Origin of the sequence: Parasphingomonas zepuensis, assembly GCF_036663735.1 — a bacterium.
Taxonomy (GTDB): Bacteria; Pseudomonadota; Alphaproteobacteria; order Sphingomonadales; family Sphingomonadaceae; genus Sphingomonas.
In genome coordinates, this window is the sequence record NZ_JAXOJO010000001.1 from 963,867 (window position 1) to 1,079,209 (window position 115,343).

The window sequence follows — 115,343 nt, forward strand, 5'->3', positions numbered from 1 at the left end:
GCATCCCTTCACCCAACACGGGCTCGGCGAGCCGATCCCGCTCGTCACCCATGCCGAGGGCGCCGCGCTTCATACCAGCGACGGGCGGCGGATCGTCGATGCGATTTCGTCCTGGTGGGTGACCACCCACGGCCACCGCCACCCACGCATCATGGCGGCGATCGCCGAGCAGGCAGGCAAGCTCGACCAGATCATCTTTGCGGGCTGGACTCACGAGCCGGCCGAAGACCTTGCCCGGGGACTTACGGCCATGATGCCGCCCGCGCTGAGCAAGGTCTTCTTCTCGGATTCGGGATCGACCAGCGTCGAGGTGGCGCTGAAGATGGCGCTCGGCTTCTGGGCCAATAGTGGCGCGCCGCGGCACCGCATCCTGGTGCTTGAACACAGCTATCATGGCGACACGATCGGCGCGATGTCGGTCGGCGCACGCGGCGTGTTCAACCAGGCCTATGCACCGCTGCTGTTCGACGTGGGCACCCTGCCCTTCCCGGCCGCCGGCGGCGAGCAGGACACGCTCGATGCGCTCGAGGCCGCCTGCCGCGAAGCGCCGGCGGCGCTGATCGTGGAGCCGCTGATTCTCGGCGCGGGCGGCATGCTGATCTATCCGCCGCGGATCCTGGTGGAGATGCGCCAAATCTGCGCGCGGCACGACGTGCTGTTCATTGCCGACGAAGTGATGACCGGCTGGGGACGAACCGGCACCCTGCTCGCCTGCGAGCAGGCCGATGTGGTGCCGGATATCATGTGCCTGTCCAAAGGGCTGACCGGCGGCGCCGTTCCGCTGGCGGTGACCATGGCGACCGAGGCGATCTACGCCGCGCACCTGTCCACCGATCGCGCGCGCATGTTCTTCCATTCGTCGAGCTACACCGCCAACCCGATCGCCTGCGCCGCCGCAAACGCCAATCTCGCCATCTGGCGCGAGGAGCCGGTGCTCGAACGGGTTGCCGACCTGGCCGCGCGGCAACGACACCGGCTGGCCAGGCTCGCCACGCTGCCGGCGGTGCGCAACGCCCGGCAGATCGGCACGATCACCGCGATCGAACTCGCCGCGGACGCGGGCGACTATCTCTCCGATCTCGGCCCGCGCCTGCTGGCGCTATTCCGCGACAAAGATCTGCTGCTTCGACCGCTCGGCAACACGGTTTATGTCATGCCGCCTTATTGCATCGAGGACGGGGACCTGGACCTTATCTATGCCGCCATCGCCGAGGCCGCCGATGTATAGGCGCCTGATGCTCGCGCTGGTGTTCGCCGTCACTGGCTGCAAGGCGGAGCAGAAGACCGGCGCCTGCACTGATCTGTCGCGCGCGGCGATGGTGGCGATTCCGGGCGGCAGCTTCACCATGGGCGACGATCCGCTCTACCGCGAGGAGGGGCCGCCACGCACCGTCGCCGTGGCGCCGTTCTGGATCGACGCGCACGAGCTGACCAATGACGAGTTCGCGGCCTTCGTGAAGGCGACCGGTTACAAGACCATGGCCGAGCGCGATCCGCCGAAGCTGCCCGGCGCGCCGCCCGAGATGCTGATCCCGGGCTCGGCCGTGTTCACCGTGCCGAGCCAGGCCGATCCGCGCTGGTGGCGCTGGGTCGTGGGGGCCGAGTGGCGGCATCCGTCGGGCCCGGCTGAGTCGATTTCCGGACACGGGAGCACACCGGTTGTGCAGATCGCCTATGAGGATGCCGAGGCCTATGGTCGGTGGGCCGGGAAGAAGCTGCCGACCGAAGCACAGTGGGAATTCGCCGCCCGCGCCGGGCAGAAGGCGCTGCCGGAGCCGGTCGACGATGCGGGCCGGCCGCAGGCGAATTATTATCAGGGCGTCTTCCCGCAGCGCGACCTGGCGCTGGACGGCTATCGGGGCAGGGCACCGGTCGGCTGTTTCAAGCCCAATGCGTTCGGGCTGTACGACATGATCGGTAATGTCTGGGAGTGGACCAGCGATCCGGGCGGTCCGCAGGGCGACATGCATGTCATCAAGGGCGGATCCTACCTCTGTGCCGGCAATTATTGCGCGCGCTATCGTCCCGCCGCGCGACAGTTCCAGGAGCGCGGGCTCGGCACAGACCATATCGGGGTGCGCTTCGTCGCCGACCGGCCGGTGCTGCCGCACGATTGACGCGCTCCGGATAATTTGGCACTTCTAATGCCATATATAACCAGGGAGCGGGACGATGGAGGTCCTCAGGACGCCGGAAGAGCGATTCGCGGGATTGGCCGACTATCCGTTCGCGCCGCAGTACCGCATCGTCACCGATGCGGACGGCACCGAGCTGCGCATCCACTATCTCGACGAGGGCCCTGCCGACGCGCCGATCGTGCTGCTGCTGCACGGTGAGCCGAGCTGGTCCTATCTCTACCGCAAGTTCGTGCCCGCGCTGGTATCGAGCGGCTACCGGGTCATCGCACCGGACCTGATCGGCTTCGGCAAGTCCGACAAGCCGGCCGCGCGCAGCGACTATAGTTATGAGCGTCATGTCGCCTGGATGCGCGACTGGCTGACCGCGCTCGACCTGACCGGCATCACCCTGTTCTGCCAGGATTGGGGCGGCCTGATCGGCCTGAGGCTCGTCGCCGCCTTCCCCGATCGCTTCGCGCGGCTGGTGATCGCCAATACCGGCCTGCCGGTCGGCACCGGATCGTCCGCCGGGTTCGATGCCTGGCTCGCCCTCAGCCAGAACGTCCCGCTGTTCCCGGCGGGCGCGATCGTCAACGGCGGCACCGTCCGCAACCTGACCGAGGCAGAGATCGCCGCCTATGACGCGCCCTACCCGGACGAGCACTACAAGGAAGGCGCGCGGCAATTCCCGACGCTGGTGCCGGTCACGCCCGGCCATGCCTCGGTCGCCGAGAATCGCGCCGCGTGGCAGATCCTCGAGACGTTCGACAAGCCGGTGCTGACGGCCTTTGCCGACAAGGATCCGATCACCCGCGGCGGCGAGAAGGCGTTCATCGAGCGAATCCCCGGCGCACGCGGACAGCCGCATGTGATCGTCGAGAATGCCGGCCATTTCCTCCAGGAGGACCAGCCCGAGTTCCTGTGCCGGCTGATCGACGACTTCATCCGCACCGGGAGCGCGAACGCGTGACCCTGCATTACGACCTCTATTGGTCGTTCCGCTCGCCTTATTCCTATCTGGTGACGCCCCGGCTGGTCGCGCTCGAACGCGAGTACGACGTCGTGGCGAACATCCGCCCGGTCTATCCGATCGCAGTCCGCCAGCCGGATTTCTTCGCGAACAACGACCCGCTCTGGCTGACCTATTTCCTGCGCGACATCGGCCGCAGCGCCGCCTTTGTCGGCCTGCCGTTCCGCTGGGCCTCGCCCGACCCGGTGGTGATGGACATGGCGACGCGAACCTATCCGGCCGAGCAGCCCTATATCCACCGGCTCACGCATCTCGGCGTCGCCGCGGCGGAGCGCGGGCGCGGCCTCGCCTTTCTCGATGAAGTCAGCCGGCTGATCTGGGGCGGCGCGGTGACCGACTGGCATCTCGGCGACCATCTCGCCCGCGCGGCCGAACGTGCCGGGCTCGATCTGGCGAAACTCGACGCGGCGATCTCGGCCGATCCCGAACACCATGTCGCCATGGTGACTGCCAACCAGGACGCACAGCGTGTCGGCGGGCATTACGGCGTGCCGCTGATGGTATTCGAGGGGGAGCCCTTTTACGGACAGGATCGATTCGACCAGCTCGAATGGCGGATGAAACAGCGGGGGCTGGTGCGGCGCTGAGGCGCCGCAGGATTCATCCGCCTCCGTCATGCCGGACCGGTTCCGGCATCCATCGAACGACTCGCGCAGCACGGAGGGGATGCTTGGGCTGCGTGGTGATGGACCCCGGAACAAGGCCGGGGTGACGGCGAGGCTAAAGTCTGGCCCGGCGGCGGCGGCGCCACAGGACCCAGCCGACCGGCAGCGCGATCAGCCCCAGCAGCCAGGGCAGCGCGCGCAGGAGCTTCGGCCTGACGCTCCGGTTGAAGCCGTTGGCGTTGATCTGCCGTTCGGCGGTATAGCCGGCCGGCATCGGCAGCACCCCGTCCCGCGCGGCGAAGGCGGCATAATCGGCCTGCATCGTCGCAAAGAGCGCCGGCATGGTTCCCGCAAGATCCCGCGTTTCGCCGGGATCGTGCAGGATATCGTAGAGATGCCATGCGCCGGTGCCCGTCGGCGGAAGGTTCTTCACCAGCTTGTAATCCCCGCGGAATATCGCGGCATTGCCCGACAGTTCATAGCCGATGGGCCGGTCGTCCGGATGGACGCTGTCGGCCTGGCCGGTCAGCAGGGGCAGCAGGCTTTCGCCGGTCATCGGCTCGACCTGCCGGCCGCGATAGGAGTCGTCGGGCCCGGCCACCCCGGCGGCCGCGAGCAACGTCGGTGCGATATCGGTGACATAAGTGAAGCGGCTGGCGATCGTGCCCGCGCGGAACGCCGGGTTGCCGGGCCAGGCGACGATCAGCGGCACTCTGAGCCCGCCCTCGGCCGCGGAGAATTTATAGCCGCGCAGGGGCGCCGCGGCGGCGCTCGCCCAGCTCGGGCCGATCGCGGTGAAGGAGCCGGGCCGCCCCTGCGATGCGGGCTTCAGATCATAATGCAGCCGAGAGTTGAGCCGCCCGAGAAAGGTCGCCATCGGATCGGTCGGCTCGGCGCCATTGTCCGACAGGAAGACGAAGACCGTGTTCGCATAATCGCCGCTGGCCCTGAGGTGCGCGACCAGTCGGCCGATTTGCGCGTCGGCAGCCTCGGCCATGCCGCCATAGGCCGCCATGGCGCGCGCCTGGGCCGCCCGCCCGTCCGGCGGAAGCGCCTGCCAGTCCCGGGTGCTGCCCATCGTCACCATCGGGGTGCCGGCGGGCACGATGCCGAGCGCGGCGGCGCGATCCCGGCGCGCGGCGCGGATCGCGGTCCAGCCGCCGTCGTAAGCGGCGCGATAGCGCGCAATGTATGCGTCCGGCGCCTGGACCGGGATATGGTTGGCGAGGAAGTTGATCGACGCGAAAAAGGGTTTTCCCGCCGATCGGCCGCGCTCGATATAATCGATCATCTTGTCGACGACGAAGCGCGAGGAATAATAATCGTTCGGCAGCGTCGCTGGCTTGCCGTCCTCGGTCCAGTCGGCGGTTTCGTAGAGGCCCTCGATCGGCCGCTGCTCGAAATTGTCGGCCCCTGCATCGGCCAGCGAAAAGGCATGATCGTAACCGCGCGCAGTGGGCATGTTGCCGGGCATCCGGCCGAGATGCCATTTGCCGGTGAGATAGGTGCGATAGCCGTGGTCGCGGAACAGGCTGGCGAGGGTGATGACGCGATCGTTGAGCACCGTATCATAGCCCGGCTTGCCGACATGCTCGGGCGGTATCGTCTCCGGCATGTTGCCGAGCCCGGCCCGGTGATTGCTGACTCCGGTCTGCAGCATGGCCCGGGTCGGCGAGCAGGAGCCGGCGACGTGGAAGTTGGAGAAGCGCACCCCCGCCTTGGCCAGTCCATCGATATGCGGCGTGCGGATCTCCCCGCCGAAGCTGCCGACATCGCTGAACCCCCAATCGTCCGCCAGCAGGATGACGATATTGGGCCGTTTCCGCTCCGCTGCCGCCGCGCCCGAGGCAAGCGCGATCGAGCAGAGCAGGAAGGCGACGCGCTTCACCGGGCGAGCAGCCGTTGCAGGCCGATCTCCCGGCTTCCCGCCGGCAGATCCAGCATCATGCCGTCCTCCCCCATGGTGATCGGACCGCCGTAGAAGCGATGCGCGTCGCCGAGAAAGGCGGGATAGGCGAAGCGCATCGGCATCGGCGGAACGATGTGGTTGAGCAGGAGATAGCGCACGCCAGCCGCCTTTGCGGCCTGCGCCGCCTGCTCTGGCGTCGAATGATAATCGACGATGTCGCGCGTGACCTGCGCCATGTTCGCCTGGCCCTTCGCCTCCAGGCCCTTGGTCAGCAGCGCGACCAGCTTCGGCTGGAGCGCCTCGTGCACCAATATGTCAGCGCCCCCCGCGGCGGCGACCAGGCTCGGCGCCGGCGCGGTATCTCCGCTCAGCACAATCGAGCGGCCCTTGTAATCGAAACGGTAACCGACCGCCGGTTCGACAGGCCGGTGATTCACGCGGAATGCAGTGATCTTCAGCCCGCCATCATCGACCAGCACGGCGCCGTCGCCCCGGCCCGCCGGCGGCAAGGCGAAGGGCAGGGCCGTGCCGCCCGCGCCCGATGGCGGCAGGATCTTCGCCCCGTGATGCGCGATGCGATAGGCGGTATCGAGCGCATAGGCAGTGCGCAGGCCGGCGACGACGCCCTCGACCCCCGCCGGACCATGGATCGGCAACGGCGTCTGCCACGAGCCGCCCGACCAGCGCAGCAGCATCGTCTGCGCCAGCCCGTCGATATGGTCCGAATGGAAATGGGTGAGGAACACTGCCTCGATCCGGCCCGGCGGGATGCCCATCTGCACGATGTTCCCGGCACCGCCCTCACCCGCATCGACCACGAAGATGCGCTTGCCGGCGATCACCACGCTGCACGGACCGGCCCGCGTCGCATCGGGCAGCGGCGAGCCGGTGCCGCACAAGGCAATATGCAGGCCATCGGGCAGACCAGCGGTGATATCGCGCCCCACCCGCTCGGCCACCGCGCGTTCCAGCAGCAATGTGCCGATCGGGCGCTGGAACAGCTTAACGCCACCAAGCGCGAGCAGCAGGACGGCCGTTACGGCCAACATCCATTTCCACCGCTTGCCCACGCCTCGTCCCCCTGGCCCAGACCATGATGCGCCGGGATAGTGGCATTATCAATGTCGAAAAGTTGCAAAGCCCTAGCGAGCTGATACCATAGGGTAAAATGAGGGAGAGGCCGTGATGCGAGGGGCGATTCGCGCGGTGATTGCGCTGGTCGGGCTATTCAACCTTGCTCTCGGGCTGGGATTCCTGATCGATCCGGCGCGGCTGGGCGCGGCTTTCTTCCTCGCCCCCGCCGACGTCCAGGGGCTGGCCACGCTGCGCGCCGATTTTCCCGCATTCTTCATGACCGGCGGTGCGTTCGCGCTCATCGGCGCGTGGCGCGGCCGGGCCGAACCGCTGGCCGTGCCGCTGCTCCTGCTCACCATCGCGCTGTTCGGGCGGCTGGTCAGCCTTGCGGTCGATGGTCCATCGCCGGCGGCGTTCGGGCCGATGATCGCCGAAGCGACGATGATCGCCGTCCTTCTCGCTGGGCGCCGCATTTTGGCCGAACGCCAGTGAGGGCGTGATCATGAAGCGCTGGATGAAGATCCTGCTCGGAATCCTGGCGCTGATCGCCATCGGCGGGTTCCTGACCAAGGACTATGTCCTGCTTCACCTGCCGGGGTGGCTGGCGCCGCATGTCTATCCCAATCGCCCGGTCGCGTGGCAGCAGGGGCCGGGCAAGCCGCAGCTCCCGCTCGGCCGGCGACCGCCCAACGTCGTCCTGATCGTCGCTGACGACCTTGGGTATAACGATATCAGCTTCAACGGCGGCGGCGTCGCCGGAGGGCTGCTCAAGACGCCGCACATCGATGCGCTGGGCCGGCAAGGCGTCAGCTTCGCGGACGGCTATGCCGGCAACGCGACCTGTGCGCCGTCCCGCGCCGCGCTCATGACCGGACGCTATCCCACCCGCTTCGGATTCGAGTTCACGCCCGCGGACACGCGCTTTGCGCGCACCATCGCCGGCTTCCCGTCGGACTGGGAGCACCGCACGATCTTCGACGAGGTCGCCGCACGGAACGATCCGCCGCCGAACGAGAAAGGCGTACCGGCATCCGAGCTGACCATCGCCGAGCTGCTGCGCGGCAAGGGATATCACACGCTGCATCTGGGCAAATGGCATCTGGGCGGGGCGAAGGGCATGCGCCCCGAGGACCAGGGCTTCGACGAGAGCCTGGGCTTCATCATCGGCGGGCAGATGTTCCTGCCCGAGCAGGATCCGAACGTCGTCAACGCGAAGCAGGATTTCGATCCGATCGACAAATATCTCTGGGCGAACCTGCCGTTCAGCGTCCAGTATAACGGCAGCAAGCCGTTCCGGCCGGCGCGCTACATGACCGATTATCTGACCGACCAGGCGATCGCGTCGATCCGGGCCAATCGCAACCGGCCCTTCTTCCTGTATCTCGCCTATAATGCGCCGCACACACCGCTCCAGGCGCTGAAGGCGGATTACGACGCGCTGCCGCAGATCGCCGACCATCGCACCCGCGTCTACGCGGCGATGATCCGCGCGCTCGATCGCGGCGTCGGCCGGGTGACGGCCGAGCTGAAGGCGCAGGGGCTGGAGCAGGATACGCTGGTGATCTTCACCAGCGACAATGGCGGCGCCCATTATATCGGCCTGCCCGACATCAACCGACCCTATCGCGGCTGGAAGGCGACTTTCTTCGAAGGCGGGGTGAAAGTGCCGTTCTTCATGCGCTGGCCAGCGCGGATCGCGCCGGCGACGCGCATCGCCGGACCGGTCAGCCATTTCGATATCTTCGCGACCGCCGGCAAGGCGGCCGGGATCGCGATGCCGACCGAGCGCGCGGTCGATGGCGTCGACCTGTTGCCCTTCGTCGCCGGCACGCAAAGGGGCGCGCCGCACCACACCCTGTTCTGGCGCGACGGGGCCTATCGCGTCGTGCGCGACGGCGACTGGAAGTTGCAAATGCTCGACCTGCCGCACCAGTCCCTGTTGTTCGATATGCGCGCCGATCCGACCGAGCGGCACGACGTCGCCGCGCAGCAGCCGGAGATCGTTGCCCGGTTGAGGGCATTGCTGGCAGAACATGATAAACAGAGCGTCAAGCCTGCCTGGCCCTCGCTCATCCGGTCGCCGATCGCTATCGACCGGCCGCTGGGGACCGGGCCCAAAGCAGGCGAAACCTATATTTATTGGGCAAATTGATGGCTGAAGAGCAGGCACGCTCCGCCGACGGACGCAGGAGACGATCGGAATCGAGCCGCGACAAGATCGTCGCGGCGATGATCGCGCTGGTCGGCGAAGGGAAGGTCGCGCCGAGCGCCGAGCAGGTCGCTATCCGCGCCGAAGTCGGGCTGCGCAGCGTGTTCCGGCACTTCAAGGACATGGAGAGCCTGTTCGCCGAGATGACCGCCCGGCTGGCGCGCCAGTATGAGATGTGGCTGGTGCCGTATGAATCGACCGACTGGCGCGGCCAGCTGGGCGAGACGATCGAACGGCGGACGCGCACCTATGACAGGCTGATGCCGTTCAAGCGCGCGGCCGATGCCCATCGCCACGCATCGGCATCGATCCAGGCCGAATATGTCCGCTCGCTGACCTATATGCGGGCCCGGCTGAAATCGATCCTGCCCGCGGCGATCACCGACGATGTGCTGACGTTCGAGGCGATCGACCTGCTGCTGAGCTTCGAGACGTGGCAGCGCCTGCGGATGGAGCAGGGTCTTTCCACCGAGCTGGCCGAGGCAGTGCTGCGGGCCCTGGTTGATCGGCTGGTCGAACCCGGCCAGTAATGGTCGCGTGACCGCCGACGATCCCCTCCACGCCGCAGGCGCCGACGCGGCCGGGCAGATTCCCGACGATATCCGCCATCCGCCCTGGCTGATGATCGGAGCCGGCGCGGTCGCCGCCGCGGTGCTGGTGCTGGGCCTGATCGGCACGCTGATCGATCGCGGGCTGCAATTCGATTTCGACAGCAACATCCTGCTCGCGATGCGCCACGGCACGGCGCACGGCGCCGCCATCGGCCCGGTCTGGCTGAAACAGGCGATGGTCGACATCACCGCGATGGGCGGCGAGACGGTGCTGGTGATCGTGGTGACGATCACCGCCGGGTTCCTCGCGGCGAAACGCCATTGGCTGACCATGGCGCTGGTGCTGGGCGGCACGATCAGCGGGTCGATCGCGGTTGCCATCGCCAAGGGGCTGATCGGCCGCGCCCGCCCCGCCCTGACCGATCATCTCGTCCAGGTGACTTCGGCAAGCTTCCCGAGCGGCCATGCCGCGAACAGCGCGATCATCTATCTCACCATCGCCTTTCTGATCGTCCAGATCGTGGAGGAGCGGCGCGCGCGAATCTATATCCTTGCCACCGCCGCGGTGCTGGTGACGGCGATCGGTTTCAGCCGGGTCTATCTCGGCGTGCACTGGCCAAGCGACGTGCTGGCCGGATGGAGCTTCGGCACGCTTTGGGCGCTCGCCTGGTGGGCGCTCGGCGCCTGGGCGCGGCTGCGGCGCGCGGGCGTGTCGATCCTGCATCCCGGCGCATAGGGCGCTCCCACGACGCGCGCCGATCCGGCGTGGGACACAGCGTGGGATAAAGCGTGGGCATAAGGCGACAAAGCGCCTTGATACTTTATAACATCCTATCTATTGCGCTGCACAACGCCCCTGTTGGAGTATGCCATGACGCTGAAGATCGCCCTGCTCGCCGGTTCCGCCCTGATGATCGCCGGGCCGGCCTTTGCGCAGGACGCGCCTTCACCAACGGCTTCCGACAGCGCGAGCCCGGGTGGGCAGGAGCGCGAGGTGATCGTCACCGCTCCGTTCCGGCAGAGCGAGACCGACGTCCTCTCCGGCACGTCGGTGGTGAGCGGCGAGGAACTGACGCGGGACCTTAAGCCGACGATCGGCGAAACCCTGGCCAAGCAGCCCGGCGTCTCGGCGACGTCGTTCGGGCCGAGCGCGTCGCGCCCCGTCCTGCGCGGCTTCCAGGGCGAACGCGTGCGGGTGCTCACCGACGGCATCGGCTCGATCGACGTCTCCAACACGTCGGTCGATCATGCGGTGATCATCGATCCGCTGCTGGCCGAACGGATCGAAGTATTGCGCGGTCCCTCCGCCCTGCTGTTTGGGTCGTCCGCCGTCGGCGGCGTGGTCAATGTGATCGACACGCGTATTCCCCGCGCGATCCCGGCCAAGGGCTATCGGCTCGACGGCATTGCCACCTACGGCTCGGCGGCGAACGAGCGGTCCGGCGGGCTCGCCGGCGACGTGGCGGTCGGCGAGCATCTCGTGCTCCATGCCGATGGCTCCTGGTCGAAGAGCGACGACCTGCGCATCGGCGGCTACGCCCTGACCCCGGAACGCCGGCGCGAAGCGCTGGCCACCAGCCTGTTGCCCGCGCCGGCGCCGGTGCCGGGCGAGGACCCGATCGACTATGCCGCCAATGCGGCGATCCGCGGCAAGCTGCCCAACACCGCCGCCGAGACCTGGACGGCCGGCGTCGGCGCCTCGATCATCACCGACACCGGCAATCTCGGCGTGTCGTACAGCCATTATGACAGCCTGTACGGCGTGCCCGTCCGCTACGCGACCTTGCCCGACCAGGGCCAGGAAGCGCCGCGGCTGGACATCGTCCAGAACCGCGTCGACCTGCGCGGCGAGGTGCAGACCGGCGGCGGCTTCCTCGACCGGATCCGCATCCGCGCCGGCCATGCGACCTATCGCCATTTCGAGCTCGAGCCGGACGGTGCTGTCGGCACTGCCTTCTACAATAACGGCACCGAGGCACGGCTCGAGCTGGTCCAGGCCAAGCGCGGCGGCTGGCAGGGCGCATCGGGCGTGCAATATTTCAACCGCGTGTTCGACGTGGTCGGCGACGAAGCCTTCCTGCCCAAGAACGAGACCAACCAGACCGGCCTGTTCACGCTGCAACAGCTCGATCTCGGCAAGTTCAAGGCGGAAGCCGGGCTGCGCTACGAATTCACTGACGTGGCTGCGCGCACGCCGCTGGGCGACGAACGCTTCTTTGCCGGGCAACGGCATTTCGAGGCGCTGTCGGGCTCGCTCGGCGCCTCCTATGGCCTCAGCGACGCCGTTCGCATCGGCCTGAACCTGTCGCACACCGAGCGGGCGCCGTCGGCCGAGGAGCTGTTCGCCAACGGCGCGCATGCCGGCACTCAGGCCTATGAACTGGGCAGCCCCGACTTCAGGCTCGAGAAGAGCTGGGGCCTGGAAGGCACGCTCCACGCGCATGGCGAGGGTTACAGCTTCGACGCCTCGGCCTATTACAACCGCTTCTCCAACTACATCTCCGAGAACCAGGTCGCGCAATCGGTATGCGAGGCGGCCGCCGCGCCGAGCGGCCGCGACGTCGAATTCCCGTGCTTCCAGATGACTCAGGCGGACGCGACCTATTACGGCGTCGAGGCCGAAGCATCGATCCTGCTGGCGCGGATCGGCGGCTACAAGATCAACGTCGATGCGCTGGGCGATTATGTGCACGCCTCGATCGTCGATGCTGGGCCAGTGCCGCGCATCCCGCCGATGCGCGTGCTCGGCGGCATCGAGGCGCAGGGCGACCGGCTGAACGGGCGGATCGAGGTTGAACACGTGTTCGATCAGGATCGGATCGCCGCGTTCGAAACGCCGACCGATGGCTATACGATGGTCAATGCCTCGATCGGGCTCAAGCCGTTCGGGGAAGCCAACAAGACCACGCTGACGATCACCGCCAACAACATCTTCGATGTCGACGCGCGGCGCTCTGCAAGCTTCCTGAAGGATTTCGCGCCGCTTGCGGGACGCGACATCCGGGCGACCTTGCGCTTCAGCCTGTAGGGTGGAGCGCCTTTCACGGTATCGGCACGGTTGAAGAGGTTTCGCGCCGCTCGCGGGCCGCGCCATCCGGGCGCCCTTGCGCTTGGTTTCAAGTCGCTGATCCACCACCTCCGTTCGCCCTGAGCTTGTCGAAGGGCTGTACTTTCTTCCTCGGAAGGAAAGAGCAGGGCTTCGACAAGCTCAGCCCGAACGGGAGGGGTGTTTCGAACTAAGCCGGTCCTGCGCTGGATTAGAAAGCCAGCAAACTCATACTCGTTCTTAGTCCCGATGGGCAGCGCGGCGCAGGCGATCGTTGATCGCGGCGCCTAGGCCGGTCGCCGGGATCGGGGCCACCGCGATGCCGGTGCCAGCCGATGCATCGGCCCGGTGGAGCGCCGAGAACAGCGCGGCGGCGGCTTCGGCCAGGTCGCCGGCGGCCGACAGGGTATCGTCCCCCGCCACGGCGCCGAACCCGATCAGCCATTCGCCGGGTGCAGCAGTCGCAGCATTGATCCGCAGCGGCTTGCGCGGCGCATAGTGGCTCTCGAGCTGCCCCGGCGCGGTGATGCACGGCGTGCCGGGCGCCGCATCGGCGCTCCCGCCCGCCCCGGGCAGGAGAGCCGCGATCTCCTCGGCAGTGATCGGGCCGGGGCGCAGGATGCGATAGCCGGCACCCGTCATCACGATGGTGGATTCGAGGCCCGCCTCAGTCGCCCCGTCATCGACGATCAGCGGGATGCGCCCGCCCAAGCTGGCCAGGACATGCTCCGCGCGCGTCGGGCTGATCGCGCCGCTGGCATTGGCGGACGGGGCGGCGAGCGGCACGCCTGTCGCCGCGAGCAGGGCGCGCATCGCGCGGTGCGCGGGCACGCGGATCGCGATGGTATCGAGCCCCGCCGTCACGAGTGACGCGATCCCCGCATCGGGCCGCAGCGGCAGCACCAGAGTCAGCGGCCCGGGCCAGAAGGTATCCGCCAGCCCGCCGGCCGCTTCGTCGAACTCCGCGATCCGCTCAGCCGCCGCGCGATCGAGCACATGGACGATCAGCGGGTTGAAGCTCGGCCTGCCCTTGGCGGCATAGATGCCCGCGACCGCGCGCGAATCGGTGGCGTCGGCGGCGAGGCCATAGACCGTCTCGGTCGGGATCGCGACCGGGCCGCCCGCGGCGATCACCGCCGCGGCATCGGCGATCGCGGCCTCGCCGTAGGGTAAGGTGCGGGTAGGGGCTGGCGGGTTTGGCGGGCTCATCGCGCGGGGCTATAGCGCGGGTGACCGAAGGAAGAGAAATATCATGAGCTTCACTGCCCCCACCGCCGACCAGCGCTTCGTCCTGGAGCATATCGTCGGCATCGGCACGCTTGCCGATTCCGCACGCTTCGCCGCCGCGACAGACGATGTGGTCGAGGCAGTGCTTGACGGGATCGGCGATTTCGCGGCGGGCGAATGGGCGCCGCTGCAGCGCGCCGGCGACACGGTCGGCGCGAAATGGACGCCCGACGGCGTGGTGATGCCCGAAGGGTTCGGCAAGGCGTATCGCGACTATGTCGAGGGCGGCTGGGGCACGATCGGCGTGCCGGAGGCCTGGGGCGGCCAGGGCCTGCCCTTCGCGATCCAGACGGCGGTGCTCGACACGCTCGGCGCGGCCAATATGGGGCTGGCGCTTGCCCCGACGCTCACGGTGGGCGCGATCGAGGCACTGATCCATCACGGCAGCCAGGCGCAGCAGGCACTATATCTGCCGAAGCTCGCCACCGGCGAATGGACCGGCACGATGAACCTGACCGAGTCCCAGGCCGGATCGGATGTCGGCGCGCTGCGCACGCAGGCGAAGCCCCGCGGCGACGGGACCTGGAGCATCAAGGGCACCAAGATCTTCATTTCGTTCGGCGACCACGACATGGCGCCCAACATCGCCCATCTCGTGCTGGCGCGCACCCCCGATGCGCCGCCCGGGACCAAGGGCATCTCGCTGTTCCTCGTGCCGAAATACCGGCTCGATGCGGAGGGCAATCCGGGCGAGCTCAACGACGTCCGCGTCGTTTCGATCGAGCACAAGATGGGGCTGCACGCATCCCCGACCTGCGTACTGAGCTTCGGCGACCATGACGACTGCATCGGCGAGCTGATCGGCGCTGAGCTGGGCGGCATCCGCGCGATGTTCACGATGATGAACAATGCCCGGCTGAATGTCGGCCTGCAGGGCGCTCAGGTCGCCGAGGCAGCGACTCAGGCGGCGGTGGCCTATGCGCGCGACCGCATCCAGTCGGCCCGTGCCGGATCGCCGAGCCGCGAGAGCGTGGCGATCATCGAGCATCCCGATGTCCGCCGCATGCTGCTGCGGATGAAGGCGCAGACTCAGGCGGCGCGCGCTCTGGTCTATTATGCCGCGGGCCATGTCGATCGCGCCGCGATCGGCGAGGCAGGCGCGCAGGACCGGCTCGAGATCCTCACCCCGCTGGCCAAGGCGCATGGCACGGATATCGGCTGCGAGGTCACGTCGGTCGGCATCCAGGTGCATGGCGGCATGGGCTATATCGAGGAGACGGGCGCCGCGCAGTTCTTCCGCGATGCCCGGATCACGCCGATCTATGAGGGCACCAACGGCATCCAGGCGGCCGATCTGGTCGGGCGCAAGCTGACCGGCGACGGCGGCGCCGAACTCGCACGCCTGATTGCTGACATGCGCGCAGAGGCACAGGACAAGGGACTGAACGACCTGATCGACGCTTGCGAACAGGTTGGCCGTCACCTGCTGCAAGCCGATGTCACGGATCGCCTCGCTTCCAGCTATCCATTCCTTACAATGATGGCAGTAGCCGTGTGCGGTTGGCTGATGGAGCGACAGGGGCGAATCGCCAGTGGCCCTGATGTAGGTCCGGACTCGCCATTCCTCGCGATCAAGCGGGCGGCGGCACAATTCTATGTCGAACAAATCGTGCCGGAAGCGATCGGGCTGCGCACGGCGGCACTATCGAGTTCGGACGTTCTCTATTCGATATCGGCGGAGACGTTCGCTGCCTGATGAAGCATTTCGCACGCTTCCTTGTGCTCCCGCGAAGGCGGGAGCCCAGACTGGGTCCCCGCCTTCGCGGGGACACAAATATTCTGCCCGAAATAGATTTTCACCGACACATCCCGGGGGCGTGACGAGGGGGTTTACGCCTCTTCGCGCTCCAGCAGTTCGGCGGTGTCGAGGCCGAGCAGGGTGATGTGGGCGCGGATGCGGGGCCAGCTTTCGCGGATGAAATGATCGCGCTCGGCCGAGCGGAGCTTTTCCGCGGCGCCCGGCAGGACGAACATGCCGACGCCGCGCCGGACCTCGACATAGCCGTCGTCCTGGAAGCTCTGATAGGCCTTGGCCACCGTCAGCGGATTGGCGCCGTGTTCGGCCGCGAGCGCGCGGACCGAGGGAAGCTGATCGCCGGCGCGAAACTCACCGCGCAGGATTGCGGCCGAGATGATGCCGCGCAGCTTGATGTAGACGGGGCTGTCTTCGCTGTTCAGTGCTGTCATGCTGGTCTAATACACCAATTCCCCAGCCAGTCCAATACTATGTCCAATATCGGACGATTTTGTCCGATTCCGGACGCGGTCGTTCCTCGAGCGGGCGAGACGGCGTGCCAATGAACACGAATCCCGCGATTTTCTCCGGCGCGGCGCCGAAGGCATCGCGCACCGACTCGCTGTACGCCGGCCATCCGGTGAGCCATCCGCCGGCAAAACCGGACGCATGCAAGGCGTGGAGCAGGTTCATGCAGGCCGCGCCGGCCGACAGCTCCTGCTCCCATAGCGGGATATGGCTTTCGACCTTGGGAGCCGACAGGACGACGACCAAAGTGGGCGCCTGGCGGGCGAACTGGTCGAGCGCCTCGATCTCGAGCCGCGCGGCCTGGGGACGCTCGGCGCGATAGGCACTGGTGATCAGTTCGCTCAGCGCGGCACGGCGATCGGCCGGCACCACGACGAAGCGCCACGGCGCGAGCTTGCCGTGATCGGGCGTGCGCGCCGCGATCTCCAGCAGGGTGGCGAGCTGCGCATCGTCGGGGCCGGGCGCGACGAGGTCGCGCGGCTTGCCCGAACGGCGGGTGGCGAGGAGGGCGAGCGGGCTGCTGGTGTCGTTGAACATGCCCGCCATCTAGGGGTTGGTGCGGATATTTACACCCCGGCGCATGCCGCTACTGTCCCGGGCATCAGCACCGCCGCGATCGACGGCGGGAAGTCTTTCAGGGAGCACCAAAAATGGTGGACACACCAACCGCGGACAGCCCGCGCGAACCCGATATCAGCCATGTAAACCCAGCCAGCGACGCCGTCTGGTTCGGCCATCCGCCCCAGCTCAAGCGGCTGTTCACCACCGAGATGTGGGAACGCTTCGGCTATTACGGCATGCGGGCGATCCTCACCCTCTATCTCGCCAACCATTTCCTCTTCAACGATCAGACGTCGACCGGCCTCTATGGCGGGTTCACCGCGCTCGTCTATCTGACGCCGCTGATCGGCGGCCTGATCGCCGACCAGTATCTCGGCTCGAAACGCACCGTGAAATTCGGCGCGATCATGATGTCGATCGGATACCTGACTTTGTGCTTCGGCGGCAGCGGCGCGACGCCGTTCGCGACGATCGACGGCCAGCGCTATGAAGTGGTGGTCGAGGGCAAGGGCGATGCCGGCCGGCAATATCTGATCGATCACGATCAGAAGCTGCAGATCCGCGGCAATGACGACAAGAGCGTATCGCTGCTCGGGCCGGACGGCGCCGAAGTGCGCAAGATCGCGCCGGACGGCTTCAAATCCGACGGCGAGCGCTCGCCCGGCTTCGTCCTCATCCTGCTGCTCGGCCTGTCGCTCGTCACCGTCGGCAACGGCTTCTTCAAGCCGAACATCTCGACCATGGTCGGCGAGCTTTACGCCAGCGGCGACCGACGACGCGATGCGGGATTCACGATGTTCTACATGGGCATCAACCTCGGCTCGCTGATCTCGCAATTCTTCTGTCCGATCCTTGCCGAGGGCGTCGGCTGGTGGGCGGGCTTCGGCCTCGCCGCGATCGGCATGGGCTGTTCCTGGTTGCTGTTCCAGTTCGATGGCGGCCGGCTCGACGGCTATGGCGAGCGCCCGGCCGATGCCCGGGCCGATCGCGACTGGTGGATCTATGGCGGCGCGCTGATCACCGTGCCGCTGGTCATCTTCCTGTTCTGGAACCTGATGAACTATGTCGCGCCGCCCGAAGGATCGGGCGTGGTCGGCTATGTGCTGAACCTGCCGATCATGGGCAAGGCACTGTTCGGTACCTTCCTGATCGGCGTGCCGGCGATCCTCGCCTGGTCCTTCGTCAAGGGCAGCAAGGCCGAGTTCCAGATGATGATGGCGGCGATGGTGCTGATCATCTTCAACGTGGTGTTCTGGACCCTGTTCGAGCAGGCCGGATCCTCGCTGACGCTGTTCGCCGCGCGCAACACCGTGCTCGAGATCGGCTGGACCGCGCCGCTCTTCGCGATGTTCCAGGCGACGCCCTTCACCTATTACCTGTTCTTCGCGCTGGTGATCGGCGGGGTGGCGTGGCTCGCCTTCTGGTTCTTCGCCTCGGGCGAATTGCCGGAGACTCGCCGGATCATGGCGATCGGTTTCGCCGTCGTGGCGGCGCTGGGGCTGATCGGCATGCATGTCGCGCGCACGCACGGCTTCGGCAGCGAGCGGGTCTATGTCATGCCGGCCGGGCAGACGCAGATCTTCAACGCGCTGTTCATCGTCATCTTCGCGCCGATCTTCAGCGTGCTGTGGAATGCGCTCGCGCGGCGCGGGCTCGAGCCGTCGATCCCGGTCAAGTTCGCCCTCGCGCTGATGGGTGTGGGCGCGGGCTTCCTGTTCCTCGTCTGGGGCACGCAGTTCGTCGGCGGCGATTTCAAGGTCGGCATGGCCTGGCTCGCCGGCCTGTACCTGATCCACTCGATCGCCGAGCTTTGCATCTCGCCCGTCGGCCTGTCGATGATCACCAAATTGTCGATCGCGCGCATCGTGGGCATGATGATGGGCGTCTGGTTCCTGTCGATCTCGGTCGCGCAATATGTCGCGGGCGCAGTGGCGCAGGTGGCCAGCGTCGAGACGGTGGGCGGGCAGGTGACCAATCTGAAGGTCAGCCTGACGATCTATACCGAAGTGTTCACGATCATCGCCTACATCGCCATCGGCCTCGGCCTGCTCCTGCTGCTGCTGTCCTGGCCGCTGAAGAAGTGGATGCACGGCGTAACCTGACGGCTGCCCTTTTCCTCCCTCGCGTTGCGAGGGAGGAGATCGGCCTCGATTCAACACATCGTGCGATTGCCGCACGCCGGAGCCGGACAGGATGCACGCGCGCCCTGTCCGGCTCTTTGACATGACCGAAAAATGTTGGACGGTTTTTCTGCTGGAGCAGCGGTAAGAACAGCGCGGTTTTCGTCGGACAACCGGCGATTTTCCGCTGTTATGCGATAACAGGGAAAGCGCTGGTCAAATCGTTGAAAACGGGCCCGGATTCCGGGCGCGAAATCCAACATAACAGCGGAAGAAAAATTTCAGCCGCGAATCGTCGGAAATGTTGGACTCAGGCGGCCTTGCGCAGTTCCAGCCGGCTCCAGATTTCGACCAGCGCCTGGGTAAGCTCGCGCATCATCGTCTCGTCATGCGCCGGGCCGGGCGTGAAGCGCAGCCGCTCGGTGCCGCGCGGCACCGTGGGATAATTGATCGGCTGAACGTACACGCCATATTCGGCGAGCAGGATATCGCTGATCTTCTTCGCCTTGACCGGATCGCCGACCATCAGCGGCACGATATGCGTGGTCGAGTTCATCACCGGCAGGCCGGCCTCCGCCATCATCGCCTTGAGCATCGACGCGGCGGCATGCTGGCCTTCGCGCTCGACGCGCGACGCCTTGAGGTGGCGGACGCTGGCGAGCGCACCGGCGACCAGCACCGGCGACAGGCTGGTGGTGAAGATGAAGCCCGGTGCGTAGGAGCGGATCACGTCGATGATCGTCTGATCGGCGGTGATATAGCCGCCCATCACGCCGAACGCCTTGCCGAGCGTGCCCTCGATGATGGTCAGCCGGTCGGCGACGCCGTCGCGCTCCGAAATGCCGCCGCCGCGCGCGCCGTACATGCCGACGGCATGGACTTCGTCGAGATAGGTCAGCGCGCTGTATTTGTCGGCGAGATCGCAGATCTCGGCGATCGGGGCGATGTCGCCCTCCATCGAATAGACGCTCTCGAAAGCGATCAGCTTCGGCGCGGCCGGATCGACCGCGGCCAGCAATTCCTCGAGATGCTCGAGATCATTGTGGCGGAAGACATATTTCTCGCAGCCCGAATTGCGGATGCCCGCGATCATCGAAGCGTGGTTCATCTCGTCCGAGAAGATGATGCAGCCCGGCAGGATCTTGGCGAGCGTCGCCAGCGTCGCTTCGTTCGAGACATAGCCGCTGGTGAACAGCAGCGCGCCTTCCTTGCCGTGGAGATCGGCGAGCTCACCCTCCAGATCGACATGATAATGGGTGTTGCCGCCGATATTGCGCGTGCCGCCTGAACCGGCGCCGACATCGTGCAGCGCCTCCTCCATTGCCGCGATCACGCTCGGATGCTGGCCCATGGCGAGATAGTCGTTGGAGCACCACACGGTGATCGGCTTCGGCCCGTTATGGCCGGCGAAACAGCGCGCGTTGGGAAACGCACCCTTGTTGCGCAAAATATCGATGAAGACACGATAACGGCCTTCGACATGCAGGCGGTCAATCGCCTGGGTGAAGATGCGCGAGTAATCTACCCCCCGCAGCGCCGTTCCATCCGCTTCCATGAGCGTCGCCCTAGCGCGCGGCGCGACGGATTTCCAGCATTTTGCACGATCTAAGTATTCATCCCAAGGTATAGGAAACCTACGACCGCCGGACTTCGCTCAAGGCCCCGGGCGGCGATCCATGCTATGCTGCGTCATCGCCGGCCGTTCGCCGCAAGCACGCTCGCGACCGGGGCCGCTGCGCCCCCGCTTGATGCACGGAGCTTCATGCCATGGCCGGGATCGTTCCAAGCGACGGAGAACAGGGATATTATGCCAGGCGCGCGGCGCAGGAGCGCGCGTTTGCGGGGCGAGCCGCGGACCGCTCGGCACGCCATGTACACGCCGAACTGGCGAGTCGCTACGCCGTGCTGGCCGGCGAGTCGGCCGGGACCATTGCCGCGACTATTTAAAGAGACTCGATCCGCGTCAGGCCGTAGGCGGCGAGCGTTGGCGCCAGCGCGCCATGGTCCGCCGTGCCGGTGAACACGGCGATGCCCTCCCCCGGCGTATCCGGCCAGGACTGGCCCTGGGTGAGGAACGCGACTCGGCGTGCGATCCCCTCGGAACCATCGACGAAGCGAACGGCATGCGGCGCGGCTGCCGACAGTTCGTCGACCACCAGCGGGAAATGCGTGCAGGCATTGACGATCACGTCGATGCGATCCCCGCCGGGCTGATCGAACAGGCCGGACAGGATCGCGGCGTAGCGTTCGCGCGGCGCATTCTCGCCGCGCAGCCTGGCCTCGGCGAGCTGGACCAGTTCGGCCGAGCCGTGGCGTATCACCAGGCAATCGCCGGCGAAGCGCGCGGCCAGATCGTCGACATAGGGCTGGCGGACCGTCGCGTCGGTGCCGAGCACGCCGATCGCCCGAGTCCGGCTCAGCGCCGCGGCCGGCTTGATCGCTGGTACGGTGCCCACGATCGGCAGGTCGAGCGCGGCGCGCACCGCGGCCAGCGCGATGGTGGATGCGGTGTTGCAGGCGATGACGATCAGCCGGGGACGATAGCGCTCGACGAGTCGCCCGAGCAAAGCCGGCACGCGCGCCGCGATCTCGGCCTCGGTCTTCGTGCCATAAGGGAAGCCCGCCGAATCGGCGACATAGACGAACGGCGCGGCCGGCAGCAGCGCACGCGTCGGCGCCAGCACGGAGAGCCCGCCCACCCCGGAATCGAAAAACAGGATCGGCCGCGCATCCGTCACCCCCGCGATGTAGCGCGGGCGCGGCATTTGACAACAAGGGACGAGATCGGTGCTAGATAGGGGCAAAGGGCCTTGAAGCCTGGGGGCCGGCGCCCCAACCTGTCACAGGGTGTTGGCGGCACTCCCGCTCTGGGGTATGCTGACCATCACGTGGGGGCTGATCCATTTTGCCGACCGAATTTGTCTGGATGGCGCCGGCTGGCGCGCTGCTGCTCGGCTATCTGCTCGGGTCGATCCCGTTCGGGGTGATTCTCACGCGTGCCTTCGGCGCGGGTGACCTTCGCAAGATCGGATCGGGCAATATCGGGGCGACCAACGTGCTGCGCACCGGCCGCAAGGGGCTGGCCGCGGCGACCCTGCTGCTCGACGCAGCCAAGGGCTTCGCCGCCGTCGCGATCGCCGAGGCGATCTGGCCCGGCACCGGCGTGCTGGCCGCCGGCGCGGCCTTCATCGGGCATCTCTATCCGGTCTGGCTGAAATTCCACGGCGGCAAGGGCGTGGCCACCCTGCTCGGCATCGTGCTCGCGCTGCACTGGCCGTGCGGGATCGTCTTCGCCGTCGTCTGGCTCGGCCTGCTGGCGCTGCTGCGCTATTCGTCGGTGGCGGGCATGGTGGCGGCGTTCAGCGCCCCGGTCAGCGCGGCCTTGTTCTCCGCCTTCGACATCGTCCTGCTGCTGCTCGCGCTGGCGTTGCTGGTGCTGTGGAAACACCGCGCCAATATCGACCGGCTGCTGAGTGGCACCGAACCGAAAGTCGGCGCCAATCGTGCGTGACGATCCGGTGCGCGACCGGGCGGCCGCGATTGCGCGCCTTCGGCTGATCCGCACCCCGCAGATCGGCCCCGTCACCTACCGCCAGCTGATCGCGCGCTTCGGCGATGCCGCCGCCGCGCTCGACGCCCTGCCCCAGCTTGCCGCGCGCGGCGGCGGACGGGCACCGGCGGTCGCGCCCGTCGCGCTCGCCGAGCGCGAACTGGCTCTGGCCGCGCGGCTCGGCGCGCGTCACCTGTTCGTCGACGACGCGGACTATCCTGCCCTGCTCGCCGAGATCGACGATGCGCCGCCCGCGCTGATGCTGCGCGGCGAGATCGCGCTGCTGCGCCGCCCGGTGATTGCCATGGTCGGCGCGCGCAACGCCTCTGCCGCCGCCTGCCGCTTCGCGCGGCAACTGGCAGCCGAGCTGGGGCGCGAGGACGTGACGATCGTCTCGGGGCTGGCGCGGGGCGTCGACACCGCGGCGCATATCGGATCGATCGACAGCGGCACGATCGCGGTGATCGCCGGCGGCATCGATATCGCCTATCCCCCGGAAAATGCCGCGCTGCAGGAGCAGATCGCGACGCGCGGCCTGCTGATCGCCGAGCAGCCGCCCGGCACCGAACCGCGCGCGCGCCACTTCCCGTACCGCAACCGCATCATCGCCGGCCTTGCGCAGGGCACGGTGGTGGTGGAGGCGGCGCCGAAATCGGGATCGCTGATCACGGCCCGGCTGGCGGGCGAGATGGGCCGCGAGGTGATGGCCGTGCCCGGATCCCCGCTCGATCCGCGCGCGCAGGGCTGCAACGGGCTGATCCGCGACGGCGCGACCCTGATCCAGTCGGCTGCCGACGTGCTCGAGCTGATCCGCCCGATCGATCCGCGCATGGTCCGTTCGGGCAGCACGCGTTTCGACGGATCGCCGCCCGAGGATGCAAGCGATGCCGAGCGAAGCGACCTGACCGGTCTGCTCGGCCCCGTGCCGGTGGCAATCGACGAACTGATCCGCCAATCGGGCCTGGCGCCGGCGATCGTGCAGACGGTGTTGCTGGAACTGGAGCTGGCCGGGCGGCTGGAGCGCCACGCGGGCGGTAGGGTAAGCCTGGCCTAGATGCGCGTGGACCCGGGAGATGGCAGAGTATCGGCAGGCGAGATCTTCGATCGCCTCGGCGAGATCCTGCGCAAAAATGCGCTGCCGGCCGGTGGATGCGTTGTCGCGCTGACGGCGTTGAATGTCGCCCTCGACACCTTCTGGAACGATCTGAGCTGGAGCAACATGGCTACGGCCACCGCTCCCGCTCTCCTCGCGAGCCTGACCGCCCAATATTATCTGACCTATGCCGCGCTCGACCGGCAAGGGTTGCGCGAGCCGGGGGCACGCAAACGGTTCATCGCCTTCTTGCGGCTGAACCTGCTCTCGGGCATTGCCATCCTGCTCGGATATATCCTGTTCGTCCTGCCGGGCCTGTATCTCAGCGTGCGATGGGCATTGGCGTCGACCATTCTGCTCGCCAGGGACGGAAGGGCTGGAAATCCACTCCGCGAAAGCTGGGCGCGCACCAAGCCGGCTTTCTGGGCGATCTTCGGCACGCTGCTGGTGATCTTGGTTCCAGCGTGCGTCGTTGCCGTCGGGCTCGCCGCCACGGTGGGAGAATCCTTTCCGATCCTGAGCTCGTCCCTGGCGTATCTCTTCCTGTTTGCCTCGTTCGTCACTTCCTGGCTGGCCGGTGTCGCGATCTATTCGCTATTGCAAACGGATCAGGACGCCCTTGCAGAGGTGTTCGCGTAAACCATATGCCCATTCCCTGGCCGTCCGGTGGAGTCGCAGCCCGCTTGACGCCGCCCCGAACACCTCTCCATCCTCGCGCGTACACGTAAGGACGCATCACACCCCCATGCAGCTTGTCATCGTCGAATCGCCCGCCAAGGCGAAAACCATCGAGAAATATCTCGGCTCCGATTATCGCGTGCTCGCGAGCTACGGCCATGTCCGCGACCTGCCCGCGAAGGACGGATCGGTCGATCCCGACGACGGCTTCGCGATGGAGTGGGAGAATTACGCCGACAAGTCGAAGCAGCTGAAGGCAATCACCGACGAGGCGAAAAAGGCCGACCGACTGATCCTGGCGACCGATCCGGATCGCGAAGGCGAGGCGATCAGCTGGCATGTCCAGGAAGTGCTGCGCAACCGCAAGGCGCTGCCCAAAGAAGTCGAGCGCGTCACCTTCAACGCCATCACCAAGGCGACGGTGACCGAGGCGATGAAGCATCCGCGCGAGCTGGATACCGATCTGATCGATGCGTATCGCGCCCGCCGCGCGCTCGATTATCTGGTCGGCTTCACCCTGTCGCCGGTCCTGTGGCGCAAGCTGCCCGGCGCAAAATCGGCCGGGCGTGTGCAATCCGTCGCGCTGCGCATCATTGTCGACCGCGAGCGCGAGATCGAGGCGTTCCGCGCCCAGGAATATTGGTCGGTCACCGCCGACATGGAGCAGGACGGCACGCCCTTCACCGCGCGGCTCGTCACTTTCGAGGGCAAGAAGCTCGACCGGTTGTCGATCGGCGAGGAAGGCACGGCGCTCCGCGCCAAGGCAGCGGTCGAGGAAGGACGTTTCAGCGTCCAGTCGATCGAGGTCAAGCCAGCCACGCGCAACCCGCCGCCGCCCTTCACCACCTCGACCCTCCAGCAGGAGGCATCGCGCAAGCTCGGCTTCTCGGCTGATCACACGATGCGCGTCGCGCAGGGCCTCTACGAGGACGGCGCGATCACCTATATGCGAACCGACGGCGTCCAGATGGATTCGTCCGCCATCTCCGCCGCGCGGAAAGCGATCGCCGACCGCTATGACGCGGGGTACGTCCCCGACAAGCCGCGGATGTACCAGACCAAGGCCAAGAATGCGCAGGAAGCGCATGAGGCGATCCGCCCGACCGATTTCGGCAAGGACAAGCTCGGCGGCGGCGATCACGCTCGGCTCTACGACCTGATCTTCAAGCGCGCCCTCGCCAGCCAGATGGCATCGGCCCGCATGGAGCGCACCACGGTCGAGCTGCTCGACGGATCCGGCCAGACCGGCCTGCGCGCGACCGGGCAGGTCGTGCTGTTCCCCGGCTATCTCGCACTCTACGAGGAAGGCACCGACGACAGCGCGGATGAGGATTCGCGCCGCCTGCCGCGCATGCGCGAAGGCGATGCGCCGGCCAAGAAGGCAGTGCACGCCGAGCAGCATTTCACGCAGCCGCCACCGCGCTTCTCCGAGGCGTCGCTGGTCAAGCGGCTCGAGGAACTCGGCATCGGCCGTCCCTCGACCTATGCGTCGATCATCAAGACGCTCAAGGACCGCGCCTATGTGCGGGTCGAGAAGAATCGCTTCTTCGCCGAGGAGAGCGGGCGCCTCGTTACGGCGTTCCTCGAACGCTTCTTCGAGAAATATGTGGGGTATGACTTCACCGCCGGCCTCGAGGACGAACTCGACGAGGTCTCAGGCGGCCGAGCGCAGTGGCAGGCAGTGCTCGAATCCTTCTGGAAGGATTTCAAGCCGCGCACGACCGAGGTGATGGAGCAGAAGCCGTCCGAGGTGACCGCGGCGCTCGACAAGTTCCTCGAACCCTATCTCTTCCCGGCCAAGGCGGATGGCGGCGACCCGCGGCTCTGCCCCAATTGCGGCGAGGGACAGCTGGCGCTGCGCGGCGGCAAGTTCGGCGCATTCGTCGCCTGCTCCAACTATCCGGAGTGCAAGTTCACCCGCCGCTTCGGCCAGCCGGGCAGCGAGGGCGATAGCGGCGACACCGGGCCCGAGGCGATGGGCCAGGACCCGGAAACCGGCGCCGAGGTGACGAAGCGCAGCGGGCGGTTCGGGCCCTATGTCCAGTTGGGCGAGGGCAAGGACGCCAAGCGCGCCTCGATCCCGAAGGATGTGCCGGGCGAGGATTTCGGGCTGGAATGGGCGCTGAAGCTGCTCAGCCTGCCACGCACCGTCGGCACGCACCCGGAAAGTGGCAACCCGATCACGGCGTCGATCGGCCGCTATGGCCCTTATCTGGCGCATGACGGCAAATATGCTCGCCTCACCTCGACCGCCGAAGTGTTCGAAACGGGCATGAACACTGCCGTGGTCAAGCTGGCCGAGGCCGCCGCCGGCGGCGGACGCCCGCAGCGCGGCAGCCGCGAGCCGCTCAAGGTGCTCGGCAAGCATCCGCGCACCGAGGCGGAGATCAAGCTGATGGAAGGGCGCTTCGGCCCCTATGTCACGGACGGCGAGACCAATGCGACCCTGCCGAAATCGATCGTGCAGGACCAGCTGACGCTTGAGGAAGCCGCCCAGCTGATCGACGCGCGCGCCGCGGCGGCACCGGCGAAGAAGGGCAAGAAGCCCGCGCCAAAGAAGAAGGCACCGGCCAAGAAGCCAGCTGCGAAGAAGGCCCCCGCCAAGAAGGCCGCGGTGAAAAAGGCGGCTGCCGCGGAATAACCCGTCAGGCGGCGCCGGGCACCAGCACCCGCAGCGCGAGCCACAGTGCCAGGACGAGCAGGATCAGCAACGTCACGACGATGCCGATCGATCGTGCCGGCTTTGGCGGCCCGGGCGGGTTGAACAGGCCGGCTGCGTTGAGCAGGCGCGCGCCGACAAAAGCGGCGGCGGCGATGGCGAGGGCCGTGCGGTTGGCCCCGCCGCTTTCGAGCAGGGCGATCAGGATGATTCCGATCGGCGCATATTCGGTGAGATTGCCATGCGCGCGGATGGCGGCGGTCAGATCATGCTGGCCGGCGTCACCATAGGGCGCGCGGTACTTCATGCGCATGCGGATCGTCGTCACCGACAGGAATACGAGCAGCAGCGCGAGCGCAGCCGCAGTGAGCGCGGTGATCGTCAATTGCGTTGCCCCTTCCGTTCTTTCGGTACGGAGCGATGCTATGCTCGTTTGGGCGCAGCGTCGATTCGCGGCGTTCAGGCGGCCCGGGCGCTCGTCAGCTGGAGCCAGGCGCGCGCCGCCTTTTGCGCGGTGGCGATCTCCCGCGCGGTCATCGCCTCGGCGATCTCGCTGCGGCACGTCTGCGCCGCCGCGCTGCCCGCGACGGCGGCCAGATTGAACCATTTATGCGCTTCGATCAGATCGATGCCGGTACCGGCCTCGCCATTGGCATAGGCCATGCCGAGATCATAGCAGGCGTCAGGATCGCCGCGCGCTGCATCGGCCAGGCGGTCATCGACCGGGAACTGAACAAGTTTCAGGCTGCTGCCCATGGTGTTTCCCCCGTTGCATCCGACGGGAGAAGTCTGGGATCAAGCTTTACAACAAATGGTTAACAGGCCCGCGGGGCGAGCTGCAGCTCATACCGCGATATTGTCGATCAGCCGCGTCGCGCCCATGCGCGCCGCCGCCAGCAGACGGCGCGGACGCGACGGATCGGGCTGCTCCGCCAGCGTCTCTGAATCGACCAAAGTGACGTAATCGACGTCGAACCCAGCCGCCGCGAGCGATTCGCGCGCGGTGGCGAGCACGGCATCGACATCGTCGCCCTTGCCGATGCCCCGCGCCGCCACGCCCAGTGCGCGGGGCAGCGCCACCGCGCGACTGCGCTCGTCGTCATCGAGATAGACATTGCGCGAGGATAGAGCGAGGCCATCATCGTCGCGCTGGATCGGCACGCCGGCGATATCGATCGCGAAATCGAGATCCCTGACCAGGCGCCGGATAACCGCAAGCTGCTGGAAATCCTTCTCGCCGAAATAGGCGGTATCGGGCGCGACCTGATTGAACAATTTGGCGACAACCGTCGCGACGCCGTCGAAATGGCCGGGGCGGGCCGCGCCATCGAGCCCTTCGCTGACCCCGGCGACCGAAACATTGGTCGCGAACTCTTCCGGATACATGACGTCCACCGGCGGCATCCACAGCAGGTCGCAGCCCGCCTCTTTCAGCATGCGCGCGTCGGCGAGCTCCTTGCGCGGATAGCGCGACAGATCCTCATTGGGGCCGAACTGCTTCGGGTTGACGAAGATCGAGGCGACCACCCGCGTACCAGGCCGCTTCGCTGCTTCGATCAGCGCGATATGGCCGGCATGCAGCGCACCCATGGTCGGGACCAGCGCGATCGCCGATCCCTGGCCGCGGAAATCGGCGATGCCGCGGCGCAGCAGATCGAGGTCACGGATGGTTTGCACGCTGGAAGGGCCTTCGATAAGGACGGGGCGGGCCTTCTATGGGGGGTGGCCCGCCCGATCAATACATGATCAAGGACATGAGCGACTTGTCGACGGGTGCACAGAAACCACATGTGATCGTGTTCGCCAACGAGAAGGGCGGCACGGGCAAATCCACCACTGCCGTCCATGTCGCCATCGCGCTAGAGGCGCGGGGCGCGAAGGTCTCCGCGTTCGATCTCGATCATCGCCAGCGCACCACCGGGCGTTATCTCGAAAACCGGGCCGCCACGGCCAAGCGCACCGGCCGCGAGCTGCTGATCCCGCGCCACGCGACGCATGACGGCGAAAGCCTGGCGCGGTTCACCGAGACGTTCGACGCGCTGTCCGAAGGCGCGGATTTCCTGGTGATCGACACGCCCGGCCGCGACGACCGTTTCGCGCGCATGGCGGCGCAGCGCGCCGACACACTCGTCACGCCGATCAACGACAGCTTCGTCGATTTCGACCTGATCGGGCAGGTCGATCCCGTGACCTACAAGGTGACCCGACCGAGTTTCTATGCCGAGCTGATCTGGGAAGCGCGCAAGGCGCGCGCCAAGGCAGATGGATCGACGATCGACTGGGTGGTGCTGCGCAACCGCGTCCAGCATGTCGAGGCGCGCAACATGCGCCGCGTGTCGGAAGCGCTCGATCAATTGTCCAAGCGCGTCGGGTTCCGCATCATCCCGGGCCTGGGCGAGCGCGTGATCTATCGCGAACTGTTCCCCAAGGGGCTGACCATGCTCGACGCGCGCGAATTCGGCGAGATGGGCCTGGCCCATGTCACGGCGCGGCAGGAGCTGCGTGAGATGATGGCGGCGCTGGGCCTGCCCGAGCGCGCCATGCCGCTGTTCGCCTGATGGCGAAGATCGTCTTTATCGGCCTGGTGCTGTTCGGCCTGTGGCTGGTATTGCGTCGGAACAAGCCGGCTCCACGGATCGACGAGCGGGAGGCGCGCGCCATCCTGGGCGTCGACCAGGCGGCCGATGCCGCCGCGATCCGCGCCGCGCACCGGCGCCTGGTTTCCGCCGTCCATCCCGACCGCGGCGGCTCGGTCGAGCTCGCGCGGCGGATCAATGCGGCGCGCGACGTGTTGCTCAAACGACCCGATTGATCTTTCCCAGCGTTTGCCGACAAGGCGCGCAACCATGACAGGAGGCACGATGACGCACCGCTTCGACCCCACTTCGCTGCGCGAATATGACATCCGCGGAATCGTCGGCAAGACGCTCGGCGTGGCCGATGCCAATGCCATCGGGCGCGGCTTCGCGACCCGCGTGCGGCGGGTCGGCGGCACGCGCGTCGCGGTCGGCTATGACGGGCGCGTCTCCTCGCCCTCGCTCGAGGCGGCGCTGATCGCCGGGCTGACGGCGGGCGGCGTCGATGTCGTGCGGGTCGGCATGGGGCCGACGCCGATGCTCTATTATGCCGAGGCGATCCTCGAAGTGGACGGCGGCATCCAGATCACCGGCAGCCATAATCCGGGCGATTACAACGGCTTCAAGATGGTGCTGCAGCATCTGCCGTTCTTCGGCGAGGACATCCAGGATCTCGGCCGGCTGGCGGAAGCCGGTGACTGGGAGGAAGGCGAAGGCACGGTTTCCGAGGTCGACATCGTCGACGATTATGTCGGGCGGCTGCTCGCGGGCTATGCCGGCGGCGCCTACAGGATCGGCTGGGACGCCGGCAACGGCGCCTCGGGCCCGGTGATCGAGAAGCTCACGAAACTGCTGCCTGGCGAGCATCACCTGCTGTTCACGGACGTGGACGGCACTTTCCCCAACCATCATCCCGATCCCACCGACGAGAAGAACCTCGCCGACCTGAAGAAGCTGGTGGCGGAGAAGCAGCTCGATTTCGGCCTGGCGTTCGATGGCGACGGCGACCGGATCGGTGCGATCGACGGGCAGGGCCGGGTGATCTGGGGCGACCAGCTGCTCTCTATCCTGGCCGAGCCGGTGCTGAAGGAACTGCCCGGATCGACGATCATCGCCGATGTGAAGGCAAGCCAGGCGCTGTACGACCGGATCGCCGAGCTGGGCGGCAAGCCGCTGATGTGGAAGACCGGCCACAGCCTGATCAAGATGAAGATGAAGGAGACCGACTCCCCGCTGGCCGGCGAGATGAGCGGCCACATCTTCTTTGCCCACGAATATTATGGTTTCGACGACGCGCAATATGCGGCTGTTCGCCTGATCCGCGCGGTGCATATGATCGGCAAGTCGATGACCGAGATCCGCGGCGCGATGCCGGCGATGGTCAACACGCCGGAGATGCGTTTTCAGGTCGACGAAAGCCGCAAGTTCGCGGTGGTAGACGAAGTGCTCGACCGGCTCGAGGCCGAGGGCGCCGACGTCAATCGCACCGACGGCGCGCGCGTGAATACGGTGGACGGCTGGTGGCTGCTGCGCGCGTCCAACACCCAGGACGTGCTGGTCGCGCGGGCCGAGGCGAAGGACCAGGCCGGGCTTGACCGGCTGATGGCGATGATCGACGCCCAGCTCGCGGCAAGCGGCATCGTACGCGGCGAGCAGGCCGGGCACTGAGGCGCCACAGCCCCTCCCCGAACCGGGGGAGGGGCTCAAGGCACTGGCATTCTGGCGACCAAACCGCCACCTAGGGCCAATGCCTCCCCCGCCCCAGCTCATCCGTGTCGTCGATCTCGAAACCACCGGCCAGGCGCCGCCGATGCACGGCGTGTGCGAGATCGGGTGGCAGGACGTAGCGCTGGGCGCCGACGGGCGCTGGGCGCTGCACGGCGACGGCGGCAGCCGGCTAGTCAATCCGGGCCGCCACATCCCGCCGATCACTCAGGCGATCCACCATATCCTCGACGAGCAGGTCGCGCAGGCGCCCTACTGGCACGACGTGGCGCGCGCGGTGCTCGATCCGTGGCCGCGCCGGGTCGCGCTGGCCGCGCATCGTGCCGATTTCGAGGAGCAATTCTGCACACCAGCGCTCACCCGCAACGCCGACTGGGTCTGCACCTGGAAATGCGCCATGCGGCTGTGGCCGGATTCGCCGAGCTTCTCCAACCAGGTGCTGCGCTATTGGCGCAAGCCTGAGGGCATCGAGCATGAGCGCGGCCTGCCGGCGCACCGGGCCTTTCCGGATGCCTATGTCACCGCATTCCACCTGCGCGACATGCTCAACGAAGTCGGGCTGGCCCAGCTGATCGAATGGTCGAACGTGCCGGGGCTGTTGCCGAAGGTGCGCCAGGGCCCGGACCGCGGCAAGGACTGGCGCGAGATCGAGGACGAATCGCTCGCCCGTTTCTTGGGCGACCGCGATATCGACGTGCGGTTCACCGCCGAAACCGAACTCGCCCGGCGGCGCGGCGGCGGGCCGGTCGGCCGTACGACCGTGCAGGGCGCCCTGTTCTGATCTTGATACATGTGTAGATGGCAATGCTGGCCATCGCCGATCCGCGATTCTAGGAACCCGCATGGTCCAGAGCCAGATATTCGAGAGACTAGCGCGGCGGTTCGGTTGGGCGAACCAGTCCATGGGCCGGTTCCTGATCGCCTGCATGGTGATCGGCTTCGCCAGCCTGATCGCGGCGGGCATCGCTTCGGTCGTGTCGACCAAGCGCAACCAGCAGCATATCCAGGCCGTCAACCACACTTATGAGGTGAAGCTGGCGATCGCGCGCGCGAACGTCCTGATCGAGCAGACGGAGACGGTGCGGCGCGGCTATATCATTACGCAGCAGCAGGAATATCTGGACAATTATCTGATCACGGCGCCGCAGATTCCGGAGGCGTTGCGCCGGATCGAGCAGCTCACGCTCGACAATCCCCGCGAACTGGCCAATCTCCGCCGGCTGCGCCGGCTCGTCGCCGCGATCGAGCGGCGCCGTGCGCTTACCAACGCGCTGGTCTCCGCCGGGCGGGTGGACGAGGCGATCCGCGCGTTCACCGCCGAAACCACCGCACGCCGGATGCGGCGCATCCGCGACCTCGGAACGGCGATGCAGACCGAGGAGCAGCGGCTGCTGGCGATTCGCGACGCCGAACAGCGGGAAAGCGTACGCAACTTCTACGCGACGCTCGCCATTGCCGGGGCGCTGTTGCTTTTCGTGGCGATCGCTTCGCTGCTGACCGTCCTGCGCTATACGCGCGACCTTGCGACCTCCCGCGATACGCTGCGCGATTTCGCCGATTCGCTGGAGGAACTGGTCGCCGAGCGCACGGCCGACCTGACCCGCGCGAACGAGGAGATCCAGCGCTTCGCCTATATCGTCGGGCATGATCTGCGGGCGCCGCTGGTCAATGTGATGGGGTTCACCGCCGAACTCGACGCCGCGACCATCGCGATCACCGAGCTGATCGACCGTGCCGAGCAGGTCGCACCCGACATCGTCACCGACGATGCGCGCATTGCCGCGCGCGAGGACCTGCCCGAGGCGATCGGCTTCATCCGCACCTCGACCGAGAAGATGGACCGGCTGATCAACGCGATCCTCAAGCTTTCCCGCCAGGGCCGGCGGGTCATCACCCCCGAAGCGGTCGACATGACCGCGCTGATCGGCTCGATCGGCGGGTCGCTGCAGCACCTCATGATCGATCGGGACGCGGAGCTGAAGATCGACGGCGCCCTGCCCGGCATCGTCAGCGACCGGCTGGCGCTGGAGCAGATCTTCTCGAACCTGATCGAGAATGCGGTGAAATATCTCCAGCCCGGCCGGCCCGGCCTGATCGAGGTCCGGGGATCGCGCGCCGGCGGACGCGTGACCTTCGAAGTCAGCGACAATGGCCGCGGCATCGCGCCGGCGGACCATAGCCGGGTGTTCGACCTGTTCCGTCGGTCGGGGAATCAGGACCAACCGGGCGAGGGCATCGGTCTGGCGCATGTCCGTGCCTTGGCGTACCGACTCGGCGGCGTTATCGATGTGCGTTCCGACCTAGGCAAGGGCGCGACTTTCCGCCTTTCGCTGCCCGCCACGCTTCCCGATGCACTGGAAAACCGATGAACGACCACCACAGCGTCAGCATCATCATGATCGAAGATGATGAGGGCCATGCCCGGCTGATCGAGAAGAACATCCGGCGCGCCGGCATCCTCAACGAGATCGTGCATTTCACCGACGGCACGCGGGCGCTCGACTATCTGTTCACCCACGCCAACGGCCCCGCCCTGAACGGGCCGGCGCTGGTGCTGCTCGATCTCAACCTGCCGGACATGAGCGGGACCGACATCCTGGCCAAGATCAAGGGCGAGAAGGCGCTGCGGCGCACGCCGGTCGTCGTGCTCACCACGACCGACGACAAGGTCGAGATCGAGCGCTGCTACGATCTCGGCTGCAACGTCTATATCACCAAGCCGGTCAACTATGAGAGCTTCGCCCAGGCGATCCGGCAGCTCGGGCTGTTCCTGTCGGTGATCCAGGTCCCGGATATCGAGGGGGACGGGTGAACGAGTCCGCCCGACCCCGGGTTCTCTATATCGACGACGATGCCGGTTTGCGGCGGCTGGCCGAGCGCACGCTCGCGCGGCGCGGCTTCGACCTGACCGTGGCGGAGACCGGTGCCGACGGGATCGCGCTGGCCAGCGACCGGCGCTTCGATCTGGTCGCGGTCGACCATTATATGCCGGGGATGGACGGGCTGGAGACGCTGAAGCGGCTCCGCGCGCTGCCCGAACCGCCGCCGATCGTCTATGTCACCGGTTCCGAAGAGAGCCGGATCGCGGTCGCCGCGCTGAAGGCCGGCGCCGCCGATTATGTCGTCAAATCGGTGGGCGGGGACTTTTTCGACCTGATGGCGAGCGCGTTCGACCAGGTGCTGGCGCGTGCCGCGCTCGAGCGTGGCAAGACCGCGGCGGAGGATCAGCTGCGGGCGAGCAATGCGCGGCTGGCCGCGCTGCTGAGCGAGGTCAACCACCGCGTGGCGAACAGCCTGCAGCTCGTCTCCGCGATGGTCGGCATGCAGGCGGGCGCGCTCGACGACCGGGGTGCGCGCGCCGCGCTGGAGGATACGCAGCGCCGGATCGCGGCGATCGCCCAGGTCCATCGCCGGCTCTACACCACGGACAATGTCGAGCAGGTCGACATGGGCGACTATCTCGGCGCCTTGATCGAGGAGCTGGGCGAAGCATGGTCGAGCGACGAAGCGGGCCGCACGCTATCGCTGGCGGCCGAGCCGTTGCGGCTGCCCACTGACCGGGCGGTCTCGCTTGGCGTGATCGTCAGCGAGCTGATCTCGAACGCCTGCAAATATGCCTATCCCGGCACGTCCGGCCCAGTGCGCGTCGCGCTGCACCGCGACGGTGCCGACCATTTCGTCCTGTCGGTCGAGGATGACGGCGTCGGCATGGTCCGCGACGCAGCGCCGCGCGGCACCGGCCTCGGCACCAAGCTGATCCGCGCGATGGCGAAGAGCCTGCAGACCACAGTCGAATATGATCCCGGCCACAAGGGCGTGCGCGCGACGTTGCGCGCGGCGCTCGACTAGGCCGGAAAGCCGCCGAGCAGGCTGACGACGTTCGCGCCCAGCGCATCGACCGCGTAGCCCCCTTCCATCGCGATCACCGTCGGCCAGCCCCGCGCGGCAATGTCGCCGGCAAGCGCCGCATAGTCCCCGGTCGCGAGCTTGAAGAAGGAGATCGGATCGTCCTCCCAGGTATCGGCACCGAAGCTGACGATGAGCAGATCGGGCGCGAACCGCGCGATCGCGTCGAGCGCGGTGGCCTGTGCAGCGCGGAAGGCGGCGAGCCCGGCCCCTTGCGGCAGCGGCAGGTTGAGCGTCGTGCCGGCGCCTTCCCCCTCGCCGGTCTCGTCGGCATGGCCCCAGAAGAAGGGATAGTCAGTCGCCGGATCGGCATGGACCGAGGCGTAGAAGACGTCGCCGCGGGTCCAGAAGATATCCTGCGTGCCGTTGCCGTGATGATAGTCGATATCGAGGATCGCCACCCGATCCGCCCCGGCATCGCGCGCGGCCTGGGCAGCGATGGCGGCAGTGTTGAGATAGCAATAGCCGCCGAGATAATCGGCACCGGCGTGATGGCCGGGCGGACGGCACAGCGCGAAAGCGGCACGGTCCCCGCCCAGCACCGCGTCCAGCGCGGAGAGCACCGATTGCGCGCTCCAATAAGCCGCGCCCCAGGTGTCGGCCGTCAGCGGGGTGGAGGCGTCGAGGCTGTAGCGGCCGGCGAGCGCATCGACCCGGTCGAGCTTCAGCGCGCGCCTTGCAACGACCGGCCAGATATAGCCGATCACGTCGCCCGGCCGCCCCGCCGCGGCCCAGCGCGCCGGGCCGGTTTTCAGGAAATCGAGATAGCCCGCATCATGCACCGCGCGAATCGCCCCGTCGCCATGATCGCTGGGCGGCTCCAGCGCACCCAGCGTCTCCGCGATCACCTCGGCCCGGACGGGCTTTTCGGCATAATCGGTGAAACCGCCATTGTGCAGCTCCTTGAGCGGGGCATGGGCGAGTTGGCGGGGATCGAAGAAGCGACGCATCCGGCCTTGTCGCGCGGCGCGGAGATCGGCGCAACGGGTCCAACAGCGACTCGGCTTTCTACCTAACAGCGGCATTGGTTTTTTATTCCGCTGTTATGTTGGATTTTCGCGCCGGATTCTGTGCCTGTTCACAACGAGTTAGGCAGCGTTTTCCCTGTTACGCATAACAGCGGAAAAACAGGCCTCGAATGCTGCGAAACACCGCGATTTTTCCGCTGCAACACCGGAAAAATCGTCGTTCGATTCAATCGACCGTGAGAAGGAGCGGGCCGGAGAACCGGCGGTTCGACGCTGCCACGATCGCTGCCCCGGTTGAATCAGGCCGGGTCGGCGCGCGAGCCGGCGAGGTACAGCACGATAAAGCCGGCCACCGCCGACAGGATCGACCCCGCCAGCACGCCGATCTTCACGTCGTCCATGATCGCCGCGTTGCCCGGAAAGGCGAGGCCGCCGATGAACAGGCTCATGGTGAAGCCGATCCCGGCGAGCAGCGCGACGCCGTACACCTGCACCCAGCTCGCCCCGCCGGGCGGCCTGGCCAGCCCCGTGCGAACCGCGAGCCAGACGCTGCCGAAGATGCCGATCTGCTTGCCGAAGAACAAAGCGAGGGCGATGCCCAGCACCAGCGGCTCGACCAGGGTCGACGGGCCGAGGCCAGCCAGCGACACGCCGGCATTGGCGAAGCCGAACAGCGGCACCACCCCGTACGCGACCCACGGATTGAGCGCGTGTTCCAGCCGGTGAAGCGGCGAATCGCGATGATCGGGCGCGCCCGGGGAACGGCGGATCGGGATCGTCATCGCCGCGACGACGCCCGCGATGGTCGCATGCACGCCCGACATCAGCACGAGCAGCCACAGCAGGGCGAAACCGATCAGATAGGGCCAGAGCCGCGCCATGCCGAAGCGGTTCATCGCGGCCATGCCACCCGCGACGATCGCCGCGCCGGCGAGCGCGAGCAGCGCCAGGCCATGGCTGTAGAACACCGCGATGATCGCGACCGCCCCCATGTCGTCGACGATCGCGACCGTCGTCAGGAACAGCTTGAGCGACGCGGGCACGCGCGGGCCGAGCAGGGCCAGCACGCCGATGGCGAAGGCGATGTCGGTCGCGGCCGGGATCGCCCAGCCGCTGCGCAGATCGGCCGCACCGCCGGTAACGGCGAGATAGAGGATCGCCGGACAGATCATGCCGGCGGCCGCGGCGATGATCGGGAGACGGCGGCGCTCCGCACTGGCGAGCTGGCCGTCGACCAGCTCGCGCTTGATCTCGAGCCCGACGAGCAGGAAGAACAGCGCCATCAGCGCGTCGTTGATCCACAGATGGACCGTCATCGGGCCGATCGCCGGAGCGAGGACCGGGCCGGTCTCGACATGCAGAAGGTGGAAATAGGCGGATGCGGCAGGCGAGTTGGCGGCGATCATCGCCAGCGCCGCCGCCGCGATCAGCAGGATGCCGCCCGCCGCTTCATTGGCGAGAAAATCGCGCAGGACTGAGGCGGGGGAAGCTCGTTTTCCGACCATCTGCGCGTTCCTTTCGGGGAGCAGTATTGGGATTTCAGTGGCGCGGTAGCAAGGCCGGGTCAGCTCCCTCTCCCCTTGTGGGAGAGGGAAGGAGGAGCAAAGCGACGGGAGGGTGAGGGGGAGTGAGGCTCGAGACACGAACCAGTGCCCCCCTCACCCTTCCCATCGCTTTGCGATGGGCCCAGCGTCGGGTCGGTCATGCCCCCGGCATGACCTGAACAGCGCGGGGCGCTGTTCACCCGACGCTCCTCTCCCACAGGGGGAGAGGGAGTTTTTGCGCAGGTCTCGTCTCTGCGCCTTTCCTCTACCGTGCCAGCGCCTCGGCGATCAGCTTGCGGCTGTTCTCGATCCCGTAGAGCGCGATGAAGCTGCCCATGCGCGGGCCCTGCGAAGAGCCGAGCAGGGTTTCGTACAGTGCCTTGAACCAGTCGCGCAGATTCTCGAACCCGCCGGTCTTGCCGATCTCATAGACGAGGTTCTGGATCTCCTCGGCGCTCGCCTCGACCGGCAACGCAGCGAGATCGGCGTCGAGCCGTTCCAGCGCGGCAACCTCGACCCCTTCCGGCGCGCGGCGCTTGAGCGTCGGGGCGACGAAATCGCGGCCATAAGCGAGCGCGTGGCCGATCAGCCGGTCGAGTTCGGGATAGGCCTCCGGCGTCGCATCGGGCACGTAATTGGAGAGATAGCTCCAGACCTGATCCTTGGTCGCATCGCCCATCACGCCGACGAGATTGAGCAGCAGGCCGAAGGTCACCGGCAACTCGCCCGTCGGCAGCTTGCCGTCATGGATGTGATGCACCGGGTTGCCGAGCTTCTCCTTCAGCTCCTGCCCGGCATAATTGCCGCGGAACTGCCAATATTCGTCCACCGCGCGCGGGATGACGCCCATGTGGAGCGACTTGGCCTTTTTCGGCTCGCGATAGATGTAGAAAGCCAGGCTTTCCTCAGGGCCATAGGTCAGCCAGTCGTCGAGGCTGAGCCCGTTGCCCTTGGACTTGGAGATCTTCTCGCCCTTTTCGTCGAGGAACATCTCGTAAGTGAGGCCCTCGGGCGGACGGGCTCCGAGCACGCGCGTGATCTTCGAGGCCTGAGTGACGCTGTCGATCAGATCCTTGCCCGACATCTCGTAATCGACCTGAAGCGCCGTCCAGCGCATCGCCCAATCGACCTTCCATTGCAGCTTGGCCATGCCGCTCAGCGCGGACTGCTCGATCCGCTCGCCTTCATCCATGAAGGCGATGATCCCGGCATCGGCATCGACCACCTCGACCGGCACCTGGAGCACGATGCCCGATTTCGGGCTGACCGGCAGTATCGGCGAATAGGTCGCGGCGCGCTCGGCGCGGAGCGTCGGCAGCATCACGTCCATGATCGCCTGGTAGCGCTGGAGAATCAGCTTCAACGTCGGATCGAACCGGCCCGAGGCATATTCAGTCGTCGATGACAGGAATTCATAGTCGAAGCCGTAGCGATCGAGGAAATCGCGCAGCATCGCATTATTGTGGTGCGCGAAGCTTTCGAACTTGCCGAACGGATCGGGCACCTTGGTCAGCGGCTTGCCGATATAGCCGGCGAGCATCTCGCGATTGGGGACATTGTCCGGCACCTTGCGCAGGCCGTCCATATCGTCCGAAAACGCCACCAGGCGGGTCGGCGTATCGCTGAGCGCGTGAAAGGCGTTGCGCACCATCGTCGTGCGCAGGACTTCGTTGAAGGTGCCGATATGCGGCAGGCCCGAGGGGCCGTAGCCCGTCTCGAACAGCACCGGCGCACCCTGTTTGCCCTCCGGATAGCGTTTCAGCAGCTTGCGCGCCTCTTCATACGGCCAGGCTTTGGACTCGAGGGCGGCAGACCTGAGGTCGGCGGGGCGGAGTTCGGGTGCAGTCATGCGGGCTCTTTGCCGATTTGGCAGCCGCGCCGCAAATGCTATACTCGCGCCGTGACGCTCATCGCTCCCCTCAACGTCCCGCAGCCGGTCAAACTCCGGATCGAGGATTATGAGCTGCTGCTGCGCGCCGGCACCTTTGCCCATCTCGCGAAGACCGAACTGATCGAGGGGGTGATCGTCGAGACGGACGCGCAATATCGCCGCCATTCCTTCGCGAAGAACGAGCTGACCTATCGCCTGCGGCGCGCGCTGGAGCCCTGGGCTCACCCTATTCGGCGCAGAGCGAGACCACGGTAGCGCTGCCGCCTTACGGGGCGCCCGAGCCCGACGTCGTGCTGACCGACGCGCCGCAAGGCGACGGCTATGTGCCGCTGGAATCGGTCGCGCTGCTGATCGAGGTGTCCGACAGCACGATCAGCTACGATCTCGGCCCCAAGGCGGTGATGTACGCGACGCACGGTATCCCGGAATATTGGGTGGTCGACCTGCTGGCGGCGCAGATCCATCAATTCTGGCAACCTGCCGAGGGGGCCTATCAGAACAGCCGATCGAGTACGGTCGGCGAAGCGTTGCACAGCGCCACGCTGCCGGCCGCGACGATCGAAACGGACGGAATCCTCTAGCTCTCCAATTGGGTTATGCTTGAATTGTCCGGCGTTATGCCGTACATTCCTATCGGAAGAGAGACCTACCATGCAACAATCGGCAAATCGTACTGCGCGCATTGAGGCACGTATAGCGCCTGATATCCTCGCCGCCGTGAAACGCGCCGCCGAGATCGAAGGGCGGAGCATCAGCGATTTCGTTGTCGATGCCGCGCGGAACGCGGCCGAGCGAACGATTGCGGAGACGCAGCTCATTCGCCTGTCGCTGGCCGATCAGGAACGTGTGGCCTCGATCCTCGCCGCTCCGGCGACGCCATCTCCAGCGCTCGATCGGGCAATGGAGGCGCATGCCGCGTTGATCCGGCAGGAGGAATGACGCGATACCGGATCGAACTCCTGAGCAAGCACGACCGATCAGCCTTCGCCAGCGGTTCGGACGAGCTCGATCGCTATCTGCGCGAGAGAGCAGCGCAGGATATGCGTCGGCGTGTAGCCTCCTGCTTCGTCGCAGTCGATGACGACGGGACGACCGCAGGTTTCTACACGATTGCAGCGACGTCGCTGGTGCTCGATCTCATCCCTGCCGAGAGGGCCATACATCTGCCGCGCTACCCCTCGATCCCGGCAGTGCTGCTTGGCAGGCTCGCTGTCGCTCTCACGCACCAAGGCAAACGCCTTGGGGGCGCCTTGGTCGCCGACGCCCTGTTACGTGCCAGGCGGGCCGAGGTGATGGCGTTCACAATGGTCGTCGAAGCGAAGGACGACCCGGCGGAGCGCTTCTATCAACATCTCGGATTCGAAAGCCTGGAAACCAACCGGCGGATGTTGATCCGACCGCTATAGCTTCGGATTAAGTTGCCCTTTCGTTCTCATCCAGCCACAGTCGAAGCGTGTCTCCGCTCCCCTATCCCGCCCTGCACGCCAGCCATAGCGGCATCTGGATCGCCGATGCCGAGGGCACGCGGCCGATCGGGCGGGGCGAGGCAATCCGCATTGCCGCCGATACGCCGGTAATCCTGCTGAACGCGCCGCTGATCGGGCAGCGGCTCGGCTATGCGGATTTGTCGGGGCTCGATCTGCTCGAGCTGTTCGCCTTCCTCTGCCCCGCCCGCTTCATGGTGCCGACGCCGCGCGGACTTGCGCGCGTGGCGGGACTCGAGGCACCGGCACGCGACGACGAGATCGCCGCTTTCCTGCGCCGCGCCGCCGAGGCGTTGCTCGAGATGATCCGGGGCGACTGGCCGGAACGGGAAGGCGCATGGACTGCCGCGCAATCTTTGTTCCGGCTCCGCTGGACCTGGGCGCCGGTGCTGGCCGAGCGGCTGGCGCGGCCCGCAACCGCCGAACGCTGGCTGTTCTCGAAACTGCCCGAATGGTCGGAAGTCGCACCGCGTCCCGCGCCGCGCACCATCTCGCTCGACCCCCAAGAGACTCAGGCGCGGCTCGCGCATCTGACCGGCGACGCAGCCGAGCAGCGCCCCGGACAACGCGCCTTCGCCCAGGCCGCTATGGAAGCGTTCGGCCCGCGCATGGTGCGCGATTCGCCGAACATGGTGCTGGCAGAGGCCGGCACCGGGATCGGCAAGACGCTCGGCTATCTCGCCCCGGCTTCGCTCTGGGCGGAGAAGGCCGGCGGCGCGGTGTGGGTATCGACCTTCACCAAGGCGCTACAGCGCCAGCTGGGGCATGAAAGCGCGCGGCTGTTTCCCGATGCCGAGTTGCGCAAGGCAAAGGTGGTGACGCGCAAGGGCCGGGAGAATTATCTCTGCCTGCTCAACCTGGAGGACGCGCTGCAAGGCGGGTTCGCCGGCCGGGCAGCGATCCTGGCGCAGCTCGTCGCGCGTTGGGCAGCGTATAGCGCCGACGGCGACATGGTCGGCGGGGACCTGCCCGGCTGGCTGCCGACCCTGTTCCGCCGCAACGGATCGACCGCGCTGACCGACCGGCGCGGCGAATGCGTCTATGCCGGCTGTCCGCATTACCGGAAATGCTTTATCGAGCGCGCCGCCCGTGCCAGCGCCGAAGCCGATATCGTCATCGCCAACCATGCGCTGGTGATGGTGAATGCCGCGCGCGGCCGGGAGCTGACGACCCGGCCGACCCGATATGTGTTCGACGAGGGCCATCATCTGTTCGATGCCGCCGATTCGATGTTCTCGACAGCGCTGACCGGGCAGGAGACGATCGAGCTGCGGCGCTGGATCATCGGCCCCGAATCGGGTGCGCGCGGCCGGCGGCGCGGGCTGGCGGCGCGGCTTTCCGATGTCGCCAGCTATGACGAAGGTGGGGGCATCGCGATCACCGATGCGATCAAGGCGGCGGGCGCACTGGCCGCCGATGGCTGGCTGCAGCGGCTGAGCGAAGGCGCCCCGTTCGGGCCAATCGAGACGTTGCTCGCGGCGGTGCGTGGCCTCGCTTATGCCCGCGCCGAAGCGGAAGGCGATGCAGGATACGGCCTGGAGACCGAGCTTGCCGAACCCGATGCCGCCCTGATCGAGGCCGCCGCGCCCGCCGCGCATGCGCTGGACGCGCTGGTGCGGCCGCTCGTGACGCTTGGCCGGCGGCTCGAAGCGGTGCTCGCCGAAGCGCCCGACTGGATGGACGGCCCAGCCCGGGCACGGATCGAAGGCGCGATCGCCTCGATCGGCTGGCGCGCCGAGACGGTGGCGGCGTGGCTCTCCCTGCTCGCCCGGATCGGCGGGCCGGCCACGCCCGATTATGTCGACTGGCTGGCGGTCGACCGGGTCGAGGGGCGCGAATATGATATCGGCCTGCACCGCCACTGGCTCGATCCGAGCAAGCCCTTTGCCGAAACCGTGCTGAAGCAGGCGCATGGCGCGCTGGTCACCTCAGCCACCTTGCGCGGCGGCGGCGAATGGGAAGTGGCCGAAGCGCGCACCGGGGCGCAGCATCTGGTGCGCGGCGCCAGCCGGTTCGAGGCGGCGAGCCCGTTCGATTATGCGGCCCAGGCCGAAGTGCTGATCGTCACTGACGTGAAGCGCGGCGACATGGGGGCGCTCGCCAATGCCTATGCCCGGCTCGGCGTCGCTTCGGGCGGCGGGATGCTCGGCCTGTTCACCGCGATCCGGCGGCTGCGCGGCGTCCATGCGCGGATCGCCGACCGGCTCGCGCGAGACGGCCTGCCGCTCTACGCCCAGCATGTCGATCCGATCGATACCGGCACTTTGGTCGATATCTTCCGCGACGATGCCTCGGCCTCCTTGCTCGGCACGGATGCGCTGCGCGACGGCGTCGACGTGCCGGGCCGGTCGCTGCGGCTGGTGGTGATGGAGGGCGTGCCCTGGCCCAAGCCGACCGTGCTCCATGCCGCGCGCCGGCTCGCGGGCGGCGGCAGCGCCTATGACGATCGCATCGTCCGCGCACGCCTGGCCCAGGCGTTCGGGCGGCTGATCCGCCGGGCCGACGATCACGGAATCTTCGTGCTGCTCTCCGCGGCGATGCCGTCGCGCCTGCTCACGGCCTTTCCGCCGGGCGTGAAAGTTTCCCGGGTGACCCTCGACGAGGCAGTGGTACGCGCGGCGCGTCTTCCTTCCGTCACCCATGTCGGGCATGAGGCGCGCGAGGAAGCCTGACGGAGACGGTTGCCGGGATGAAGACGCTGACGCTGCTGCGCCATGCCAAATCGGGCTGGGACGATCCGGTGCTGCGCGATTTCGATCGGCCGCTCAACGGCAAGGGCAAGCGTGCCGCCCAGTCGGTCGGGAAGAACTGGCGCTCGCTCGGGCTGGAATTCGACCAAGTCGTCGCCTCGCCGGCCGTACGGGTGATCGAGACGATCGAGCAGGTCGCCGCCGGCTATGGCACGGCGCTTGCCCCGGCCTGGGACCGGCGCATCTATCTCGCCTCCGCCACCACGCTGCTCGACGTGATCCACGAATTGCCCGAGGGCGCCGATGCGGCACTGCTGGTCGGCCATAATCCGGGCCTTGAGGATCTGGTGCTGCTGCTCGTGCCCGATTCGGACGAGCAGCCGCTGCGCGACGTCGTCGAGACAAAATTCCCGACGGCGAGCACGGCGCAGCTGCGATTCGACGTGAGCGAATGGCGCGACATCGCGGCCGGCGGCGGATCGCTGGCGCTGTTCGTTCGCCCGCGCGATCTCGATCCGACGCTCGGGCCCGATCAGGACTGACGTTTTTCGAGCGCGGCCCTGAGGCCGGCGAGCGCGCCGAGCGGCTTCGCCTCGTCCTCGCTGATCACGCCGGCCTCTTTCAGCACCGCCGCTGCATTGGGCCCGCGCGGAAAGGGATCGAGCGCGAGCGCCATCGTCTCGGCCGTCGCCTCGCCCAGATCGATCGCGGCGCCATCGAAGCTCATCGTATCGAGTGCGTCCTCGTTCAGCTCGATCTCGTCACCTTCGGGCGATGCGCCGGCGACGAAGCGCAGGGCGACAGGCTCGTCGATCGTGACCGGCAGCGGCTCGTCCGTGACGACGCAGGCCTGCACCAGCGCGGCACGGACATGGCCGCGCGCGACGACGCCGGCGGCATCACGGCGCAGGCGGAAGACGCCATCGAGCCGCTCGATCGATTTCAGCCCGAAGCGCAGCGACAGGGCCGCCCGCTCCTGCTCGGTCGCGGTGATGCTGACCTCCCGCTCGCCTTCGCCGATGGTGTCGATCCGTTCCAGGCGGGAGAATTCGGGCACCGTCACGGCAGCGTTCCCGCCAGCAGCGTCGCCGTCGGCGTCGCCGCCAGCGCCGTGCGCAGCGCCAGCAGCGATTCGCGCGCATGGCCCAGCGCGGCCGCATCCGGCGCCGCGCCGCGATACAGGTTGCGGACCAGCGCCGCATCGAGCGCATCGGCCGTCACCGCATCACGATAAGCGCCGAGCCGGCCGCCGAGCATGCTCATCATCTTGCCGATATGCTTGCCGACCACGACGTCGCCGATGCCGATCTCGCGCAATTGCCCGTCCATGTCCTCGACGAAGCGCTCCGTCAGCTTCGCGCTCGGGCCGGCGGCGACCGGATCGCCCTCCAGCCGGAGCAGCACGAAGGCGAGCACCGTCGCGACCATATCGAACCGGCCGTCGATGCTGTCGGGCACCCGGCCCGCCTCATACCAATGCGGCGCGCGCGCGCGTGCAATGATGGCGGTATAGAGCGGCAGCGTCTCCTCATCCCGGCTGCCGAACAGCTTCGCGAACCATTGCACGTCTCAAGGTCTCCCGCGCGTGCCCTTGTTTGGCCGCGTTCATCCGCATATTGAGGCTGGCGGCGCATGATGCAATGCACTCGCGTTGCCGCGCCGGCGTTCCTGGAGAGTATGATGAGTGTGATTTCCGCCCGATTCCTGATGGGCGCCGCCCTGGGCCTCGCGACAATCGCCACCGGTGCCTGCACGCCGCTGCGCGCGCACCAGGGCTATGTGCTGGACGTCGACCTGATCAATTCGGTGCAGCCGGGCGTCGACAACCGCCAGTCCGTGCTCCAGGTGCTGGGCAAGCCGAGCTTCGCCAGCCAGTTCAACCAGGGCGAGTGGTATTATATCGCCCGGGACACGCGCAACTTCGCGTACAACAACCCCAAGGTGACGACCCAGACGACGCTGAAGGTCAGCTTCGATGCGAAGGGCAATGTCACCGGCGTCACCCGTACCGGCGCGGAGCAGATCGCGTCGGTCAATCCGTCGGGCGACAAGACACCGACGCTGGGCCGCAAGCGGAGCATCTTCGACGAGCTGTTCGGCAATATCGGCACGGTCGGCGCAGCGGGCATGGGCTCGCAGGGCGGCGACAATGGCGGTCGCGACACGCCGTAACCCCGGAACTTCATACCCCGCCATTCTTTCTATCGCCTGACAGGGCGGTTCGCGCCCCGTTCACCGCGACTCGCCGAAAAGGGGCGCGCGGCGACGTCCGTTCGGGCGTTTCCGGGAGAGAATGGAGAATAGCATGCGTAAATTTATCATCCTGACGCTGATGGCCGCGACGGTATTGCCGACGGCGGCGATCGCCCAGTCGAATCGCGAAGTGCGCGAGAGCCGCCGCGACGTGCGCGAGCAGCAGCGCGACCTGCAGGACGCACGCCGCCATGGCGATCGTCGCGACGTGCGCAACGAACGCCGCGACGTGCGCGAGGCACGGCAGGAACTGCGCGAGGACGTCCGCGACCGCAATCGCCGCTGGGGCCGCAACGACTGGAACGGTTATCGCAACCAGAACCGGGCCCTTTATGCGCGCGGCAACTGGCGTGCGCCGTTCCGGTACAATGCATTCCGCCCCGGCGTGCGCATTCAGTCGAGCTTTTACGGCCCGCGCTATTTCATCAACGATCCGTGGCGTTATCGCCTCGCGCCGGTCGGCTACAATCAGCGCTGGGTGCGTCACTATAACGACGTGCTGCTGGTCGACACCCGCCGCGGCGTCGTGATCGACGTGATCCGCAACTTCTACTGGTAAGCTGTTCGTCACGGCCCGGGCGGCCATCGCCGCCCGGGTTGGGCCCCGTCCGCGCCTGGCGCGGGCGGGGCCTTTTATGCGTCCCGCTTCGCTGATTCGTCCCTGACAGCTTCACCGGATGGTGAAAAGCACCTGATCGACCACGCGCCCGCCGACATCGACCAGCCGAAGCCGGTGCTGCCCCGGCGGGGCCAGGATCTGCGGCTGCGAATCGGCCGCGCCCAGATCGCGCTTGTCGAGCAGCAGCCGGTGCGCCGTCACTTCGCCCGATACGCCGACCGCAAGCCGCTGACGATCGGGCGGGATATCGGGATCGATCGCGTAGACGCTGCCCGCCACCGGGTTGATGATCCGCGGGCGGCGCGCCGAGCGGGGCGCGGCGGCAATCTCGGTCTGCGCGGTGCCGGCCAGGAAATATTCCAGCCGCGGCTGCTCGACATGGTTGGCGAAGCGGATCGCACGCCGCTCGATCCCGGGCGGCAGCGCCGGCGGCACCACCGTGCGGTTGGCATTCAGCGCGAGCATCAGATCGCGCCACACCGGCGCCGCGCCGCTGGTGCCGGAGACGGCGCGCATCGCATCGCCCTCGAGATTGCCGACCCACACGGCGACCGTGTAGCGATCGGAAAAGCCGATGCACCAATTGTCGCGCATCGCCTTCGACGTGCCCGTCTTCACCGCCGCCCAGAACGGCATGCGCAATGCCGAATCGAGCCCGAAGGTCGCGGCGCGGGCGTTAGGATCGGCCATCATGTCCGACACGATCCAGGCGGCCTGGGGCGTCGTCACCTTGCGCGGCGATTCGTGCGGGGCATCGGCGGTGAGGCGTAGCGGCGACCAGCGGCCACCATTCGCCAGGCTGCGATAGGCATCGGCCTGTTCGAGCAACGTGACCTCAGCCGAGCCGAGCGCGAGCGAGAAGCCGTAATATTGGCCGTCCTCGGTCATGCCGCGATAGCCGCTGTCCCATAGCCGGTCGCGGAACGGATCGACCCCGACCAGCAACAGGGTGCGCACCGCGGGCACGTTGAGCGATCCGGCCAGCGCCGAGCGCGCCGAGACCTGGCCCTTGAAGCCGCGATCGTAATTTTGCGGGACGTAGAGGCCGGACGCGGTATCGAGCTGCACCGGCGAATCGTCCAGGATCGAGGCCGCCGTCAGATAGCCGCGCTCGATCGCCTGGGCGTAGAGGAACGGTTTCAGGGTCGATCCGGCCTGGCGATAGGCGTTGGCGCCGTCGACCGAGGGCGCCGTCGACGCGCCGCCGATCCCGCCGACATAAGCAAGCACATCGCCGCTCGCATTATCGAGCACGACCACGGCGCCGTCACGGGCGCGCGCCCCGCCCAGACCCTGGAGCTGGCGCTTCAGGGCGAGGATCGCGAGCTGCTGGATGCGGCGGTCGAGCGTGGTGGTGATGCGCAGGCCGGGCTTCGTCAGCAACCGGTCGCTCAGGTGAGGTGCGAGGCCAGGATCGAGCGCGAGACTGCGCGTCGGGCCAAGCATCGACGCTGCCTCGCCGGCAAAGCGCCCGCAGTCCGGCTCGTGCGCGATGGCGCAGGCGCGGCGCGCGACGGTCCCGGGCGCGGCTTGCGGATCGGGCAGCAACCCGGCGAGCAAAAGCGCATCGTCGCGGGCCAGCGCATCGGGGGTCTTGCCGAACAGCCCGAGCGCGGCCGCCCCGATCCCCTGCGCCTCGCCGCGGAAGCCGGCGAGGTTCAGATAGCCTTCGAGGATCTGCTCCTTGCTCCAGCCATGCTCGAGCGCCCAGGCGGCGCGCATCTGGCGCATCTTGTCGAGCAAGCGCCGGGCCCCGGGCGCGGCGAGACCCGGCGCGAGATAGCCCGCCAGCTGCATCGAGATCGTGCTGGCGCCGCGCGCCCGCTCGCCCTGGGCCCGGTCGCGCGCCACGCCGATCAGCGCGAGCAGATCGACGCCGCCATGGCTGAAGAAGCGGCGATCCTCGGCAGCGACCAGCATCTCGCGCGTGACCGGCGAAATCCGGTCGAGCGGCGTCCAGCCCAGCCGCCGCGCCGCGAAATCGACTCGGGCGCTGTCGATCAGCTGGCCGTCGCGATCATAGAGCCACGCCTCGGACGGGCGCCAAGCAGCGCGGACCTGGGCGTAACCGGGGAGCGGCGGGGGAAGCGTGGCATAGTCGATCACGGCATAGGCAGCGATCAGCAACGCCATGCCCGCCAGGGTCAGCCCGCCGCGGGTGCGCAGCGCGGACCAGAACGCCGCGGCACGCCGGCGCAGCGATGCTTCCAGCTCGGCGAACCGGGCAGCCGGATCCCGCCCCTTGCCCGGAAGCCATGGCTCGACCCGCGCCCGCAGGCCGCGCAGCAGCGTGGTCAGTCTTTCCACATCCTCACCGCTGCGCCACCGTCACCGGCGCATTCGGCAACTGCGCGCGGATCGCGGGCGAATACATCGCCTCGACCCGTGACGGCGGCATGGAGAAGCGGCCGGCTGCATTCAGCCTGAGCGTATAGGCGACGGTGAATTTGCCCGCCGGCACCCAGGCGAAATAACCCCGCCAGCTGTCGTTGCCGCGCTCGACATAGCTCGGCTGCACCCCGTCGGAACCGGTGACCTGACCGAGCATGCTCGATTGCCCGCCCAGATCACCGATGATCGTCGCACCCGCCGGGATCGGATCGTTCACCACCACCCAGTTGCGTTCAGCGCTCGCCTCGACCGAGATCGTGACCTTCAGCACGTCGCCGCGGGTATAGCTCCCCGGCGTGCGGGCCTGCACGACCGAGACTGTCTTGGTCATCTTGTAGCCGGCATTGAGCGCCTTGGTCAGCGGCACCGCCGCCGAAACCGAGACGCTCGCCCAGGGCCCGGCGCCGCCCGATTGCGACAGGCGCAGCGGCGTCACCGCGACGGGCAGCGGAAAGCTCGCCCGACGCAGGTCGACCGCGAGCGGCCAGGCCTTGCTGATCGTACCGGTGCCGAGCGCCATGGTCGTCGTGCCGGCGATCGCCTCGGCCGGATATAGGCCGCCGAACTTCCGCGCGGCGATCGTGCCCCAGGCATTGGCAGTGGTCGTATCCCAATGGCCCCGCGTCTGGCGCAGCGAGACACCGACCATCATCTTGGGCGCTTCGTCCTGCCAGCCGGGCCGGCCGAGCGTCGCGATCAACGCCTTGATCGCCGCTTCGTCGGCGGAGGACATCAGCCACCAGCTGGCATCAGTCTTGTCGGACAGGTCGAGGCGCGTGCCTTCATAGACGAGCCGTGTCCGCAGCACTGCCTCGGCGTTCGTCTTTAGGGCGACCGCATTCGCGATGCCCGGGATACGATCCAGCGCGACGAGATAGTCGGCCAGACTCGCGGTCGGCATTTCCTGAGGGGGCATGCCGATCTGGCCGAGCATGGCCGGGGTTCCGGCGCCGGCCCGGGCGAGCGCGGCGAAGGCTGCGATGCGCTGCAAGCGGACATCGCCATATTCCTCGTGCCGCAAGCGGCCATCCAGAACCGCTTTCAACCCTTCGATCATCCGCGTGCGCGGTCCTTCCGGGATCGGCAGGCCGGCGTCGGCCGTCAGCGACAGGACATAGGCCGTGAGGGCCTCAGATCCGTTCAGGCTTTCCGAGGGCCAATAGCGCAACAGCCCGTCCGCCGCCTGATAGGTCGGAATCTCGCTCGCCAATCGCGTCCAGGCGCCGGCATCGCCCAGCGCCACCGCCTTGGACAGGCGCTGCTCGAAACAGGCATAGGGATAAGCGGCCATATAGTCGCGCACGCCCTGGAGCGGCGGCGCGAGTGTGTCGTCGAGCCGGACATCCACGCTGCCGCGACCGGGCAGCGCCCCTGCCGGCGGCGCGATCGAAACCATGCTGCCCTCACCCACCCGGGTCAGCGTCGCCGCCCAGACTTCGACCGGTACTGCGGGGATCACATCCTGGTTGACGGTAATCTGGTCGACCGCGCGGCCAGTCTCCGCCTTCGCGCTGACGTGCCAGCGCAGATTGGCGACATTGCCCGGTGCAGTGAGGTTCCACGCGACCGGGGTCGCGCCGCCCGCCGGGATGATGACGGTCAGCGGCCTGCCCTGCGCCACGCGCGGGGTGACGTCGACCGTCGCGGTGACCTTCATCGGCTTGTCGGAACCGTTCCTGAGGGTGAAGCCCGCGGCGAAATAATCGCCGGTGCGCACCATTGGCGGCAGGCCGGCATAGATCGACAGGTCCTGCGCGGTCCGCACGTTCGCCATGCCAGTGCCGAACAATTGCGCCCCGTCGGTCGCGATCGCGACCAGCTTGAACGAGGACAAGGCATCGCTGAGCGTTACCGGAATCCGGGCACGCCCGTTCGCGTCGAGCGCGACGCGGCCCTTCCACAGCAGCACCGGCTGGAAATTCTCGCGGTTGAGCCCGGACATGTCGTTGCCCCCGCCGCCGCCCGCCTCGACTGCCTTTCGGCCGTAATGGCGCTTGCCGACGACCTGCATCTGCCCGGTCGAGGTGAGGACCGACAGCGAGCGTTCGCCCATCATCGCGGTCAGCACGTCCCAGCTTTCGTTGGGCGCGAGCTGGAGGATCGCCTCGTCCACCGCGGCGAAGGCGACATCGGCGGTCGCCGCCGGCTTTCCGTCCGGGGTCTTCACCTGGATTTCGACCTGCGCGGTATCGCGCGCGGCATATTTCTCCTTGTCCGCCTTCACCGCGACCTGAAGCTGATGCGCCTCCCAGCCGACCTTCACCTTGGCGATGCCGAGGCGGTAGGCCGGCTTGGCGAGATCGACCAGGGCAGTCGGCTCGGGCGCGGCCGGCGGTCCGCTGGCGAGGCCGAGGCTTTGCGCGATGCCGTTGAGCCAGCTCCAGAACCCACCCTGGACGCGGCCGCGCACGACCATCACCGAGACGAACACGTCCGGCGCATAGCTGCCCGGCATCTTCACCTCGACCACCGGATCGGTGCCCGACAGGTTCGTCACATAGCTGGACAGCACGCCCTCGCGCTCGACGGTGACCAGCGCGGTCGCCGCGCGGAACGGCATGCGCACCTGGAAGCGCGCGGTCTCGCCGGCCTGATAGGCGGTCTTTTCGGGAACGACGTCCATGCGATCGCCATTGTCGCCGCCGAACCACCAGTCATCGTCGCCCGCGAGCCACACCGAGCGCGTGGCGCGCGCGACGTTGCCGTTCGCATCAGCGGTCGTCACGACCGCATAGACCTCGCCCGAGACGCCAGGGTCCGCCTGGCATTGCGCCGTGCCCTGCGCATCGGTCGTGGCGGTGCAGGTGCCGGCCAGCTTCTCGGTCTTCATCTGGTTGTCATAGGCGTAGAAGCCGCCGATCAGCCGCCGCCGCGCGGTCAGGATCTTGCGGCTGTACAGCTCGACCGAGATCTTCTGGTTGGCGATCGGCTTGCCGGCCGTATCGAGCGCGACGAAGCGCAGGCGCAGATCGTCCTGCTTCATCAGCCAGCCATCGGTCTTCATGCCGAGCTGCACCGCCGACGGGAAGATCGGGATCCTGCGCGAGGCGGTCAGCACCTCGCCATTGGCATCCTGATAATCCATCTCGACCAGCATGTCGGTGGCAGTATCGAGCGTTTGCGGAACCTCGATCACCGTCTTGGTCGTGCCGTCTCCGCCCAGCGTAGCCGGCAGCGTCTGAGTCGGCGGCAGAGGCGTCTGTTCCTCCTCGCCGTCGCCATCGAGCGGCTTGGTGCCTACCTGGATTGCAGTGCCGCCGAAGCTGTAACCGTCATAGCCGTCCGGCGTTGCGGTCCGGCCGAAATAGCCGATGCGCATGTCGACCGGCAAATTGGCCGCGCCGCCGCCCGAAAGATAACCGACGAACAGGTCGAGCGGCAGCGTCTTTGGCCGCACCGCGGCTTCCTTCGGGCCGGTCACGGTCGCGCGCATCGTCGGCAGCTTGTAGACGTCGACCTTGAAGCTTTGCTGAGTGTAGATCGTCCTGTCGCCGACGATCACCTGCAGATCGTAATCGCCCATCGGGGCGCCCTGCGGCGCGGTCCAGCTCGATTCGCCGATGCCGTTCGCGTCAATCGTCAGGGGCAGATCGAACTGGGTGTCGGATCCGCGATGCGACAGGCGCAGCGTGCCCGTCATCGCCGGGGCCATGCCGAAACCCGCACCGACCGGCTTGCGCAGGATATGCTTCATGTTGATCGTCTCGCCCTGGCGAAGCAGTGCGCGATCGAACACGGTGTGGAGGATGTCGCCCTTAGCCTCATAGCCATAGGGCAGATCGAAATCATAAGGCCGGATGCCGTCGCCCCAGGCAGTGAGGGTGAAGCTGAAATCGTCGCCGTCCCGCGCGGACACCATCAGCGGATGCGCACTGCTGCTCTCCGAACAGCTGCCATAGGTCTCCGGCTCGGGCAGGCCCTGCGGCACGAACACGGCGCCGCTCGCATCGGTCTTGCCGCGCGCGAGCAGCCCGCCGGTGCAACTGTCGGTGATGCGCACCGCGGCATTCGCGACCGGCTTGCCGGTGTCGAGCCGGGTGACCCAGGCGAGACTGCGCTCGCGGCCCCATTTGAAATGCACCGCCATATTGGTGACGAGCGCCGCCGACGCGACGTAGCGCGGCGCCTTGCGCCCGAGCAGTGCCTGGCCGAGCACCGGGCTGGCCAGTTCGACGACATAGAATCCGGGCTTGGTCAGCGGAATGCCGACCACCTCGAAATCCTTCCCCTTGCCCGGCAGGCCGATCTGTAGGGGCGCCCCGCCGGCGTCGGCGAGGATCGACTTGGAACCGGTATCGTTGATGGTGACCGTTTCGCCGCCCTGCTTGATCTCGTGGCTGGCATAATCATCGGCATCGTCGACGATGCGGAGCCATTCGGCGACCTTCCCGTCCGACTCGTCGACGCGCAGCGACTGGCCCGCGATCGGCACGCTGAGGCCCTGCAGCGACGCCTCGACGTTGCGGACGGTGACCGGCAGCACACCCTGTTCGCCCGATTCGAGGATACCGAAGGGCGCGGCGAACTTCACCAGCGGCGGCGCCTCGTCGAAGCGGACGTCGAGCGGGAAGCGCTCGGCATTGGAGAGGATGCGGCCGCTCTCGTCCTTGAGCCCGGCCGGCAGGCTCACCTTGGCGGCGGTCGCCAGTGGCAGTGGCGCCTTGAAGGTGATGCTGCTGATCGTCGCCTTCTTCTTCTCGTCGTCCCCGAAGGTCGGCGCGATCACCTTGCCGTCAGCGGCGGTGATGCGGATCTCCGCCGCCACGCTCATCGGAATCGGCGCCGAGAAGCGGACATAGGCCGGCTCGACCGGGCTGCAGCCGGCTTGCGCATTGACCCGGCTGCATTCGAAACGCGCCGCGAAGGGCTTGCGCACCGTATAGTCGAAACGCTGCTCGGCTCCGGCCAGCTTGCCGCCGACGCCCGCAATGTCGGCACCCCAGACGAGCGCCATGTCGCGCCCGGGCGGCAAAGGCCGGCGGCATTTGAGCGCAGTGACGCTGGCGAAGGCCTTCCCGCGATCGACCTGGCTGGCCGGGACCGTTGCCGGCAGGCCGGCATTTTCGAGGAAGCTGCGCACGCTCCAGCTGTCCGTCCCGATCTCGCCGAGCAGCTTGCCGGGAAGGTCGCCCGCAAGCACATCGACCGGAATCTTCTCGCCCACGCCATCTACCGCGCAATAGGCGTTCGCCGCGACCGAGGCGGCGGTCGCCGGCATGTTGGCGGCGACCAGGAAGACCTGATCCTCCTCGATCTCGCCGTCATATTGCGCCGGCATCACCGCGCGCGCGACCGGACCGCCGGCGTCGACCTTGAATTCCTGCTGGCCGGTAACGGCATAGCCCGACACGCTCTTGAGTCCGCTCCGCAACTTGAAGCTGCACGCAGTGCCGCCGGGCAGCGCATCGGCGAAATCATGGACGAAGGTCTGCGGATCGACCCAGCGCCCCTCGCCGCCGACCGCGCAGGTGACAGCGAACGGCGCGGGCGCGCGCGGATCGCCGAGCGGCACCATCGGCTGGCTGAAGCGCGCGGTGAAGGACTGGATCGAGCCGCCTGACCCGACGCCGGGCGTGGCCATGACCACCTGCGGGCTGTTGTCGCCAAGGGCCGCGACCGGCGCGAGCGCCAGTCCGAGAAGTGCCAGACGGAACGCGAGCTTCATCGAACACTCTCCACAATCCAGCTCACGCTACGGCCCGATACGGGGTCAAGTCCAGTGCGGATCGACGAGCGCCCGGGCGCCGGCCGCCTGCAGGGTAGCGAATTTATCCAACGGCTTGCGCGCTGCAGCCCGCCGCAGATTTATCGGTCGACCGCTTTGCGCACAGGCGCCGAACAGGATATCCGCCTTGGCCAATGGACATCTATCTGCCCATCGCCAACCTCTCGGTGAACGCGCTCGTCATCGTCCTGCTCGGCGGGGGTGTCGGCCTGTTGTCGGGCATGTTCGGCGTGGGTGGCGGATTCCTGACGACACCGCTGCTGATCGTCTACGGCATCCCGCCGACCGTCGCCGCCGCCTCTGCCGCCAGCCAGGTAACCGGCGCCAGCGTATCGGGCGTGTTCGCACATTTCCGGCGGGGCGGTGTCGATACCAAGATGGGCGGCGTGCTGGTCGCGGGCGGGCTCGTCGGATCGATCTTCGGCGGCTGGCTGTTCCGGCTGCTCCAGGCGAGCGGCTATATCGATACGGTCATCGCGATCGTCTATGTGCTCATGCTCGGTTCGATCGGCAGCCTGATGGCGCATGAATCCTGGACCGCGATCAGCGCCAGCCGCACCGGCGCCCCGCCCCGCCCGCGCAAACGCCGCCATCATCCGCTGATCGCGGCGCTGCCGCTGCGGACGCGTTTCTACCGCTCCGGGCTGTATATCTCGCCGCTCGCCCCGCTCCTGCTCGGATTCTTCGTGGGCATCCTGACGATCCTGCTCGGCATCGGCGGCGGCTTCATCCTGGTGCCGGCGATGCTGTACCTGCTGGGCATGACGACTCAGGTCGTGGTCGGCACGTCTTTGTTCCAGACCCTGTTCGTCACCGCGATGGCGACGATGGTCCATGCGACGACGACCAAGGCAGTCGACATCGTCCTTGCGGCGCTGCTGCTGCTCGGATCGGTCGTCGGCGCGCAGGTCGGCGCGCGCTTCGCCGCAAAGGCCAGGCCCGAATATCTCCGCCTCGCGCTCGCGATCATCGTGCTGCTCGTCGCCTTCCGCATCGGCCTCGGGCTCGGCTGGCGGCCGGACGAAATCTATTCGGTCGAGCTCTCGTGAGGAAGCTGCTGGCCCTTCTGCTGGTGCCGCTGCTGATGGGCCAGTCGAAACCTGTGCTCGTGCCCGACGTGTCGCAGCGGAACATCGAGATCGCTTATTCCTTCACCGGCGCCGAGCTGCTGCTGTTCGGCGCGATCCTCTATCCCGGCGGCCGCCTGCCGGACGACGACAAGCCGACCGACATCGTGGTGGTCGTGAAGGGCCCGGTCCAGTCGATCCTGATGCGCGAGAAGGAGAAGATGGCAGGCATCTGGGTCAATGCCGCGCGGCTGCGCTACCGTTCGGCGCCGAGCTTCTATGCGATCGCCTCCTCGCGGCCGATCGCCCGGCTGGTCGATAGCCGGACCCAGGCGATCTACGAACTCGGGCTCAACAGCCTGCAGCTGTCGCCCGCGAGCAGCGCGCCGACCGCGGTGCAGGATCGCTTCGCGCGCGGGCTGGTCGATCTCAAGCGCCGGTCGGGGCTCTATTACGAGGCGCCGGGCGCGGTCGAGATAACCGACGGCGTGCTGTACCGTGCGCGCGTTTCGATCCCGGCGCGCGTGCCGGTCGGCCGCTTCACCGCGGAGACCTTCCTCATCCGCGACGGCCGCGTGCTCGCCGCGGCGACACGCGATATCGACATCCGCAAATCGGGCTTCGAGCGCTTCGTCGCGCGCTCCGCCGATCGCTGGTCCTTCGCTTACGGCCTCACCGCCGTGGCGCTCTCGATCCTGTTCGGCTGGAGCGCGGGCTGGATCGCGCGACGCTTCTGAAGCGGGCCTTACCGACACCCAATCTTTACCAGTCGCGACCATAGCTCGATCGGAGAACGACGGAGGATTGCGCGAATGACCGAGATGTTGGGCAGCCAGGCTTTCGATACCGCTGCCCCCGCCGCCGCCGACGTCCATCCCCAGTCCGACGCGGCGCGCAACGGCATCGGCAAGGTGTTCGAGATCGCCGGTTCGAGCAGCCAGGTGATGCTCGACGCCCGCGCGCTCGAGATCAACGAGCAGAACAGCGATACGGTGGCGGCGAGCGCAGGGCAGGTCGGCAGCCAGGTCAAGATGCGCGTCGGCAATTCCTGGCTGATCGCGAACATCCGTTCGCTCCGGCTCGCCGACGGATCGGTCGACCAGATCGCGGCGCAAATCGATTTCCTGGGCGAGGGCGACGAGGAACGGCTGACCGGCAAGCTCTACAAGTTCCGCCGCGGCGTCACCCGCTACCCGACGCCCGGCTGCCGCGTCTTTCCGGTCACCACCGCCGACCTGAAGCAGATCTACGCCGCCGACGACCGCGCCAATATCGAGATCGGCACGGTCTATCCGACCAAGGATATCCGCGCTGCGATGTATGTCGATGCGATGCTCGGCAAGCATTTCGCGCTGCTCGGATCGACCGGTACCGGCAAGTCCACCGCTGCCGCCCTGATCCTGCACCGTATCTGTGATCTGTCGCCGAGCGGCCATATTGTGATGGTCGATCCGCACGGTGAATATAGCGCCGCCTTCAAGGAAAATGGCGCGATCTTCGACGTCTCGAATCTGCAGATGCCGTACTGGCTGATGAATTTCGAGGAGCATTGCGAGGTGTTCATCACCTCGACCGGCTCCGACAACCAGATCGACGCCGACATCCTCGCCAAATGCCTGCTGATGGCGCGCGCCAAGGGGCGGCTGGGGCAGGAGATCAGCAAGCTGACGGTGGACGCGCCGATCCCCTATCTGCTCAGCGACCTGACCAACCTGATCCAGCTCGAAATGGGCAAGATGGACCGCGCGGGCGATACCTCACCCTATCTGCGGCTCAAGACGAAGATCGACGAGATCAAGGCCGATCCCCGCTACAGTTTCATGTTCTCGGGCATGCTCGTCGCGGATACGATGGCGGGCTTCATCCAGCGCATCTTCCGTCTGCCGGGCGACGGCAAGCCGATCTCGATCATCGACGTGTCGGGCGTGCCGTCCGAAATCACCTCGGTGGTGGTCGCGGTGCTCAGCCGGATGGTGTTCGATTACGCCATCTGGTCGCGCGGCGAGGCGCAGCGCCCGATCCTGCTCGTCTGCGAGGAAGCGCATCGTTATGTGCCCAACGAGCGCAACGCCGACAGCAGCTCGGTCGGCCGGATTCTCAGCCGGATCGCCAAGGAAGGCCGCAAATACGGCATTTCGCTCGGCCTGATCACGCAGCGGCCGTCCGATCTGGCCGAAGGCGTGCTTTCGCAGCTCGGCACGATCATCTCGATGCGCCTGAACAACGATCGCGACCAGGCCTATGTCCGCGCCGCGATGCCGGAAGGTGCGCGCGGCTTCCTCGATTCGATCCCGGCGCTGCGCAATCGCGAATGCATCATCTGCGGCGAAGGCGTCGCGATCCCGATCCGCGTGTCGTTCGATGATCTGGCGGAGAACCGGCGCCCGGCCTCGGAGGATCCGCTCTTCTCCAAATTGTGGCGCGAAGTCGGGCAGGAAGATCAGATCATCGAACGCACGATCAAGCGCTGGCGCTCCCAGGGCAGGTGAGACGGGGGGTGCGCCCCCCGAAGCGGGTCAGTGCGCGCCGGGCTTTACGGCCATCAGGGCCGCGTATTTCGCCTTGAACGCGCCCAACGCCGGGCCCGAGAGCTGCGCCATGCTCGAGAAGGACATCGAGCGCGGGTTCACCGCGACGCCGTTCTTCCAGACTTCCCAGTGGAGATGCGGGCCGGTCGACAGGCCGGTCGAGCCGATATAGCCGATCACCTGGCCGGCCGAGACGCGGGTGCCGGCGCGGACCGCGATCCGGCTCATATGGCCATAGCCGGTGCCGATGCCGCCGGCATGGGCCAGCTTCACGAAATTGCCGTAGCCGGCGTTGCGACCGGCAAAGGCGACGACGCCGCCGATCGCGGCACGGATCGGCGCACCATAGGGGGCGCCGATATCCAACCCCTTGTGAAAGCGTGTAAAACCGAGCAGCGGATGCCGGCGCAGCCCGAAGCCGGACGTGATGCGGCCGCCGACCGGCATGCCCATCGCGCCGCGGCGCTCCGACTGGCCGGACGCCTCATACCATTGGCCGTCGGTCCATTTGATCAGCTGGGTTTTCTTGCGGCCCTGATCGAGCCCGGCAAACAGCAGATTGCCGAGTTGGACCTCGCCGGTTGCGGCGCGGGCCTGCTCCATGATGATATCGAACCGGTCCGCCGCGCCGACATCGCGCCCGACCGACAGCCGCGTCGCGACTGCCTTGATATACGTCTCGACCACCTTGGCGGGAACGCCCGCGGCCCGCGCCGACCGGTAGAGGCTGCGGCCGACCAGGCCCTGATAGCGGGCGGGCGTGTGATCGATCACGATCGGATGGCGGATCAGCGCCAGGGTGCCGTCGGTGCGGGAAACCGTGAGGTTGAGATCGAAACGCGCGCGAAACGACAGCTGGTTGAGCGGCCGGGCGACGTCGCGGCTCGGCCGGCGCCCCAGCGTCATGTCGATCGGCGTGCCGGCCTTGATATCGCCAAGCGCGACCGCATCGGAGACGAGCCGTGCGGTGGCGCTTGCATCGCCTTCGGACACGCCGGCCCGCCGCAGGAGGCCAGTGAAGCTGTCGCCCGTGCCGAGCAGAGCCGTGAGATCGACGATCGGGCGCTCCGGCGTCTCGGCAAGCGGTGCGACAAGATCGTTCGCTGCCATGTGGCGCCCGGTGTCGCTGCCCCAGGCGAGCGGCGCGATCGATTGCGCGCGCGCTTCGTCCCAGGCGGTCCCATCGAGTGGCGCCGGCACGCCCCCCACGATCGTGGTGTCGAAGCCGGGCGCGAGCAGCCAGCTCACGGCGCACAAGGCAGTGCAGGTCGCCGCACCGCGCCACCAGTCGAGCGAGCCGATCCGCGATCCGAGATCGGGTGCCCAGTCGATTCGGGCTATGCCGTCGCGCAGGCGATCGAGCGGACCAGGCGCGGCCACCGGCACGAAAGCCCGGCCGAACGACAGGGTGGCGGTGCCTCCCGCCTGATCCGAACCATGATCGTTGCGCAAAAACAAAGGCTATGGGCCCCCAAGGTCACCGCGCCGTCTTCAAAAAGCCCCCCGGCGCGTCGGGATGACTGTGGCGAGAAAGTCCTAAAGTCAAATTAAGGAATGTTTCGCGCCGGCTATGGCGCGCCGAAGCGTTGTGGTCTTGCGGCAAAAGGACATACCCGCCGAATCCATTAACCATTCGATATGGTTAGCGAAGTTTTTGGCCAAGGTCGGTTGCGCGCCGCGCGCGGGCACGCAATGTATCGGTCATCATGAACCGCGCCACCGAACGCCCCGTCACCGCGGTGCTGGGCCCGACCAACACCGGCAAGACCCATTTGGCGGTCGAGCGGCTGTGCGGCCATTCGAGCGGGATGATCGGCTTTCCGCTGCGCCTGCTCGCCCGCGAGGTCTATGACCGGGTGGTGAAGATCAAGGGCGCCAACCAGGTCGCGTTGATCACCGGCGAGGAGAAGATCGTCCCGAAGGACGCGCGCTGGTTCCTCTGCACGGTCGAGTCCATGCCGGTGGATCGCGACCTGGCCTTTGTCGGAATCGACGAGGCGCAGCTCGGCGCCGACCCGGAGCGCGGCCATGTCTTCACCGACCGCATCCTGCGCGCGCGGGGCCGCGAGGAGACGATGATCCTCGGCTCCGAAGCGTTGCGGCCGATGCTCAAGGCGCTGGTGCCGGGGATCGACATCCTCAACCGGCCGCGCTTCTCGACGCTCAGCTATGCCGGTGCGCGAAAGATTTCCCGCCTGCCCAAGCGCTCCGCGATCGTCGCCTTCTCGGCCGAGGAAGTCTATGCCGTGGCCGAGATGCTGCGCCGGCTGCGCGGCGGCGCAGCCGTAGTGATGGGCGCGCTCTCGCCCCGCACGCGCAACGCCCAGGTGGCGATGTTCCAGGCCGGGGAAGTCGATTATCTCGTCGCGACCGACGCGATCGGCATGGGCCTCAACATGGATGTGGCGCATGTCGCCTTTGCCAGCCTCGACAAGTTCGACGGCCATCGCCAGCGCCGGCTGACCGTCGCCGAGATGGCGCAGATCGCCGGGCGGGCGGGCCGCCACCAGCGCGACGGCACGTTCGGCGCGCTGGTCGAGGAGGGGCCGGGCGCCTTCACGCCGGAAGAAGTGCTGGCGATCGAGGAGCACCGCTTCCCGCGGCTCGACTTCCTCTACTGGCGCGACGGCGATCCCGACATGGCGAGCATCGACGCGCTGATCGCCAGCCTCGAGGCGCGGCCGGTCGAGCGCGTGCTGCGCGCCGCCCCGCAGGCGACCGATCTCGCGGTACTCAAGCGCCTCGCCGAGGAGGATTGGGTGCGCGACCGGGTCCGATCGCCGGCGATGGTGAAGCGCCTGTGGGCGGCGGCGGGCCTGCCCGATTTCCGCAAGCTCGGCGTCGATCCGCATGCGCGCTTCGCCGGGCGGGTATTCGGGCATCTCAGCGAGGGCACCGGCCATATCCCGCATGTCTGGTTCGCCGAGGAGATCGCCCGGCTCGACAATGTCGCGGGCGATGTCGAGACGCTCGCCGGCCGCATCGCCGCGGCCCGCAGCTGGGCCTATATCGCCAACCGCCCCGACTGGCTGGCCGATCCGGCGCATTGGGCAGGCCGCGCGGCCGCGGTCGAGGAGCGGCTGTCCGACGCGCTCCACCTCAGCCTGACGCAGCGCTTCGTCGACAAGCGCACGACCATGTTGCTGCGCCAGATCGGCGCCGATCGCGGTGCGCTGCCCGTCACGATCGGGCCCGAGGGCGAAGTGATGGTCGAGGAGCATGCCATCGGGCGGCTCGACGGGTTCCGCTTCACCGTCGCAACCGATGCGCGCCACAGCGACAAGCGCCTGCTGCTCGCCGCCGCCGAACGTCGCCTCGGTGACGAGCGGGCGCGGCGTGGCGAGCAGCTCGCGACCGCTGCCGACAACGCGCTGGTGGTGGACGACAGCGGCCGGCCGGCGATCCTGTGGGAGGGGCTTGCGGTCGCCGAGCTGGCGGCCGGGCCGACGCTCGCCCGCCCCCGCGTGATCCTGGATCGCGCGCTCGACTGCCTTGATCGCCCGCTGCAACTCCGCATCCGGGCACGGCTGGAGACCTGGCTGGCCGCGCAGCTCGTCCAGCGCGTGCCGGGCCTCGTTTTGCTCGATGCCGTGCAGCGCGAGACGGCTGCGCTGCCGGCGCTCCGCGCGGTCGCGGCGGCGCTGGTGGACGCCGGCGGCATCGCGGCGCGGGCCGGGATCCACATTGCGGTCGACGCGCTCGATCCGCCTGCCCGCAAGCGGCTGCGGGCGATGGGCGTGACGATCGGCGCGCTCGACCTGTTCGACCAACGGCTGCTGAAGCCCGGCGCCGCGCGCTGGCGGCGTATCCTGATCGCGGCCCAGGCCGGCCGGCCGCCCGACGCAGCGCCGCCGGATGGGGCGACCGTGCTCGATCGCGCCGTGCCGGGCGCAAGGCTGGCCGACGGCTATCGCCCGCTCGGCCCTCAGGCGGTGCGGGTCGACCTGGTCGATCGCATCGCCCGCGCGGCGCATGATGCGCGGGCGGGCCGCAAGCCCTTCGCGCCCGATCCGGCGCTCGCGACTTCGATCGGCGTCAGCCCCGAGACGCTCCAGCGATTGATGGCGGCGCTCGGTTTCCGCACCGCGCCGGCGCAGGACGGCGCGCCCCGCTGGGTGTGGCGCGGGCTGACGCGCGCAGCGGTCGCGCCGCCGCCGCGCGACAACGCCTTTGCCGCGCTGGCGGGATTCCGCACAAAACATGGGTGAAGAGAGGCATGGCTGAGGATCGGCGTGGCTGAAGGCGAGACGATGCGGCTCGACCGGTTCCTGTGGTTCGCGCGGTTCGCGAAGACCCGCAGCGCGGCGCAGAAGATCGCGGCGCAGGGCCGGCTACGGCTTGACGGGCGCGCGATCGATCGGGCCCATGCGACCGTCCGGATCGGCAGCGTTCTGGCCTTCATGCAGGGGACGCAGGTGCGCGCGATCCGGGTCGAGGCGCTCCCGCCACGGCGAGGGCCAGCACCCGAGGCGCGAGCCTGCTACACCGATCTGATGAGTGAGAATGCCTCGCATCAACCTTCGGGCGATTGACGGCAGCGGCAGCGGGGCATAGCAGACGGGCGTTTCGTCGGACCCGGGTTCCCGGATGGAGAGTACGCAATGACCTACGTCGTCACCGATGCCTGCATCAAGTGCAAGTACATGGACTGCGTCGAGGTCTGTCCCGTCGACTGCTTCTACGAGGGCGAGAACATGCTGGTGATCAATCCCAGCGAGTGCATCGATTGCGGCGTGTGCGAGCCTGAGTGCCCGGCCGAGGCGATCCTGCCGGATACCGAAAGCGGCCTCGAGCAATGGCTCGAGCTGAACAACAGCTTTTCGGCTGAATGGCCCAACGTCACGCGCAAGAACAACCAGACGCCGGAAGATGCCGACGAGCACAAGGGAGAAACCGGCAAATACGACAAGTTCTTCTCGCCCGAACCCGGCAAGGGCGACTGATTCGAGCGACTTTTCCGTCGCTTTCGTACCATTTTCGCTGCCACCGCCCCGCTTTGGGCGGGGTGTGGCTGGTAATTTTATTACGACTCTGCTACATGGGCTGAGACGGAGGCGCGGATTCGCGCCATCCGGCTGGAGACGTTTAAATCAACACCCCCTTATCGCGCGCACGCAATTCCACTGCCGCCGCGCACCCTCAGGGGAACCAGTCCACGGAAAGGCTCAACGGAATGGCTGCCAAGGCGCTGTCCTTCGACGTCGGCGATTATGTCGTTTACCCCAAGCACGGCGTTGGCCGTGTCATTGAACTGCAGCGGCAGGAAATTGCCGGCATGCAACTCGAACTCTACGTACTCCGTTTCGAAAAGGAGCGCATGACGCTCCGCGTACCGACCAACAAGGCCGAGAGCGTCGGCATGCGCAAGCTGTCGTCGGACAAGACGCTGCGCGAGGCGCTCGACACGCTGACGGGCAAGCCGCGGGTCAAGCGGACCATGTGGTCGCGCCGTGCGCAGGAATATGAGGCCAAGATCAATTCGGGCGACCTGGTGTCGATCGCCGAAGTGGTCCGCGATCTGTTCCGCGCCGACGACCAGCCCGAGCAGAGCTATTCGGAGCGCCAGATCTTCGAAGCGGCGACCAGCCGTCTCGCGCGCGAACTCGCCGCGATGGAGCAGGTCGACGAGCCGACCGCACAGGAAAAGATCCTCGAGATCCTGCGCAAGGCAGCGGCCATCCACAACAAGGACAAGGTTGCCGTCTGAACGCGGCTTCCGGACCGGGAAACACGAAGGGGCGGCCGGCAACGGTCGCCCCTTTTCGGTTGCGTGCCTTCCTCGTGTGTGTTATGTGAACAACACACGTAGGGAGGATTCCATGCCACTTGTTGCCCCGGTCGTTGCCTTGCTCGCGGCATTGCCGCTGGCGGCCTGCTCGTTCCATTCGGACGACAGCGATTCCAGGCCCGGCGTCGCCGGCGCCGGCAGCGGCACCACGCGCAGCTTCGCCGTCACCGATTTCAGCGGAGTCGATCTGCGCGGCGCCGACAATGTCGACGTCCGTGTCGGCACTGGTTTTTCAGTGCGCGCCGAAGGGCCGTCCGATCAGCTCGACAGGCTCAAGATCGAAAAGGTCGGCACCACGCTGCGCGTCGGGCGGGTCAATACCCTTGGCTTCAACTGGGGCAGCGGCGATCAAGGCAGCGTAACCATCTTCGTGACGATGCCGCGCATCGCCGAGGCAAGCATCGCCGGATCGGGCGACATGGCGATCGACCGGGTCGAGGGCCAGAACTTCACCGGCGCCACCGCCGGTTCGGGTGATCTCGATGTGGCCGCGCTCAACGTGCAGAGCGGCGACTTTTCGATCGCCGGATCGGGCGACATGCGCATGAAGGGCAGCGCCAAGCAACTGAAGCTGAACATCGCCGGATCGGGCAATATCGATGCCCGGGGCGTGAAGGCGGAAGGGGCCGACGTTGCGGTCGCCGGATCGGGCAACGTCCGCGCCGACGTCACCGGCCCGGCGCGGGTGTCGGTGATGGGCTCGGGCGATGTCGATCTCGGCACCGGGGCGCAATGCACCACCTCGAAAATGGGCTCTGGCGACGTGCATTGCGGCGGGTGACCGCGCGGACTTGCAACGGGCAATGATTGGCGCGATGCCGGGCGGATGAAGCTCCACCCCCTGCTCCGGTGCCTCGCAACGGTCGCGCTCGCCCTGCCGCTCGGTTCCGCGAATGCGGCCGAGCGAACCTATTCAGTGAGCAACTTCGACCGCATCCGCGTCGAGGGCCCGTTCCAGGTGCGGCTTACCACCGGCAAGTCGCCCGGGGCACGGGCCGAGGGCGCGCCGCAATCGACCGACGGGCTCGTCGTCCGGGTCGAGGGGGCCACCCTGGTCGTGCGGGCGGGCGTCAACGGCTGGGGCGAGCAGCCCGTCGCCGGCGACGAGGGCGCGCCGGTGATCAGCGTATCGACACCGGCAATCCGCGGGGCCGCGCTGATCGGCGGCGGCCGCCTGACCATCGACGGCGCGATCAAGGGTCAGCGCATCGATCTCTCGCTCAACGGCAGCGGATCGCTCGACGCACCCGGGCTTGAGGCCGATCAGCTCACCGCGGCGATGGTCGGCGCGGGCAGCATGAAGCTGGGCGGACGCGCCGCCAAGGTGCGGCTGATGAACACCGGATCGGGCACCCTCGACGCCGTGCCGCTGAGCGCGGGTGACCTCATCGCCATTCTCGACGGGCCCGGTGAGCTGCGCGCCTCGGCCCGTTCCACCGCCACGGTCACCACCACCGGCCTCGGCGCCGCGACGGTCTATGGCAAGCCAGCCTGCACCGTGAAGGCAGTCGGCGGCGGCCCGGTCAGCTGCGGCAAGCTGACGGCGCCCTGAGCCGTTTGCAGCTTCGCTGATCGGCACCAGCCCGCTCCCCCACCCGGCCTCCCACTCAGGATATTCTGTGGGAGGCCGGGTGGGGGAGCGGGCTGGTGCCGTCTTGCCGAAAACGACTTTAGATCAGGCCAAGCCCGGCCAGCTTGCCCATCAGCGCCGGCGGCATCTGATCGCCCGATACCGTATCGCCGCCCAGATCGGCCGGCGCATCCGCATCCTCGAGATAGCGCCAGCCCTGGTGCGCGCGCTTCGGCCGGGCCTGGGTGAGGATCAGCGCGGGATCGATATGGATCGCCACGCGACCGCCTTCGGCCTCGCCGAATTCGAGGATCGGCGAGCGCGCGATCAGCTGGTGCTTGATGATCCAGAACAGCGAGCCCTGCCCCATAATCTCCTCGTGCCGTTTCGGCAGATAGCGCGTCGTCAGGAACACCGGCCCGGCTTCGGCGCGCAGCGACAGGCGCTCGGCGAGGAAGTCGACGCTGGTGCAGCCAAAGGCGACCTTGGTAAGATGAAGCGGCATTTCAGGTATTTGGGTGGCCGGCCGCTAACCGCCAAGCCCCCAGAGCGTGGCGAGGCCGAGGAAGAAGAAGAATCCCATCACATCGGTCATCATCGTCACGAACACGGCCGAGGATACCGCCGGATCGACGCCGGCGCGTTCGAGGCCGACCGGGACCAGTACGCCCGACAGCCCGGCGATAAGATTGTTGATCACCATCGCCAGCGCAATGACGATCGCGAGATCGACATTGCGGAAGACGATGAAGGTGCCGAGCCCGACCAGAAAGCCAAGCATGACCCCGTTCGCCGCGGCGATGGTGAGTTCGCGGAAGATCATCCGCTGCGTGTTCGAACTGGTCAGCTGGTTGGTCGCGAGCGCGCGCACCACCACCGCAAGAGTCTGGGTGCCGGCATTGCCGCCCATGCCCGACACGATCGGCATCAGCACCGCGAGCAGCGCGAACCGGGCGATCTCGCCCTGGAATGCACCCACCACCGAAGCCGCGAGCATGGCCGTGCCGAGATTGACGACGAGCCAGGTGATCCGGGTGCGCACCGTGAGCGCGATCGGCTCGTTGATGTCGCCCTCGCCCGCGCCGGACAGGCGCAGGATATCCTCGCCGGCCTCTTCGGAGATGATGTGGACGATGTCGTCGACCGTGATCATGCCGACCAGCCGGCCACCGGCATCGACCACCGCGGCCGAGATCAGCGCATATTTCTGGAAACGCAGCGCAACTTCTTCCTGGTCCATGTCGACCGGGATCAGCGTCTGCTCGCGCTTCATCACATCGGCCATCGACACGGTCCGCGGCGTGCGCAGGATCCAGGAGAGCTGGCAGGTGCCGACTGGCTTGTGCGCCGGATCGACGACGAAGATCTCCCAGAAATCGGTGGTCAGCTCTTCGTGGCCGCGCAGATAGTCGATCGCGTCGCCGACGCTCCAATGCTCCGGCACCGCGATCAGCTCGCGCTGCATCAGGCGACCGGCGGATTCCTCCGGATAGGAGAGCGCTTCCTCGATCGCGGCGCGATCGTCCGGATCGAGCGCGCGGAGCACGGCGCGCTGGTCGTCCTCCTCCATGTCCTCGATGATCGCGACGGCATCGTCGGTATCGAGTTCGGAGGCGATGTCGGCGACTTCGTGCGGCTCGAGCGCATCGATCAGGTCCTCGCGGACATAATCGTTCATCTCGGCGAAGACATCGCCGTCGAGCAGGTCGCTGATCGCCTTGGCGAGATCGGCGCGGCGCTCGTTCGGGATCAGCTCGAACAGATCGGCGATGTCGGCCGGGTGGAGCGGCTCGACCAGCGCGCGCGCGGCCTCGGGATCGCCGCTATCGACGGCGTCGAGCACGGCGCGGACGAATTCGGGCTTCAGCCGGTCGTCCTCGTCGAGCTGCTGCGTTTCGGCATCGTGCTGGGTCAGTTCGGTCTCGCTCATCCTGACCTCCCATAGCCACGCGAAGCCCGGGCTCTAGCCCCGTGCGCCGCCAAAGCCAAATCCGCGCGGGCGCATTTTTACGGAGCCGGGACGACATGGGCGCCGCGCCCTCGGGCCCAATCTCGCCATTGCGGTTCCGGGAGTCCGTCCCTAGGTGCGGGGACCCATTCTTCAGGAGCCCGACATGGCCGATTCCCCCGAAACCCTTACCCTGACGCTCGACGGCGGCGACGTGACGATCAAGCTTCGTCCCGATCTCGCGCCTCAGCATGTCGCGCGCATCGTCGAGCTCGCCAATGACGGCTTTTACGACGGCGTCGTGTTCCACCGCGTGATCCCGGGCTTCATGGCGCAGGGCGGCGATCCCACCGGCACCGGCATGCACGGCTCCGACAAGCCCAATCTGCCGGCCGAATTCTCCAAGGAGCCGCACGTCCGCGGCGTTTGCTCGATGGCGCGTTCGCAGAGCCCGAACAGCGCGAACAGCCAGTTCTTCATCTGCTTCGATGACGCGCGCTTCCTCGACGGCCAGTACACCGTGTGGGGCGAAGTGACCGGCGGGATGGAGCATGTCGACAACCTGCCCAAGGGCGAGCCGCCGCGCGAGCCGGGCAAGATCGTCAAAATGCGCGCTGCGTAAACTTTCGGCCCCTCCCTGCGGGGAGGGGCTTCTCCCTAGAGCAGGCTGCGTTAAATCCGACGCGCTTCGCCTGCTCTAGATATTTGTTGTCGCATCGTTTTTGCGAAAAACCGGTTCCCACTTTTTCGCACGATGCTCTAGACGCCCGGATCGCCGATCGTTTCGATCAGCCAGTCGTGGAACAGCCTGACCGGGCGCTGCGCGAGCGAGCGCGGGCGGCACGCAAACCAGTAGCTGTACGGGCTCTCCACCTCGATATCGAACAATCGCACCAACCGGGGATCGCGCGCATCCTCGAAATGGCTTTCGTGCATGAAGGCGATGCCGAGCCCCTGCGCCGCCGCCTCGAGCATCAGCGCCCCCGAATCGAAATGGTCGATCGCCAGCGGATCAAGATCGTTGAGCCCCGCCGCACGCGACCAGGCCGTGAAGGTATCGGGCATGTCGCGGTGGACGAGCGCGGTGAGCCCGGCGATCTGTTCCGGGCGAGTGACCGGATCCGGCCCCTCGATCAGCGCCCGCGCGCCGATCACATAGACCGAGTTGCGGTCGAGCCGCTTGGCATAAAGCGCCGGATCGATGTCGCGCGCCAGCGCAATGACGGCGTCTAGCCCGTCACCCAGCCGCGCCAGGCCATGCGCCGCCGTATCGATGTCGAGGTGAAGCTCGGGATGCTTCGCGCGCAGCTCGGCCAGGCGCGGAAACAGCCGCTGCGACGCGAACAGGGGCAGGATGCCGAGCCGCAGACGCAGCACGTCCGTGCCGCTGGTCATCATCTCAACTGCGTCGGACAGATTGTCGAGCGCCGGCGCGATCTGTTGGATCAGCCGCTCGCCATCGCTGTTGAGCACGACTGCCTGGTGCCGCCGATCGAACAACGGCCGCCCGATGAAGCGCTCGAGCGCCTGAATACGACGACTGAGCGCGGGCGGCGACAATGCCAGTTCCTGCGACGCAGCCTTGATCGAGCCGAGGCGCGCCACCTGGACGAACGCCTCGATCGCGGTCAGCGGCGGCAATCTGCGCATGATGATAGCGCTCCCTTATCGGCCCTATTGTGCACTGCGTCATATAGTCTGCGCTTTAAATCTTACCATTGTCCTTCGTGCGATTGCCAGCGCCGATTGCAGCCGGCGCAATCACGACGACTCTTTTCGCACTTGCAGCATAAACTGCTGCGGCGCATATAGAGCAGGCCTTTCAGGCATCCTCTCCTAAAACTTTCAAGGCCGATCCTCCGGGGTCGGCCCTTTTTTTTGCCCGTTGCCAATGGCTTGGAGCAGAGCTGCCGCCGCGGCCCTCGTATATGCGGAACCGCGCCCCTATCTCGCGCGCTCAACGCAGAGTTCTCGAGGAAAAATCCCCCATGGCCGATGGCGAAGCGCCCGTTCGAAAATTACAGGTGGCGAATGCCAGACCGGAAGATAGCGGCCGTGGCCTGGCGCATATGCCGCGCGCGCTGATGGCGGCGCTCGGCATCGGCGAAGGCGACGTGATCGAGATCGTCGGCAAGTCGACCACGCCCGCGCGGGCGATCGCGCCCTATGCCGAGGACGAGGGGCTCGAGATCATTCGCATCGATGGCCTGCAACGCGCCAATGCCGGCGCCGGCTCAGGCGACTTCGTCGAGGTGCGCAAGGTCGAATCGAAGCCGGCGACCCGCGTCGTGTTCGCGCCGGCGCAGCAGAATCTGCGGCTCGAAGGCTCCTCCAACGCGCTGAAGCGCACTTTTATAGGCCGGCCACTGACGCAGGGCGACGTGGTCGCCACGGCGGGCCAGCAGCGCGTCGACAACATGCCGCCCGGCGTCCAGCAGTTCCTGCGCGCGCCGGCTTATGCGCTGCAGGAGATTCGCCTCGCGGTGATCGCGACGACACCCAAGGGCGTCGTCCATGTCGACGAGAATACCGAGATCGAGCTTCGCCCGGAATATGAGGAGCCGAAGGAGGCCCGCCGCGCCGACGTCACCTATGACGATATCGGCGGCATGGGCCCGACGATCGACCAGCTGCGCGAGATGGTCGAGCTGCCACTGCGCTATCCCGAGCTGTTCCAGCGGCTGGGCGTCGATCCGCCCAAGGGCGTTTTGCTCCATGGGCCACCCGGCACCGGCAAGACGCGCCTAGCGCGTGCGGTCGCCAATGAAAGCGCTGCCGAATTCTTCCTGATCAACGGCCCGGAGATCATGGGCTCGGCGTACGGCGAATCGGAAAGCAAGCTCCGCCAGGTCTTCGAGGAAGCGGCCAAGGCCGCGCCGTCGATCGTGTTCATCGACGAGATCGATTCGATCGCGCCGAAGCGCGGCCAGGTGTCGGGCGAGGCCGAGAAACGCCTCGTCGCGCAGTTGCTGACGCTGATGGACGGGCTGGAGGCGCGCGCCAATGTCGTCGTCATCGCCGCGACCAACCGGCCCGAGGCGATCGACGAAGCGCTGCGGCGGCCCGGCCGCTTCGACCGCGAGATCGTGGTCGGCGTGCCGGACGAGCGCGGGCGCCGCGAGATCCTCGGCATCCACACCCGCGGCATGCCGCTGGGCGACAGAGTCGATCTCGATGAGCTGGCGCGGACCACCTATGGCTTCGTCGGTGCCGACCTAGCCGCGCTGGCGCGCGAGGCGGCGATCGAAGCCGTGCGCAAGATCATGCCGCGCCTGAACCTGGCGGAAGGCACGATTCCGCCCGAGGTGCTCGATACGCTCGCCGTCACGCGCGAGGACTTCGTCGATGCGCTGAAGCGCGTCCAGCCATCGGCCATGCGCGAAGTGATGGTCGAGGCGCCGCGCGTCCGCTGGGAGGATGTCGGCGGGCTCGACAAGGCGCAGGCCCGGCTGAAGGAAGGCGTCGAGCTGCCGCTCAAGGATCCCGATGCGTTCCGCCGGCTGGGCATCCGTCCGGCCAAGGGCTTCCTGCTCTACGGCCCGCCGGGCACCGGCAAGACGCTGCTGGCCAAGGCAGTCGCGCGCGAAGCGGAGGCGAATTTCATCGCCACCAAATCCAGCGACCTGCTGAGCAAATGGTATGGCGAATCGGAGCAGCAGATCGCCCGGCTGTTCGCCCGCGCGCGGCAGGTGGCGCCCTGCGTCATCTTCATCGACGAGCTCGATTCGCTGGTGCCCGCGCGGGGCGGTGGCCTTGGCGAGCCGCAGGTGACCGAGCGCGTGGTCAACACCATCCTGGCCGAGATGGACGGCCTGGAGGAGCTTCAGTCCGTCGTGGTAATCGGCGCGACCAACAGGCCGAACCTGATCGACCCGGCGCTGCTGCGCCCGGGGCGGTTCGACGAGCTGGTCTATGTCGGCGTACCCGACAAGGCGGGTCGGCGGCGCATCCTGGCGATCCAGACCGGCAAGATGCCGCTCGCGGCTGATGTCGATCTCGACGAGATGGCCGATCGCACCGATCGCTTCACCGGCGCCGACCTGGAGGACCTGGTCCGCCGCGCCGGCCTGACCGCGCTGCGCCAGTCGCTGTCGGTCACCGAAGTGACGATGGCCCATTTCGAGGAAGCCCTGCAGGAGTCGCGGGCCTCGGTGACGCCCGAGATGGAGCGCGAATATGAGCAGATGGCGGTTCGCCTGAAGCAGGATGCTTCAGCGATTCAGCCAATCGGCTTCATCGCGCCCGGTCAGCTCCGGCCGCGTGGACCGAAGGGATCCGATTAAGGGATCGCGTACGGCCACCCAGGCATAGCCGAACAGGACAATGAGCGCGGCACCCGCTGTCAGATACGGCAGCGCGTGCTGCGCCTCATACAGCCCGATGCCGATCGACGGGCCGAGCACGAATGAGGCGCCGTTGATCGAGGTGACCTTGCCCGCCACCGAGCCCTGCGCCTGATGCCCCACGGCGAGCGATGCGCCCGCGGTGAAGGCGGGCCGGGTAAAGCCGAACCCGATCGAGGCCAGCGCATAGGCAAGCGCAATGCCGTAAAGCGAGGTCGCAAGGCCGGTCAGCGCGCAGCCGATCGCCGCAACGACGAGGCCGACCAGCATCAGCTGGCGCGGCTTCATGTCGAGCAGCGGGATGATGCCCCATTGCACGAGCAGGGCGCCGCCCGCACCCATCATCAGCACCATGCCGGTCGGCTGAAGCGCATCGGCCGGCGCGAGGTGGAGCCGGTCGATCACGAGGAAGCCGATCGCCTGCCCTGTCATGGCCTGGGCATGGCCCATCACCAGACCGGCGATGACCCAGGCGCGGATGCGAGAATCGAAAAAGCCGACCTGCTCGCTGTGCGGCTCGGTCGCCGCGGTAACGCTTGCCCCCGAGCTTTGCCCGCCGATCGACGGATAGGCATTGGCGGCGCCGTGCGTACCCGGTTGCGGCGTCACATCGTCGGGCAGGCGCTTGAGCACGGCGACATAGATGCCGGCGGCGAACAAGGCGAACACGAAGGCCGGGCCGGCAAGGCCGATTTCCACCCCGGCGATGCTGCCGAGGATCAGGAAGGGCGCGATCGCCGGGCCCAGGATCGTGCCCAGCCCGAACGCGGAACCGAGCAGGGTCAGCGCGCGCGTCCGTTCCTCCCGGCTGGTGCGGCCCGCCACCAGCGCCTGGATCGCCGGCGGCGCGGCGGCGCCGAAGGTGCCGTAAATGAGCCGGCCGAGGATGAAACAGATGAAGGCGGCGGTGCCGCTGATCCAGCCATTGATCCCGGCGGCAAGGAAGAGACCGCACAGCAGCAGCGAGCCGGCAAAACCACCCAGCCCGACCAGAATCATCGCGCGCCGGCCGTGCCGATCCGATCGATTGGCCCAATAAGGCGCGGCGATCACCCAGAACAGGGCGGAGACCGAAAAGGCCGCCGCGACCGCGCTGTCGGCGACCTTGAGCGACCGGCCGAGCGCCGGGAGCACCGATTGCAGCGCGGTATTGCCCGCGGCGATCGTCAGCATCACCAGGAACAGCAGGGCAAAATCGCGATTGACCGGCGGGGTCTTCACTCCCTGGTCCACGCGTAGCTGCGCTGGGCCGCGCACACGATCACTTCATACTGGCTGTACCAGCGATCCCGCCCCGCATTGCGGATCGCCGTGTGTTCGGGATGGTCGCGCCACTCCAGCGCGCTCGCTTCGTCGGCCCAGAAGCTCAGCGTGATGCCAAGTCCATCGCTGCCCCGTGCGCTTTCGATACCGCGATAGCCGGGCTGAAGCGCCGCGAGCGATTCCATCGCTTCGGCCGCCGCGGCATAGCCGGCGTCATCCGCGGCGGTGCGGCGGGAAAGGAAGATCACCACGATCTGGCCGGTCCGGTCGTCGCGCATTAGCTTCGCTTAAGCGCTTCGCGGCCCCGTGCAACCCAGAACAAGACCTTCTTCCCTACTTGCGAGGACCCTAAGACTTGAATGTTCGTTGCAGGATTGCGACAGATGCGCATGACGCACGAAAACAAGGATCGCCTGTGACCGTTTCCACCACCGCCGCCCGACGCCAGCGCCGGGCAGCAGCCGGAGTGTCCTCACCCTGGGCCATGTTCCTCAAGGGGTTCGTGAAGCATCCGGTGATGGTCGGTTCGATCGTCCCGTCCTCGGTCAAGCTGATCCGCAAGATGCTCGGGCCGGTCGACTGGGAAAACACCAAATTGTTCGTCGAATACGGGCCCGGCGTCGGCACTTTCTGCCGGCACATCCTGGACCGGATGGCGCCCGACGCGAAATATATCGCGATCGACACCAATCCCGATTTCATCCGCTATCTGCGCCATGAGATCACCGATCCGCGCTTCCTGGCGGTCAGCGGATCGGCCGCCGACGTACAACAGATCGTCAAGGATCACGGCTTCGATCACGCCGACTATGTCCTGTCGGGCCTACCCTTCTCGACGCTGCCGGCCGGCGTGGGCGACGCGATCGGCCAGGCGACCGCAGACGTGCTGCGCCCCGGCGGTGCTTTCCTCGTCTATCAATTCTCCCCCAAATGCCGCGATTTCATCGAACCCTATATCCCGCGCGTCGACCATGCGATGGAATGGTGGAACGTGCCGCCGGCGCAGCTCTACTGGGCCTGGAAGGAATAGCTTCCCGGCCGTCGGCGGTTGCTCAGCGGCTCAATGCCGCTCCGGCCCGAAATTGAGCCTTTTCGTGACGTTGTAATCGAGCACGGTCATCACGAAGAACGCAGCCGCCTGCTTCACGCGTACCCAGGCGTTGGTGCGTGCCTTGTACAGCGCGGGCGTGATTCGTTCGGAATCCGCGACCTCGCCGTCGACATAGGCACGGGCATGTGCGGCAAACGCCTTGTCCTCGATGCGCAACATCATCTCGAGGTTCAGGAACAGGCTGCGAATGTCGTAATTGGCGGAACCGATATACACCACGTCGTCGATCACGAAGAGCTTGGTGTGCAGCTTGGTCGGTTGATATTCGTAGATTTCCACGTGCTTGCGCAGCAGCCCGGCATAGGTGAAGCGCGATGCCCAGATCGCCGCGCCATGATCGTTCTTCGACGGCAACACGATGCGGACGCGCCCGCGCTGGCCGGCGGTGTCGAGCCGCGTGAGCATTCCGGGGCTCGGCGCGAAATAGCCGGCGATCAGATCGACCCGCGCCGCCGCCTCGATGTCGCGCTTGAGCGCACGCGCCCAGGGCGAAAGGCGGCGGGTCGGGCCGCCGAACAGCCAGCGCGTCCGGCCCTGCGGCTCGCTCCACGTCTTCAGCGCGCGACGGAGCGTCCTCAACGGCGCCTTGGGCTGTTTCGTCCAGCGTGACAGCGCGTCGAAATAGCCGGCGATATGGGACGCCGCCGGCCCCTCGATCAGCAGGCCGAGATCGCGCCACGCCTGTTCCGCGGGCGTACCGAAATAACTGTCCTCGACATTGAAGCCGCCGATGATCGCCCGCGCCTCATCGGCCAGCGCCAGTTTCTGGTGGTTGCGCAGCAGGTAACGGCGCCCCCAGCGGGGTACGAACCGGCAGACATCGGCGCCGGCGTCGCGCAGCGGATCGAAGAAGCGGTGCTGCTCGGCCAGCTCGCTGCCCAGCCCGTCGACGATCAGCGATACCGCCACGCCCCGCGCCGCTGCATCGATCAACGCCTGCCGCACCCGCGCGCCTGCCTGGTCGTCGACATAGATGTAATAGATGACACGCAATGTCCGCTCTGCGCGCTCGATCAGATCGATCAGCGCGTCGAGTCGCCGCGGCCCGGTATCGAGCATCGTCAGCCGGTCGCCCTCGACGGTGAAGCTCGGCTGGACTGCGGGTTGGGCCATCGCACTGGAGATGGCGGTACGCGCTGGCCTGCGCAAGCCGCTTTCCTTGACTTCGGCACCGCCGCCGCCTAGATGAATGGCCTTCATTCTATCGTTGTTTGCGAAGGAAGCCGTTCATGGCGCGCGTCACTGTCGAGGATTGCGTCGACAAGATTCCCAACCGGTTCGATCTGGTGCTGTTCGCGGCGCAACGCGCGCGGCAGATTTCCGGCGGTGCCGACCTGACGATCGATCGCGATCGCGACAAGAACCCGGTCGTCGCGCTGCGCGAGATCGCCGAGGAGACGGTGCGTCCGAATCACCTCGAGGAAGCGGTCGTCTCCGGCCTGCAGCGCGTCCAGGTCGACGATGAGGACACGCCCGATGAGATCGGCAGCCTGGCCGCATCGGCCGAGGCGCTCCGCCTCACCGCCGCTGCACCGCCGCGCAACCAGAATCTGGGTGGCGATTACGAAGGCTGAGCCTTCAGATCGATACCGATAGCAAGAGCCCGCGGAGCGATCCGCGGGCTCTTTGCTTTTGAGCAGCCGTCATTCCTCTGCCGGCGCCGCGCGGCCCTTGAAGCCCTGCGCCACCACATACCATTCGGACGAGCCCTTGCGACTCGCCGGTGGCTTGGCGTGCTTCACCGTCCTGAAATTGCGCTTGAGCTCGGCGACCAGCGCCGCATCGGCCCCACCCGCGAACACCTTGCCGACAAAGGCGCCGCCCGGCTCGAGCACATCGATCGCGAAGGCCAGCGCCGCCTCGACCAGCGCCATGGTGCGCAACGCATCGGTCTGTGGGTGACCGACCGTGTTCGCGGCCATGTCCGACAGCACCAGATCCGGAACGCCGCCCAGCGCCTCGGCCAGCGCAGCGGGTGCCTTGTCGTCCATGAAGTCCATCTGCAGGATCGCGACGCCGTCGATCGGATCGACCGGCAACAGATCAATGCCAGCGATCGCGGCCTTGGGCAGCAGCCGGCGCGCGACCTGGCTCCAGCCGCCGGGCGCGATGCCGAGATCGATGATTCGCTTCGTACCCTTCAGGAAGCCAAAGCGCTCGTCGAGCTCGATCAGCTTATAGGCCGCGCGGCTGCGATAGCCCTCGGCCTTGGCGCGCTTCACATAGGGATCGTTGAGCTGGCGATCGAGCCAGCGCGTCGATTGCGCAGTGCGTCGACGCGCGGTCTTGACCCGGACGCGCAGGCCGCCGCCATCCTTGCTCATGAATGCTTCCTCACAGGGCTTCCCCGCCGATCAACCGGCGCAATATGCCTTCGCGGATACCGCGATCGGCGACGCCCAGCCGCTCGGCGGGCCATAAATCCATGATCGTCTCCAGGATCGCGCAGCCGGCCACCACCAGATCGGCGCGTTCGTTGCCGATACAGGGCAATCGCGACCGCTCGGCCAGGCTCATGCGGGAAAGATCGGTGCTGATCCGGCGCATCGAGGCCGCCGGCACGATCAGGCCGTCGACCGCGGAGCGATCATAATGCGTCAGGCCGAGATGCACGCTCGCCAGCGTCGTGACCGTGCCGCTGGTGCCGAGCAGGCGCGGTCGCTCCATTCCGGTCGGCAGCCGCTGCGCGAAGCCGGCGAAGCTGTCCGTGACGAGGCTGCGCATGCGCGCATAGGCCAGCGCCAGTCCCTCGGGCCCTTCGCCGCCGCCCGCGCTCTCCGTGAGAGAGACGACGCCCCAGGGCGCGCTATGCCAGTCAAGCACCACCGGGACCTTTGGCCGGGTGTCGACCAGCACCAGCTCGGTCGATCCGCCGCCGATATCGAACACGAGCGCCGGATCCTCCCCCGGCTCGATCAGCGCCTGGCAGCCGAGCACTGCAAGCCGGGCTTCCTCCTCGGCCGAGATGATGTCGAGATGGATGCCCGTCTCGGCATAAGCGCGGGCGATGAATTCCTGGCCGTTGCTTGCGCGCCGGCATGCCTCGGTCGCGACCGAGCGCGAGAGCGCGACATTGCGGCGCTTGAGCTTGTCGGCGCAGACTTTCAGCGCCGCCAGCGTCCGATCGATCGCCGCGTCGTTCAGCCGGCCGGTGGCGGCGAGCCCCTCGCCCAGCCGGACGATTCGCGAAAAGGCGTCGACCACGGCGAATCCATTGCCCTGCGGCCGCGCGATCAGCAGCCGGCAATTGTTCGTGCCGAGATCGAGGGCAGCGAAATGCCGCGCCTCGGGCCAGCGCGCGCGCGTTGCCCCAGATTTGCCTGGGGGCGGCGCCGGACGGGCAGGCTTGTCCTGCCGGTACGGCATCTTGGGCGAGTGATCCCCCATGCCGTGTATACTCGCTATTATGTTCTGCCGTCGCGGCAGGCCTTTATGACCTGACGTTCGGTGCTTGACGCCACGGGTAGCGCAGGCCGCGGCGCGCGGCAAGCAGCGGCCTGCGCTTGGTTGACAGCCCCGGCCCGGCCCCCTAGATCGCCCCCCACGTTGCCCCGTCGTCTAACGGTAAGACTACGGACTCTGACTCCGTCTATTGAGGTTCGAATCCTCACGGGGCATCCATTCAAGCGAAAAATATCTTTATTTTTCAGTATCTTGCGGAAGTAGCGCCGAGTCTGTTCCCTCGTCCGCTCCCACATCGGCGTCGAGCTGCGCGTTAGAGCTTTAGTTGGCACTTCCAAATCGGTGTGCTGCTCCTGCCGAATCGGCTTCGGTGCCTGCGCGCCGCGATGCAAACAGCGGCACCGAGATCGTGGTCGGAGCTACTTGATCCTATCTGGAGCAGCTGGGGCATTGCCGTACGCGGCCGGCGAATTCGAAACGATAAGTGCTTCCTGGTCATGAGACGGCATAAACACCTGCATAGCCATCAGAGCGAAAACGATCGCTGCCGGTCGCCAGAGCCAGCTGAGTGCGATTGCGAGTGCCATCCACGGGTGGTTGGCCTTCAGAAATTCGGCGATTGACCTGGGCTCGGATTGTCGCAGTGTTCGGAATGTGAACGGCATGGCGGACCTCTCTCTCGAGCCGACATTGCGCGTCCACCTCCGTCATTTGAATCAACAACCGCTGATGCCGGCAACCGAGTGCTGGCATGGCACTCAGTTGCTGGGCGCCGCGGGAGGAAGTTGATGTTTCTAGGTAATGATTTGAAATATCACGGATAACTCTCAGGTGGGCGCCTCCTACCCACCACTTTTCCCACCATGGTGAGTGGGCTTTTCTGGTCCGGCATGGCTCAGCTTGCGACCGCTATGCGCCCCAATCTCTGCCGTTCGAGCAAGCCTGAGCTCATCCCGAAGCTGCCGTCTGTTAATGTAGGTGACGAAGACCGGAGTTGGGTGGAGAACTGTGCCGTCACGCAGTTTGCGGCTTAGCCCATGAGCGGAAAGGGTGTGTCCCGACCGATCGGCCGGGACACTAAGGTGCGCGTTACCAGTTGCGGTGGCCGGTTGAGCGATGCTTGTGATAGCTCTCGACGCGGCCGGTCCTGATATCCATGACCGACCGCTCGCCGCAGCCATCGCCATGGCTGGTTTGCTTGGTGCATTTACCGCCGCTGTGATGGTAAGTCGTACGACTGTTGCTCATGTGACGTTCCTCTTCCAGTTCACCGGCACCGACCGCCGGCAGTCGGGAGATGCCGCAGGACGCAGCCGAACAAAAAAGGACGGAAATTCAGAGTTCGGATGAACGGTAGGATGGGGCGCAAGCCTCCGAACGTCGTTCCGAACGATCCACTGGAGGCGCAGATGTCAAACACGGACGGCGCGTGGGGGTTGAGCCAAGAATGGCTAGAACATTGGCGCCATTTCAAGGTCGCCTTTTACAAGTGGGTTCCCGACAAGCCAAGGCTCAGCGCCGGATCGCGAGCAGCGCTGCCCGACCGTCGTGATATCTTCGCGGACGCGATGGGGGTTGGTCGGGGAGATATCGGCGTGCTCGACTATCCCGACTGGCTGAGTTGGGATCCGCGCACGTCAAAGGCGCATCAGCGACATCCGCAAACGGTGCTGGGACACATTATCAAGGCGCTCAGGAGCGACAAGCTGCCCGACAAATGCGGGCAGGACGAGCATTTCGACGAAAGCTGGGCAATAGCAGAGAGCAACAGACTATGGCTGGCCGACGAAGGTGAACGACAACTGGAGGCGTTCCGGTCACGCCACCGCCAGTCGATGCCGCCGGCGCCGCCAAATCGATCCGGCGGGCCAATCGCTAAGAAGGAAGGCGAGGCAATTTGGTCGGCGAGCGACGACGTCGAACTCAGTCCTCATGGGGTTCGAGTCGCCAGTTTCGCTGCCCTGCTCCGCTCTGGCTTCAGCGCCGACGAGGTGATCGAGGGGATCGAGAAGGTGTTCGAGGCGCTTGTGCCGATGCCCGACACGCTCCCAGGCAACGACGTGGGCAATAGCGACAAATGGGAAGCGCTGATCCGGGAATTCCCGTACTGCGTTTTCCTCCTGCTCGATGGGAGGCGGATTTGCGGCTACTGGATGGTGCTGCCGGTTACCACAGACCTCTATTCAGCCGGCATCGATGGGCGGAATATCAACAAGTCGATATCGGTCCTCGACACCGAGGAAATCGACACGCCGGGTACCTACCAACTCTATTTTGTCGATCTCTTCATCCTCCCCGAATATCGCGGTGCAAATACGGTCATGCTCCGGAGCTTCGTCGCGTTCCTACTCGGCCTCAGCCGCAACGGAATCTTTGTCAGGAGGATCTTCGCCAACATCAGTTCGTCGCCGGCACAGAAAACCTGTGCCAAGATCGGATTCAGATTCGTGAAGGATCATTGCGAGCATCTGTCGGTCAAATTCTCGGAAGACGGGAGCCCGCATCCAACAAAAATCTACGAACTCGATTTGTCATCCAGCGACGACGTCTGGCTGTGGCATTACGGTAGTGAGTTGGCGCACATCTACAGGACAGCGTTCGTCGACCACCCGTCTGTCTAGCTATGCGTGCATGACATAAATGGATCGCGGTAAAGATGGCTGGCGGCTATGGCAGCTCTTCTCCGCTAAACCACTAAAACTGGTCAGTCCGTAAGCGGCCCAATTTCTCCGTTGAGCTTCCGTAGGGGTCACCATCGTCAAGCGGAAAATGGCGGAAATCTGCCATTTCGGACGATTTGGCTAAAGTCTGGCCCACTTTTCGTCCCACATTTTTTCAGGGCTTCAAGGGCAGGCCCTGAAATGCCCTTGGACGGCGCTTGCGATTCTTGCCTCCGAGACACGCGCTTTGTGCGGATCGACAGCTTCTGGGCCGTCTCCTGTCTGTCCGGTTCTAAGCGTTACAATAGCCGAAGCGGCCGTTCAGTCGGGTCATTGCCCAGGTCACCTCGCGCCGACATAGCGTACAATCAATGGTTCAGGTCAGCTCCTCGACACCCGCTATTCGTTGCTGGGACGGAGGACGAACTGGTGGCCAAGGCGCGACTTATCCGGCAGGCCTGTGCGCCGTGACGAAATAACTCTGCGAGTAGCCGACCTGCTCTGAAAAGCCCGGTTTTCCGCGCGCCCCGATCCTGCGTCTGACGCATTGCGCGCCAGTTCCAGATCGGCAGGCTTGCAATTCTGCAGCGGCCTGAGACAACGTGCGCCGGAGGGGTAAGAATGACCACAATCAACACGGTATCGGTGCGTAACCTGGTACCGGCTTGTAGACCGTGACCAACGCCGCGCTGGACATTTCGATCGGCGAGACTTTGGCGCTGCTTGACGGCGACTTTGCAGAGTTCGCTGCGGGCGTCGCCAATGATCAATATGCCATGTGGCTGGGCTCGGGCATTTCCCTCGCGAAATTTCCGGGCCTCGAAGGCGTCGTGCAAATCGTCCTTGAGCATTTGCAAGCCAAGGTCGACCCCGTCGATCCGCAATGCGTCTTTCGCCGCAGCCTCGACCGGATTCTGACCTTGGTCAATTTGACGGCCGAAGAGTGGCAGGAAGCCGATTACGCCAAGCCAGTGGCCGACTGGCGCGACCGAGAGCGCATCTGCAAAGGGTTGACCGGCGCTTATGCGCCGATGCTCGACCAGCATCCGGAAGGGACGGACCCCGACTATCTGATTTGGACGGCGATCGACGTGGTCGGACGCTATGGCGATCTGGCTGTCACACCGGGACCAGAACACCTCGGCCTGGCCGCTCTGATCGCTGAGGGTGCAGCTTCCGATACGGCGAGTGCAAATTGGGATCCACTAATCGAACGGGCGGCCGAGCATCTCGTCGGCACCGCGCCGGGCCTGTTGCAAGTGCGGGTGGTGCCCGAGGATGTCAAAGACAGCAGCGCGAGAGCGCGTCTCTACAAATTCCATGGCTGTGCCGTACTCGCAGGGATAGATTGGCCGCTCTACCGCGATAAGATCGTTGGTCGCGCTTCGCAGATCCACGGCTGGGAAAAGAAGAACAAGGTTATTGCCGGCAAGCTGCTAGACCTTGCCATCTCAAAGTCGACGCTGATGCTCGGCCTGTCGACTCAGGACACAAATATCCAGACTATTTTCGTGGGCGCGCAGGAGAATCTTCCAGCTGCGTTTCCGACCCATCCGCCAGCAGTCGTTCTGTCGGAAAATACGGTCGGAGGCCATCAACTCAGCTTGCTGCAAAACTTTTACCAAGCCGACTATGCAAACAAGAGGCAGGCCATCGAGACTTCGGCGTTGCTGCGTTCGTACGGGCAATCGCTGCTACCGGCGCTTTGGCTCCACGTTGTCTGCGCCAAGCTCGAAGCCTACGCGGCGACCGCCGCGCCCGCCCTTCCCGGCCCGCACATAGATAGGCTTCGCGCGGCGCTGCGAGAGCTTCGCGATGGCGCGGCTGCTGCCGCGGCCGCCAATGCCCAAGAAGCCTATATGCTTGCGGCGCTACCGGTCGCTGGCCGCACGATCAGCCTGTTCCGCGACGGCAAGCCGCTGGGACCGACGGCCGGCGTCTACACGCCGCTGTCGATCAACGGCTTGGGAAGGTCGCTCGCCGACCCAAACCTACCCAGCTCGGGGCTTCCCCAGCTGGCGCTTGCCGCAGCGCTGTTGGGCCACGGCCAAGTGGCGGGCGCCTGGTCTTGCTCCATCAGCGATCCGGCCGATCCGAAGTCGGGCGCGTTGCAGGTGACCGGCAAGGTCCAAAGCGCGGAGGTGTTCTTCGCGGCCAATGCCCAAGCCGCAAGTCGCATCGTCGCCGATGGCCGCGCCGCCGAAAACGACAATGCGATCATCGTGCATAGCCACGAGATCCCGCCGGCGGCGCCCCGCAACCCGAAGGCGGCGCCCGGCCGCATCTTGCCGCGCGGGCGGCGTGAGATCAGCCTGGCCAAGCTCGCCGAGGGTGCGACCGATCTCGACGCATTATTCATGCGCTTCAAATCCGAGATCCGCCTGTGACCGCGACCACGCCCGTCGAGCGTGTCGCCGAAGTGCTCGAATTTGCGCAGTTTAAGCGCATGCCGTCACCGCTGGAGATCGGCGGCGTGGAGATCGGCGCTTTGGCGGCTTTCGTCGGCAAGCCGCCCTCGCCCGACCTCGTCGTGATAGGCGATACGCTGCAGCAGACGACCGGTGTCTTGCAACAGACCATCGAAGGCGTGGGCCGGGCGCTCGATATGATGGGCTCGCGCCGGCCGCTGACCCTGGTGGTGGTTGGTCCGCGTCCGGACTCGGCTTCGTTGGCCGCGCTCGCCCGGCACGCACGGGTGCTGGCCGTGGGCGAGCTGGCCGATGAAAGCGCCTTGGCGAATTGGCTGGCGGTCTTGCTGCCCCTGACACCGCCCAAGACCAATGACGGGCGTGCCAAAGCGACGATGGTCAAGCTGCTCGCCGAAGCTGTCGACCCGCTGGTCGAGGAGTTCGTCGCGCGCTGTCAGGAGGGCAAGCAGAGCGTAGCAGCGCATTTGGCCAAGGTGGTCGATGCGCCGTTCGTGGTAGGCAAGCCTGAAGTAGCCGCGCTCAAAGACGCCGAGCCCGAAGAAGGGGACCGTGATGCCGACGCGCCTTAAGCATCTGTCGGTCGAGGACTTCCGCTCCATTCGGGGTCCGATCGGCGTGTCACTCGATGCGCCGGTCGTGCTGATCCATGGACCCAATGGCACCGGCAAGACAACGTTGCTGTCGGCGATCGAGCTTGCCTTGACGGGCGCAGTGCCTTCGTTGGAGCGGCTGGACCAAGACTATCTGGCCCACCTCCCCCATAAGCTCGCAAGCAAGCATCGGGCATCCATAGTCTTGAAGGCCGACGGCCTTGGCGAAAACGGCGAAGGCGCGTTCACCGCCGACGGCGCGTCCATCATCGGCGAGGCGCTCCTCGATACCGACAGCACGCGCTTTTACACCGAACGCTGCTATCTCGCGCAGGCGACCTTGGGGCGCTTGCTGGAAATCTACGAGCATCAGGACAATCGCAAATCCGACTCCCCGCTCACCCGGTTCGTCAAAGAGCTGCTCGGGCTCGATGCCCTCGATGCCCTGATCGAAGGCCTTCATGCCGCAGGCGATGTCCGGCGGCTTCGCGAAGTTGCGCCGCTGTTCTGGGCGGCGAGAAGCGATTCGCCTGAGCTCGAAGCAAAATTGCGGGATGCCGAGTTCGCCGAAGTCGATATCCAAATGAAGCTCACCGCTGCCGAAACCCATGTGCGGGAATTGGCCGCACCCTTGGCCTCCGACGACGCCCACATCGACACAGTCACGTTGCACAGGTCGATGGTCACGCTCATGGAAGGCAGCGAGAGGCGGCTCATCGAACTCGCCCGGCTCCGCCGCGACATCTTGGGCGCCAGCGACCAGGTCCAGGAAGCTTCGCTGGCCGATGGAAGCGGCGAGCGTGCGCGCGCCGAAGAAGCCAATCTCGCCGCCCGCGAGGCGCTAGCCGCTTGGCAATCAGGATCTGGCGAACAACTCGAAGAGCTCATCACCGCGGTGCAGGCGAGCTTTCCCGACGTACCGCCGTTGGCGGCAGATCCGGCAGCCTCACAGACTGCCGCCCTGACTGCGGTGAGGGCCGCCGGTTTCCGCGCCGAGACGATCAGCAAATCGGACATCGCTGATGCGGGCTTGCTTGCCGAAGTCCAGGTTGAGATTCGCCAAGGCGAGGGCCGGGTCGAGCAGATCGACCGCGAGCTGGCCGATGCCAAAGGCGCTAACCGTGAGCTCGCCGAAGCGCTGACGGCGATATCGAGCCATATCAAGGACGAGCGCTGCCCGGTTTGTGCGCGCGACTACTCCGAGCTTTCCGCGACGCCGCTCGCCGAGCACATCTCGGCTGAGGTTGCCCGCCTTGTGACGGCTGCGGGCCGCGTCGAAGCACTCGTCCGCGATCGCAGTGCGACGGCAGCGGCCGTCGCAGCGGCGCAGCGGCGCGAGGCGGACCTTCTGGCCAAGCGCCTGCCGGCCCAGCGCCGCGATGCGATCAAATTGGAGATCGCCAAGCTCACCGAGTGGGTGAACAGCCTGGAAGCGCTTGGCGAGGCGGCCAGAACTGGCACCCGGGTTATCCGAGCCGCCACGTACAGCGCCCAGGTGCTTTCGGCCATGAACAGCACGCAGTCGTCGGTCTCGGGTCTGCGCGGCGAGCTGGCGAACCATGCCAGGACCTTGGCATTGCACCCGCCGGCAGAAGATATTCCGCTGCGAGCGATCGTCGATGACCTCGTCGCCGAAATCGCCGGGCAGGAAGCGGCGATGGCTGCCCACAAGGAAAAGTGCGAGGAAGCCATCCAAACCCTCGCCAACCTTTCGGACCTCAGGATGCAGCTTGAAAAGGCCGAAAGCACCTGCTCTCGCCTTTTCAAGCAACATCAAAATTCAGCAGGCCTCCTAGTAGAGGCCGATCGCCGGATCGGCGTCGCGAGGGACCTCGTCGCCAAAGCACAGGGGGTGCGGAGCGCCGAAGTGCGGCGCGTGTTCAACGACGATCTCAATGCGGTTTGGCGCGAACTATTCATTCGCCTCGCGCCTGACGAAGACTTCGTCCCGGCCTTCGCTTTGCCCGAAGTCGCCGGGCAGCCCGTCGAGGCGGTGCTGGAAACGCGTTACCGCGCGGGCGGAAAGGGCGGTAATCCGCGCGGGATGCTGAGCTCCGGCAATCTCAATACGGCAGCGCTCACGCTGTTCTTGGCGCTGCACTTGTCCGTGCCAGAAACCCTGCCCTGGCTGATTATTGACGATCCGGTGCAAAGCATGGACGACGTCCATATTGCTCAGTTCGCCGCGCTGCTGCGCACGCTCAAGCAGCATGGCAGGCAAGTAATCATCGCCGTGCACGACCGGCCACTGTTTGACTATCTTGCGCTGGAGCTGAGCCCGGCGTTTAATGGCGACCGGCTAGTGACGATAGAACTCGGGCGTGATGCCGACGGCAAGACAACAGCGCCGTGGAATCTGATCGCCTTCGAGCCCGACAGAGCGATCGCGGCGTAAATCCATATCGTCAGCCGTTCTGGGCATCACTTACACCGAAACGGCGGATCGATCTGAGCCGCTTTACCGCTAGGCGATGGCCGCAATCGGGCTCAGGCCTGATCCGCTCGTTGAATGAATGTCAGCACGCGCGGATTGCCCGTCTCTGTCAGGAGATTCTGCAAAGTCCCAAAACCCCGCCCTGCTGCCTGAACGGAATTGATGTCCGCTATCGGGCGATTGGCGCTTCAGATTCAATGACCCGGATCGGGCGCGAAACCGCCCCTCCCCGCCCGACCGATTGCTGCCCGCGGCAGAAGATCGTGAGGCGCTCGTTGGAAATGGCGGGAGGAATGCCGGAATCCAACCTAGCAAACTGGAAGAGAAGAATATTTCCTGACTGGCGCAGCGGCTAATCCCCCATTTTCCCCCACACTGAAGCGAGATTTCTTGATACCGGATGGAGCATCACGGCAGCTTCGCGCCCCATACTCGCCGTTCAGGCCGGCCGAGGATAGCGGACCAAACGCCGTTGCGAGTGGGTGGTTGTCGGACGGTCGGCGCTACCCACTCACTCGGCTCACGACGAAATCCCTGAACTGCGAAGATGCCAGTTCGCGCTCGATGGCCGCGGCAGCGATCTTGTAGTCAACCACACGACAAAAAGCCTCCATCGACCCAGAACCAATCGATCCGCCGTCGCAATGGCCAAGACCGTGCCACCCCGTCACCTCGTTTAAGAAGTCCTCCAGCGCATGCCGCCGATTCAGATCGCTCTTCGTTCCTGCTCCAGAGATGTCCTTGCTGACCAAAAGGCCGATAAGCCGCGTTTCTGGGATGGCTTCGAAACCATCATCCTTCGCGGCCTCGGTTATGGCAGCCATTACCTCGCGGTGGCGGACAGGTCCGGGTGCCGCGTGATGCGAGACCAAACCTCGCTCGCCATATACGCCGGCATGTTCCACAACGTTTTCGCCGTCGATCCACGCCTCTCGATACAGCAAACTGCCGTCGTGGCGCTTGTAGAACTTGATCGTTGGAATAGGTTGATCGGCATCTTGCCGCTTGAGATAGGCGTGGACTTCCTTCGGTAGCAGCTCGACGATCCGTTGGTTCGCCAAGGCGGGCGCCACGGTGCCTGGCCGCTGGAAACTGATGGAGACCTTCCGACCGAACTCGTCTTCACTGGCGTAAATGGGTTTGAGGTGGGGCAGGTGCTCGGGTGACGAGGCCGCCAGCCGCTCCGCCACGTTTTCGATCAGTCGCGATAGTGTTGATCGCTCTTCAGCCGTCAACCGCGTCTTGTGAACGTATGAGAGAGCTGTCTGGGCCGCTTGAGCCACGGCACGCACACGATCGGCCCATCTTTCTCCGAGCCAGGCCGCATATTCGAGATAAGCCTCGGTAAAAAAGATGCCGCTATTGCGCTGATAGCTGGCGCGGCCTTTGCTTGGCGGCTGCATGACGGGGTGCGCGACGCCGAAGCAAATTGCGAGTTCGCGGATCTTCTCGAAATCGGGCTCACGGCGGGCTGCGAGAGCGAGCGCCCCCCCGAACGCGTCCACGGTCTGATCCATTGCCGCTTTGACGTCCTCGGACAGGATCACCAAGCGCATGGTCGTGAGCATAAAGTCGTCGCCTAGGTGGTTGCGATGGTGAATAGCTTAGACGAGCTTAATAGATCCGCCATGGGGAGATGTAACTTTCATATCTTCGGCACCTCGCGCTCCATCGCTCAAAGTCACGACGCCAAGCGCAGGGTTGGTACCACTCCAGAGGCCACCAGAACCACAAGCACGATCGACGCGAGAATGGCGAGCAAGGCTGTCAGGGCAAAACCATGTCGACCCGCCTTCTGGAACCCGGTGACCACGTCGGCGAAGGCTCGCCAAACCGTGTAGCGACTTTCCTTAGCCGGTCGTTCGAGTTGCCGCATTGTACGCTCCTCATCTGATCCATCCTGAACAGGCGTTCCCAGAACAGGTGCCAGTGATGGCGCCTTGGGGTCCGATTCGGACAATATCGGTCGTTCATGCCCGCGATTAGGGCGGGTTTGAATCAGAGTTGGCTTTCGGGCTTTCGGCATAGTCCACCTCGTAAGAACGATCGCCGTTCTGTGGGTAGACGGGAATCCGGTGATCCCTTCGGGAGTATTGCCCGATCCAAGATTCATCGGTCAAGATGCAGCGGTTGTTCAAACGTCAGCTGTTCATTCCGACCTTTCGCTGCTCGCTAAGGCGCAAGCCGTTCGGCGTAACGGTTGAACTGCGGTTTTCCATTCCAACAAACGGCACGAAATTTATTTTTCCCGTGGGCGATTGGGGCGCTTCCCGCCACGGAGGTCGCAGGTGTTACTGCGGTCCCGCAAACGCTGGCGCACAACACGCCCGTTTGTGAACCGGTAACATTGGCCTTTCAATTGTCCGACGATTGTAGGACGTGCAGTTTCCATGAAGAAGACCGTTTTCGTCGTCGGGGCCGCTGGAAGCACTGAGTTCGACAATACTGGGCGAATGCCAATCGGCTCGGCGCTCGCGGTCCAAATAGAAGCCCTCTTAGACGGGGAACTAACGAACCGCGACGGTCCGATCTCAAATGCTTTGATGCGAAATGGTGGTCTCACTGACGTCCATCTCACCGCGATGGCGCAGATTCGCTCCGGTATTCACTCGCGAGACTCGATAGACCAATTCATCGACGACAGGAGCGACAGCCCGTACATCGCGATGATAGCGAAGCTCTGCATCGCGCATCTGATTTTGACGGCGGAGAGAAGCACCGCACTGCATGTTCCACGCGGACAAACCGGTGAAGGAGCCATGCGGAGTCTTCGGCAGACATGGCTCTCGCAAGTCCTTCGACGTTCCAATGAACCGATGAACCGGCAAAGGGTTCTCGATTGTCTCGCGGACGTTGCGTTTGTGACGTTTAACTATGATCGTTGCATTGAGCAGTTTATTTTGCTCTCGGTTGCAGCGACTTGTGCTCTATCGCTCAGTGAAGCGGCAAAAATTGCTGCGCAGGTTCCGGTTCATCATGTGTACGGATCACTAGGGGATATCTTTGATCCTGCCGGGAACAAAGTGCCATTTGGCTCTGACGATATCTGGTCCATTTCTCATGGTGCGTCGAGGATTAGGACCTTCACCGAAGAGATGGAGAGCACTGATGCACCACACTTTCAAGCCTGCCTTCGAGACGCCGACAACATCGTGTGCTTGGGGATGGCGTATCACTCACAGAACTTAAGGCTACTGTTCCCAGACGGATCGCCCAACGGATCCGTCTACGGCACCACCTTGGGACTCAGACCTCGGGCATTGGGCGAGTTATCCAGCTTCTTTCAGGCGTCCGCGGCATCTACACGCTGGATCGCGATAAAATGCTCTGAGTTCGTCGAGGAAATTGGCGACGACATTTTTCCAGCGTGAAGCGCAAAACCCGACGATCTCCGTTTTGAGACTCCGTACGTTTTATCGCTGGGTGCCGTCACATACCAATCCCCAAACCCCGACCGCGCCAACTACCGACCATATCGACGAGGCTCTGACCAACGCCGCGCGACGGTACAGCCGGCAGTCCCAGTTCCGCTTTTCGAATGCGCAGCAGCGACTCGACCTGCGGGTCCCGCTCCAGGCTCTTCGCCATCCCCAGCATGCTCTCCGCTACCTTTGCCGCCCTGCCGTCCTCGTGGTCGCGCACCAAACTACGGCGTTGTCTCTCCAGCGACTGCCAGCGCTGGACGAAGGTGTCGGCGCGGAGCTGAGGATCTACGCGCAACTCTTCTTCAAACTGCATCGCGCGAAGAGCAGCAGCGGTCTTCCCGTTCGCGGCATCGCCGATCAGGCGATGATCGTTCGACATCGCGGATTCGAGATCGAGAGCAGCGTGCGGCCGGATCGCATTGAGTGCCGCCCGGCTTGCGGCAAGTTCGCTGCGCTGTTCCGCACTATAGGGATCGCCGACACTATACGCGAACCGCATGGCCTGAACGATGCGGGCGTGCCGCTGCACTGCCGAGGGTTGCACCGAAGACTGGCACGACGACCTGGGCGCCTCCTGCTCAGAGATATTCCGCGTTTGCGCCGACAATTCACGCTCAGCGTTCCGCTCCGCAGGCGGAGCCGTTCGTTGCGGTCTCTCGGCCCGTTCGGGCGGTCGCAGATAGTCCGACGCCATATCCTTGCCGCCCTCGCGCGACAGCGCGCGGACCAGCTTGCCCTGGTCAGCGAAGTCGTCGCGGCCATAATGAAGATCGACGCTGTCCCGGTGCCGCGACAGCGCGACATAGGCGGCATGCCGATCAAGCCCCGGCGTAGCCAGCACGTGGACCCGGTCGACCGTCACGCCTTGCGACTTGTGCACGGTCGCGGCGTAGCCGTGGTCGACATTGGCATAGTCCTTCACGTCGAACGCCACCGATCGCCCATCATCGAGCATCACCGCCATGCGGGTCTGCGTGACCGCCTGCACCTGTCCGAGCGTGCCGTTCTTCACGCCAAGGCTGCGTTCGTTCTTCAGGAATATCACCCGGTCGCCGGTGGCGAACTGCCGCTCGCCGCGTTCGACGTGCACCGTGACATCCTCGCCAAGCGCGCCGCCCAAACGGAGCCGCTCGCGGGCCGCGATATTCAGCGCCCGGACCTCGTCATTGGTGTGGGTAAGGATGATCCGGCTCGCGCCGGGCGAGGTTATCCTGTCGCGGTCCCAGCGATCGACCAGGTCGGCGCGTGCGGCATCGCGCGTCTTGGCCACATGGATGCGACCGCGATCCTCGTACGATGCAATGGCCTCGGCCGTGCGCCCGGTCGCCAGCTGCCGGGCCGCGTCGCGTTGCCAATCCTCACGCTGGCGGCGAATCTGGGTGATCTCGACGCTGCCGTGGCGCTCGGCGGTGGCGCGGAACGCTGCACCCGCCTCGATGGCCTGGAGCTGTTCCGGGTCGCCGACCAGCACGACCTTGGCGCCGCGCTTTTCCGCTTCGCCGATGACGCGCTCCATCTGGCGCGTGCCGATCATCCCGGCCTCATCGATCACCAGCACGTCGCGGGCAGTCAGCAGCTCGCGACCTTCCGCCCAATGATGCTCAAGGCTGGCGATCGTGCGGGACGCGATGCCGGAGCCGCTTTCGAGGTTCTCGGCGGCGATACCGGAAAGCGCGATGCCGTGGACGGCGTAGCCAGCCCCTTCCCACGCCTCGCGCGCAACGCCGAGCATCGCCGACTTGCCGGTGCCGGCATAGCCGATGACAACGCCAAGACCTTTTGCACCGGTGATATGCTCATAGGCGCTGCGCTGCTCGGGCGAGAGCAACATGCCCCGCGCCGCCGCCCGCGCCAGCGCGGTGTCGCGGTAGCGATCGGCGACGGCATGGTGATCGCGGCTCGCCATCGTCCCAGTCGCGCGTTCGAGCCGCTGTTCGGTCTCGATTATCGCTCGGCTCGTGAAGCGCTGCTCGCCGCGACCGTCTTGGCCCAATGCGACCAGTTCGGGCGCGGCCTTCACCGCCGCCATCACGCGGTCGAACTGCTCCTTCCCGTCGCTATGGCGGTGGACGAACATGGCGAGATCACGATTGGTGAATGTGGATTGCTGATGCGTGATCGCGTCGAGCGCGAGCGCCGGGTTCGCCAGCAGCTTCTCGCCGTTCGCGCGGGCAATGGCCTGGTGCTCTTCGAGCCGTTCGGATTCCAATCCTTGCGCCGCCATCCGCGACGCCGCCGGCCCGATCTTGTGTTGAGGCTCAAGGTCGACGCCCTGCGCTTCAAGCGACCGGTGATCGATCCGTGCATCGATATCGAGTTCCGCCAACCGCTGGTTGACGTGCTCGCTCCAGCGCTCCCGCCATTTCTCCAGAAGGTCGGTGCGGTTCCAGTCGCGGTTCTTCTTGCCGAACCCGTCCTCGCCAACCTCACGCATCGTCAGCATGACATGCGCGTGCGGCTTCGCCATGCCATCCGCGCCGACATCCCAATGCACATTGAGATCGGCGATCATTCCCCGATCGACAAACTCGTCGCGGACGAAGTCGCGCGCGAGCTCGATCCCTTGCTCCCTGGTCATCTCGCGCGGGATGGCGAACTCGATCTCGCGCGCGAGCTGCGCATCGATCCGTTTCTCGGCCGCCTCGACCTCGTTCCACAGCTTTTGTCGATCGGAGAGATGCTCGGGCGCGCCGTCCGGCAGCATCACCTCGGAATGAACGACGCCCGCCTTGTTCGAGAAGTCATGGCTGCGATCGAGCCGTTCATCGTGCAGCCGCGAGGCCGAACGATACGCCGCCGAAGCCAGGGCGCTCGATCCGGCAGCGCGGGAGATGACCTTGGCCGAGAAATGGTAGATCGCCATGACGGCAATCCATCTACACTTCAGAAGCTACGTCGGCACGACGTATAAGCGCGCCCTCGAAAGATTTCATCAATCTCGGGACGCGAAAGTCCCAAGAGATTTCAGCGCATTGCGACTGATCGATCAAGGCGATAACTGGTTCGTCCTCACGACGCAACATGAGGACAGGTCATGCGAAAACCCCGGGACTTCGATTCTGAACTGACGGCGCTCGGCGAGCGGGCAAAACAGTTGAAGGAGCGCAAGGTCCATCAGCTGGGCGAGCTGGTGATCGCGACCGGGGCCGATGCGCTGTCAGTCGAGCAGCTCGCGGGCCTGCTGCTGGCGGGCGTTGCCAATAAAGACGCAGCGGCAAAGGAGAGCTGGCGCAAGCAGGGCGCAGCCTTCTTTCACCGAGCGAGTACCGCTGCTGACAATGATCGTGGCAACAAGGACGGCGCTGCGGCGGGTGACGGCAGCACGACACCGGCTCGAACTCAAACGAGCCCGAACTGATACGCGAGTCTGGGTCGTGAAACGCCGCGAGCGAACGCGCCAGTTGATTGAACTCGGCGGGCTGGTGGCCAAGGCCGGCCTGATCGATCTGACCGATGACGACCGTGCAGTGATCTTCGGTATCCTGGTCGAGGCAAGCGCCACTTTAAGATCTGACGGCTGCGAGCAAGCCCTGGTTCTGTGGAGACGACGCGGGAAGCGCGCCTTCGAAGACGGCGCGTCCTTCTGAACCTATGTTTAGTATTGCCTATTCACCAATGTCAGCACATGGCTGCTGCGACCGGGGGGAATGAAGTGAAGCGGCCACACATTTGGCCGCCATTCCAATGAAACGGGAATCTCCATGTCTGACGAATATACTCCGAACGCAGTTGAGCTCGCGACGGAGCTCGCCATTGCCTGGCTCGGCAACCCGAACAACCGCGTCGCGGCTGATGACGTGCCGGCGTTCCTCGAGAAGATGCACCGAACGGTGACCGAGCTGGCGCAAGGATCTTCCCCGGGCCAGGCGACAGAAGATGGAGGACCCCAGCAGGAGTATCCGCCCGCTGTTTCAGTGCGCAAATCGCTCGGGTCGAAAGACCACATCATCTCGCTGATCGACGGCAAGCCCTACAAGACCTTGCGGCGCCATCTGTCGGGCCACGGGCTTACGCCAGAGCAGTACCGCGAACGCTATAATCTCAAGGCCGACTACCCGATGGTCGCCGAGAATTATTCAGCCGCGCGCCGCGAGATGGCGCACAAGATTGGCCTCGGCCGCCAGGGCCGGGAAGCGAAGACAGCAGCCGCTGCGGCCGCCCCCGCGACCAAGACGAAGCGCGCGCCGCTGCGTCCCAAATTCAAATGAACCTCCGCGCCGTCCGGTCACTGACCGGGCGGCGCGAGCCGCGCCTCGCACACTGCCTTCACCAGCGCCTGAAGCTCGGCAACGTGCTTGCCCAGCCAGTCCAGCTCGGCCTCGGTGATCTTGTACTCCGGCGAGTAGCGCGCGTTGACATAGGCCTGCCGCAACAGCTCGAAACAGCGGCGGCTGAACTTGTCGTCGCGCGGCCACGCGGCGATCAGCGACGGCGCGATCTCCTCGCAATGCGAGCGCAGGAAGTTCAGTTTGTGCGACTTCGGGCTGTAGAGCGTGAGAACAAGGAGCGCGCAGTGGTACAGTTGCTCCGTTGCCTGATGCAGTTCGAAAACCGCCTTGTTTCTCCAGACGGGATCATTGCCTTCGGCCCGTTGCAATTTGTAGGTCGTGATTGAGGCTTGGGCGAGGGCAAACCAGCGATCAAAATACTTCTGCGCCTCGGCGCGCGCCTTTTCCGGCGGCAGCACGCGCGGGCTCGCGAACGCGAACCCTTCGGCCTCGTACAGCGCGATACCCTGCTCCACGATGTCGATGAAAAAGGGACGCCCCTGCTCGAGCTGCTTGTTCACATCCCCGAGGCTGTGCACGATGAAATTGACCGGTGCGCTGAGCGCTCCGTTGATCGTCATGTCCCGCATCAGGCGGTCATCCGCGCTGGACCAATAATCCACTACATCCGTCAGCCGTTCCTCGTCGACCGCGACGAGGATATCATAGTCGGACTGATAGCCGCCGATCGGATCGTCGACCCAGCCGCCGCGCGCATAGGAGCCGTAGAGGACGATCTTCAGGATGCGCCCGTTCTTCTTCCACGTTTGCGTCGCCCGCGCGGTCGCATCCGCGAATTCCTCGAACAGCACGCGCACGATGTGCGCGAGTTCGCGCCGCTTGGAGGCGGGCAGATGATCGAGGTCAGTACGCATTGCCATTCATCCTAGCCGGAACGGTCCGGCGATGCCCAGCCGGAAAGCCGGGCACCGCCGGACAAGCGGATTCATTCCGGCGCTTTCTGGCGGCCACGGCCGCCGTGCAGCGCACGATCGACCGCCAGCACGGCGCTCGCGGTAAGCCGCTCGACCTCCTCGATTGACAAGCCAAGCCGGAACCCGATCTGCGGATAATCGAGGCGATCCACCGCACCGAGCAGATAGACCGCCCGCTCCGCCATCGGCAGTGTATCGATCGCCGCTGCCAGCCGGACCAGCTCGTCCGCTTCATGGCGCCGCGCGGTCATGCCGCTTCCTCCCGCGCATAGTCCCGACAGGCGCCGGCATGCCGTTCGAGCAGCCAGTCAGCGGCCTTGCTCGCAGCACTCGCCGCCCGGAAGATCGCGCGGCTGTCCTCGCGCAAAACCTCAAGCCACGCCCCGATATAATCGGCATGCCGAACGGTCGGCACGATCCCGAGCGAAGCGCACAGGAACGCCGATCCCATCTCGGCGATCAGTTCCTCCCGCGCATAGCCCGCCGACCCGAACGGATTGGTAAGATCCCGCCCAAGCCGCGACGCATGACCGGTCGCATGGACCAGCTCGTGCAGCCATGTCCGATAGGCGTTGATCTCGTCGAAATAGGCGCGCCGCGGCGGCACCACGACAAGGTCCTCCGCCGGCACATAGAAGGCCTCCAGACCCCCGACTCGGAAGTCCACGCCGCTCGCCGCGATCAGGTCATCGGCAACCGGCACCATCTGATCCTCGGGCAGCGGGCCTGGCGCCGCGACAAGGTCTGGCCCCAGCCCCTCGCACTGATCGACATTGAAGACCGTGAAGCGCTTCAGGAACGCAACCTGCCGCGCCTCCTCGCCGTCTCGCTCTCCCGCCTCCTGATCCTTCGGCGTGAACCGGTCCGCGTAGCAGATGGTGGTCCCGGTCTCGCCTTTGCGGACATTACCGCCAAGCGCCTGCGCCTGCCGGTAGGTAAGCCAGCGCTGGGACGAAAACCCCCGCTCCATCACCCTCGCCCACAGGATCAGCACATTGATCCCGGAATAGCGCCGCCCGGTCCCGGCGTTGCACGGCATGCCCACATCCGCGCCGCACGCGCCCCATGGCTGGACCCAGGGCAGCCGCCCCGCCTCCAGCTCAGCGATGATCCGGTCCGTCACCTCGGCATATAGCGTGGTGACCGGACGCTCAGCCTGATGTTTCTTCACTGCTCGCTCCTTCTCAAACCACCGTAACCGGCGCCGGAATGGCGGGTGGGCGGCAGGAGCGGACCGACAGTCCAGCCGGCAGAGGCGGGCTGCATCCGAAGGACCGGAACGAAGAGGAGGACTCCGGCGCAGCCGGAGTTGCGGCACGCCGCGGCGGGACTACAGGGCAGCGACGCCCACCCGCCAGATCGTTGCCGGAGGCCACGCCATCGCGCCCGGCGCGATGACCCTATTCGGCGCGCAGCGCCCCATGGATTGATCTCCGCGATCAATCCGGCGTCAGCGATCGTCATCCGCATGGACCGAGACGCCGCAGTGCGACTCGGCGGCGCGCAAGCGACGTAGAGCGCGGTCACGCGCAGCGTGAGACGCCCTGGGATTCCAGCCCGGAAACTGCGGCTACGCTAGCGCACGTCCTTGCGCGCCTGAGCGCGCCTGGTGGCGTCAAGCGTCGCCACCCCCCTTGCGCCGTCCGTCCAAATCCCAATCCTGTTCGCGGGGCGCCAGACCGACGCACACAGGATCATGCCATGACCGACATCCCCGACCGAATCCTTCGCCTCAAGACCGTCCTCGACCTCACCGGGCTCAGCCGCTCGACCATGTACCGGAAGATGCAGAACGGCTCCTTCCCAAGGAACATACAGCTCAGCGCGCGCTGCACCGGGTGGCGCGAGTCAGCGGTTTGCGAGTGGCTGAGGAATCCGATGTACTATTCGGCCGATATCGCCGAATGACCCGTCGCAGCAATTCCATCGGACCCTGCTGTGCGACCGGAGATGTGTGTCCCCAGTTGGCGGAACGACTGAAAAGATGAGGCGAAGCCGCGCACAAATGAATGAACCGCGCGCTCCGGCACCGTCTCGACCGTTTCGTAAAGCTCGTGCAATATCCGTTGGCAGATCATCATCCCCACATGTCGCCAGCCTAGAGAATGGGCCGGGCCGCTATCGCTTAGCGATAGCGCAGGCGACAGGCTGCCGCGCAAATTCAGCGCGCGATGAACATATCATGTGCCAGCAAAGTGGCCCTCAGCCTATGTGGGCAGCAGGCAGCCAGGCATGGGCCACACGCAACGATAGTTGCCTGCCTTAGCGATCCGAGCGGTACGGATTAGCTACCGCATTGCCCGCTGCCTTATCTATTCGAGCTCAGCGTCGAGGCCCTCCTTAATCCGTTTCAAGGCTGCCGAAACGGCATAACCTTCCTGTTGATGATAGGCATTGGCTATGTGCCGCGCCAAATCGGCCAACATAAGGCCCCATGCCGCTGGATCTTCCCACACCCCGGTCCGTAGACTGACATGCTGCTGTTCGTTGGCAATCCATACCCGCAATATTTCGAATGCATCCTTATCCGTACCGGTGGCACCAGGTATTTCCAATTGCTCCTGAAGTGACATGTTCACCCTCTAAAATCGCTCAGGGAACTCTTCCCGATTATGTGAGTAGTGCTTGCGGTTTTGGAACGAGACTTTGGTAACGTTTCTGTTCAGAAAAATAGGACTCAAATCTCCGTCTACGATATTGGTCGATTCGTAAAAAAGCACCGTATGAAGTTTCGGTAGCCCAGCTAACGGCGACAGACTACTGATGTCTCCGTTGTTGCTTATATTTATGGCCATCAGATTCTTTAGGCCAGATAGTGGATCTAGTGACGTTAAAGACCTGCAAGTGTTTATCTCTATTTCTTCCAGATCAGACAAATCCTCCAATCCCGCAAGCGAAGTGAGGAGTCGCAAGCGGGCGAGCCGTAATGACTTTAAGTGATGGAGCGTTCGGAGGCCTTCGACCTCACAGATCGGTGCGTTCAAGATCCCCAAAGATTGAAGATTTGTCAAATTCCCAAACGGCTGGCTACTCTTTCCCTTGTAACGATTTACGAACAGCTTCGTGAGAGAGACGCAATCAAAAACCGACTCTGTCCCACGCCGCCATTCCAGCGAACATTCGCTTAGATTCGGAAACTTCGTGAAATCGATCCTCGTCTTGCAATAGGTAAATATCTTCAGTTGAACTAATTCCGTGAGGAAGTGGACCGGTCCTACGTCCTCGATCTTGAAATCTATGATTATTAGGGATTTCAACCAAGGAAGCGACTGCAGAAAATCAACCTGAGTCCCGGCCCATCCCTTGGACGTATTTAATTCGAGTTCCTCGGGCTTGCGGCTCAAGAGTTTCTCTTGGACCGCCCCGGACCAAGGGCCGTTGAGCACCGCCCTAATGCCAAACTCGCTGCCTTCAAAAATCACGCCGCTAACCATCAAGGGGCCCACCTGGGATCGTCGGGCATGAGGTGCTTGCGCGCCTCTCCAATTGGATTCCTGACGTTTTCAAGCTTGTCTATACCGCCAAGCTCGTTGATGCGAGTTTGTTCCGCAATCTCGCGAGCCGTCTTACCACCCTTCACTTCAGTTATCACGACGTTTACCAACTCATCTGCGGCCATCTTGCCACTCTTGAGATGCTGAGCGATTCGCCTCGGAATCTTGGAAGCCTGCCCGATATAGGTTTTGCCAGAAGCCGCCGCAAACTCGTAGATGCCTTCGACCACCGGTGACTTGGCCACTGCGATCGCGCCTTTGGCGCCTGCGATAGCCGGTCCAATGAGCTCTCCCCCTAAAACGCCTAGGCTGGCCGCAGCCAATTTGGCGGCCGCCTCCATTGCATTGGAATGCCAGACGGGGTTCTGTGGGGTTCCAGTGTAGTAACCGCCATGCATCATAGTGAGTACTGCCGCATGCGGATCATCCGCTGAGGTCAGTTCACTGACATCTACTTCCTTTCCATGCAGAGGCCCTTCCTCGACGGTAGGACAGGGTTTCGGGTCACATTCTGTCCCCGACGGATCGCGCCGGGTGACCGGGTCATTGCCAACGTAAGAATAGAGATTGTTCTGATCCGCATATCCGATCGGATCGGTCTGAAGGAAGCGCCCAAGCCGCGATGAGTAAATCCTCGCCTTGTAATAATACATTCCCAGCTCAACGAGGTAAAGCTGCCCGGTATATTGGAACCGTCCCGTGTTGCCGGTACGCGGGACGCCATATTCGTCGTAGGTATTGATGACGAGCGAGGTTCCAGCGGTGTTCGCGACAGATGTGACGGAGCCCTGATGATCCGACTGGACGCTGAAGCGCAGGGTGAGGCCAGTGCCTTGATACCATAGCAGTGGGTCGTCATCACCTGGCCCATGAACATAGCGGCGCAGCAGCGTACCTGCCGCATCATGTTCCGAGATGAGCTCATCGCCGTCATACAGGAATGTAGTGCCATCGGTGAGCGAGTAGAGCCGCCCCAGCGGGTCATAGACGAAATTTGCTGTCAGGGTCCCCACCGCCGAGACTAGGCGGTTCTCCACATCATAAGTGAAGCTGGTGCCGCCATTCGACGCGAGATTGCCGTTCGAATCATAACCGAGCGCGCCTGCACCGACAGCCGTGTATTGGTTCAGGCCGTTCACCGCATAGGTGTTGGTCGCCGTCGTATAGCCGACATGGGCATAGCTGTCGTTAGAACGACCGATACTGGTGATCTGGCTTGCTGGATTGTAGCCGAAGGTCTCGGTGATATCGGCGCTCGTCCCCGACAGATCGTCGCTGAGGCTCGCGAGCCGTGAGATATCGTCATAGCCGTAGGTCGTCAGTACCGCACCACGCGCCGCATGCCAGCGCTGGCCCTTTACGTCATAATCCAGGCTGGCTACCTGGGTGCTGCCGTTTTGGTTGACAGCAGCCATCCGGTCGAGACCATCATAACCGTAATTGAAGTAATTGCCGTCCGGATGGGTCACTCGGGTTCGGTTACCGTTGGCATCATAGGTCAGATGACCATCGGTATCGGACGGGATTCCAACCGTTCGACTGACGCCAGCCATGCTCACGGTGCTGGAGGTAAGTCGGCCGAAGCCATCATAAGCGTTGGTGACCGCGTCAGCGCCGCTGGTGCTGTCAAAGCGAGCCGCAGTCTGCAGGCCGCGTAGATCATAGCTATAGTAGACGTTGCGGACTGCCCCAGAGGGCGGTGTCGTGCAGGCGTAGGGCGGCGCCCCAGCCGGCGGGGACACGCAGGCACCGCCTCCGGTAAATGTCTTGGCGATCAACCGGTTCAGGGCGTCGTAGCTGTACGTGATCGTCCGTCCGTCACGCTTGCGCATCGACGTGCGGTTACCATTCGCGTCATAACCATATTGCTCGAAGTCAAAAGTGCTTGCCGCGCCCGGTGTGGTCGCGTTCGGAAAGGCCCAAATCTGCTGGCGGTCTAACCCATCATAGCCGTAAGCCGTCTTATTCCCATTGGCATCGATCAATGAGGCCTGTTTGCCATTGGGAGTGTAGGTGTAAGTCGCATAGTCCTGCTGAAGCGGCGTACCGTACGACTTCTGTACCTTAAGGAGCTGACCCGCAGTGTCGTAGAAGTTTCGGGTGATGCGATCGGGACCCTGCGTCCCTTCCACGCTCAGTGTGCAGGCGCTCGTTGGGAGGCTCCCGAAGACCGCAGGATTCATTCGCACGGCGGTACACTCGACCCTGCCGAAGTAATCGTAACTGTATTGAGTCACCAAATAGGGCGTTACGGCAAATCCCGGCGCGGGTCCGACGCCGGAACTAACCTCCTTTGTTTTCCGGTTCATCGCGTCATAGCTAGTGTCGACGCGGCGGAATGCCTTGAAGGCGGCTCCCCAGCCTGAGGGTACAGCATCCTCCGGTTGCCATGTGTCCAACTCCCCGGTTTCCTGCGCGATCAATCGCCCGGTAATGTCGTAAGTTGTACGGGTCGCCGCGTGGCGGAGTATGCCTGAGCCGTCGGGGTCAGGCGCGATAGTGCCTACTACGCGCCCAACTGCATCATACCGGACTGCATGGGTGAAATCGGAGGGAAGCAACTGCGCCATTGCAGGCACCGATTGCGCGGCTGCGAATATCGCCAAAACGACGGACGTAATTTTCGATATGCCGATAAGCGGCATTTGGGAGACCCGCGTCACGAGCAGGTCGCCAGGCCAGCACGAGGGCTGGTTTCACTGATCTTCCTTCCATAGGAATCGTACCCGTAGCAGGTTCTGAGGGACACGCCGCGCGCGGTCTCGACGATCCCCCTCACCCATAAGTTGTTCGGTCCACTGTCGGGGCCATAATCGTACTCGGTAATCGCCTCGTCCGCCGCCCCCCCTGCACAGCTGTTGCCGACCGTCGCACTCGTCAAGCACGATTTGGTCGCTGTCATAACCCAGACCGGAGTTGCTGCCTGGGCATATCCTCCGCCACTATTCTTTATCCAGGCGTAACGTTGCGTATAGGTGAAACGCTTCGTCGGACGAATTCCTGCCACCGTCGGAGCGGCGACTGTCAACAATCCCCCATGATCAGGGCTATAGCTGTAATCGGTACGGCCGCCATTCGCGTCAACCGCGAATTCAGGGCTGTTGCATGTTTTACGATTCACACAGGACGTCGGATAGGTTGCCGTCGTTATCGTATCGGCAAGTCCGGACCCAGTTTTGGGTTTGGAAATCTTTCGTGTGAGATTGCCCCGACTATCATAATCGAACTGGTCTTTGTTTCCCTCCGGCACGGTCAGGCTGAGCAACAACGCCGGCGTCGGGTATGACCCGCCATAGTTTCGATCAAATGCCGTTGTCCGGTTCAGCGAGTCCGTAGTGAACTCAAGCGAACCATTTGGCAAACTGGCAAAGGTATTTGTCACCCCATTAGACGTGACGGTCGCGGTAGAACTTGAGTTTAGCGAATCGCCGGGACAATCCGCCAGATTGCTGTAAGAATAGGATATTACCCTGCCAACTGCATCGGTCTGCGATATGACCCTATCATACCACCTCAAATCGCTTGGATCATAGGTATCTTCAGGCCCCCTTACGCACGTACTATACGTATTCGAGATTCTGCAAAACGTTTGTCCTGGAAGCTTGATGCAGCCGAGGTGGTCAGCTCCCACATATGTATAGGTCTCCGTTGCTCCTGCTGCGTTGGTCGCGCTCGAAAGGAGCGGCGTGGTCGGGTAGTATGAGCCGGGCTGATACGAGTAGGAAGTTGACATCGCGCCCGTCGGGCAAGCCGAAGTCGCGGTGACGAATGTTCTCGAAATATTTACTACGCACGCTTTGGAGATCGTGCCCCCCGAGGGGCTGTACTCAAATAATAGAGCGTATCCGCGACTGCTGAATATACTTTTGATCCCTGAACCGCCGCCGCCGCCATATGTATATACAAGCTTTGTCCCATCAGGCGCGGTCGCAGTAGATACTTGATGCCCCCAGCCACCCGCCGGGGGCGAGTAAGGATTAATTTCAACGACCGTCCCGTCGACATCCGTAAAGGTAAAGTGGCCTGTATACTGGTCGCCGGTGAATGCTAGCGCAGCTCCACTCTGCCCCACCGGCACGTAGGTGCCAACATAACCTCCAGTGGGGTAGGCAGTTCCTCCCAGAAAACTTACGGATCGATTACCAATTGTGACAGTATATAAGTACTCCTGCATCTCGGGTGGCGGAGGATTTGTATAAAACACGATGCTCTGACTGAACCTGATGTTGAGATTTGATGTCCAGCCCTGTGTCCTGAACCCTGAGTAATTTGAAAAAGTGGAATCCAAGCCACTATTGTAGGTCCTGATAAGGGTGAGCCCCTGGAAACCATCTCCGCCAATCTGCAAATCAGTGGCTTGGTGATTGAATGCACCTGAGGCATAGCTAACGCCAGTCGTACTTACGGTATCCTGGGGCGATGGCGCCTTGGGCCCTTGGGCGTAGGCCGGGCACACAACACCAAATGCGGCGAGTATAGCAAGGCTGGTGAATCGAATAGGCAAGATCAGTACCCCCATCCACTGAGTTCGCGATGATTGAGTGGACGCGACTGGCGACGCGTCGCGTAGTACTAGCTGCCTGGCGCTTGAGTTGGTGCGGGGGTTGGACACGCCGCAGGCGTTGCTGTCCCAGTGTCATAACGAAGGCGGTTTCCCGCCCGGTCGAAACATGTTCCCATGTTAACGCCGCCACTTGGGCCACCGACACGTGTAATAGCAATCAGCCTGCCCAGACCGTCATACCGGAAAGTCGTCGTCTCCGACGCCGTCGATGATGTGCTCATAAGGAGGCCCGATGTAAAAACATAGGGCAATAGCGAACGTGCGCGCATCAAATTTCTCCAGAAGAGTAACTTTGAGAATCACCGGATTGTTCGTGCCGGGATAGCAAACCGTACGCAGGGTCTACAGCCGACCAAATTCCACGGAGCCGGACTTAACTGTCGGACGGAAATTGCGGAAACAAACACGCAATCTGCCAATCTCACTCGCGGCGCACTCTCCCACCCCTCTAGAGGGGGCTGCGTTACTCTACGACGCTTATATAAGCTAGCCACCCGGGAAGCATATGTCGATAGAAAATTGTAGCGAATCATACGGGTAGTCGGCTAGGCCTAGCGCCGGGAAAGTTGGATATCCACCGTTGGGTAAATATCCCGTGCAGGTTATTGGACGATTTTGTCACCACGCACATTAACCGTGCTGGTCACAGTTATGCTTGCGACCTTAATGAGCTGCTGTGTGATTATCGTACGAAAAATACCTCAAAGGGGTTTGTTTCGCAGCATATCCATTGTTTTCTTTGCACTTTGCAGAATGTTATGGAAGAATCGTTCCGATGCCTTGCGGTCCGGGGCCAATGAAGTCAAGCGTACCGATTACCAGCGCGTCGGGCGCTGAACTGCCCAAGTCAGTGGCGCGCCATCATCTCGCGAAGTACAAGGCGAGGAGAAGCCGGTTTGTGGTAGCTTTTCTTCGAAAGCGGAGAGGCCGATCATCATTTCTTGGTGAGGCGAATTAGTGACCGCCGTGGTGTTTCTGGTTCGAGGCCAGATAAGGACATGTCGCGAACAAGGGCGGGTCGATTCAGAATTAGCGTTTATCAAATAACGCAGTTCTCAAATTTATCAATGTTCATGATGCCGACTTCGGCCCGTCCGTATAATTGATCAAACATGTGAGAGCCTGGAAGCAGACATCGTTAGATATTCGATAGCGCTCCTGGCACTGATACCCGGACCTAGAACGGGAAGGATTCACCTCTTGCGAACCGTTTCCATTCGCGAGATTTATTCAATGGACAGGGATCGACCGGAAGGGCGGCGGATCCGTGCGCCCGCCGGTTCAGCACCAACCTACCTTCATGGGCATAACTCCTAGTCCGCCACCTGACGGAGCAGGGCACATCCCCACGCATCGAGCAGTTGGCGCCGAAGCGCCAAGAATGTCGTCCGCTTGTACGCAGCGATGACTTTGTCCGAAACGACGTGAGCCAAGGCCGCCTCGGCAACTGGATCCGGAATTTTCGGCATCGTTTCCGCCGCCCAATCGCGAAAGGAACTGCGGAAGCCGTGCACCGTGAACGGCACCTTGGCGTCCTTGAGAACCTTGGTTAGCGTCATATCGCTGAGAGTTTTTCCGTCGCGCGCGGGGAATATAAGGTCGCCCGGATCGGGCGAGGCGTGAGCGAATTTTCGCCGGAGAAGATCGACCGCCTGCTGATTGAGGGTGACTGTATGGGCGAGCCGGTTCTTCATCAGGTCGGCCGGGCGGTTCCAAGTCGCCGATTCCAGATCGATATGGGACCATCGAACGGTCCGAACTTCGCCCGACCTAGCCGCCGTGAGCAAGAGAAACATCAGTGCGTCGCGACCCGTGGTAGCGGGTTTATTCACGATAGTGGCGACGAACTTCGGAACTTCCGAGTATGGCATCGCGGCGAAGTTTCCCGCGCTCGCCTGTCGGGCAAGGCCCAGGGTGACCGATTTCAAGGGTGCTTCGTGCTCGCGCCAGCCCTTAGAATAGGCGTAGTTGAGGACTGTTCCGACACGCTGCCGGAGCTTCCGAGCCGTGCAAGGTATTCGCGTCCAGATTGGCGCCAGCATGTCACGCACGAGCGCAGCGTCGATCATATCGATCCGCCGGCTTCCGAGGAGTCCGAAGGCGTGGTCCTCAAGCGTCGAGAGAAAGGCAGCAGCGTATTTCGGCGTCCAACCGGATTTCAGGTCATTATGTGCGGCCCTCGCAGCTTCCCTGAACGTCGGTATCGGGCCGCGATCACGGTCGCGCTCGGTAATCGGATCGCGGCCGTTCAACGCATGCTTGCGCAGCTCGGCCGCTTTCTCACGTGCCTCCGCCAAGTTGAGCGCGGCGATCGAGCCGAGACCGATATCCCGGCGTTTACCGTGACGCTGGATGCGCAAGACCCATGACCGGGCACCGGATGGCCTGACCAGCAGATACAGTCCGCTGCCATCCCCGTGCCGTCCTGGCTTGGCGTTTCGAACGCTGATCGCAGTTAGAATTCCCATCCGATTCAGTCCCTCATCCGCTCCCACACGACGCGCCGGATGTGATGGAACCTCGCGGGAAAACGTGCGCGATCACTATCTCAAATTGTCGCGCGTTCTCAAAGAGTAAGGGTCATCTTGGGTCGTCCTGGGAAGACCGTCTTAGCGATCACGGGGCATCCATTTATCCGCCATATGCTGACCGACGCGCCGGGGCCTTGCCCTGGTCGGCCGAGCGCGGGCCTTCACCGACTGGCTGGATCGCGCGTACGCGACGTCGCTCGCATTCGATAAGCTCCGGCGTGAGTCGCCTGATACCGTCAGAATGTCAGCGACCCTCATGACATTCCCGCCGCGCGCTCAAGCCTCGCTCGACGCTCTCAAGCCGGGCGCCGCCACATGTCTGTTCAGCCATGGCTATGAAGCAGAGGCACGGCGCCTGAGCGGCCCACCGACCGCGAGGCATGACGATCGACTGACGGCCGGCGCCTATAGATCCCGGCGCGGGCCTCCGGTCGAGCGCGGCTCAACGGGTGTCCGTGAAGCAATCCGCACCGAGGCCTCTTCCATGCGAAGGCGCGACCGTTCGAGATGGGTGCGCATCGCCGCTTCGGCCGCAGATGGATCGCGGGCGAGGAGCGCGTGGATGATCTGCGCATGCTCCTGCGCGGCTTCCTGCGGCGCATTGGTGTTGAACAGGAAGCGGAAGATGTGGAGATGCATGTGCAGCCGCTCGATCGTCTCGGCGATCAGGGAATTGCCGCTGCCGGTCGCGACCAGGCTGTGCAGCATCGCATCGGCTTCCGCGAAACGGGCATAAGCGACGCCGGTTTCCGCCTGGATCCGGTCCATCTCCTCTTCCATCGCCGACAATTTCCGCAGCGTCTCGTCGTTCATCGCCTCGGCGGCACGGGCGGCGGCATAGGGCTCGATCAGCTGGCGCAGGACATAGAGGTCGCTGACCTCGGCCGGCGTCATCTGCGCGCTGGCATGATAGCCGACATTGGGCACCTTGATGACCAGCTTCTCGGCCTCGAGCCGGCTCAGCGCCTCGCGGATCGGGGTCTGCGATATGCCGAGCTTGCGGGCGACGGCATCGATGCCGATGCGCGTACCCGGCGCGATCTCCATCGAGACCAGCATCGACAGGAGATGCTCATGAGCCCAGGCGACGAGCGTCGGAACGGGCGCCGGCCGCGGCGAACGATATCCCGCGGGCGGAAATATTGCTGGGGACTCGGTTACCATTCCAACTCTCGATACAATGCCGCCATGGCGTCTCTATCCTGTCCCTATAGGATATCGGATCAACGCGGGAAAGCACGATCGCTGCGCTTGCCGGACCGGGAAAGCGGTAGCGCCGCTGCGATCAAGTCCCGCAGCGATCCTTCCGATAGTCAGCCCGGCTTGGTGCCGAGGATCTTGGTGGCGCCCATCAGCTGCGGGTCGGTCGGCAGCGGCGTGGTACCGGCCGGGAAGCCATTGGTTTCGAGCATGAAGGCCTCGATATCCGACACCGTCTTCCCGCTCAGGCTGCCGGGATCATCGGCCGGCATCGTATCCTTGATACGGCTGAACAGATCGCCGGTCGTCGTCCCGTTCCAGTTGTTGAGGAAGTTGCTGCCGGCCAGTGGCGGTGCCGAATCGCCGCCGGTCAAGGTGGGACCGTGACAGCTGGCGCAACTTTGCGCGTAAGCCGCCTTGCCCCGGACGGCCTGTTCCCCGGTATAGACGCCCGCCCACACGCCGGCGCCCGGCGCCTGCGCCCTGGTGGCGACGGAGGCGATCGCCGTCGTCAGCACGGCGGCCCCTGCGATCAGCGCCACACGACCGCTACGCCGGCGCGTGGTGCCGTCCTTCATCCGCCCGGAAAAAATCATGTCAGGCCTCCTTGGGCAATTTGAACGCAACCAGCTCACCACTATAGTTACCGCCGCCGATCGCGACGACCAGATATTGGCGACCGCCCAACATATAGGTCATCGGCGATCCGCTTTGCGGGGCGGGAATATAGACCGCGCCCTTTTCCTCGCCCGTCGCCTTGTCATAGGCGCGCAGCATTGCGCCGCGGATGCCCTGTTCGTTGGTGAAGAAGCCAGCTTCGCCGCAGATCACCAGCGACTTGGTGCAGAGCGGGCCGAGATTGCCCTCCCGCCCGGTGCGCGGGATCTTCAGGCCCTTCAGCGCGGGATGGTTGCGGATATTGTCCGGCGTCTCGCCATGCGCGATCTGCCAGGCGATGTCGCCCTTGGTCAGATCGATCGCGGTGATTCGGCCATAGGGCGGCGCGATCAGCGGCAGGCCCTGCACGGTAAGCGGGCCAGGCCGCGGCGCTGGCGGTGATCCGGGCGGCGGCGGGGGTGGCGGCGCGGGCGGGCGATAGCCCCCCTCGGGCGGTGGCGCACCCATCGCGCGCTGTGCCTGCGGCGCGTTGCCGGTGACGCCGTGAACATAGGAGAAGTCCGAGACGTTCTTGTCAGGGCTCGGCACGATGCCGATCAGGCTGATCGTTGTCTTGGAATAGACATAGACCTTGCAGGTTTCGGGATCGTAGCAGCCACCCGGCCAGTTGGTGCCGCCCTGCAGACCCGGCGAGGCCAGCGTTCCGAAGGGCCCGCCCGGCTTGCTCAGCGTCGGCGCGGTGAACAAGGGGCCGGTGCGGTAATTCTTGACCAGCTCGAGCGCCTGGGCGTGCAGTTCGGGCGTGAAGTTGATCAGGTTCTCGGGCAGCGTCCCCTGGCGGTCATAGGCCGGCGGCTTGGTCGGGAAGGGCTGAGTCGGCGAATACCATTCGCCGGGCACGTCGCCCGGCGCCACCTTGCGCTCGACGATCGGCCAGATCGGCTTTCCCGTGGCGCGATCGAGCACATAGAGGAACGCCTGCTTCGACGGCTGGGCGAGTGCCTTGACCATCTTGCCGCGCACCGGGATGTCGCACAGGATCGGCGCGCATGGCAGATCATTGTCCCACAGGCCGTGATGGACGAACTGGTAGTGCCAGCGACGTTCGCCCGTCATCGCATCGACCGCGACGAGCGATTCCCCGAACAGCGCGTTGCCGCGCCGATACATGCCCATTTCGTCGCCGGTCGGCAGCTCTACCGGCAGATAGACCAGCCCGAGCTCCTCATCGGCCGACATCTGCGCCCAGACGCCGCCATTGCCGGCACGGTCGGCATCGTCGCCTTCCCAGCTGTCATAGCCATATTGTCCCTTTTTCGGGATCGTATGGAAGATCCATTTGCGCTTGCCGCTATGCACGTCGAAGGCACGGACATAGCCCTTCACATTGTAGCGCGTGGTCGGCACGTCACCGGCGGTGTGCGCGGCGCCGACCACGACCATGTCCTTCACCACCAGCGGCGTCGAATGCAGGCCGACATCGGCGGTATCCGCATCGATCTCCTGATCGAAATCCTTTTTGAGATCGACGATGCCGTTCACGCCGAAGGCCGGATCGGGATAGCCGGTCGCGGCATCGAGGCAGACCAGCTGATATCCGGTCGTCACGAACAGGATCCGTTCCTTGGTCCCGTCGGTCCAGTAGGAGCAACCATGGCCGGAGAGCTGGCGCGGCGAGTTCTGCGCGCGGCGCCCCTCGTCGAGCCGGTACATCCACAACAGCTCGCCGGTCGTCGCGTCGAGCGCGATGCAGTCGCGGCGCGCGCCAGCGGTCAGGAACAGCCGACCCTTGATCAGCAGCGGCGTCGCCTCGAACTGATATTCCTTGCGGGTGCCGAGCGCGTCGGTCTTGAAACGCCACGCAACTTCCAGCTGGTTGAAGTTCGCCGCGTTGATCTGGTCGAGCGGCGCATAGCGCGTGTTCGCCTGGTCGGCGGCATAATGGCGCCATTCGGTATCTATCTTGGGATCGTGCGGCGGAATCGGCGGCGGCGTCCATCCGGCCCGGCCCTGGGCAAAGGCGCCCGTCTTCGCCAGCAACAGCGTTGCACCGGTGCTCAACAACAAGGTACGTCTGGACAAGGTCGACATTCAGATCCCTCCTAGGTCGGGCACTCTTGCGCTGCCCTGAACGCCGGCTACCACAGTGAAATCGTCTATCCTATAGGATATATTAGGCCAGCCATGCTTTTCGTGCGATCTCGCGCTCATCGCCAGTATCGCCCGGCAAACTTAAGGAAATAGGGCCAGTTGGGGTTGGGGGTATGGCCCTCGCCATGCTGGCGGTATCCGATATCGCCATCGCCCAGATAGGTGAGCAGCGGCGGAAACTGCTCGGTCTGCAATCCCTTGCGTCCGAGCAGCCGCCAGACCGGGCTCGCGGCCGCCGCCGCCATGAACATGCCGCGCGCATCGACCCAACCGTCCCCGGGCACGGCGGAGAGCGGGGTCATGATCAGCGCCCCACCACCGATGAACAGCGGACGCGGCGCGACCAGCGCGATCAGTTCATGGCTGTCGACTGGCAGCTCGCTGGCGCTGTGGCCGGCAGCGGCGTACCTCAGAAAATTGCCGGCGAACCAGTGGAACTCGTTGGCCGCCGCGAGATTCGGAATGCCCTCACCGAAATTGCGGCGGTACAGCGCAGCACCGCCAGCGCCCGAAGACGAGATGAAGCCGGTAGCAAAGCGCTGGTCATAGGCGAGCGTGACCAGCGCTGCCTTGCCCCCGCGCGAATGGCCAAAGATCGCAACCTTCTTCGCATCGACCGCGGGATCCGTCGCGAGATAGTCGAGCCCGCGGCTCGCCCCCCAGGCCCAGGCACGCAGCACGCCCCAATCCTCCAGGCCGCGTGGCTGCCCCCGGTTGGTCAGGCCGATGATGCCCTGAGTGAGCCCCGCCGCATTGTCGGCCTGGACGCTGTTGGTATCGAGCGTCGCGAAGCCCCAGTTCTTCGCGAGCAGTTGCTCGCGATAGTCGGGGCCCGGCATGGCAGGCGCCCCGGGTGGGCGCGGGCGCGGCGTGACCGAGCCGAACGCCATGACGACCGGCACGCGCCTGCCCCTCGTCGAGGCCGGCGTCGTCACGGTCATCAGGATATCCACGGTAATCCCGGGTGCGGCGCTATTGTCGACATGGCCGACCAGCTTCCGGGTCACGACCGGCGTGGCGCCGATCGTCTCCTCCACCGTATCGGCGACGCGCCACGTCACGCCGGGCACGATGGCCGGCACGCGACCGTACACCGTACGGTCGAACAGCTCCATGATCTCGGCGCGGCGCGCGGGCCAGGTCGCCCTGGTAACCCTGGCCCCCGCCTGGTTGGTCAACGGGTCGGGCAAATTGGGGAAGGGGTTGGCGCGCGCCTCGTCGAAATTGGCGAAATCGGGCTTGCTCGGGTCACGGGCCGAGACCGTAGGCGTCAGGGTGGTGATGCCGAGTTGCTGCAACACCCGGGCACGCTCGGCAGCGGAGGCGGCGGCGATCCTCTCGCGCTCCGGATCGGCGGCCGGCGGCGGCGCCGGAGCGACCTGGGCCGCAAGCAGTGCCGGCACGAGGCAGGCCAGCAGCGCACCGACCGTTTTGGAAACATGTCCCGTCACGTTCTTTCTCCGTCCGGCCGCCATCCTCGGATCAACTTTGTTCGATATAAAATGGCGGGGCGACGCCGAAGCAACGCCCCGCCAAGGTGTCCCGCACTCAGGAGCCACGGGAGGGGTAAGGGTGGGCGCCGAAGATCAGCGTTGATAGAGCGGCATCGAGCCGGCGACCTCGGTGCGCAGGCGATAGATACTGGTGGAGCCGGTGAAATAGAGATCATGGCCATCCCCGCCAAAGGCGAGGTTCGCCGCCGTCTCGGGCAGCTTGATCAGGCCGAGCAGCTTGCCCTGCGGCGAAATGACGCGAATGCCGCCGGGGCCGGTGCTCCAGACATTGCCCGCCACATCGGTCTTCAACCCGTCCGGCCCGCCGCGGCCCATGCCGCGATCATAGGAGAACAGGATGCGGGGGTTGGACAGCGCACCGTCCTTGCCCACGTCATAGGCGCGGGTGAACATCTCCGGGCCGTAGCTGTTGACGTAGAAGGTCTTGCCGTCGTTCGAGAAGGCGAGGCCGTTGGGCAGCTTCAGGTCGGTGACCATCGGCGTCAGCTTGCCGTTGGCATAGCGATAGACTGCGGCGAAAGGCTGTTCGAGCTCCGGCGACGGCTCCATGTTCATCGGGCCGAAGGGCGGATCGGTGAACCACAGCGCGCCGTCCTTTGCGAAAACCAGGTCGTTCGGGCTGTTGATCTTCTTGCCGTTATAGGTGCTGAGGAACGGCTTGATCGCGAGCCCGGCATCAAGCCGGGAGATGTTGCGGCCACCCTGCTGGGCGTAGAGGATGGTGCCATCCTTGTCCGTCACCATCGCGTTCGGCCCGAGCGTCTTGCCCGGCTTCGGGTTTGGATAACCACCGGCATGCGCGACCAGCAGTTCCACCTTGCCGTCGGGAGTGACCGCGCGGATTTCCTCGCCGCCGACGTCGGAGAACCACAGCCGCCCTTCGCGCCACATCGGGCCTTCGACAAACTTGAACCCGGTCGCGATCTTCTCGATCTTCGCATCCGGTGCGATCAGAGCGTCGAGCGCCGGATCGAGCCTGACGACCTCGGACGCGACCGGCGCGGCCGGCGGTTCCTGCGCGACCGCAATGGCCCCGATACCGACGATTCCGGCGCCCACCGCGAGCACCTGGCTTAGAACGAACTTCATCATTTTCCTCTCCCCTGAGGGCTGTTTCCCAGTCAGCGAGCGGCCGGCTTTGCCGGCTCGGGCCCGAAATTGGCGGCCAGATAATCGATCACCATGGTCATGTCGTCGGGCGTAAGATCGGCACCGCGATCGACCATCAGCTGCACCGTCGCGGCCCAGTCATCGGCGCTGCGCCGCTGGTTGAACACGCTCGCGGTGGTGTGACAGGTGCTGCAGCGTTCGTTGATGACGACCAATGCCGGCCCCGGCGGGAGCGCCGGCAGCGTACCAGCCGCTGTCGGGGCGCCCGGCGCCGGCGCGGTTTGCGCCTCGAGCCCACGCGTGGCGATCACCGCCAGCGACAGACCCATCACCGCCATCATCATCGTTCGTGCAGACATTGCGACCCGATACTCCTGTTACACTATTTCGGCAGCGCGAAGGCGAGCACCGCATCGCTCGAAACGGGCGCGCCATTGAATCCGCCGGTATCGACCGCCGCGACATATTGGCGGCCGCTCTTGCCCGCATAGGTGATCGTCGACCCGTAGATCGACGCCGGCAGCGGCGCCGTCCACAAGGTCTTGCCGGTACGGGTGTCGAAGGCGCGGATCTTGTTCTCGTCCGTGCTGCCGAAAAAGGCGAGGCCAGTCGCGGTCACGATCGGCGCGCCGGAACTCGGCCGACCGGTGTCGCGCATGCCCTCCGGCAGGCTGTCGGTCGTGCCGAGCGGCACGCGCCAGGCGATCGTGCCGTTGTTGACGTTGACCGCGACCATCTCGCCCCAGGGCGGCGGGCCGCACGGCGTGCGGGTCTCGCGATCCCAGAAATAGACATAGCCGCGCGCCAGATCCCAGGAGCCGTTCGCCTGCTGGGCGAGCTGTTGCGGGCTCGCCAGCGAGTTCACATTGGTGACGTACAGGCCAAGCTTCGGATCGAACGCACCGCCGCCATAATCCACCCCGCCCAGGCTGCCGGGGAAGAAGGCGACGGCCGAATCCGCGCGCAGCGGCTGGAACATCTTGCTCGAGACGATCTTGTAGTCGTCGACCACCTTCTGGCAGCGCTGCTTCACCTCGGGCGTCATCGCGGCCATTTCCGACATGTCGAACGACAGACGGGTCAGCGGCGGCGGCGCCGACGGCATCGGCTGAGTCGGCGAGGGATGCTCGCCGGGGATGTCGGTTTCGGTCGGGACCGGCACCTCGGTGACATCGTAGAGCGGCTTGCCGGTCACCCGATCGAGGATGAACATGATCGCCATCTTGCTCATCACCGCGATCGCCGGGATCGTCCGGCCATTCTTCTTCACGTCGATCAGCGTCGCGGCGGGCAGGTCGACGTCCCAGATATCGTGATGCACGACCTGGAAATGCCAGAGATATTTGCCGTTATTGGCATCGACCGCGACGATCGAGTTGCCGAACAGATTGTCGCCCTTGCGATCGCCGCCCCAGCGATCGAAGCTTGGCGCCGCGATCGGGAGATAGGCGATGCCGCGTTTCTCGTCGACGACGATCTGGGTCCAGACATTGACGCCCGACCGGTTCTTCCAGCTGTCGCCTTCCCAGCTGTCATGGCCGATTTCGCCGGGCTGCGGCACGGTGTGGAAGGTCCAGACCAGCTTGCCGCTGCGCGCGTCCCAGGCGCGGACATCGCCCTTCGCGCCAAGCGACGGCGTTTCCTGCACGCGCGATCCGGTGATGATCAGGTCGCCATAGATCGCCGGCGGGCCGGTCATGCCGTACTGGCCGTTCGCGTTGCCGTTCATGATCTCCGGCGTCTTCATGTTGACCACGCCGTTCTCGCCGAAGCCCGGCACCGGCACCCCGGTCCCCGCGTCGAGCGCGATCAGGCGGCCCGAGCGGGTGCCGAACACGATCTCCGGCTTGGCCTTGCCCGAACCGGGCCAATATTGCACGCCGCGGGTCGAGGCCTGGTCGCGCTCGGGCATCTGATAGGTCCAGAGCTCCTTGCCGGTGTCGGCATCCAGCGCGACGACCTTGCCGTAGGGCGACGGGAAATACATTACGCCGTTCATCACGATCGGCGTCGCCTGGGACGAGGAGAAGCGCGGGCGCGGCGGAGGGGTCGTGTTGGCCGGCGCGTTCGGCATGGGCGGAAAGGCGGGCGCGACGAAGTCGGCCGGTTTCATGTTGTAGGTCCAGGCGACCTGCAACTTGTCCACATTCTGCGGCGTGATCTGCTTCAGCGGCGAATAGCGCGATGCTCCCTGATCGTTGCCATAGCTGGGCCAATCCTTGCCGGCCGGCGCGGCGTGAGCGGAGGCGGCGATCGTCGCGGCGCCCGCGAGCAGCAATGCGAGCCTCAACGCGCGGTCCTCGGACGAGCAGCCTGTTCTGCCATGTACAACGCCTTGGACGCGAGGTCCTTCGCAACACCGATCACCATCATATCCAGCGGAGCCGCTCCTGTTGATTTGATCGATCGGGACTGTCCAAGATCGACGGGAATGACATCGCCGGTGTGAATGGCCGCTGTCTCGGATCCGACGGTCACCTCGCCATCGCCCGAGATCACCAGATAGGCCTCGCTCATGTCGGGCATGGTCCGCGCGCCGACCGAGGCGCCGGCGGGGATGCGCAGGTGATCGACATAGGACCAGGGCGTCGAGAAGACGCTCGGCTCGAACGCGCGGCGGTAGAGCACGCTGCCCGTGCCGCCGTCCATGCCGGCGACCGGCCGCAATTGCGCCGGATCGAAGCGCGCCGAGATGAATTGCGGGATCGGATCGAGCGCGACGCCGGTGCGCGGGTCGTTGAGGTTGAACGCATCATAGGTCTTGGTCAGGCCGACATTGATGTTGACCCATTGTACGGGCTTGTCAGTCGGATTGTAGATGGCGTGGGCGTGGCCCATCCGGTCGGGCACCGCCGCCGGGCCCTTGATCAGCGAGGTATGGCCGTCGATCGTGAACTGCGCTTCGCCGTCGAGGATGACGAACATCTCCTCGCAATTATTGTGGAAATGCTCGCCGATGCCGCTCTTCGGGGCGATCACGCCGCGGTGGACGAAGATGAGGTTGGTGCTGAGCGCGTCGGTGCCGAAGATCTGGCCGAATTCCATCGATCCGGCGCCGGCGTGAACGCCTTCGCTGTGGCGGAACTTGGTCGGATCGGTGTGGCCGATGCGCTGGGCGAGGGGTTTTCCGGGCACGGGAGCGGCTGTTTGCGCATGGGCGGCGGCGCCGCAGAGCATGGGCGCGACGAGTGCGCATGCCAACAAGGTCTTCCTCAAGCCCGATCTCCCCTACATCGTCCGCGCCGGCGTTCGGCTCAGACATTGTTCTTTGTTTCGAGCGATGCTAGCAGGGTGCAATATCATATACAATATGATCCTGCGGCCAGAATCCGCGGGACACGGGCTGGTGAGGGGATTGGGCATATGACGATGGCGAGGCGCTCGCGCGTGCGGGTCTTACTGATTTTCCTACTGTTCCTGCTGAGCGCCGTGGCGTTCCTCGACCGGACCAACATCTCCGTCGCGGGCGTGCAGATGCGCCAAGAATATGGCATCGACCAAATCCATCTCGGCTGGGTCTTCAGCGCCTTCCTGATCGGCTATGCCGCGTTCCAGGTCCCGGCGGGCTGGCTCGCGGTGAAGATCGGGCCGCGCAAGGTCCTGACCTATGGCGTGATCTGGTGGGGCGTGTTTTCGGCCGCGACCGCCCTCGTCTCACCTGCCCTCGGCAGCACGGTGCTCCAGCTGATCGTGGTGCGCTTCCTGCTCGGCGCGGGCGAAGCGGTGATCTATCCGGCCGGCAACCAGTTGCTGTCGCGCTGGATCCCGATCGAGGAGCGCGGCAAGGCCAATGGCCTGATCTTCGCCGGCGTCGGCGCGGGTTCTGGCCTCACGCCGCCGCTGATCACTGCGCTGATCGTGTTCGGCGGGTGGCGG

General features: G+C 65.4%; 100 protein-coding genes, 1 tRNA gene and 1 pseudogene (2 of these 102 cut by a window edge). 55 read left to right on the plus strand and 47 right to left on the minus strand.

What is annotated here, in order from left to right; translation table 11 throughout:
• The 4 genes in view from U1769_RS04655 to U1769_RS04670 are tightly spaced (at most 55 nt apart) and all read left to right on the plus strand, a layout consistent with a single transcriptional unit that may run on beyond the window.
• A protein-coding gene (locus U1769_RS04655) for an adenosylmethionine--8-amino-7-oxononanoate transaminase (RefSeq protein WP_332712605.1) crosses the window boundary here: on the plus strand, positions 1–1,228 show its 3' portion. 17 nt of this gene lie to the left of the window's left edge; the window shows 1,228 of its 1,245 coding nt (coding positions 18–1,245); the start codon falls outside the window, past its left edge; the stop codon is at positions 1,226–1,228.
• Positions 1,221–2,117, plus strand: a complete 897-nt coding sequence (locus U1769_RS04660) for a formylglycine-generating enzyme family protein (RefSeq protein ID WP_332712607.1) — start codon at positions 1,221–1,223, stop codon at positions 2,115–2,117. Before U1769_RS04655 ends, U1769_RS04660 begins: the two co-directional genes overlap by 8 nt.
• A gap of 55 nt (positions 2,118–2,172) precedes the next feature.
• Entirely contained in the window at positions 2,173–3,087 is a 915-nt protein-coding gene (locus U1769_RS04665) for a haloalkane dehalogenase (RefSeq protein WP_332712610.1), read from the plus strand.
• On the plus strand, positions 3,084–3,734 hold the full coding sequence (locus U1769_RS04670) for a 2-hydroxychromene-2-carboxylate isomerase (protein ID WP_332712613.1): 651 nt from the start codon (positions 3,084–3,086) through the stop codon (positions 3,732–3,734). Before U1769_RS04665 ends, U1769_RS04670 begins: the two co-directional genes overlap by 4 nt.
• A 133-nt stretch (positions 3,735–3,867) precedes the next feature.
• Here U1769_RS04670 and U1769_RS04675 read toward each other — a convergent pair whose 3' ends face one another.
• A complete protein-coding gene (locus U1769_RS04675; RefSeq protein WP_332712616.1) occupies positions 3,868–5,640 on the minus strand; it encodes an arylsulfatase in 1,773 nt (590 codons plus the stop codon).
• Entirely contained in the window at positions 5,637–6,710 is a 1,074-nt protein-coding gene (locus tag U1769_RS04680; RefSeq protein WP_332712619.1) for an MBL fold metallo-hydrolase, read from the minus strand. The genes U1769_RS04675 and U1769_RS04680 overlap by 4 nt, the downstream gene beginning before the upstream one ends.
• A 136-nt stretch (positions 6,711–6,846) precedes the next feature.
• Between U1769_RS04680 and U1769_RS04685 the strand changes: the two genes are divergently transcribed.
• From U1769_RS04685 to U1769_RS04705, 5 genes are all read left to right on the plus strand, one after another.
• Positions 6,847–7,227, plus strand: coding sequence for a DUF4345 family protein (locus tag U1769_RS04685; protein WP_332712622.1), 381 nt, complete (start codon positions 6,847–6,849; stop codon positions 7,225–7,227).
• A gap of 10 nt (positions 7,228–7,237) precedes the next feature.
• Positions 7,238–8,887, plus strand: coding sequence for a sulfatase-like hydrolase/transferase (locus U1769_RS04690; RefSeq protein ID WP_332712625.1), 1,650 nt, complete (start codon positions 7,238–7,240; stop codon positions 8,885–8,887).
• Entirely contained in the window at positions 8,887–9,474 is a 588-nt protein-coding gene (locus tag U1769_RS04695; protein ID WP_332712627.1) for a TetR/AcrR family transcriptional regulator, read from the plus strand. Before U1769_RS04690 ends, U1769_RS04695 begins: the two co-directional genes overlap by 1 nt.
• A gap of 7 nt (positions 9,475–9,481) precedes the next feature.
• Positions 9,482–10,231 carry a phosphatase PAP2 family protein gene (locus tag U1769_RS04700; protein ID WP_332712630.1) on the plus strand — a complete coding sequence of 250 codons (750 nt, stop codon included), beginning with the start codon at positions 9,482–9,484 and terminating at the stop codon, positions 10,229–10,231.
• A 135-nt stretch (positions 10,232–10,366) separates the two neighbouring features.
• Positions 10,367–12,523 carry a TonB-dependent receptor gene (locus U1769_RS04705; protein ID WP_332712633.1) on the plus strand — a complete coding sequence of 719 codons (2,157 nt, stop codon included), beginning with the start codon at positions 10,367–10,369 and terminating at the stop codon, positions 12,521–12,523.
• Positions 12,524–12,781: 258 nt separating this feature from the next.
• On the opposite strand, the gene U1769_RS04710 is transcribed toward U1769_RS04705, so the two are convergent.
• Entirely contained in the window at positions 12,782–13,750 is a 969-nt protein-coding gene (locus U1769_RS04710; protein ID WP_332712636.1) for an L-threonylcarbamoyladenylate synthase, read from the minus strand.
• 43 nt (positions 13,751–13,793) lie between these two features.
• Here U1769_RS04710 and U1769_RS04715 point away from each other — a divergent pair, with 43 nt between their 5' ends.
• A complete protein-coding gene (locus U1769_RS04715) occupies positions 13,794–15,524 on the plus strand; it encodes an acyl-CoA dehydrogenase family protein (protein ID WP_332712638.1) in 1,731 nt (576 codons plus the stop codon).
• A gap of 134 nt (positions 15,525–15,658) precedes the next feature.
• Here the strand turns inward: U1769_RS04715 and U1769_RS04720 are convergent, their stop codons facing one another.
• Together U1769_RS04720 and U1769_RS04725 are read right to left on the minus strand one after the other, a co-directional pair.
• On the minus strand, positions 15,659–16,015 hold the full coding sequence (locus tag U1769_RS04720; protein WP_332712641.1) for a GntR family transcriptional regulator: 357 nt from the start codon (positions 16,013–16,015) through the stop codon (positions 15,659–15,661).
• A 37-nt stretch (positions 16,016–16,052) separates the two neighbouring features.
• Complete coding sequence (locus U1769_RS04725; RefSeq protein ID WP_332712644.1) at positions 16,053–16,628, minus strand: nitroreductase family protein; 576 nt, start codon at positions 16,626–16,628, stop codon at positions 16,053–16,055.
• A 113-nt stretch (positions 16,629–16,741) separates the two neighbouring features.
• Between U1769_RS04725 and U1769_RS04730 the strand changes: the two genes are divergently transcribed.
• Positions 16,742–18,754: a peptide MFS transporter gene (locus tag U1769_RS04730; RefSeq protein WP_332712647.1), complete on the plus strand. Its 2,013-nt coding sequence runs from the start codon at positions 16,742–16,744 to the stop codon at positions 18,752–18,754.
• A gap of 328 nt (positions 18,755–19,082) precedes the next feature.
• Here U1769_RS04730 and hemA read toward each other — a convergent pair whose 3' ends face one another.
• The gene (hemA, locus tag U1769_RS04735) at positions 19,083–20,327 is read right to left on the minus strand and encodes a 5-aminolevulinate synthase (protein WP_332712650.1); all 1,245 of its coding nucleotides are present in this window, start codon (positions 20,325–20,327) and stop codon (positions 19,083–19,085) included.
• A 212-nt stretch (positions 20,328–20,539) separates the two neighbouring features.
• Between hemA and U1769_RS04740 the strand changes: the two genes are divergently transcribed.
• On the plus strand, positions 20,540–20,719 hold the full coding sequence (locus U1769_RS04740) for a hypothetical protein (RefSeq protein WP_332712653.1): 180 nt from the start codon (positions 20,540–20,542) through the stop codon (positions 20,717–20,719).
• On the opposite strand, the gene murI is transcribed toward U1769_RS04740, so the two are convergent.
• Positions 20,716–21,537: a glutamate racemase gene (murI, locus tag U1769_RS04745; protein WP_332712656.1), complete on the minus strand. Its 822-nt coding sequence runs from the start codon at positions 21,535–21,537 to the stop codon at positions 20,716–20,718. The genes U1769_RS04740 and murI overlap by 4 nt on opposite strands.
• Positions 21,538–21,698: 161 nt before the next feature.
• Between murI and plsY the strand changes: the two genes are divergently transcribed.
• The 4 genes from plsY to topA all read left to right on the plus strand — a co-directional run bounded on the left by plsY (position 21,699) and on the right by topA (position 26,734).
• A complete protein-coding gene (gene plsY, locus U1769_RS04750) occupies positions 21,699–22,283 on the plus strand; it encodes a glycerol-3-phosphate 1-O-acyltransferase PlsY (RefSeq protein ID WP_332712659.1) in 585 nt (194 codons plus the stop codon).
• A complete protein-coding gene (dprA, locus tag U1769_RS04755; RefSeq protein ID WP_332712662.1) occupies positions 22,276–23,376 on the plus strand; it encodes a DNA-processing protein DprA in 1,101 nt (366 codons plus the stop codon). The genes plsY and dprA overlap by 8 nt, the downstream gene beginning before the upstream one ends.
• Complete coding sequence (locus tag U1769_RS04760) at positions 23,377–24,054, plus strand: hypothetical protein (RefSeq protein ID WP_332712664.1); 678 nt, start codon at positions 23,377–23,379, stop codon at positions 24,052–24,054.
• Between the two features lie 106 nt (positions 24,055–24,160).
• Entirely contained in the window at positions 24,161–26,734 is a 2,574-nt protein-coding gene (gene topA / locus U1769_RS04765) for a type I DNA topoisomerase (RefSeq protein WP_332712667.1), read from the plus strand.
• A gap of 4 nt (positions 26,735–26,738) precedes the next feature.
• Here topA and U1769_RS04770 read toward each other — a convergent pair whose 3' ends face one another.
• From U1769_RS04770 to panC, 3 genes are all read right to left on the minus strand, one after another.
• Positions 26,739–27,137 (minus strand): MAPEG family protein, encoded by a 399-nt coding sequence (locus U1769_RS04770; RefSeq protein WP_332712670.1) that lies wholly within the window; start codon positions 27,135–27,137, stop codon positions 26,739–26,741.
• Positions 27,138–27,211: 74 nt separating this feature from the next.
• On the minus strand, positions 27,212–27,508 hold the full coding sequence (locus U1769_RS04775; RefSeq protein ID WP_332712673.1) for a hypothetical protein: 297 nt from the start codon (positions 27,506–27,508) through the stop codon (positions 27,212–27,214).
• An 87-nt stretch (positions 27,509–27,595) separates the two neighbouring features.
• Positions 27,596–28,429, minus strand: a complete 834-nt coding sequence (gene panC, locus U1769_RS04780; RefSeq protein ID WP_332712676.1) for a pantoate--beta-alanine ligase — start codon at positions 28,427–28,429, stop codon at positions 27,596–27,598.
• Between the two features lie 77 nt (positions 28,430–28,506).
• On the opposite strand from panC, the gene U1769_RS04785 reads away from it, so the two are divergent.
• The 7 genes from U1769_RS04785 to U1769_RS04815 all read left to right on the plus strand — a co-directional run bounded on the left by U1769_RS04785 (position 28,507) and on the right by U1769_RS04815 (position 34,902).
• Entirely contained in the window at positions 28,507–29,310 is an 804-nt protein-coding gene (locus tag U1769_RS04785; protein ID WP_332712679.1) for a division plane positioning ATPase MipZ, read from the plus strand.
• Positions 29,310–29,564, plus strand: a complete 255-nt coding sequence (locus U1769_RS04790) for a DnaJ domain-containing protein (RefSeq protein ID WP_332712682.1) — start codon at positions 29,310–29,312, stop codon at positions 29,562–29,564. Before U1769_RS04785 ends, U1769_RS04790 begins: the two co-directional genes overlap by 1 nt.
• 49 nt (positions 29,565–29,613) lie before the next feature.
• Positions 29,614–30,996 carry a phosphoglucomutase/phosphomannomutase PgmG gene (gene pgmG / locus U1769_RS04795; protein ID WP_332712684.1) on the plus strand — a complete coding sequence of 461 codons (1,383 nt, stop codon included), beginning with the start codon at positions 29,614–29,616 and terminating at the stop codon, positions 30,994–30,996.
• Between the two features lie 79 nt (positions 30,997–31,075).
• The gene (locus tag U1769_RS04800) at positions 31,076–31,834 is read left to right on the plus strand and encodes a 3'-5' exonuclease (protein ID WP_332712687.1); all 759 of its coding nucleotides are present in this window, start codon (positions 31,076–31,078) and stop codon (positions 31,832–31,834) included.
• A 61-nt stretch (positions 31,835–31,895) separates the two neighbouring features.
• Positions 31,896–33,422: a sensor histidine kinase gene (locus tag U1769_RS04805; protein ID WP_332712690.1), complete on the plus strand. Its 1,527-nt coding sequence runs from the start codon at positions 31,896–31,898 to the stop codon at positions 33,420–33,422.
• Positions 33,419–33,865 carry a response regulator gene (locus tag U1769_RS04810; RefSeq protein WP_332712693.1) on the plus strand — a complete coding sequence of 149 codons (447 nt, stop codon included), beginning with the start codon at positions 33,419–33,421 and terminating at the stop codon, positions 33,863–33,865. Before U1769_RS04805 ends, U1769_RS04810 begins: the two co-directional genes overlap by 4 nt.
• Positions 33,862–34,902, plus strand: a complete 1,041-nt coding sequence (locus U1769_RS04815; RefSeq protein WP_332712696.1) for a sensor histidine kinase — start codon at positions 33,862–33,864, stop codon at positions 34,900–34,902. The genes U1769_RS04810 and U1769_RS04815 overlap by 4 nt, the downstream gene beginning before the upstream one ends.
• Here U1769_RS04815 and U1769_RS04820 read toward each other — a convergent pair.
• The 3 genes from U1769_RS04820 to U1769_RS04830 form a co-directional block, all read right to left on the minus strand.
• Positions 34,899–35,909: a histone deacetylase family protein gene (locus U1769_RS04820; protein ID WP_332712699.1), complete on the minus strand. Its 1,011-nt coding sequence runs from the start codon at positions 35,907–35,909 to the stop codon at positions 34,899–34,901. The genes U1769_RS04815 and U1769_RS04820 overlap by 4 nt on opposite strands.
• Before the next feature lie 317 nt (positions 35,910–36,226).
• A complete protein-coding gene (gene nhaA, locus U1769_RS04825) occupies positions 36,227–37,432 on the minus strand; it encodes a Na+/H+ antiporter NhaA (RefSeq protein WP_332712702.1) in 1,206 nt (401 codons plus the stop codon).
• A 304-nt stretch (positions 37,433–37,736) separates the two neighbouring features.
• Positions 37,737–39,320, minus strand: coding sequence for a lysine--tRNA ligase (locus U1769_RS04830; protein WP_332712704.1), 1,584 nt, complete (start codon positions 39,318–39,320; stop codon positions 37,737–37,739).
• Between the two features lie 51 nt (positions 39,321–39,371).
• Between U1769_RS04830 and U1769_RS04835 the strand changes: the two genes are divergently transcribed.
• The 6 genes from U1769_RS04835 (at position 39,372) to U1769_RS04860 (ending at position 44,078) form a co-directional block, all read left to right on the plus strand.
• On the plus strand, positions 39,372–39,617 hold the full coding sequence (locus tag U1769_RS04835) for a hypothetical protein (protein ID WP_332712707.1): 246 nt from the start codon (positions 39,372–39,374) through the stop codon (positions 39,615–39,617).
• 2 nt (positions 39,618–39,619) lie between these two features.
• Positions 39,620–39,943, plus strand: coding sequence for a Uma2 family endonuclease (locus U1769_RS04840; protein ID WP_332713665.1), 324 nt, complete (start codon positions 39,620–39,622; stop codon positions 39,941–39,943).
• 70 nt (positions 39,944–40,013) lie between these two features.
• Entirely contained in the window at positions 40,014–40,301 is a 288-nt protein-coding gene (locus U1769_RS04845; RefSeq protein ID WP_332712710.1) for a type II toxin-antitoxin system TacA family antitoxin, read from the plus strand.
• Positions 40,298–40,768 carry a GNAT family N-acetyltransferase gene (locus U1769_RS04850; protein WP_332712713.1) on the plus strand — a complete coding sequence of 157 codons (471 nt, stop codon included), beginning with the start codon at positions 40,298–40,300 and terminating at the stop codon, positions 40,766–40,768. The genes U1769_RS04845 and U1769_RS04850 overlap by 4 nt, the downstream gene beginning before the upstream one ends.
• A 47-nt stretch (positions 40,769–40,815) precedes the next feature.
• Positions 40,816–43,518, plus strand: a complete 2,703-nt coding sequence (locus tag U1769_RS04855) for an ATP-dependent DNA helicase (protein ID WP_332712716.1) — start codon at positions 40,816–40,818, stop codon at positions 43,516–43,518.
• Positions 43,519–43,535: 17 nt separating this feature from the next.
• Entirely contained in the window at positions 43,536–44,078 is a 543-nt protein-coding gene (locus U1769_RS04860) for a SixA phosphatase family protein (protein ID WP_332712719.1), read from the plus strand.
• Here the strand turns inward: U1769_RS04860 and U1769_RS04865 are convergent.
• On the minus strand, positions 44,069–44,599 hold the full coding sequence (locus U1769_RS04865) for a YceD family protein (RefSeq protein ID WP_332712722.1): 531 nt from the start codon (positions 44,597–44,599) through the stop codon (positions 44,069–44,071). The two genes, U1769_RS04860 and U1769_RS04865, sit on opposite strands and share 10 nt — an antisense overlap.
• Positions 44,596–45,102, minus strand: a complete 507-nt coding sequence (locus U1769_RS04870; protein ID WP_332712725.1) for a ubiquinol-cytochrome C chaperone family protein — start codon at positions 45,100–45,102, stop codon at positions 44,596–44,598. The genes U1769_RS04865 and U1769_RS04870 overlap by 4 nt, the downstream gene beginning before the upstream one ends.
• A gap of 114 nt (positions 45,103–45,216) precedes the next feature.
• On the opposite strand from U1769_RS04870, the gene U1769_RS04875 reads away from it, so the two are divergent.
• The gene (locus U1769_RS04875) at positions 45,217–45,708 is read left to right on the plus strand and encodes an outer membrane protein assembly factor BamE (protein ID WP_332712727.1); all 492 of its coding nucleotides are present in this window, start codon (positions 45,217–45,219) and stop codon (positions 45,706–45,708) included.
• 133 nt (positions 45,709–45,841) lie between these two features.
• Positions 45,842–46,348: a DUF1090 family protein gene (locus tag U1769_RS04880; protein WP_332712729.1), complete on the plus strand. Its 507-nt coding sequence runs from the start codon at positions 45,842–45,844 to the stop codon at positions 46,346–46,348.
• 111 nt (positions 46,349–46,459) lie between these two features.
• Here the strand turns inward: U1769_RS04880 and pbpC are convergent, their stop codons facing one another.
• From pbpC to U1769_RS04895, 3 genes are all read right to left on the minus strand, one after another.
• A complete protein-coding gene (pbpC, locus tag U1769_RS04885) occupies positions 46,460–48,541 on the minus strand; it encodes a penicillin-binding protein 1C (protein WP_332713667.1) in 2,082 nt (693 codons plus the stop codon).
• Between the two features lie 178 nt (positions 48,542–48,719).
• Entirely contained in the window at positions 48,720–54,464 is a 5,745-nt protein-coding gene (locus tag U1769_RS04890) for an alpha-2-macroglobulin family protein (protein ID WP_332712731.1), read from the minus strand.
• Positions 54,465–54,509: 45 nt separating this feature from the next.
• Positions 54,510–54,659: a hypothetical protein gene (locus U1769_RS04895; protein WP_332712734.1), complete on the minus strand. Its 150-nt coding sequence runs from the start codon at positions 54,657–54,659 to the stop codon at positions 54,510–54,512.
• On the opposite strand from U1769_RS04895, the gene U1769_RS04900 reads away from it, so the two are divergent.
• The 3 genes from U1769_RS04900 (at position 54,659) to U1769_RS04910 (ending at position 58,080) form a co-directional block, all read left to right on the plus strand.
• The gene (locus U1769_RS04900) at positions 54,659–55,573 is read left to right on the plus strand and encodes a sulfite exporter TauE/SafE family protein (protein ID WP_332712737.1); all 915 of its coding nucleotides are present in this window, start codon (positions 54,659–54,661) and stop codon (positions 55,571–55,573) included. The genes U1769_RS04895 and U1769_RS04900 overlap by 1 nt on opposite strands.
• A gap of 35 nt (positions 55,574–55,608) precedes the next feature.
• Positions 55,609–56,328, plus strand: coding sequence for a TIGR02186 family protein (locus U1769_RS04905; RefSeq protein ID WP_332713670.1), 720 nt, complete (start codon positions 55,609–55,611; stop codon positions 56,326–56,328).
• Between the two features lie 75 nt (positions 56,329–56,403).
• The gene (locus U1769_RS04910) at positions 56,404–58,080 is read left to right on the plus strand and encodes an ATP-binding protein (RefSeq protein ID WP_332712740.1); all 1,677 of its coding nucleotides are present in this window, start codon (positions 56,404–56,406) and stop codon (positions 58,078–58,080) included.
• Positions 58,081–58,107: 27 nt separating this feature from the next.
• Here the strand turns inward: U1769_RS04910 and U1769_RS04915 are convergent, their stop codons facing one another.
• The gene (locus tag U1769_RS04915) at positions 58,108–59,577 is read right to left on the minus strand and encodes a M23 family metallopeptidase (protein ID WP_332712743.1); all 1,470 of its coding nucleotides are present in this window, start codon (positions 59,575–59,577) and stop codon (positions 58,108–58,110) included.
• 248 nt (positions 59,578–59,825) lie between these two features.
• On the opposite strand from U1769_RS04915, the gene U1769_RS04920 reads away from it, so the two are divergent.
• The 6 genes from U1769_RS04920 to U1769_RS04945 all read left to right on the plus strand — a co-directional run bounded on the left by U1769_RS04920 (position 59,826) and on the right by U1769_RS04945 (position 65,459).
• On the plus strand, positions 59,826–62,327 hold the full coding sequence (locus U1769_RS04920) for a helicase-related protein (RefSeq protein WP_332712746.1): 2,502 nt from the start codon (positions 59,826–59,828) through the stop codon (positions 62,325–62,327).
• Between the two features lie 42 nt (positions 62,328–62,369).
• On the plus strand, positions 62,370–62,651 hold the full coding sequence (locus U1769_RS04925) for an RNA-binding S4 domain-containing protein (protein WP_332713672.1): 282 nt from the start codon (positions 62,370–62,372) through the stop codon (positions 62,649–62,651).
• A gap of 69 nt (positions 62,652–62,720) precedes the next feature.
• On the plus strand, positions 62,721–63,062 hold the full coding sequence (gene fdxA / locus U1769_RS04930; RefSeq protein WP_332712749.1) for a ferredoxin FdxA: 342 nt from the start codon (positions 62,721–62,723) through the stop codon (positions 63,060–63,062).
• A gap of 230 nt (positions 63,063–63,292) precedes the next feature.
• Entirely contained in the window at positions 63,293–63,826 is a 534-nt protein-coding gene (locus U1769_RS04935) for a CarD family transcriptional regulator (protein WP_332712752.1), read from the plus strand.
• A gap of 112 nt (positions 63,827–63,938) precedes the next feature.
• Positions 63,939–64,688: a head GIN domain-containing protein gene (locus tag U1769_RS04940; protein ID WP_332712755.1), complete on the plus strand. Its 750-nt coding sequence runs from the start codon at positions 63,939–63,941 to the stop codon at positions 64,686–64,688.
• 45 nt (positions 64,689–64,733) lie between these two features.
• Complete coding sequence (locus U1769_RS04945) at positions 64,734–65,459, plus strand: head GIN domain-containing protein (RefSeq protein WP_332712757.1); 726 nt, start codon at positions 64,734–64,736, stop codon at positions 65,457–65,459.
• 118 nt (positions 65,460–65,577) lie between these two features.
• Here U1769_RS04945 and U1769_RS04950 read toward each other — a convergent pair whose 3' ends face one another.
• Together U1769_RS04950 and mgtE are read right to left on the minus strand one after the other, a co-directional pair.
• Positions 65,578–65,982 carry a DUF1489 family protein gene (locus U1769_RS04950; protein ID WP_332712760.1) on the minus strand — a complete coding sequence of 135 codons (405 nt, stop codon included), beginning with the start codon at positions 65,980–65,982 and terminating at the stop codon, positions 65,578–65,580.
• Between the two features lie 24 nt (positions 65,983–66,006).
• A complete protein-coding gene (mgtE, locus tag U1769_RS04955; protein WP_332712762.1) occupies positions 66,007–67,407 on the minus strand; it encodes a magnesium transporter in 1,401 nt (466 codons plus the stop codon).
• 184 nt (positions 67,408–67,591) lie between these two features.
• On the opposite strand from mgtE, the gene U1769_RS04960 reads away from it, so the two are divergent.
• Positions 67,592–68,047, plus strand: coding sequence for a peptidylprolyl isomerase (locus U1769_RS04960; protein WP_332712766.1), 456 nt, complete (start codon positions 67,592–67,594; stop codon positions 68,045–68,047).
• Between the two features lie 137 nt (positions 68,048–68,184).
• Here the strand turns inward: U1769_RS04960 and U1769_RS04965 are convergent, their stop codons facing one another.
• Positions 68,185–69,075, minus strand: a complete 891-nt coding sequence (locus U1769_RS04965; protein ID WP_332712769.1) for a LysR substrate-binding domain-containing protein — start codon at positions 69,073–69,075, stop codon at positions 68,185–68,187.
• Positions 69,076–69,413: 338 nt separating this feature from the next.
• Here U1769_RS04965 and U1769_RS04970 point away from each other — a divergent pair, with 338 nt between their 5' ends.
• A complete protein-coding gene (locus U1769_RS04970) occupies positions 69,414–71,708 on the plus strand; it encodes a CDC48 family AAA ATPase (RefSeq protein ID WP_332712772.1) in 2,295 nt (764 codons plus the stop codon).
• On the opposite strand, the gene U1769_RS04975 is transcribed toward U1769_RS04970, so the two are convergent.
• Positions 71,637–72,941: an MFS transporter gene (locus U1769_RS04975; protein WP_332713675.1), complete on the minus strand. Its 1,305-nt coding sequence runs from the start codon at positions 72,939–72,941 to the stop codon at positions 71,637–71,639. The two genes, U1769_RS04970 and U1769_RS04975, sit on opposite strands and share 72 nt — an antisense overlap.
• A gap of 44 nt (positions 72,942–72,985) precedes the next feature.
• Positions 72,986–73,309, minus strand: coding sequence for an antibiotic biosynthesis monooxygenase family protein (locus tag U1769_RS04980; RefSeq protein ID WP_332712775.1), 324 nt, complete (start codon positions 73,307–73,309; stop codon positions 72,986–72,988).
• 137 nt (positions 73,310–73,446) lie between these two features.
• Between U1769_RS04980 and U1769_RS04985 the strand changes: the two genes are divergently transcribed.
• Entirely contained in the window at positions 73,447–74,061 is a 615-nt protein-coding gene (locus U1769_RS04985) for a class I SAM-dependent methyltransferase (protein ID WP_332712777.1), read from the plus strand.
• 30 nt (positions 74,062–74,091) lie between these two features.
• Here U1769_RS04985 and U1769_RS04990 read toward each other — a convergent pair whose 3' ends face one another.
• The gene (locus tag U1769_RS04990) at positions 74,092–75,255 is read right to left on the minus strand and encodes a phospholipase D-like domain-containing protein (RefSeq protein ID WP_332712780.1); all 1,164 of its coding nucleotides are present in this window, start codon (positions 75,253–75,255) and stop codon (positions 74,092–74,094) included.
• 116 nt (positions 75,256–75,371) lie between these two features.
• Between U1769_RS04990 and rpoZ the strand changes: the two genes are divergently transcribed.
• Positions 75,372–75,716 carry a DNA-directed RNA polymerase subunit omega gene (gene rpoZ, locus U1769_RS04995; RefSeq protein WP_272624204.1) on the plus strand — a complete coding sequence of 115 codons (345 nt, stop codon included), beginning with the start codon at positions 75,372–75,374 and terminating at the stop codon, positions 75,714–75,716.
• 69 nt (positions 75,717–75,785) lie between these two features.
• Here rpoZ and U1769_RS05000 read toward each other — a convergent pair whose 3' ends face one another.
• Both U1769_RS05000 and U1769_RS05005 read right to left on the minus strand, forming a co-directional pair.
• Positions 75,786–76,466 carry an RlmE family RNA methyltransferase gene (locus U1769_RS05000; RefSeq protein ID WP_332712787.1) on the minus strand — a complete coding sequence of 227 codons (681 nt, stop codon included), beginning with the start codon at positions 76,464–76,466 and terminating at the stop codon, positions 75,786–75,788.
• Positions 76,467–76,476: 10 nt separating this feature from the next.
• On the minus strand, positions 76,477–77,529 hold the full coding sequence (locus U1769_RS05005) for a Ppx/GppA phosphatase family protein (RefSeq protein ID WP_332712790.1): 1,053 nt from the start codon (positions 77,527–77,529) through the stop codon (positions 76,477–76,479).
• A gap of 160 nt (positions 77,530–77,689) precedes the next feature.
• Between U1769_RS05005 and U1769_RS05010 the strand changes: the two genes are divergently transcribed.
• A tRNA-Gln gene (locus U1769_RS05010) sits at positions 77,690–77,763 on the plus strand.
• A gap of 870 nt (positions 77,764–78,633) precedes the next feature.
• Here U1769_RS05010 and U1769_RS05015 read toward each other — a convergent pair.
• Positions 78,634–78,792 carry a hypothetical protein gene (locus U1769_RS05015; RefSeq protein ID WP_332712793.1) on the minus strand — a complete coding sequence of 53 codons (159 nt, stop codon included), beginning with the start codon at positions 78,790–78,792 and terminating at the stop codon, positions 78,634–78,636.
• Positions 78,793–78,902: 110 nt separating this feature from the next.
• Here U1769_RS05015 and U1769_RS05020 point away from each other — a divergent pair, with 110 nt between their 5' ends.
• From U1769_RS05020 to U1769_RS05035, 4 genes are all read left to right on the plus strand, one after another.
• Positions 78,903–80,165, plus strand: coding sequence for a hypothetical protein (locus U1769_RS05020; RefSeq protein WP_332712796.1), 1,263 nt, complete (start codon positions 78,903–78,905; stop codon positions 80,163–80,165).
• A gap of 713 nt (positions 80,166–80,878) precedes the next feature.
• Positions 80,879–82,591, plus strand: a complete 1,713-nt coding sequence (locus tag U1769_RS05025; RefSeq protein ID WP_332712799.1) for an SIR2 family protein — start codon at positions 80,879–80,881, stop codon at positions 82,589–82,591.
• Positions 82,588–83,202: a hypothetical protein gene (locus U1769_RS05030; RefSeq protein WP_332712802.1), complete on the plus strand. Its 615-nt coding sequence runs from the start codon at positions 82,588–82,590 to the stop codon at positions 83,200–83,202. Before U1769_RS05025 ends, U1769_RS05030 begins: the two co-directional genes overlap by 4 nt.
• Positions 83,186–85,618, plus strand: coding sequence for an AAA family ATPase (locus U1769_RS05035; protein ID WP_332712805.1), 2,433 nt, complete (start codon positions 83,186–83,188; stop codon positions 85,616–85,618). The genes U1769_RS05030 and U1769_RS05035 overlap by 17 nt, the downstream gene beginning before the upstream one ends.
• A gap of 542 nt (positions 85,619–86,160) precedes the next feature.
• Here the strand turns inward: U1769_RS05035 and U1769_RS05040 are convergent.
• Complete coding sequence (locus U1769_RS05040) at positions 86,161–87,225, minus strand: hypothetical protein (RefSeq protein ID WP_332712808.1); 1,065 nt, start codon at positions 87,223–87,225, stop codon at positions 86,161–86,163.
• A 113-nt stretch (positions 87,226–87,338) separates the two neighbouring features.
• Positions 87,339–87,533, minus strand: a complete 195-nt coding sequence (locus tag U1769_RS05045; RefSeq protein WP_332712811.1) for a hypothetical protein — start codon at positions 87,531–87,533, stop codon at positions 87,339–87,341.
• A 514-nt stretch (positions 87,534–88,047) separates the two neighbouring features.
• Between U1769_RS05045 and U1769_RS05050 the strand changes: the two genes are divergently transcribed.
• A complete protein-coding gene (locus tag U1769_RS05050) occupies positions 88,048–89,028 on the plus strand; it encodes a hypothetical protein (protein WP_332712814.1) in 981 nt (326 codons plus the stop codon).
• 58 nt (positions 89,029–89,086) lie between these two features.
• Here U1769_RS05050 and traA read toward each other — a convergent pair whose 3' ends face one another.
• Positions 89,087–91,945 (minus strand): Ti-type conjugative transfer relaxase TraA, encoded by a 2,859-nt coding sequence (traA, locus tag U1769_RS05055; protein ID WP_332712816.1) that lies wholly within the window; start codon positions 91,943–91,945, stop codon positions 89,087–89,089.
• Positions 91,946–92,116: 171 nt separating this feature from the next.
• On the opposite strand from traA, the gene U1769_RS05060 reads away from it, so the two are divergent.
• The 3 genes from U1769_RS05060 (at position 92,117) to U1769_RS05070 (ending at position 93,290) form a co-directional block, all read left to right on the plus strand.
• Positions 92,117–92,440, plus strand: coding sequence for a conjugal transfer protein TraD (locus U1769_RS05060; protein ID WP_332712819.1), 324 nt, complete (start codon positions 92,117–92,119; stop codon positions 92,438–92,440).
• Between the two features lie 16 nt (positions 92,441–92,456).
• Positions 92,457–92,669, plus strand: a complete 213-nt coding sequence (locus tag U1769_RS05065; protein ID WP_332712822.1) for a conjugal transfer protein TraD — start codon at positions 92,457–92,459, stop codon at positions 92,667–92,669.
• Between the two features lie 114 nt (positions 92,670–92,783).
• Positions 92,784–93,290: a Ros/MucR family transcriptional regulator gene (locus U1769_RS05070; RefSeq protein WP_332712824.1), complete on the plus strand. Its 507-nt coding sequence runs from the start codon at positions 92,784–92,786 to the stop codon at positions 93,288–93,290.
• Between the two features lie 17 nt (positions 93,291–93,307).
• On the opposite strand, the gene U1769_RS05075 is transcribed toward U1769_RS05070, so the two are convergent.
• The 3 genes from U1769_RS05075 to U1769_RS05085 all read right to left on the minus strand — a co-directional run bounded on the left by U1769_RS05075 (position 93,308) and on the right by U1769_RS05085 (position 95,456).
• Positions 93,308–94,225 carry a HEPN domain-containing protein gene (locus U1769_RS05075; RefSeq protein ID WP_332712826.1) on the minus strand — a complete coding sequence of 306 codons (918 nt, stop codon included), beginning with the start codon at positions 94,223–94,225 and terminating at the stop codon, positions 93,308–93,310.
• A gap of 71 nt (positions 94,226–94,296) precedes the next feature.
• Positions 94,297–94,536, minus strand: a complete 240-nt coding sequence (locus U1769_RS05080) for an RNA polymerase sigma factor (RefSeq protein WP_332712829.1) — start codon at positions 94,534–94,536, stop codon at positions 94,297–94,299.
• On the minus strand, positions 94,533–95,456 hold the full coding sequence (locus tag U1769_RS05085; RefSeq protein ID WP_332712832.1) for an ArdC family protein: 924 nt from the start codon (positions 95,454–95,456) through the stop codon (positions 94,533–94,535). Before U1769_RS05085 ends, U1769_RS05080 begins: the two co-directional genes overlap by 4 nt.
• Positions 95,457–95,986: 530 nt before the next feature.
• Here U1769_RS05085 and U1769_RS05090 point away from each other — a divergent pair.
• Positions 95,987–96,193: a helix-turn-helix transcriptional regulator gene (locus U1769_RS05090; RefSeq protein ID WP_332712835.1), complete on the plus strand. Its 207-nt coding sequence runs from the start codon at positions 95,987–95,989 to the stop codon at positions 96,191–96,193.
• 404 nt (positions 96,194–96,597) lie between these two features.
• On the opposite strand, the gene U1769_RS05095 is transcribed toward U1769_RS05090, so the two are convergent.
• The 13 genes and pseudogenes from U1769_RS05095 to U1769_RS05150 all read right to left on the minus strand — a co-directional run bounded on the left by U1769_RS05095 (position 96,598) and on the right by U1769_RS05150 (position 114,602).
• Positions 96,598–96,858 carry a DUF5076 domain-containing protein gene (locus U1769_RS05095; RefSeq protein ID WP_332712838.1) on the minus strand — a complete coding sequence of 87 codons (261 nt, stop codon included), beginning with the start codon at positions 96,856–96,858 and terminating at the stop codon, positions 96,598–96,600.
• 860 nt (positions 96,859–97,718) lie between these two features.
• Entirely contained in the window at positions 97,719–100,349 is a 2,631-nt protein-coding gene (locus U1769_RS05100; protein ID WP_332712840.1) for an RHS repeat domain-containing protein, read from the minus strand.
• An 89-nt stretch (positions 100,350–100,438) separates the two neighbouring features.
• Positions 100,439–101,161: a hypothetical protein gene (locus U1769_RS05105; protein ID WP_332712843.1), complete on the minus strand. Its 723-nt coding sequence runs from the start codon at positions 101,159–101,161 to the stop codon at positions 100,439–100,441.
• A gap of 846 nt (positions 101,162–102,007) precedes the next feature.
• Positions 102,008–102,298 (minus strand): annotated as a pseudogene (locus tag U1769_RS25610) (DUF6531 domain-containing protein); the annotation flags it as partial.
• 1,358 nt (positions 102,299–103,656) lie between these two features.
• Positions 103,657–104,811 (minus strand): tyrosine-type recombinase/integrase, encoded by a 1,155-nt coding sequence (locus tag U1769_RS05110; protein WP_332712846.1) that lies wholly within the window; start codon positions 104,809–104,811, stop codon positions 103,657–103,659.
• A 468-nt stretch (positions 104,812–105,279) separates the two neighbouring features.
• The gene (locus U1769_RS05115) at positions 105,280–106,038 is read right to left on the minus strand and encodes a GntR family transcriptional regulator (protein ID WP_332712849.1); all 759 of its coding nucleotides are present in this window, start codon (positions 106,036–106,038) and stop codon (positions 105,280–105,282) included.
• Between the two features lie 149 nt (positions 106,039–106,187).
• Entirely contained in the window at positions 106,188–106,670 is a 483-nt protein-coding gene (locus U1769_RS05120; RefSeq protein ID WP_332712852.1) for a c-type cytochrome, read from the minus strand.
• 1 nt (position 106,671) lies between these two features.
• Entirely contained in the window at positions 106,672–108,783 is a 2,112-nt protein-coding gene (locus tag U1769_RS05125; RefSeq protein WP_332712855.1) for an outer membrane protein assembly factor BamB family protein, read from the minus strand.
• Positions 108,784–108,899: 116 nt separating this feature from the next.
• A complete protein-coding gene (locus U1769_RS05130; protein WP_332712858.1) occupies positions 108,900–110,294 on the minus strand; it encodes an alpha/beta hydrolase family protein in 1,395 nt (464 codons plus the stop codon).
• Between the two features lie 135 nt (positions 110,295–110,429).
• The gene (locus U1769_RS05135) at positions 110,430–111,449 is read right to left on the minus strand and encodes an SMP-30/gluconolactonase/LRE family protein (RefSeq protein ID WP_332712861.1); all 1,020 of its coding nucleotides are present in this window, start codon (positions 111,447–111,449) and stop codon (positions 110,430–110,432) included.
• Positions 111,450–111,478: 29 nt separating this feature from the next.
• Positions 111,479–111,826 (minus strand): hypothetical protein, encoded by a 348-nt coding sequence (locus tag U1769_RS05140; protein WP_332712864.1) that lies wholly within the window; start codon positions 111,824–111,826, stop codon positions 111,479–111,481.
• Between the two features lie 23 nt (positions 111,827–111,849).
• Positions 111,850–113,757, minus strand: coding sequence for an outer membrane protein assembly factor BamB family protein (locus tag U1769_RS05145; RefSeq protein WP_332712867.1), 1,908 nt, complete (start codon positions 113,755–113,757; stop codon positions 111,850–111,852).
• Positions 113,754–114,602, minus strand: a complete 849-nt coding sequence (locus U1769_RS05150; RefSeq protein WP_332712871.1) for a cupin domain-containing protein — start codon at positions 114,600–114,602, stop codon at positions 113,754–113,756. The genes U1769_RS05145 and U1769_RS05150 overlap by 4 nt, the downstream gene beginning before the upstream one ends.
• Before the next feature lie 228 nt (positions 114,603–114,830).
• On the opposite strand from U1769_RS05150, the gene U1769_RS05155 reads away from it, so the two are divergent.
• Positions 114,831–115,343 carry the start of an MFS transporter gene (locus U1769_RS05155; RefSeq protein ID WP_332712874.1) on the plus strand. It continues 801 nt past the right edge of the window, so the window shows 513 of its 1,314 coding nt (coding positions 1–513); the start codon lies at positions 114,831–114,833; its stop codon lies off the right edge, out of view.

Bases quoted from the DNA above. Each gene is read 5' to 3' on its own strand.
- U1769_RS04660 (WP_332712607.1), top strand. From the start codon at position 1,221: ATGTATAGGCGCCTGATGCTCGCGCTGGTGTTCGCCGTCACTGGCTGC.
- U1769_RS04665 (WP_332712610.1), top strand. From the start codon at position 2,173: ATGGAGGTCCTCAGGACGCCGGAAGAGCGATTCGCGGGATTGGCCGAC.
- U1769_RS04680 (WP_332712619.1), bottom strand. From the start codon at position 6,710: ATGTTGGCCGTAACGGCCGTCCTGCTGCTCGCGCTTGGTGGCGTTAAG.
- U1769_RS04685 (WP_332712622.1), top strand. From the start codon at position 6,847: ATGCGAGGGGCGATTCGCGCGGTGATTGCGCTGGTCGGGCTATTCAAC.
- U1769_RS04690 (WP_332712625.1), top strand. From the start codon at position 7,238: ATGAAGCGCTGGATGAAGATCCTGCTCGGAATCCTGGCGCTGATCGCC.
- U1769_RS04695 (WP_332712627.1), top strand. From the start codon at position 8,887: ATGGCTGAAGAGCAGGCACGCTCCGCCGACGGACGCAGGAGACGATCG.
- U1769_RS04705 (WP_332712633.1), top strand. From the start codon at position 10,367: ATGACGCTGAAGATCGCCCTGCTCGCCGGTTCCGCCCTGATGATCGCC.
- U1769_RS04710 (WP_332712636.1), bottom strand. From the start codon at position 13,750: ATGAGCCCGCCAAACCCGCCAGCCCCTACCCGCACCTTACCCTACGGC.
- U1769_RS04715 (WP_332712638.1), top strand. From the start codon at position 13,794: ATGAGCTTCACTGCCCCCACCGCCGACCAGCGCTTCGTCCTGGAGCAT.
- U1769_RS04720 (WP_332712641.1), bottom strand. From the start codon at position 16,015: ATGACAGCACTGAACAGCGAAGACAGCCCCGTCTACATCAAGCTGCGC.
- U1769_RS04725 (WP_332712644.1), bottom strand. From the start codon at position 16,628: ATGTTCAACGACACCAGCAGCCCGCTCGCCCTCCTCGCCACCCGCCGT.
- U1769_RS04730 (WP_332712647.1), top strand. From the start codon at position 16,742: ATGGTGGACACACCAACCGCGGACAGCCCGCGCGAACCCGATATCAGC.
- hemA (WP_332712650.1), bottom strand. From the start codon at position 20,327: ATGGAAGCGGATGGAACGGCGCTGCGGGGGGTAGATTACTCGCGCATC.
- U1769_RS04740 (WP_332712653.1), top strand. From the start codon at position 20,540: ATGGCCGGGATCGTTCCAAGCGACGGAGAACAGGGATATTATGCCAGG.
- murI (WP_332712656.1), bottom strand. From the start codon at position 21,537: ATGCCGCGCCCGCGCTACATCGCGGGGGTGACGGATGCGCGGCCGATC.
- plsY (WP_332712659.1), top strand. From the start codon at position 21,699: ATGGCGCCGGCTGGCGCGCTGCTGCTCGGCTATCTGCTCGGGTCGATC.
- U1769_RS04760 (WP_332712664.1), top strand. From the start codon at position 23,377: ATGCGCGTGGACCCGGGAGATGGCAGAGTATCGGCAGGCGAGATCTTC.
- topA (WP_332712667.1), top strand. From the start codon at position 24,161: ATGCAGCTTGTCATCGTCGAATCGCCCGCCAAGGCGAAAACCATCGAG.
- U1769_RS04775 (WP_332712673.1), bottom strand. From the start codon at position 27,508: ATGGGCAGCAGCCTGAAACTTGTTCAGTTCCCGGTCGATGACCGCCTG.
- U1769_RS04785 (WP_332712679.1), top strand. From the start codon at position 28,507: ATGAGCGACTTGTCGACGGGTGCACAGAAACCACATGTGATCGTGTTC.
- U1769_RS04790 (WP_332712682.1), top strand. From the start codon at position 29,310: ATGGCGAAGATCGTCTTTATCGGCCTGGTGCTGTTCGGCCTGTGGCTG.
- pgmG (WP_332712684.1), top strand. From the start codon at position 29,614: ATGACGCACCGCTTCGACCCCACTTCGCTGCGCGAATATGACATCCGC.
- U1769_RS04800 (WP_332712687.1), top strand. From the start codon at position 31,076: ATGCCTCCCCCGCCCCAGCTCATCCGTGTCGTCGATCTCGAAACCACC.
- U1769_RS04805 (WP_332712690.1), top strand. From the start codon at position 31,896: ATGGTCCAGAGCCAGATATTCGAGAGACTAGCGCGGCGGTTCGGTTGG.
- U1769_RS04810 (WP_332712693.1), top strand. From the start codon at position 33,419: ATGAACGACCACCACAGCGTCAGCATCATCATGATCGAAGATGATGAG.
- U1769_RS04820 (WP_332712699.1), bottom strand. From the start codon at position 35,909: ATGCGTCGCTTCTTCGATCCCCGCCAACTCGCCCATGCCCCGCTCAAG.
- nhaA (WP_332712702.1), bottom strand. From the start codon at position 37,432: ATGGTCGGAAAACGAGCTTCCCCCGCCTCAGTCCTGCGCGATTTTCTC.
- U1769_RS04830 (WP_332712704.1), bottom strand. From the start codon at position 39,320: ATGACTGCACCCGAACTCCGCCCCGCCGACCTCAGGTCTGCCGCCCTC.
- U1769_RS04845 (WP_332712710.1), top strand. From the start codon at position 40,014: ATGCAACAATCGGCAAATCGTACTGCGCGCATTGAGGCACGTATAGCG.
- U1769_RS04850 (WP_332712713.1), top strand. From the start codon at position 40,298: ATGACGCGATACCGGATCGAACTCCTGAGCAAGCACGACCGATCAGCC.
- U1769_RS04860 (WP_332712719.1), top strand. From the start codon at position 43,536: ATGAAGACGCTGACGCTGCTGCGCCATGCCAAATCGGGCTGGGACGAT.
- U1769_RS04875 (WP_332712727.1), top strand. From the start codon at position 45,217: ATGAGTGTGATTTCCGCCCGATTCCTGATGGGCGCCGCCCTGGGCCTC.
- U1769_RS04880 (WP_332712729.1), top strand. From the start codon at position 45,842: ATGCGTAAATTTATCATCCTGACGCTGATGGCCGCGACGGTATTGCCG.
- pbpC (WP_332713667.1), bottom strand. From the start codon at position 48,541: ATGGCGTTGCTGATCGCTGCCTATGCCGTGATCGACTATGCCACGCTT.
- U1769_RS04890 (WP_332712731.1), bottom strand. From the start codon at position 54,464: ATGAAGCTCGCGTTCCGTCTGGCACTTCTCGGACTGGCGCTCGCGCCG.
- U1769_RS04900 (WP_332712737.1), top strand. From the start codon at position 54,659: ATGGACATCTATCTGCCCATCGCCAACCTCTCGGTGAACGCGCTCGTC.
- U1769_RS04905 (WP_332713670.1), top strand. From the start codon at position 55,609: ATGGGCCAGTCGAAACCTGTGCTCGTGCCCGACGTGTCGCAGCGGAAC.
- U1769_RS04910 (WP_332712740.1), top strand. From the start codon at position 56,404: ATGACCGAGATGTTGGGCAGCCAGGCTTTCGATACCGCTGCCCCCGCC.
- U1769_RS04920 (WP_332712746.1), top strand. From the start codon at position 59,826: ATGAACCGCGCCACCGAACGCCCCGTCACCGCGGTGCTGGGCCCGACC.
- U1769_RS04925 (WP_332713672.1), top strand. From the start codon at position 62,370: ATGCGGCTCGACCGGTTCCTGTGGTTCGCGCGGTTCGCGAAGACCCGC.
- fdxA (WP_332712749.1), top strand. From the start codon at position 62,721: ATGACCTACGTCGTCACCGATGCCTGCATCAAGTGCAAGTACATGGAC.
- U1769_RS04935 (WP_332712752.1), top strand. From the start codon at position 63,293: ATGGCTGCCAAGGCGCTGTCCTTCGACGTCGGCGATTATGTCGTTTAC.
- U1769_RS04940 (WP_332712755.1), top strand. From the start codon at position 63,939: ATGCCACTTGTTGCCCCGGTCGTTGCCTTGCTCGCGGCATTGCCGCTG.
- U1769_RS04945 (WP_332712757.1), top strand. From the start codon at position 64,734: ATGAAGCTCCACCCCCTGCTCCGGTGCCTCGCAACGGTCGCGCTCGCC.
- U1769_RS04950 (WP_332712760.1), bottom strand. From the start codon at position 65,982: ATGCCGCTTCATCTTACCAAGGTCGCCTTTGGCTGCACCAGCGTCGAC.
- mgtE (WP_332712762.1), bottom strand. From the start codon at position 67,407: ATGAGCGAGACCGAACTGACCCAGCACGATGCCGAAACGCAGCAGCTC.
- U1769_RS04960 (WP_332712766.1), top strand. From the start codon at position 67,592: ATGGCCGATTCCCCCGAAACCCTTACCCTGACGCTCGACGGCGGCGAC.
- U1769_RS04965 (WP_332712769.1), bottom strand. From the start codon at position 69,075: ATGCGCAGATTGCCGCCGCTGACCGCGATCGAGGCGTTCGTCCAGGTG.
- U1769_RS04970 (WP_332712772.1), top strand. From the start codon at position 69,414: ATGGCCGATGGCGAAGCGCCCGTTCGAAAATTACAGGTGGCGAATGCC.
- U1769_RS04975 (WP_332713675.1), bottom strand. From the start codon at position 72,941: ATGCTGACGATCGCCGCGGGCAATACCGCGCTGCAATCGGTGCTCCCG.
- U1769_RS04980 (WP_332712775.1), bottom strand. From the start codon at position 73,309: ATGCGCGACGACCGGACCGGCCAGATCGTGGTGATCTTCCTTTCCCGC.
- U1769_RS04990 (WP_332712780.1), bottom strand. From the start codon at position 75,255: ATGGCCCAACCCGCAGTCCAGCCGAGCTTCACCGTCGAGGGCGACCGG.
- rpoZ (WP_272624204.1), top strand. From the start codon at position 75,372: ATGGCGCGCGTCACTGTCGAGGATTGCGTCGACAAGATTCCCAACCGG.
- U1769_RS05000 (WP_332712787.1), bottom strand. From the start codon at position 76,466: ATGAGCAAGGATGGCGGCGGCCTGCGCGTCCGGGTCAAGACCGCGCGT.
- U1769_RS05005 (WP_332712790.1), bottom strand. From the start codon at position 77,529: ATGGGGGATCACTCGCCCAAGATGCCGTACCGGCAGGACAAGCCTGCC.
- U1769_RS05015 (WP_332712793.1), bottom strand. From the start codon at position 78,792: ATGAGCAACAGTCGTACGACTTACCATCACAGCGGCGGTAAATGCACC.
- U1769_RS05020 (WP_332712796.1), top strand. From the start codon at position 78,903: ATGGGGCGCAAGCCTCCGAACGTCGTTCCGAACGATCCACTGGAGGCG.
- U1769_RS05035 (WP_332712805.1), top strand. From the start codon at position 83,186: ATGCCGACGCGCCTTAAGCATCTGTCGGTCGAGGACTTCCGCTCCATT.
- U1769_RS05040 (WP_332712808.1), bottom strand. From the start codon at position 87,225: ATGCTCACGACCATGCGCTTGGTGATCCTGTCCGAGGACGTCAAAGCG.
- U1769_RS05045 (WP_332712811.1), bottom strand. From the start codon at position 87,533: ATGCGGCAACTCGAACGACCGGCTAAGGAAAGTCGCTACACGGTTTGG.
- U1769_RS05050 (WP_332712814.1), top strand. From the start codon at position 88,048: ATGAAGAAGACCGTTTTCGTCGTCGGGGCCGCTGGAAGCACTGAGTTC.
- traA (WP_332712816.1), bottom strand. From the start codon at position 91,945: ATGGCGATCTACCATTTCTCGGCCAAGGTCATCTCCCGCGCTGCCGGA.
- U1769_RS05060 (WP_332712819.1), top strand. From the start codon at position 92,117: ATGCGAAAACCCCGGGACTTCGATTCTGAACTGACGGCGCTCGGCGAG.
- U1769_RS05070 (WP_332712824.1), top strand. From the start codon at position 92,784: ATGTCTGACGAATATACTCCGAACGCAGTTGAGCTCGCGACGGAGCTC.
- U1769_RS05075 (WP_332712826.1), bottom strand. From the start codon at position 94,225: ATGCGTACTGACCTCGATCATCTGCCCGCCTCCAAGCGGCGCGAACTC.
- U1769_RS05080 (WP_332712829.1), bottom strand. From the start codon at position 94,536: ATGACCGCGCGGCGCCATGAAGCGGACGAGCTGGTCCGGCTGGCAGCG.
- U1769_RS05090 (WP_332712835.1), top strand. From the start codon at position 95,987: ATGACCGACATCCCCGACCGAATCCTTCGCCTCAAGACCGTCCTCGAC.
- U1769_RS05095 (WP_332712838.1), bottom strand. From the start codon at position 96,858: ATGTCACTTCAGGAGCAATTGGAAATACCTGGTGCCACCGGTACGGAT.
- U1769_RS05100 (WP_332712840.1), bottom strand. From the start codon at position 100,349: ATGGCGCAGTTGCTTCCCTCCGATTTCACCCATGCAGTCCGGTATGAT.
- U1769_RS05110 (WP_332712846.1), bottom strand. From the start codon at position 104,811: ATGGGAATTCTAACTGCGATCAGCGTTCGAAACGCCAAGCCAGGACGG.
- U1769_RS05115 (WP_332712849.1), bottom strand. From the start codon at position 106,038: ATGGTAACCGAGTCCCCAGCAATATTTCCGCCCGCGGGATATCGTTCG.
- U1769_RS05120 (WP_332712852.1), bottom strand. From the start codon at position 106,670: ATGATTTTTTCCGGGCGGATGAAGGACGGCACCACGCGCCGGCGTAGC.
- U1769_RS05125 (WP_332712855.1), bottom strand. From the start codon at position 108,783: ATGTCGACCTTGTCCAGACGTACCTTGTTGTTGAGCACCGGTGCAACG.
- U1769_RS05135 (WP_332712861.1), bottom strand. From the start codon at position 111,449: ATGATGAAGTTCGTTCTAAGCCAGGTGCTCGCGGTGGGCGCCGGAATC.
- U1769_RS05140 (WP_332712864.1), bottom strand. From the start codon at position 111,826: ATGTCTGCACGAACGATGATGATGGCGGTGATGGGTCTGTCGCTGGCG.